This is a genomic window from Rhizobiaceae bacterium (genome assembly GCA_023953835.1).
Classification (GTDB): Bacteria; Pseudomonadota; Alphaproteobacteria; order Rhizobiales; family Rhizobiaceae; genus Mesorhizobium_G.
This window is the reverse complement of record JAMLJB010000001.1, coordinates 691361-806703: the sequence shown is the minus strand read 5'-3', so window position 1 is coordinate 806703 and position 115343 is coordinate 691361. Positions and strand designations below refer to the sequence as shown.

102 protein-coding genes, 1 tRNA gene and 1 riboswitch (2 of these 104 running past the window's edge) are annotated in these 115343 nt (G+C 60.1%); of the genes, 59 read left to right on the top strand and 44 right to left on the bottom strand.

The window, feature by feature from the left end; genetic code table 11:
- The 3 genes from M9924_03785 to M9924_03775 all read left to right on the top strand — a co-directional run.
- Window positions 1-264: the end of an alpha/beta hydrolase gene (locus M9924_03785; GenBank protein ID MCO5063518.1), read on the top strand. Its footprint begins 456 nt before the window's first position; 264 of the gene's 720 nt are visible here — the last part of the coding sequence; the start codon falls outside the window, past its left edge; its stop codon occupies window positions 262-264.
- Between the two features lie 149 nt (window positions 265-413).
- A complete protein-coding gene (locus tag M9924_03780; GenBank protein ID MCO5063517.1) occupies window positions 414-1013 on the top strand; it encodes a HupE/UreJ family protein in 600 nt (199 codons plus the stop codon).
- Window positions 1014-1087: 74 nt separating this feature from the next.
- Window positions 1088-2041: a hypothetical protein gene (locus M9924_03775; protein ID MCO5063516.1), complete on the top strand. Its 954-nt coding sequence runs from the start codon at window positions 1088-1090 to the stop codon at window positions 2039-2041.
- A 129-nt stretch (window positions 2042-2170) separates the two neighbouring features.
- Here M9924_03775 and M9924_03770 read toward each other — a convergent pair whose 3' ends face one another.
- Complete coding sequence (locus M9924_03770; protein MCO5063515.1) at window positions 2171-2932, bottom strand: helix-turn-helix domain-containing protein; 762 nt, start codon at window positions 2930-2932, stop codon at window positions 2171-2173.
- 128 nt (window positions 2933-3060) lie between these two features.
- Here M9924_03770 and M9924_03765 point away from each other — a divergent pair, with 128 nt between their 5' ends.
- From M9924_03765 to pcaF, 3 genes are read left to right on the top strand one after another with little or no spacing between them, the layout of a single operon-like run.
- A complete protein-coding gene (locus tag M9924_03765) occupies window positions 3061-3792 on the top strand; it encodes a 3-oxoacid CoA-transferase subunit A (GenBank protein MCO5063514.1) in 732 nt (243 codons plus the stop codon).
- Window positions 3793-3794: 2 nt separating this feature from the next.
- Window positions 3795-4472: a 3-oxoacid CoA-transferase subunit B gene (locus M9924_03760; protein MCO5063513.1), complete on the top strand. Its 678-nt coding sequence runs from the start codon at window positions 3795-3797 to the stop codon at window positions 4470-4472.
- Entirely contained in the window at window positions 4469-5671 is a 1203-nt protein-coding gene (gene pcaF, locus M9924_03755) for a 3-oxoadipyl-CoA thiolase (protein MCO5063512.1), read from the top strand. The genes M9924_03760 and pcaF overlap by 4 nt, the downstream gene beginning before the upstream one ends.
- Before the next feature lie 9 nt (window positions 5672-5680).
- On the opposite strand, the gene M9924_03750 is transcribed toward pcaF, so the two are convergent.
- Window positions 5681-6595, bottom strand: coding sequence for a LysR substrate-binding domain-containing protein (locus M9924_03750; protein MCO5063511.1), 915 nt, complete (start codon window positions 6593-6595; stop codon window positions 5681-5683).
- An 87-nt stretch (window positions 6596-6682) separates the two neighbouring features.
- On the opposite strand from M9924_03750, the gene pcaD reads away from it, so the two are divergent.
- From pcaD to M9924_03725, 5 genes are read left to right on the top strand one after another with little or no spacing between them, the layout of a single operon-like run.
- Entirely contained in the window at window positions 6683-7465 is a 783-nt protein-coding gene (pcaD, locus tag M9924_03745; protein ID MCO5063510.1) for a 3-oxoadipate enol-lactonase, read from the top strand.
- Window positions 7465-7851: a 4-carboxymuconolactone decarboxylase gene (gene pcaC, locus M9924_03740; GenBank protein ID MCO5063509.1), complete on the top strand. Its 387-nt coding sequence runs from the start codon at window positions 7465-7467 to the stop codon at window positions 7849-7851. The genes pcaD and pcaC overlap by 1 nt, the downstream gene beginning before the upstream one ends.
- On the top strand, window positions 7848-8576 hold the full coding sequence (pcaH, locus tag M9924_03735) for a protocatechuate 3,4-dioxygenase subunit beta (protein MCO5063508.1): 729 nt from the start codon (window positions 7848-7850) through the stop codon (window positions 8574-8576). Before pcaC ends, pcaH begins: the two co-directional genes overlap by 4 nt.
- A gap of 1 nt (window position 8577) precedes the next feature.
- Complete coding sequence (gene pcaG / locus M9924_03730; GenBank protein MCO5063507.1) at window positions 8578-9177, top strand: protocatechuate 3,4-dioxygenase subunit alpha; 600 nt, start codon at window positions 8578-8580, stop codon at window positions 9175-9177.
- Between the two features lie 20 nt (window positions 9178-9197).
- Window positions 9198-10256: a 3-carboxy-cis,cis-muconate cycloisomerase gene (locus M9924_03725; GenBank protein MCO5063506.1), complete on the top strand. Its 1059-nt coding sequence runs from the start codon at window positions 9198-9200 to the stop codon at window positions 10254-10256.
- A gap of 67 nt (window positions 10257-10323) precedes the next feature.
- Here the strand turns inward: M9924_03725 and M9924_03720 are convergent, their stop codons facing one another.
- Window positions 10324-11664, bottom strand: coding sequence for an FAD-dependent oxidoreductase (locus M9924_03720; GenBank protein ID MCO5063505.1), 1341 nt, complete (start codon window positions 11662-11664; stop codon window positions 10324-10326).
- A gap of 204 nt (window positions 11665-11868) precedes the next feature.
- On the opposite strand from M9924_03720, the gene M9924_03715 reads away from it, so the two are divergent.
- From M9924_03715 to M9924_03705, 3 genes are read left to right on the top strand one after another with little or no spacing between them, the layout of a single operon-like run.
- Window positions 11869-12441 (top strand): sigma-70 family RNA polymerase sigma factor, encoded by a 573-nt coding sequence (locus M9924_03715; GenBank protein MCO5063504.1) that lies wholly within the window; start codon window positions 11869-11871, stop codon window positions 12439-12441.
- On the top strand, window positions 12438-13091 hold the full coding sequence (locus M9924_03710; protein ID MCO5063503.1) for a ChrR family anti-sigma-E factor: 654 nt from the start codon (window positions 12438-12440) through the stop codon (window positions 13089-13091). Before M9924_03715 ends, M9924_03710 begins: the two co-directional genes overlap by 4 nt.
- Before the next feature lies 1 nt (window position 13092).
- Complete coding sequence (locus M9924_03705) at window positions 13093-13926, top strand: DUF1295 domain-containing protein (GenBank protein MCO5063502.1); 834 nt, start codon at window positions 13093-13095, stop codon at window positions 13924-13926.
- 3 nt (window positions 13927-13929) lie between these two features.
- On the opposite strand, the gene M9924_03700 is transcribed toward M9924_03705, so the two are convergent.
- On the bottom strand, window positions 13930-14331 hold the full coding sequence (locus tag M9924_03700; protein MCO5063501.1) for a DUF2177 family protein: 402 nt from the start codon (window positions 14329-14331) through the stop codon (window positions 13930-13932).
- A gap of 194 nt (window positions 14332-14525) precedes the next feature.
- Here M9924_03700 and M9924_03695 point away from each other — a divergent pair, with 194 nt between their 5' ends.
- The 8 genes from M9924_03695 to M9924_03660 all read left to right on the top strand — a co-directional run bounded on the left by M9924_03695 (window position 14526) and on the right by M9924_03660 (window position 26749).
- Entirely contained in the window at window positions 14526-15959 is a 1434-nt protein-coding gene (locus M9924_03695) for a DNA photolyase family protein (protein ID MCO5063500.1), read from the top strand.
- The gene (locus M9924_03690; GenBank protein MCO5063499.1) at window positions 15956-16768 is read left to right on the top strand and encodes a DUF1365 domain-containing protein; all 813 of its coding nucleotides are present in this window, start codon (window positions 15956-15958) and stop codon (window positions 16766-16768) included. Before M9924_03695 ends, M9924_03690 begins: the two co-directional genes overlap by 4 nt.
- Window positions 16769-16977: 209 nt before the next feature.
- Window positions 16978-17910, top strand: coding sequence for a cellulose biosynthesis protein BcsN (bcsN, locus tag M9924_03685; GenBank protein MCO5063498.1), 933 nt, complete (start codon window positions 16978-16980; stop codon window positions 17908-17910).
- A gap of 121 nt (window positions 17911-18031) precedes the next feature.
- Window positions 18032-20239 carry a UDP-forming cellulose synthase catalytic subunit gene (bcsA, locus tag M9924_03680; protein MCO5063497.1) on the top strand — a complete coding sequence of 736 codons (2208 nt, stop codon included), beginning with the start codon at window positions 18032-18034 and terminating at the stop codon, window positions 20237-20239.
- Entirely contained in the window at window positions 20236-22557 is a 2322-nt protein-coding gene (locus M9924_03675; protein MCO5063496.1) for a cellulose biosynthesis cyclic di-GMP-binding regulatory protein BcsB, read from the top strand. Before bcsA ends, M9924_03675 begins: the two co-directional genes overlap by 4 nt.
- Before the next feature lie 77 nt (window positions 22558-22634).
- Window positions 22635-23591: a glycosyl hydrolase family 8 gene (locus M9924_03670; GenBank protein MCO5063495.1), complete on the top strand. Its 957-nt coding sequence runs from the start codon at window positions 22635-22637 to the stop codon at window positions 23589-23591.
- Window positions 23588-25720, top strand: a complete 2133-nt coding sequence (locus M9924_03665) for a cellulose synthase (GenBank protein MCO5063494.1) — start codon at window positions 23588-23590, stop codon at window positions 25718-25720. Before M9924_03670 ends, M9924_03665 begins: the two co-directional genes overlap by 4 nt.
- 21 nt (window positions 25721-25741) lie before the next feature.
- A complete protein-coding gene (locus M9924_03660) occupies window positions 25742-26749 on the top strand; it encodes a DUF4105 domain-containing protein (protein MCO5063493.1) in 1008 nt (335 codons plus the stop codon).
- A 6-nt stretch (window positions 26750-26755) separates the two neighbouring features.
- Here M9924_03660 and M9924_03655 read toward each other — a convergent pair whose 3' ends face one another.
- Together M9924_03655 and M9924_03650 are read right to left on the bottom strand one after the other, a co-directional pair.
- The gene (locus M9924_03655) at window positions 26756-28849 is read right to left on the bottom strand and encodes an ATP-dependent helicase (GenBank protein MCO5063492.1); all 2094 of its coding nucleotides are present in this window, start codon (window positions 28847-28849) and stop codon (window positions 26756-26758) included.
- 83 nt (window positions 28850-28932) lie between these two features.
- Window positions 28933-29565 (bottom strand): GntR family transcriptional regulator, encoded by a 633-nt coding sequence (locus M9924_03650; GenBank protein MCO5063491.1) that lies wholly within the window; start codon window positions 29563-29565, stop codon window positions 28933-28935.
- A gap of 421 nt (window positions 29566-29986) precedes the next feature.
- Here M9924_03650 and M9924_03645 point away from each other — a divergent pair, with 421 nt between their 5' ends.
- Together M9924_03645 and trxB are read left to right on the top strand one after the other, a co-directional pair.
- Entirely contained in the window at window positions 29987-30784 is a 798-nt protein-coding gene (locus M9924_03645; protein MCO5063490.1) for a hypothetical protein, read from the top strand.
- A gap of 69 nt (window positions 30785-30853) precedes the next feature.
- On the top strand, window positions 30854-31822 hold the full coding sequence (gene trxB / locus M9924_03640) for a thioredoxin-disulfide reductase (GenBank protein MCO5063489.1): 969 nt from the start codon (window positions 30854-30856) through the stop codon (window positions 31820-31822).
- Window positions 31823-31836: 14 nt separating this feature from the next.
- Here trxB and M9924_03635 read toward each other — a convergent pair whose 3' ends face one another.
- Window positions 31837-32835 (bottom strand): ABC transporter substrate-binding protein, encoded by a 999-nt coding sequence (locus M9924_03635; GenBank protein MCO5063488.1) that lies wholly within the window; start codon window positions 32833-32835, stop codon window positions 31837-31839.
- Between the two features lie 277 nt (window positions 32836-33112).
- Here M9924_03635 and M9924_03630 point away from each other — a divergent pair, with 277 nt between their 5' ends.
- The 7 genes from M9924_03630 (at window position 33113) to M9924_03600 (ending at window position 40499) form a co-directional block, all read left to right on the top strand.
- Window positions 33113-34369, top strand: a complete 1257-nt coding sequence (locus tag M9924_03630) for an Hsp70 family protein (protein ID MCO5063487.1) — start codon at window positions 33113-33115, stop codon at window positions 34367-34369.
- 302 nt (window positions 34370-34671) lie between these two features.
- On the top strand, window positions 34672-35748 hold the full coding sequence (locus tag M9924_03625) for an extracellular solute-binding protein (protein MCO5063486.1): 1077 nt from the start codon (window positions 34672-34674) through the stop codon (window positions 35746-35748).
- A gap of 4 nt (window positions 35749-35752) precedes the next feature.
- The gene (locus M9924_03620) at window positions 35753-36856 is read left to right on the top strand and encodes an ABC transporter ATP-binding protein (GenBank protein MCO5063485.1); all 1104 of its coding nucleotides are present in this window, start codon (window positions 35753-35755) and stop codon (window positions 36854-36856) included.
- Window positions 36853-38604: an iron ABC transporter permease gene (locus M9924_03615; protein MCO5063484.1), complete on the top strand. Its 1752-nt coding sequence runs from the start codon at window positions 36853-36855 to the stop codon at window positions 38602-38604. The genes M9924_03620 and M9924_03615 overlap by 4 nt, the downstream gene beginning before the upstream one ends.
- A gap of 151 nt (window positions 38605-38755) precedes the next feature.
- Window positions 38756-39385, top strand: coding sequence for a YjbE family putative metal transport protein (locus M9924_03610; protein ID MCO5063483.1), 630 nt, complete (start codon window positions 38756-38758; stop codon window positions 39383-39385).
- An 87-nt stretch (window positions 39386-39472) separates the two neighbouring features.
- Window positions 39473-39967: a chromate transporter gene (locus M9924_03605; protein MCO5063482.1), complete on the top strand. Its 495-nt coding sequence runs from the start codon at window positions 39473-39475 to the stop codon at window positions 39965-39967.
- Complete coding sequence (locus M9924_03600) at window positions 39957-40499, top strand: chromate transporter (GenBank protein ID MCO5063481.1); 543 nt, start codon at window positions 39957-39959, stop codon at window positions 40497-40499. Before M9924_03605 ends, M9924_03600 begins: the two co-directional genes overlap by 11 nt.
- 15 nt (window positions 40500-40514) lie before the next feature.
- Here M9924_03600 and M9924_03595 read toward each other — a convergent pair whose 3' ends face one another.
- Window positions 40515-41285 carry a hypothetical protein gene (locus tag M9924_03595; protein ID MCO5063480.1) on the bottom strand — a complete coding sequence of 257 codons (771 nt, stop codon included), beginning with the start codon at window positions 41283-41285 and terminating at the stop codon, window positions 40515-40517.
- 14 nt (window positions 41286-41299) lie between these two features.
- Window positions 41300-43243 carry an adenylate/guanylate cyclase domain-containing protein gene (locus M9924_03590; GenBank protein ID MCO5063479.1) on the bottom strand — a complete coding sequence of 648 codons (1944 nt, stop codon included), beginning with the start codon at window positions 43241-43243 and terminating at the stop codon, window positions 41300-41302.
- Between the two features lie 256 nt (window positions 43244-43499).
- Between M9924_03590 and M9924_03585 the strand changes: the two genes are divergently transcribed.
- The 3 genes from M9924_03585 to M9924_03575 all read left to right on the top strand — a co-directional run bounded on the left by M9924_03585 (window position 43500) and on the right by M9924_03575 (window position 47275).
- Entirely contained in the window at window positions 43500-44894 is a 1395-nt protein-coding gene (locus M9924_03585) for a caspase family protein (GenBank protein ID MCO5063478.1), read from the top strand.
- Window positions 44895-45349: 455 nt separating this feature from the next.
- Entirely contained in the window at window positions 45350-45862 is a 513-nt protein-coding gene (locus M9924_03580; GenBank protein ID MCO5063477.1) for a hypothetical protein, read from the top strand.
- A gap of 78 nt (window positions 45863-45940) precedes the next feature.
- Complete coding sequence (locus M9924_03575) at window positions 45941-47275, top strand: MFS transporter (protein ID MCO5063476.1); 1335 nt, start codon at window positions 45941-45943, stop codon at window positions 47273-47275.
- Between the two features lie 30 nt (window positions 47276-47305).
- On the opposite strand, the gene M9924_03570 is transcribed toward M9924_03575, so the two are convergent.
- Window positions 47306-47983 (bottom strand): Crp/Fnr family transcriptional regulator, encoded by a 678-nt coding sequence (locus M9924_03570; GenBank protein ID MCO5063475.1) that lies wholly within the window; start codon window positions 47981-47983, stop codon window positions 47306-47308.
- 172 nt (window positions 47984-48155) lie between these two features.
- Between M9924_03570 and M9924_03565 the strand changes: the two genes are divergently transcribed.
- On the top strand, window positions 48156-50135 hold the full coding sequence (locus tag M9924_03565) for an MBL fold metallo-hydrolase (GenBank protein MCO5063474.1): 1980 nt from the start codon (window positions 48156-48158) through the stop codon (window positions 50133-50135).
- Window positions 50136-50165: 30 nt separating this feature from the next.
- Here the strand turns inward: M9924_03565 and M9924_03560 are convergent, their stop codons facing one another.
- The 16 genes from M9924_03560 to M9924_03485 all read right to left on the bottom strand — a co-directional run bounded on the left by M9924_03560 (window position 50166) and on the right by M9924_03485 (window position 68252).
- Window positions 50166-51845, bottom strand: coding sequence for an iron ABC transporter permease (locus M9924_03560; GenBank protein MCO5063473.1), 1680 nt, complete (start codon window positions 51843-51845; stop codon window positions 50166-50168).
- 10 nt (window positions 51846-51855) lie between these two features.
- Window positions 51856-52803, bottom strand: a complete 948-nt coding sequence (locus M9924_03555) for an ABC transporter substrate-binding protein (GenBank protein ID MCO5063472.1) — start codon at window positions 52801-52803, stop codon at window positions 51856-51858.
- Window positions 52800-53915 (bottom strand): ABC transporter ATP-binding protein, encoded by a 1116-nt coding sequence (locus M9924_03550; protein MCO5063471.1) that lies wholly within the window; start codon window positions 53913-53915, stop codon window positions 52800-52802. The genes M9924_03555 and M9924_03550 overlap by 4 nt, the downstream gene beginning before the upstream one ends.
- 171 nt (window positions 53916-54086) lie before the next feature.
- Complete coding sequence (locus M9924_03545; GenBank protein MCO5063470.1) at window positions 54087-56150, bottom strand: mechanosensitive ion channel family protein; 2064 nt, start codon at window positions 56148-56150, stop codon at window positions 54087-54089.
- A 70-nt stretch (window positions 56151-56220) separates the two neighbouring features.
- Entirely contained in the window at window positions 56221-56550 is a 330-nt protein-coding gene (locus tag M9924_03540) for a hypothetical protein (protein MCO5063469.1), read from the bottom strand.
- Window positions 56551-56579: 29 nt separating this feature from the next.
- Window positions 56580-57248 (bottom strand): L,D-transpeptidase, encoded by a 669-nt coding sequence (locus M9924_03535; GenBank protein ID MCO5063468.1) that lies wholly within the window; start codon window positions 57246-57248, stop codon window positions 56580-56582.
- Window positions 57249-57256: 8 nt separating this feature from the next.
- Window positions 57257-58126, bottom strand: coding sequence for an amino acid-binding protein (locus M9924_03530; protein MCO5063467.1), 870 nt, complete (start codon window positions 58124-58126; stop codon window positions 57257-57259).
- Window positions 58127-58250: 124 nt separating this feature from the next.
- Window positions 58251-59198, bottom strand: coding sequence for a DUF2950 domain-containing protein (locus M9924_03525; protein ID MCO5063466.1), 948 nt, complete (start codon window positions 59196-59198; stop codon window positions 58251-58253).
- 15 nt (window positions 59199-59213) lie between these two features.
- Window positions 59214-60617 (bottom strand): DUF3300 domain-containing protein, encoded by a 1404-nt coding sequence (locus M9924_03520; GenBank protein ID MCO5063465.1) that lies wholly within the window; start codon window positions 60615-60617, stop codon window positions 59214-59216.
- Window positions 60614-62092, bottom strand: a complete 1479-nt coding sequence (locus tag M9924_03515) for a lytic transglycosylase F (protein ID MCO5063464.1) — start codon at window positions 62090-62092, stop codon at window positions 60614-60616. Before M9924_03515 ends, M9924_03520 begins: the two co-directional genes overlap by 4 nt.
- Window positions 62093-62110: 18 nt before the next feature.
- The gene (locus M9924_03510; protein ID MCO5063463.1) at window positions 62111-62914 is read right to left on the bottom strand and encodes a hypothetical protein; all 804 of its coding nucleotides are present in this window, start codon (window positions 62912-62914) and stop codon (window positions 62111-62113) included.
- Window positions 62915-63091: 177 nt separating this feature from the next.
- Window positions 63092-63493, bottom strand: coding sequence for a DUF1622 domain-containing protein (locus M9924_03505; protein ID MCO5063462.1), 402 nt, complete (start codon window positions 63491-63493; stop codon window positions 63092-63094).
- Window positions 63494-64465 (bottom strand): formylglycine-generating enzyme family protein, encoded by a 972-nt coding sequence (locus tag M9924_03500; protein MCO5063461.1) that lies wholly within the window; start codon window positions 64463-64465, stop codon window positions 63494-63496. It lies immediately after the preceding gene.
- The gene (locus tag M9924_03495; protein MCO5063460.1) at window positions 64462-65385 is read right to left on the bottom strand and encodes a Na+-dependent transporter; all 924 of its coding nucleotides are present in this window, start codon (window positions 65383-65385) and stop codon (window positions 64462-64464) included. Before M9924_03495 ends, M9924_03500 begins: the two co-directional genes overlap by 4 nt.
- 15 nt (window positions 65386-65400) lie before the next feature.
- Window positions 65401-67734, bottom strand: a complete 2334-nt coding sequence (locus M9924_03490) for an arylsulfatase (protein ID MCO5063459.1) — start codon at window positions 67732-67734, stop codon at window positions 65401-65403.
- 71 nt (window positions 67735-67805) lie between these two features.
- A complete protein-coding gene (locus M9924_03485) occupies window positions 67806-68252 on the bottom strand; it encodes a DUF202 domain-containing protein (GenBank protein MCO5063458.1) in 447 nt (148 codons plus the stop codon).
- Window positions 68253-68533: 281 nt separating this feature from the next.
- On the opposite strand from M9924_03485, the gene M9924_03480 reads away from it, so the two are divergent.
- Window positions 68534-69439, top strand: coding sequence for an AraC family transcriptional regulator (locus M9924_03480; protein MCO5063457.1), 906 nt, complete (start codon window positions 68534-68536; stop codon window positions 69437-69439).
- 7 nt (window positions 69440-69446) lie between these two features.
- Here the strand turns inward: M9924_03480 and M9924_03475 are convergent, their stop codons facing one another.
- Together M9924_03475 and M9924_03470 are read right to left on the bottom strand one after the other, a co-directional pair.
- Complete coding sequence (locus M9924_03475; GenBank protein ID MCO5063456.1) at window positions 69447-70478, bottom strand: AbrB family transcriptional regulator; 1032 nt, start codon at window positions 70476-70478, stop codon at window positions 69447-69449.
- A gap of 183 nt (window positions 70479-70661) precedes the next feature.
- Window positions 70662-71828, bottom strand: coding sequence for an acetyl-CoA C-acyltransferase (locus M9924_03470; protein ID MCO5063455.1), 1167 nt, complete (start codon window positions 71826-71828; stop codon window positions 70662-70664).
- 81 nt (window positions 71829-71909) lie between these two features.
- On the opposite strand from M9924_03470, the gene M9924_03465 reads away from it, so the two are divergent.
- Window positions 71910-74483 carry a ligase-associated DNA damage response DEXH box helicase gene (locus tag M9924_03465; protein MCO5063454.1) on the top strand — a complete coding sequence of 858 codons (2574 nt, stop codon included), beginning with the start codon at window positions 71910-71912 and terminating at the stop codon, window positions 74481-74483.
- 38 nt (window positions 74484-74521) lie between these two features.
- Window positions 74522-75190, top strand: a complete 669-nt coding sequence (gene pdeM / locus M9924_03460) for a ligase-associated DNA damage response endonuclease PdeM (GenBank protein MCO5063453.1) — start codon at window positions 74522-74524, stop codon at window positions 75188-75190.
- On the opposite strand, the gene M9924_03455 is transcribed toward pdeM, so the two are convergent.
- From M9924_03455 to M9924_03445, 3 genes are all read right to left on the bottom strand, one after another.
- Complete coding sequence (locus M9924_03455) at window positions 75191-75970, bottom strand: TIGR02186 family protein (GenBank protein MCO5063452.1); 780 nt, start codon at window positions 75968-75970, stop codon at window positions 75191-75193.
- The gene (locus M9924_03450; GenBank protein ID MCO5063451.1) at window positions 75967-76899 is read right to left on the bottom strand and encodes a sulfite exporter TauE/SafE family protein; all 933 of its coding nucleotides are present in this window, start codon (window positions 76897-76899) and stop codon (window positions 75967-75969) included. Before M9924_03450 ends, M9924_03455 begins: the two co-directional genes overlap by 4 nt.
- Window positions 76900-77073: 174 nt before the next feature.
- A complete protein-coding gene (locus tag M9924_03445; GenBank protein ID MCO5063450.1) occupies window positions 77074-80439 on the bottom strand; it encodes a peptidoglycan-binding protein in 3366 nt (1121 codons plus the stop codon).
- 437 nt (window positions 80440-80876) lie between these two features.
- Between M9924_03445 and M9924_03440 the strand changes: the two genes are divergently transcribed.
- The 8 genes from M9924_03440 to M9924_03405 all read left to right on the top strand — a co-directional run bounded on the left by M9924_03440 (window position 80877) and on the right by M9924_03405 (window position 90134).
- Complete coding sequence (locus M9924_03440) at window positions 80877-81332, top strand: MerR family DNA-binding transcriptional regulator (GenBank protein ID MCO5063449.1); 456 nt, start codon at window positions 80877-80879, stop codon at window positions 81330-81332.
- A 156-nt stretch (window positions 81333-81488) separates the two neighbouring features.
- The gene (locus M9924_03435; protein MCO5063448.1) at window positions 81489-83285 is read left to right on the top strand and encodes an acyl-CoA dehydrogenase C-terminal domain-containing protein; all 1797 of its coding nucleotides are present in this window, start codon (window positions 81489-81491) and stop codon (window positions 83283-83285) included.
- Between the two features lie 25 nt (window positions 83286-83310).
- A complete protein-coding gene (locus M9924_03430; protein ID MCO5063447.1) occupies window positions 83311-84480 on the top strand; it encodes an acyl-CoA dehydrogenase family protein in 1170 nt (389 codons plus the stop codon).
- Between the two features lie 27 nt (window positions 84481-84507).
- Window positions 84508-85716, top strand: coding sequence for an acetyl-CoA C-acetyltransferase (locus M9924_03425; protein MCO5063446.1), 1209 nt, complete (start codon window positions 84508-84510; stop codon window positions 85714-85716).
- 15 nt (window positions 85717-85731) lie between these two features.
- Window positions 85732-87948 carry a 3-hydroxyacyl-CoA dehydrogenase NAD-binding domain-containing protein gene (locus tag M9924_03420; protein ID MCO5063445.1) on the top strand — a complete coding sequence of 739 codons (2217 nt, stop codon included), beginning with the start codon at window positions 85732-85734 and terminating at the stop codon, window positions 87946-87948.
- Between the two features lie 6 nt (window positions 87949-87954).
- On the top strand, window positions 87955-88533 hold the full coding sequence (locus tag M9924_03415) for a thioesterase family protein (GenBank protein MCO5063444.1): 579 nt from the start codon (window positions 87955-87957) through the stop codon (window positions 88531-88533).
- A 38-nt stretch (window positions 88534-88571) separates the two neighbouring features.
- Entirely contained in the window at window positions 88572-89207 is a 636-nt protein-coding gene (locus M9924_03410; protein MCO5063443.1) for a helix-turn-helix transcriptional regulator, read from the top strand.
- Between the two features lie 3 nt (window positions 89208-89210).
- Entirely contained in the window at window positions 89211-90134 is a 924-nt protein-coding gene (locus tag M9924_03405) for a thermonuclease family protein (protein MCO5063442.1), read from the top strand.
- Window positions 90135-90138: 4 nt separating this feature from the next.
- Here M9924_03405 and M9924_03400 read toward each other — a convergent pair whose 3' ends face one another.
- Window positions 90139-91791 (bottom strand): lysine--tRNA ligase, encoded by a 1653-nt coding sequence (locus M9924_03400; protein ID MCO5063441.1) that lies wholly within the window; start codon window positions 91789-91791, stop codon window positions 90139-90141.
- A gap of 135 nt (window positions 91792-91926) precedes the next feature.
- Between M9924_03400 and M9924_03395 the strand changes: the two genes are divergently transcribed.
- Window positions 91927-92340, top strand: a complete 414-nt coding sequence (locus M9924_03395; protein MCO5063440.1) for a tellurite resistance TerB family protein — start codon at window positions 91927-91929, stop codon at window positions 92338-92340.
- A gap of 4 nt (window positions 92341-92344) precedes the next feature.
- On the opposite strand, the gene M9924_03390 is transcribed toward M9924_03395, so the two are convergent.
- The gene (locus tag M9924_03390; protein MCO5063439.1) at window positions 92345-93178 is read right to left on the bottom strand and encodes a transporter substrate-binding domain-containing protein; all 834 of its coding nucleotides are present in this window, start codon (window positions 93176-93178) and stop codon (window positions 92345-92347) included.
- 125 nt (window positions 93179-93303) lie between these two features.
- On the opposite strand from M9924_03390, the gene M9924_03385 reads away from it, so the two are divergent.
- Window positions 93304-95139 carry a glycosyltransferase gene (locus tag M9924_03385; protein ID MCO5063438.1) on the top strand — a complete coding sequence of 612 codons (1836 nt, stop codon included), beginning with the start codon at window positions 93304-93306 and terminating at the stop codon, window positions 95137-95139.
- Between the two features lie 12 nt (window positions 95140-95151).
- On the opposite strand, the gene ppk2 is transcribed toward M9924_03385, so the two are convergent.
- Window positions 95152-96069 (bottom strand): polyphosphate kinase 2, encoded by a 918-nt coding sequence (ppk2, locus tag M9924_03380; protein MCO5063437.1) that lies wholly within the window; start codon window positions 96067-96069, stop codon window positions 95152-95154.
- 103 nt (window positions 96070-96172) lie between these two features.
- Between ppk2 and M9924_03375 the strand changes: the two genes are divergently transcribed.
- Together M9924_03375 and phoU are read left to right on the top strand one after the other, a co-directional pair.
- Complete coding sequence (locus M9924_03375; protein MCO5063436.1) at window positions 96173-97303, top strand: ATP-binding protein; 1131 nt, start codon at window positions 96173-96175, stop codon at window positions 97301-97303.
- A 94-nt stretch (window positions 97304-97397) separates the two neighbouring features.
- Window positions 97398-98117: a phosphate signaling complex protein PhoU gene (phoU, locus tag M9924_03370; protein MCO5063435.1), complete on the top strand. Its 720-nt coding sequence runs from the start codon at window positions 97398-97400 to the stop codon at window positions 98115-98117.
- Window positions 98118-98120: 3 nt separating this feature from the next.
- Here the strand turns inward: phoU and M9924_03365 are convergent, their stop codons facing one another.
- Entirely contained in the window at window positions 98121-98630 is a 510-nt protein-coding gene (locus M9924_03365) for a GcrA family cell cycle regulator (GenBank protein ID MCO5063434.1), read from the bottom strand.
- A 330-nt stretch (window positions 98631-98960) separates the two neighbouring features.
- Between M9924_03365 and M9924_03360 the strand changes: the two genes are divergently transcribed.
- From M9924_03360 to M9924_03350, 3 genes are all read left to right on the top strand, one after another.
- Entirely contained in the window at window positions 98961-100145 is a 1185-nt protein-coding gene (locus tag M9924_03360; protein MCO5063433.1) for an aspartate aminotransferase family protein, read from the top strand.
- A gap of 5 nt (window positions 100146-100150) precedes the next feature.
- Window positions 100151-101065 carry an ornithine carbamoyltransferase gene (gene argF, locus M9924_03355; GenBank protein MCO5063432.1) on the top strand — a complete coding sequence of 305 codons (915 nt, stop codon included), beginning with the start codon at window positions 100151-100153 and terminating at the stop codon, window positions 101063-101065.
- Between the two features lie 116 nt (window positions 101066-101181).
- Window positions 101182-102180, top strand: coding sequence for an Hsp33 family molecular chaperone (locus M9924_03350; GenBank protein ID MCO5063431.1), 999 nt, complete (start codon window positions 101182-101184; stop codon window positions 102178-102180).
- 32 nt (window positions 102181-102212) lie between these two features.
- On the opposite strand, the gene apaG is transcribed toward M9924_03350, so the two are convergent.
- Together apaG and M9924_03340 are read right to left on the bottom strand one after the other, a co-directional pair.
- A complete protein-coding gene (apaG, locus tag M9924_03345) occupies window positions 102213-102605 on the bottom strand; it encodes a Co2+/Mg2+ efflux protein ApaG (protein ID MCO5063430.1) in 393 nt (130 codons plus the stop codon).
- 53 nt (window positions 102606-102658) lie between these two features.
- Window positions 102659-103843 (bottom strand): O-succinylhomoserine sulfhydrylase, encoded by a 1185-nt coding sequence (locus tag M9924_03340; GenBank protein MCO5063429.1) that lies wholly within the window; start codon window positions 103841-103843, stop codon window positions 102659-102661.
- 47 nt (window positions 103844-103890) lie between these two features.
- A riboswitch (SAM riboswitch) is annotated at window positions 103891-103968 on the bottom strand.
- Window positions 103969-104047: 79 nt separating this feature from the next.
- Between M9924_03340 and M9924_03335 the strand changes: the two genes are divergently transcribed.
- Both M9924_03335 and M9924_03330 read left to right on the top strand, forming a co-directional pair.
- Window positions 104048-105139 carry a 2'-deoxycytidine 5'-triphosphate deaminase gene (locus M9924_03335; GenBank protein ID MCO5063428.1) on the top strand — a complete coding sequence of 364 codons (1092 nt, stop codon included), beginning with the start codon at window positions 104048-104050 and terminating at the stop codon, window positions 105137-105139.
- 76 nt (window positions 105140-105215) lie between these two features.
- Window positions 105216-106397 (top strand): aspartate/tyrosine/aromatic aminotransferase, encoded by a 1182-nt coding sequence (locus M9924_03330; protein MCO5063427.1) that lies wholly within the window; start codon window positions 105216-105218, stop codon window positions 106395-106397.
- A 3-nt stretch (window positions 106398-106400) separates the two neighbouring features.
- On the opposite strand, the gene M9924_03325 is transcribed toward M9924_03330, so the two are convergent.
- The 3 genes from M9924_03325 to M9924_03315 form a co-directional block, all read right to left on the bottom strand.
- The gene (locus M9924_03325) at window positions 106401-106595 is read right to left on the bottom strand and encodes a hypothetical protein (protein ID MCO5063426.1); all 195 of its coding nucleotides are present in this window, start codon (window positions 106593-106595) and stop codon (window positions 106401-106403) included.
- A gap of 108 nt (window positions 106596-106703) precedes the next feature.
- Complete coding sequence (locus tag M9924_03320; protein ID MCO5063425.1) at window positions 106704-108182, bottom strand: glycosyltransferase family 4 protein; 1479 nt, start codon at window positions 108180-108182, stop codon at window positions 106704-106706.
- 190 nt (window positions 108183-108372) lie between these two features.
- A tRNA-Gly gene (locus tag M9924_03315) sits at window positions 108373-108446 on the bottom strand.
- 131 nt (window positions 108447-108577) lie between these two features.
- Between M9924_03315 and M9924_03310 the strand changes: the two genes are divergently transcribed.
- Complete coding sequence (locus M9924_03310; protein ID MCO5063424.1) at window positions 108578-108835, top strand: DUF6460 domain-containing protein; 258 nt, start codon at window positions 108578-108580, stop codon at window positions 108833-108835.
- Here M9924_03310 and M9924_03305 read toward each other — a convergent pair.
- Complete coding sequence (locus M9924_03305) at window positions 108807-109733, bottom strand: histone deacetylase (GenBank protein MCO5063423.1); 927 nt, start codon at window positions 109731-109733, stop codon at window positions 108807-108809. The two genes, M9924_03310 and M9924_03305, sit on opposite strands and share 29 nt — an antisense overlap.
- A 149-nt stretch (window positions 109734-109882) precedes the next feature.
- Between M9924_03305 and M9924_03300 the strand changes: the two genes are divergently transcribed.
- Window positions 109883-111151, top strand: coding sequence for an MATE family efflux transporter (locus M9924_03300; GenBank protein MCO5063422.1), 1269 nt, complete (start codon window positions 109883-109885; stop codon window positions 111149-111151).
- Here the strand turns inward: M9924_03300 and M9924_03295 are convergent.
- A complete protein-coding gene (locus tag M9924_03295) occupies window positions 111136-112218 on the bottom strand; it encodes a quinone-dependent dihydroorotate dehydrogenase (protein MCO5063421.1) in 1083 nt (360 codons plus the stop codon). The genes M9924_03300 and M9924_03295 overlap by 16 nt on opposite strands.
- 2 nt (window positions 112219-112220) lie before the next feature.
- Window positions 112221-112568, bottom strand: a complete 348-nt coding sequence (locus tag M9924_03290) for a DUF952 domain-containing protein (GenBank protein ID MCO5063420.1) — start codon at window positions 112566-112568, stop codon at window positions 112221-112223.
- Window positions 112569-112667: 99 nt separating this feature from the next.
- Between M9924_03290 and M9924_03285 the strand changes: the two genes are divergently transcribed.
- Both M9924_03285 and M9924_03280 read left to right on the top strand, forming a co-directional pair.
- Window positions 112668-113093, top strand: coding sequence for a hypothetical protein (locus tag M9924_03285; protein ID MCO5063419.1), 426 nt, complete (start codon window positions 112668-112670; stop codon window positions 113091-113093).
- 97 nt (window positions 113094-113190) lie between these two features.
- Complete coding sequence (locus M9924_03280) at window positions 113191-113844, top strand: response regulator transcription factor (protein ID MCO5063418.1); 654 nt, start codon at window positions 113191-113193, stop codon at window positions 113842-113844.
- A 13-nt stretch (window positions 113845-113857) separates the two neighbouring features.
- On the opposite strand, the gene M9924_03275 is transcribed toward M9924_03280, so the two are convergent.
- Window positions 113858-115343: the 3' portion of a hybrid sensor histidine kinase/response regulator gene (locus M9924_03275; GenBank protein MCO5063417.1), read on the bottom strand. The gene runs 1994 nt beyond the window's last position; only the last 1486 of its 3480 coding nucleotides appear in the window; its start codon lies beyond the right edge, outside the window; the stop codon is at window positions 113858-113860.

Below are 115343 nucleotides of genomic sequence, written 5' to 3'. Positions count from 1 at the left end.
GCCCGATACCAAGTCATTGTCGCGGGGTCGGCACGCATGTTTGACCGCGACACGGCACCTGGGCCCGACGCTGAAGAACTGCTCAATATCGACGTGCCCGCGCTCATTGTTCCCGGAGCGGACAATTCGCATTCAGCGGCTGCGGCGCGCTATCTTTCGGAGTGCCTTTCCGGCGCGGAATATTGGGACGTGCCGGTTTCCCAGCAGCGCTCCGTGGACACCGCACTACATGTGAGCAGGCACCTTCAGACGATGAAAAGATGAAGCGCGCTGGCAAGTCTGCCGAGCGCCACGAGAAACGGCATTTTTCCAAATGGGTCGATACACAGAATTGCCGCTCGGATCATACTGCAAGCAATCTTGAATCGATGCGCGCGGGAAACTGCGTTTCAGATGCGAAGTGGAGCATGGGCATGAAGCAGACAACCAAAGCAATTCTGATTGGCCTTGGAGCGGCTGGCATCCCAGCAAAAGCTTTTGCCCATGTTGGGGTCGGCGACGTGCACGGATTTGTCCATGGATTTTGGCACCCGCTTTCGGGCGCGGACCATCTGCTTGCGATGATCGCCGTAGGAATGTTTGCCGCTTCCCTGGGAGGTCGTGCGCTATGGTTGGTTCCTGCTGCCTTTGTCGCGATGATGGCGATAGGCGGGATGGTCGGCATCGCCGGAATTCCGCTGCCTTTCGTTGAGATCGGTATTGGAGCTTCGGTGGTTGTCCTTGGTCTTGCTGTTGCACTGAACTGGTCGCTATCAATACTCGCTGCGATGACCTTGGTCGGCTTCTTCGCCGTTTTCCATGGTCATGCCCATGGTACGGAAATGCCAGTCGCCGCATCGGGACTTACTTATGGCCTTGGTTTCATTCTGGCGACCGCAACCTTACACGCGCTCGGCATTGCTATTGGACTTGGAATTGGAAGCGTCGGAGCCCGCTTGTCCCGTTTCAACTCGCAAGCGGGTGGTGGGGCGATGGCGCTAGCCGGTTTGGGCATGCTTGCAGGCTTTTTCTAAGGTCCGGCTGTCCGATACGCGATCACCTAAACTATCCAGGCCTAAAAAGGTGCGACCAAATTCAAAGGATTCCGATGAAGATACTTAAATTTGGCAAGGGTATCGATCCGACAAACGCTGTTGCTCGAATACTTGGCTCAGGCTTCGAAATTGTAGAGTTTGATTCCAAGGTACCGCCGATCGAGCAGGTCCGCGAGGCTGAGGTGCTGCTGCTGCGGGATACACCTGTTCCGGCTGATATTATCGATGCTGCACCTCGGCTGAAACTGCTTCATCGCTTTGGCTCGCAACTTATGGGCGTCGATATCGGACATGCGACCGGAAAGGGTATTTTCGTTGCCCGTATTCCCACCTCGCAGACCGGTTCGTCAGAGATGGTGGCTGAGCATGCGCTTTTCCTGATGATGGCGCTGGCGAAGCAATACAAGAAGTCTTTGGCAAGTATTGCGAACCGTCGCACCGGCGTTCCGAAGACCAATTCGATGGGTGGCAAGACGCTTGGCATCATTGGTGTCGGCAAGTCGGGAGAAGCGCTGGTCCCGATGGCGCGTGGTCTGGGAATGCGGGTTATTGGCACGACCTTAGAGCCCGACGCGGCACGGCAAGAGCGGCTTGGCATGTCGTTCCTCGGAGATGCATCCTCGACAAATAAGGTCCTCGCCGAATCGGACTTCGTTACGGTTCACCTGTCTTCTGACGCATCCACGAACGGGTTCTTTGACGCCGACCGCTTTGCGGCGATGAAAAAGGGCAGTTACCTTATCAACATTGCACGCGGCGCCATCGTAGAAAGGGAAGCTTTGGTGGAGTCGCTGAAAAGCGGCCATCTGGCCGGCTTTGCCTCCGATGTGCTCTGGGACGAGCCCGTCGATCCGGACGACCCACTGCTGGCAATGGACAACGTTATCGCAACGCCGCATATCGCCGCTGCAACCCACGAGGCCCAGGACCGGCTCGCAGCGCTGGTTGCTGAGAACATTCGGCTGGTTGCTGACGGGCAAACACCAAAGTACGCGGTTACGGGCTAGGTTGAGAATTTGTTGAAGCCCGAATAGTGGCGCAAAAAGAGGCTGCCGAAATCTGCTAGCGGCAGCCGCCTGTGACGTGCCACTGAACCTTCATCCAGCGGTGATTAGAGCCTCGCGGGTAGGCCGGGCCTATCGGAGGAACATCCTCACGTCCCTTGCAACCCTGGTGAGCGCCGGCAAGGTCCGCTCAACAAGATCGTCCATGTCATTGGCCGTTGCAGCAACACCGACATTGAGAGCTGCGATGGTGTGGCCATGTATATTGTGCAGCGGTACCGCAACTGAGCGGAGTCCAATCTGGACCTCCTGGTCAATCTTCGCGTAGCCTTGCGCGCGGACGCGCTCCAACTCGATCATGATTGTGTCCGGATCAGTCAAAGTCGCCGGAGTGCGCGCTGGCAGTGGAGAGGCGCCCAGCCGGGCGCGGGCCTCGCCATCAGGCAGCGCGGCCAGCATCACCCGTCCCATAGATGTGCAATAAGCCGGCAGGCGTGAACCGGGCATCAGTCCGATCGACATCACCTTTCTCTGCGCAGCGCGCGCAACATAGACGATTTCCGCGCCATCAAGGATCGAGACCGAGGTGCTTTCGTTGATCTGTTCCGAGAGGCTGTCGAGCAGGGGCTGAATCAGACGCGGCAGCGGCATCGCCGCCAGGCAGCCGATACCAAGACGCAGCACGCGGGGCGTCAACGTGAAATACTTCCCGTCATAGTCGGAATAGCCTTCATGCGCGAGCGTCAAAAGGCAGCGTCGGGTCGTCGCCCGGTCCAGCCCGCAGGCTGCGGCTGCTTCCGAGATGGACTGACGCGGACGCTCTGCAGTGAATGTTTCGATCACCGCCAGCCCCTTGACCAAACCGCTCATGATGTCGCGTTCCGCAATGGTCATCGGTTTGGCTGGCTCCATATCTGTGCGGTATGTAAACAAATATCGTTTATCGCGCAAACTGGGTAGACGATTTTTACGTCATCTCATAGTTCATTCCCCATCGACCCCGAGTGACGGGAAGGCTCATGGTGGACAAGACAATTCCGGACCTTGCGACTGCTGTTGCCGATATCAGGGATGGCATGGTCGTCATGATCGGCGGCTTTGGCGGGTCGGGCGCGCCGATCGAACTGATACACGCGCTGATCGACCTGCACCTCAAGACCGGCCAGCCGAGGAACCTCACGGTCATCAACAACAATGCCGGAAACGGCCATGTCGGCCTCGCCGCCCTGATCGAGCAGGGCATGGTCGCCAAACTGGTTTGCTCGTTCCCGCGATCCGCCGATCCGAAGGTGTTCACCGACCTCTATCTTGCGGGCGGGATCGAGCTGGAGCTTGTGCCGCAAGGCACGCTGGCCGAGCGCATCCGCGCCGGGGGCGCGGGCATTCCGGCCTTCTATACGCCGACCTCCTTCGGCACGGATCTCGCGAAGGGCAAGCCGGTCGAAGTTTTCGAGGGCCGGTCGTACCTGCGCGAACGCTGGCTAAAGGCCGACGTGGCCCTCATCAAGGCGAATGTCGGCGATACGCTGGGCAACCTGACTTACAGGATGGCTGCGCGCAACTTCAATCCGCTGATGGCAATGGCGGCCGCGCGCACGATCGTGCAGGTCAGCCGCATCGTGCCGCCGGGTGGCATCGATCCTGAGAGCGTGGTCACACCCGGCATATTCGTGCAGGGGATTGTGGAGGTCGCCAATCCGGCCCAGGAAGAAGAACTGAACCGCGCTGACGCGCGCTATCCGGAAGCGGTGTAGTCATGTCCGGGAAGCTCACTTCGACACAGATCGCATGGCGCGCCGCGCAGGACATTACCGACGGCGCTTACGTCAATCTTGGCATCGGATTTCCGGAACTGGTCGCGAAATTCCAGCCGCCGGGGTGGCAGGCGATCTTCCATACAGAAAATGGCATTCTGGGCTTCGGCGAGGCTCCGCCGCCCGGCGAGGAAGATTGGGATCTGATCAACGCCGGCAAGAAAGCGGTGACGCTGAAGCCCGGCACCGCCTTCTTTCACCACGCCGACAGTTTCGCAATGGTACGCGGAGGCCATCTCGACGTGGCAATCCTCGGCGCCTTTGAAGTCGCGGAGAACGGTGACCTTGCCAACTGGTCGACCGGCCCGAAGGGTGTTCCCGCCGTCGGTGGCGCGATGGACCTCGTGAACGGTGCTAAGCGCGTTGCGGTCATCACTGACCATGTGACGAAGGACGGAAAGCCGAAGCTCGTCAAACGCTGCTCGCTGCCGCTGACCGGCGTCGGCTGCGTCACGCGGGTCTATACTTCGCATGCTGTCGTCGACATCGAAAACGGCCGGTTCGTGCTGCGTGAGAAATTGCCCGCAATGAGCATTGACGAGTTGCAGTCGCTGACAGGCGCTGAGCTTGTCGTTCCCGCTGATGTCGGCGATCTCGTCGTCCCCGAGTTGAACAAATGACTGACGCCTTCATCTGCGACTACATCCGTACGCCCATTGGCCGCTTCGGCGGCGCGTTGTCCTCCGCGCGCGCCGACGACCTTGGGGCCATCCCGCTCAAGGCACTGATGGCGCGCAATGCCAAGGTGGATTGGGAAGCGGTCGATGACGTGGTCATGGGCTGCGCCAACCAGGCAGGCGAGGACAATCGCAACGTCGCGCGCATGTCGAGCCTGCTGGCAGGGCTGCCGGTGGGCGTTTCGGGGACCACCATCAACCGGCTGTGCGGTTCCGGCATGGACGCTGTTCTCTACGCCGCGCGCGCCGTCAGGGCGGGCGAGGCGCAATTGATGATCGCGGGCGGGGTCGAGAGCATGTCACGTGCGCCCTTCGTCCTGCCCAAGGCGGACACGGCCTTTTCGCGCAATGCGGAAATCCACGACACAACCATCGGCTGGCGGTTCGTCAATCCGCTCATGAAGGCGCAGTACGGCGTGGATTCGATGCCGGAAACCGCCGAGAACGTCGCACAGGACTTCAACGTCAGCCGTGAAGCGCAGGACCGTTTTGCGGTACGCTCGCAAGCCAAGGCCGCCGCCGCGCAAAAGAACGGGCGACTGGCGAAAGAAATCACGCCGGTGATCATCCCGCAGCGCAAGGGCGATCCGGTCGTGGTCGAGCGTGACGAGCATCCACGCGAAACGACGCTGGAGATTTTGGCCAAGTTGCCCACCCCTTTTCGAAAAGGTGGCAGCGTGACTGCGGGCAACGCCAGTGGTGTGAACGATGGAGCGGCGGGGCTGATCATAGCCACGGAGGCTGCGGCGAAAAGCTTCGGACTGACGCCGATTGCGCGTGTCCTCGGCGGGGCCGCAGCCGGCGTCGAGCCGCGCGTCATGGGCATCGGACCCGTGCCGGCCTCGCGCAGGCTGATGCAGCGTCTCAGTCTCAAGCAAAGCGATTTCGACGTTATCGAGCTTAACGAAGCCTTTGCCTCCCAAGGCGTGGCCGTGCTCCGCGAACTCGGCATTGCCGAGGACGCGGAGCAGGTGAACCGCAATGGCGGGGCCATCGCGCTCGGTCATCCGCTGGGCATGTCGGGTGCGCGCATCGCCGGCACGGCGGCGCTGGAACTGTCGTTGAGCGGCGGCAGGCTCGCGCTCGCCACAATGTGCATCGGCGTCGGACAGGGCATCGCGATCGCTCTGGAGCGCGTTTAGGGGCTGCTTTCAGAGACCGATAGCGAGGGCTGCCTGTTCCAGATCCGCGATCAAAGCGGCAGTCTCGGATGATGGTTCGTCATTTTCCCGTAAGGTTACGCCGACGGGCCCACCAAGTAATTCGTTTCGGATCGGGAGTATGGCGAGAATGCCGCTTTCGATCTCGGGCCGGACAACGCCTTCCGAAATGAACCACACCGTGTCGGAATTCAGCACAACCTCCCGTCCGAAGGCGAGTGATACGTTTTCATAGGCGTGCGGCGGGTCCACGATGCCGACGGAATGAAGCCAGGCTCGCACCGAGGTCGATATGAGGGCGCCTCGCGGCGGCAGCATCAGCGGATACAGCGTCAGGTCAGTATAGTTCCATTCCCGTTGCAGCAGTTCGTGCCCGGCCCGAACGACCGGCACGATGCGCTCCCAATAAAGCGATCGGAAACTGAACCCCTCGCTGTTGCCCACAGGCGGTCGTCGCCCAACAACGAGATCAAGCTGACTCTCGCGCAGAAGCGAGAGCAGGAGCCAGTTGGGGCCAGTCATCACATCCAGCACCGTTTGAGAGTGCGTCTCGCGGTAGGCAAGTGCTGCGCGCGGCAGCAACCCTGTCGCTGCTGTCGGGAGCACTCCGATACGGACCTTGGATCGCTGCAGCAGCGGATGGAGCGCGAGCTGCTGGGCTCGGTCGAGATCGGCAAGCGCTGCTCCGGCCCGACCCTGATAGGCTTTTCCTGCAGCCGTCAGTTTCAACCGGCGACCGCTGCGATCGAAGAGTTGCACGCCGAGAATGGTTTCGAGTTCCTGTATTGTCTTGGAGACGGCAGGCTGACTGACATGCAGCGCCTCGGACGCGGCCGTGAGGCTGCCAAGGCGGGCTGTTTCGAGGAAGCAGCGCAGGTGCCGGAACCGGAGAAGCGGACTGAGCAAAACATAACCTCCGAGTTATGTAATTTTTTGGAGATTATAATTTTCCCGGAAGATCTGTCATGCCATAAAATTCATCGGAGGATGGAAATGCAAACACTCAAATCGGGCGACATAACCCTTCACATTCGTGACGAAGGACCGCGTGACGCAAGGGTGGTCCTCTTTGCCAACTCGCTGGGAACGGATCTGCGCGTGTGGGAATCGTTGCTGCCGCTTTTGCCCAGCGGACTTCGCATGGTGCGCTATGACAAGCGCGGCCACGGGCTGAGCGATGCGACGGCAGCACCTTATGACATGTCCACGCTCGTTTCGGATGCGGAGGCAATATGCACCGGCCTCGGATTGAGGGAGGTGACCTTTGTCGGCGTATCAATCGGCGGAATGATCGGGCAGGGCCTGGCGGCCAAGCAGCCCGACCTTGTGAAGGCGCTTGTGCTGATGGACACCGCAGCGAAGATCGGCACGCCCGAAATGTGGGGGCTGCGCATCGAGGCTATCCACGATCGCGGTATCTCTGCGATTGCCGACGCTATTCTCGAGCGTTGGTTCACCCCTCGCTTTCGGGAGTCGAACCTGGAACTGGACCTTTGGCGCAACATGCTTACGCGAACGACGGTCGATGGCTATGCGGGCTGCTGCGCAGCCATTGCAGGTGCGGATTTGACGGAGGGAACGAGAAGCCTGCGCATGCCTCTGATGGCAATGGCAGGCGACCAGGACGGTTCTACCCCGCCGGACCTTGTGCGCGCCACCGCCGAATTGTGTGGCGCCGCATTCCACGTGGTCACGGATGCAGGGCATCTTCCGTGCGTTGAGCAGCCCGGGTCCACGGCGCAACTCATTGCCGATTTCCTGGAAAGGACTGCCTGATGACGGATGATCTCTACAAGAGAGGCATGGAGACGCGGCGCGCTGTCCTGGGCGACACGCATGTGGATCGTGCGGAAGCGGCAAAGACCGATTTTGACAGGCCCTTCCAGGACCTCATTGTCAGGTCGGCATGGGGTACGGTCTGGGCAGATGACTCGATCACGAGGCGCGAGCGCTCCATGCTCACTCTGGCGCTGCTCGCCGCGACCGGAAATTTCGAGGAAATCCCGATGCATGTGCGCGCGACCGTTCGCACCGGCGCGAGCAAGCGCGACGTCATGGAGGCGTTCCGGCACGTCGCAGTCTATGCCGGCGTGGCCGCTGCAAATCATGCCATCAAGCTAGCCAAGCAGACATATGCCGAATTGGAGGCGGCACAGAAATGATTGACCTGGGCCCGCTCATACCTCGCAATCGCGAGATACATCCGCCAGCCTGCTACCCTGACTACAAGACCAGCGTCCCCCGTTCGCCGAACCTGCCGCTGTTATCGCTGGAATCCGGTCCATCGGAGGAGACCGGGCCGGTCTTCGGTCATCACAAGATCGGCGCGCTCGACAACAATCTCATATTGAACTGGACCAAAGGTGACGCCCCGGCGATTGGTGAGCGCATCCTGATGCACGGTCGGGTTCTGGATGAAAACAATCGTGCCGTGCCGAACACGCTGATCGAGATCTGGCAGGCAAACGCGGGTGGCCGCTATCGCCACAAGAAGGATACTTACCTCGCCCCGCTTGATCCGAATTTCGGTGGCTGCGGTCGAACTCTGACGGACGAAAACGGCTACTATCAGTTCCTGACGATCCGTCCGGGTGCGTATCCCTGGCCCAATCGCGGCAATGACTGGAGGCCAATGCATATCCATGTCTCGATCTACGGCCACAGCTTCGGTCAACGGCTCATCACGCAGATGTATTTCGAGGGCGATCCGCTCATCGCGCGATGCCCGATCGCCGCTTCGATCCGCGACCGCTCGCAACTCGACCGGCTGGTTGCGCCGCTCGACATCGGGGCTTCGAGGCCGCTCGATTTCCTTGCCTACAAATTTGACATCGTGCTGCGCGGTCGCCGCCAGACCATGTTCGAGAACAGACTGGAGGGAATGTGAGATGGTTCAGCCTCTGGAGCATCTGGACGAAACCCCGTCGCAGACCGCGGGCCCATACGTGCATATCGGCCTGATGCCGACATATGCGGGCAACGCGAACTACTATCAGGAGGAGATCGGCGTCAGTCCGATTTCCGGCGGAGTGCAAGGCGAGGTCATCGAGATCGTCGGTTCGGTGTTCGACGGCACGGGCTGGGCACTTCGCGACGCAATGATCGAAAGCTGGCAATGCGACGCATCGGGCAGGTTTCCCGGACAGAGCGGCGCCGATCCCGCTATGTCCGGTCTCTGCCGCTTCGCTGCCGACGCGGTGACGGGAGAATTCACGCTTCGCACCGTCAAGCCGGGCCGCGTCAGGGCGCGGAACGGGACACTGCAGGCGCCGCACATATCGCTCTGGATCGTGGCGCGAGGCATCAATATCGGGCTCCAGACGCGGATCTATTTCGATGACGAGGACAATGCCGGAGACGTGGTGCTTTCCCGCATCGAACAGCAGCAGCGGGTTGATACGCTCATTGCAAAGAAGATCGCCGAAGGTAAGTATCGCTTCGACATCCACCTCCAGGGGCAGGGGGAAACGGTGTTCCTCGACATCTGACCGGGGCTGGAAAAGATGAAATGACCGACGTCTTCGACCATGTCTGGCTGGGCGGCCTGTTCGGCGATGCCGAAATGGCAGCGCTTTGGTCGCCCGAAGCTCAGCTTGCCTCCATGCGTGCGTTCGAGGTTGCATGGAGCAACGCGCTCGGACGTTTCGGCCTCGTCGATCCCGCCGTGGCAAGGTCGGCATCGCAAGCGATTGCCGCCATGAAATTCGATCTCGACGACATGCGTTCTGGCACAGCAAGCGATGGCGTGGTAGTGCCGCAATTCGTCGCCCAGATGCAATCGGCGGCAGGTGCGGCAAAGGCCGGCGTGCATTCCGGCGCGACGTCGCAGGATGTGATCGACACGGCGTCGGCCATCGCCATGCGTAACAGTCTTGATCTCATCGACGGCAGGCTTGCGGCGCTGGCCGAAGCGCTCGGCGCGCTCGACGCCCGGTTTGGGGCTGAACCTCTGATGGGCAGGACGCGGATGCAGGCTGCGACGCAGATCACCGTTCATGACCGAATTGAGCCGTGGCTGCTTCCCCTCGCAGATCATCGCGTGCGACTGGCGCAGTTGAGGCCCCGGGTGGCCCGCGTCCAGGTGGGCGGCGCGTCGGGTGATCGGCGTGCGCTGGGCGACAAGGCCGAGCCGTTCGTCGCCGACGTGGCGCAGGCGCTCGCACTCGGCAATCCGTCGCGTGCTTGGCACAGTATGCGCGACGGCGTGGCGGAATTTGCCTCGTTCCTGTCGCTGGTGACGGGAACGCTCGGCAAGATGGGGCAGGATATCGCACTCATGGCGCAGCAGGGGATTTCCGAGATCGCCCTTTCGGGCGGCGGCGGCTCTTCTGCGATGCCCCACAAGCAAAATCCTGTGCTGGCAGAGCTTCTGGTGACGCTCGCGAGATACAATGCCGTACAGGTTTCAGCGCTGCATCATGCAATGATACATGAACAGGAACGCTCCGGCGCAGCGTGGACCCTGGAGTGGATGGTTCTGCCGCAGATGGCGCAGGCGACAGGCAGGGCGTTGAATGTAGGACAGGCAGTAGCAGGCCTGATCACCCGCATGGGCAGTCTCGCGTGAGTTGAAGCATGTCCTCACCATATGAGCTACTCTTTGCTGGCCGTTCGCTCCCTCATGGGTCCATGACCTAGAACGGAGTGGGCATCGCGCCATTCACATGGATGCGGTTTGATTGCCCCTCGATTGTCCATGGCCTGTTTACGCCCCCGGCCGCCTCCGCTGCGGCAAGGCCGGCTTGTATGGCATCCTCATGGAATCCCGAGCCGAAATACGATCCGCAAAACCATGTGTTCCTGGCACCTTGCAGCGACCAAAGGCGCTTCTGCGCAAGCAGCGTCCCCGTATCGAACAAGGGGTGTGCATAGATGCCGCGCCATAGCACGCTTTCGGGACGCGGCCCGCTGATTGGGCTGAGCGTAACAAATGTCGGGCGGTCGGTTCGCAGATCCTGCAAGCGGTTCATCCAGTATGTCACGCAGGGCTTTCGAAGCGTGGCATTATTCGCAGGGGACTGGGCGATGTAGTTCCAACTCGACCACACGCGTCGCCGGTTAGGCATGAGCGCTGTGTCGGTGTGCAGGACTGTTTCATTCAACCCATATTTGAACGCTCCCAGCAATTCGGCCTCGTCATCAGACGGGTCCGCCAGCATCTCCAGCGCCTGGTTTGCATGCGTGCCGATGACGACCTCATCGAACCACTCCGGGCCGTGGCCGTGCACTGAAACTTCGACGGCGCCGTTGATTCTTCTGATCCGGGTTACGGCGGCATTCGTGCGAATGCGATGCCTGAAGCCAGCCACCAACCTCTCAACATACGTGCTGCTGCCGCCTTCGACGGTGCGCCAGACAGGCCGCCTGAATATTTTTAGCAGGCCGTGGTTTTCGCAAAAGCGGATGAACGAAACAGCCGGATAATTGCCAATCTCGAAGGCCGGAGTCGACCATATCGCAGCCGCCATCGGGTAAAGATGATCTTCGCGAAACGCAGCGCCGAAACCTGCTGCGGTGAGATATTCGTCGAGGCTCGCGGCAGGGTCGATATCGGCCACTTTCAGGGGCGCTTCCCGATAGAACCGAACCACGTCCCTCAGCATAGACCAGAAGCGCGGGCTGGCGATATTCCTTCCCTGGGCAAAAATGCCGGCAAGGTTCGTCCCGGAATATTCGAGCGCTCCGTCGTTCATCGAAACGGCGAAGGACATGTTGGACGGCTTCGTCTTCACCTCCAGATGCGCGAACAGGGCGGAGAGATTGGGATAGGTCCTGTCATTATAGACGATGAAGCCCGTATCCACCTGCGCCTCGCCGACATCGATCGTGTGGCAATGCCCGCCGATGCGGGAATCCGCTTCAAATACAGTGACTTCATGACGCTGCGACAGCAGCCAGGCCGCCGAAAGACCGGCAATTCCGGTTCCAACTACGGCAATTTTCAAGGGTCGTTCGGTGGGAGAAAAGTGTCGCATCGCTATGCCGTGTTTGCAGTCCGACAGAATTTGGCTGGCTTTTGGTGGTCTATAGTTCGTTCTACGCACCAGTTGCGCAGACGGATCACCGACGCGGATGTGATCCGGCTTCAAGCGCGTGGCGTAAAATAGTGTATGTATGAGGTTCCGAAACAGGTTGCTGTACGATCTTCATGGCCCATCCCAATCGGCACGCAGTTGGTCGTGACTAATACCGAAGGCGACGCATCGTTCCCTCCAACGATGGAGACGCATGAAAAGCTGCTGCTGGCAGTTGCCTCGCGTCAGGATCGGGATGCGTTTGCTGCGCTCTTTGGTCATTTCGGCCCTCGCCTGAAGACCTATTTCACGCAGGGCGGCACGAGCCTCGAAATGGCTGAAGAACTTGTGCAGGAAACGATGCTGCGCGTATGGCGCAAGGCCGGCTACTACGATCCACGCCGGGCCGCAGTATCGACATGGGTGTTCACAATCGCGCGCAACCTGCGCATCGACTTCAAGCGCCGCCAGCGCGATCCCGCTCTTCTGCCACCCGAACCGGACAATCTGCCGCCGTCGATCGAAGATGAACTGTTGGCTTCGGAGCGCGACGAAAACGTGCGCCGCGCGCTGGCGAAACTTTCGCCCGAGCAGCAGCAGATCATCCGTCTGTCGTATTACATCGACAAATCCCAGACGGAGATTGCCAATGAACTCGGCATACCCCTTGGAACCGTGAAATCGAGGATCCGGCTGGCGATGAACCGTCTCCGCGCAGTGCTGGGTGAAAACAGATGAGCATCGCGCATCACCCAACCGATGAGACGCTGATGCGCTATAGCGCGGGCACGCTGGGCACGGGTCCCGCAATCGTGGTGGGCGCTCATGTGCTCGCCTGTCCGCGCTGCCGAAGCCGCGTCGGAATATTCGAAGCGATTGGTGGAGCGGTGTTGAACGAAACCGAGCCGAGCGTTCTCGCCCCGGATTCCCTTGCCAGAACACTCGCGCGGATCGAAGCGAAGGACGAAAGCGGGACAGAAGCCGATCGTTCAACCCGTCCAATCACAATAGACGGCGTGCGCCTTCCCGACACATTGAGGGGGTGTGAGATAAGGCGCTGGCGGTGGATCGGTCCCGGCATTCGCATGAGCCGTGTCGGCGTGCCGCACGATCCCGACGCCAATATGATCCTTCTCAAGGTCGCGCCGGGTCGGGCGTTGCCCGATCACGGTCACGCAGGCACGGAGTTCACTTATATTGTGTCTGGTTCCTACAGCGATGCTTTGGGGCAATTCGCAGCGGGTGATATTGCCGAAATGGACGAGGACATCGAGCACCAGCCCATTGTCGACACCGGAAGCGACTGCATTTGTCTGGCAGCCCTTGAAGGCAAGATGAGGTTCAACAGCCTGCTCGGCCGCCTGCTGCAGCCGATATTCGGCATATGACATGAGTGCGGTAGCTCTGTTTGCCGCACTCGCGGTCGCGATGTTCCTCGCAATGAGTGGTATCTGGCTGGCGGTCGCGCGCGGCGCGAAATTCGGTTGGATCGATGTGGTCTGGTCTTTCCTCGTGGGATTGGCAGGGTTAGCCGCCTCTCTTGTCCCTACAGCAGGATGGGAGGCGAATCCGTGGCGGCAGGCATTCGTCGCGATGGTCGCATTGACGTGGTCTCTCCGGCTTGGATCGCACATCGCCGTGCGCACTCTGCATGGAAAGGACGATCCTCGCTACCTTGCCCTGAAAGCACAGTGGGGTGCGGACTGGCGCTGGCGTATTTTCCTTTTCCTGCAAATTCAGGCGGTCGTCGCGCTGCTTCTCTCAATCACGATATTCCTGGCCGCCAGAAATCCCGCTCATGGTGCACAATGGAGCGACTTCGTCGGACTTGGCCTGCTCTTCATTGGTGGGACAGGCGAGGGGATCGCCGACGCGCAACTTGCACGGTTTGCGAGGCGCGCAAGCGCCCCGGATACAGTTTGTGACGTCGGGCTTTGGAGCCTGTCGCGCCACCCAAACTACTTTTTCCAGTGGCTGGGCTGGCTCGGCTACGCGATCGTCGCGATTGGTCCGTCCGGCACATGGCCGTGGGGATGGTGCGCGCTCGCAGGACCGTTGATGATGTATTGGCTGCTGACGCGGGTCTCCGGGATACCTCCTCTGGAAGAGCATATGATGCAGACGCGGGGAGCCGCTTATTCGGAATATCGCCGCCGCGTGAACGCGTTCTGGCCCGGCCCGCAAGGGAATGTCTTGAACCGTGAAGTTTCCGGCGACGCCTGAAAATTAGCCGAAACGGCTGGCCGCGAGAAATCCCGCTGAAGCGCCGACGGCAGTGACGAACGTTCCCCATGTAATATCTGCAAGCGTGACTGCGAGCGGCCAGTCGCGCAGCGTGGCCTGGTTGGTCAAGTCATACGTGGCGTAGGCGACAAATCCAAGAACGATACCGTTCAGCGCCGCTCTGCCAAGTCCTCCATCTTGCAGCGCGGGCAGAATGGCGAAATAGACGATTCCTGCGATATAGATGAGATAGAAGGCGGCAGCCGGAGCCAATGCAAACCCCTCGGCAAGCTTGTTTCCCAGGAGCGGTCGATAGAGGCTGTCGGCCATGATGGTGAGCCAAATGGCGTCCAGAATCAGAAACGCCACACCTGCGGCAAAATAGGCAATCACTATCGTTTTCATGTTTTGCCCCCGTGATAACGCATTTTCTACGCGATCCCGGGCAATTCGGATCACCATCAGGTGAACCGAAAGGCGGTCGGCTGCGTAATAAGCGAAACAAGGAGAAAAACGCCGATGAAAACCTCGTTGTATGGCTCGACGGCTGAGCTTTGCAGGAAAGCTGGCTGGCAGGCAACGAACTGACCCGCGCTTCGATGGCAGAAAAGCCGATCATCGTTCTTTTTCGTCACGACCTGCGTGTACGTGACAATGGCGCACTTTCGGACGCGGCTTCCTCGGGCAGGCCCGTCATTCCTCTTTTCGTTCTCAGTGATGGGGAGGATGACGCGCGGCCGCCGGGAGCGGCATCGCGCTGGTGGCTGCATCACTCTTTGAAGGCTCTGGTGAAGTCGCTCGACGGGCTTGGCGGTCGCCTTGTTATGCGACGCGGCGCTTCGCTGGCTGTTGTTCCTGCGATCGCCGCCGAAGTCGGTGCTGAGGCCGTATTGTGGAACCGCAGATATGATCCGCATGCTATGAATGCTGATCGCAGACTGAACGAGGCGCTACGCACGCAAGGCTTGCGTACGAAAAGCTTTGACGGACATCTGTTGCACGAACCGTCCCGACTAATCACGCAATCAGGATCGTTCTACAAGGTATTCAAGCCGTTCTGGAATGCGTTGTCGGCATCTCCGGAGCCGAGAGATCCCATCGATCCGCCACGCAGCTTGTACGCATATGCCGGCAAGCTCTCTTCCGAGCAGCTCGAAGACATCGTGCCCCTGCCGACGCCGGATTGGGCGGGCGGATTGAGAGAGTCATGGACGCCAGGCGAACAAGGCGCGATAGCCGCGCTCGGGACGTTTGTTAGGGAAAATCTGGATGGATATGCGACGGGAAGGGATTTTCCCGCACATCTGACTTCGCGCCTGTCGCCACATCTCGCCCATGGCGAAATTACGCCTTTCACCATTCTTGCGGCGATTGCAAAGAAGAGCAAAACAGCCGGATCGGATGCGGTAAAATTCAAGCAGGAGGTTGGCTGGCGGGAGTTCTGCTACCATTTGCGGTTCCACCGCCCTGATCTCGGACGGAGGAATTTCCAACCCGCTTTTGACAATTTCCCGTGGCGCAAAGACAAACCTCGTTTGCGAGCATGGCAGCGCGGACTCACCGGCTATCCGATTGTCGATGCCGGCATGCGCGAGCTGTGGCAGACAGGAACCATGCACAACCGCGTGCGAATGATTACCGCCTCGTTTCTGACCAAGCACCTGCTCATCGATTGGAGGGAGGGTGAGTGCTGGTTCTGGGACACGCTCGTGGATGCCGACCCAGCAAGCAATCCAGCAAACTGGCAATGGGTTGCCGGATCGGGTGCGGATGCGGCGCCCTATTTCCGGATATTCAATCCCGTTTTGCAGGGCGAGAAATTCGACCCGAAAGGCGAATACGTTCGGACATATGTGCCCGAATTGTCAGAATTGCCGGACCACCTCGTTCATCAGCCATGGGAAGCGCCTGCGGCGTTGCTCGAAAAAGCGGGAATCGTTCTCGGCAAAAATTACCCCGCCCCGATCGTAGATCATGCTGCCGCGCGTGCCCAAGCGCTCGCCGCATACCAGCACGTCAAAAACGTCCCATGAGGCGGGAGCGCATCACGACCATTGCAGAAAACGGTCCGGCGCCGAGTGAGGCCGGAACGCTCTACCTCGGCAATGTCATGCACCAAAGGCTGAAGCCGTTTGGCCACCGCTTCAATTATTCTGTGTTTTCACTGCTGGTCGATCTCGACCGTTTGCCGGAGCTTGGCAAACTCTCCCCGCTTCTATCGGTGAATCGGCCGGGCGTGGTCGCATTCAATGAGCGCGATCATGTCGAGCGCAAAGGTGAGACACTTCGGCAGTATGCGGATCGGTTGCTTGCTCAGGCTGGAGTTCAAATGCCGGCGCACCGGATTTTCTTGCTCTCATATCCTCGTATTCTTGGATACGCCTTCAATCCCATCTCGGTTTACTTCGCCTATGACGGAAGCGATGAACTGATCGCGATGATCTATGCCGTTCGAAATACGTTCGGAGATCGTCACAGCTATGTCGCACCTGTTCGGGAAGGCGAGTATGCCTCGGCGGGGGTTCGGCAGTCCCGCGCAAAGCTGCTTCACGTTTCGCCATTCATGGATATGAGCGCGCGCTACAATTTTCGGATCATGCCGCCGGGAAAGGTCGTTCGGCTCCGCATTCATGAAGAGGCGGGCGGCGAACCGGTGCTCGCCGCTGCGTTCAACGGCAAGGCCCGGACTCTGAACACTGTGGCACTCGCGGCCTGCCTGGGCAGCTATCCCCTTATGACGCTTAAGGTCATATTCGGAATTCACTGGCAGGCGATGCGACTTTGGCTCAAGGGCGCGACCTTTCACAAGAGCCCACCTCCGCCACCGCTGGCGTCATTCTGAGCCAGGGTGGGTCAGGCTCCGCCGGAAAAACACCAGCGCCTAAAGCTCCACTCCTCAAGCAAGGAACGAGAGCAAAAATTGTGGAGACCGGCCAAAAGCTTAACTGCGAGTTTCATTAACATCATAACTCAGGGTAAACACGAGCTGCTTTGTGCAGCGACTTTGATTCGCTTTTGAAATTTCGTGCGGTCGAACGCAAATCGGTTGGAATGAACTTTTGCGGAACTCAGGACCGGCGGCGCGGCGACCGGCTTCCCACAAGGGCTTCTCGGACAGGCATCAGTTGGCTTGTCGGGCTTGTGGCGTTGTCACAACTTGGTGGCTGCGCGAGTACTGACAGCATAGGGCGCTCCCAAGTCCGCAACGCGGCGCCAGCCGAGCAGGCGTTCGTATTTCCGCCGATCGGCGGTCCTGCAATCGTGGGAGTGATCGAAGGAAAGCGCGGCGGGCGAACGTATCAGGAAATACTGCTCAACACGAATTCCTCAGTTCCGGGCCAAAATCGCTTTGAGGTCAGCATTGCCAGAAATGCAGCGCCGGTCGTCGATCCATATCCGCGAATCTTTGCGGAAGCACGATCTGCTTTGCCGGGCGTGAGAATGTCACGCTCTCCCTACTATGTGCAGAATCGTTATGGCCCATTCGGCTATTCAATCGGTCGCGGCACCTCGAAGGATCTGTGTCTGTTCGGGTGGCAGACAATCCGGACCAAGGCATCTCCGATGACCAAGCAGGGCGCAATCGATATCCGGCTGCGGTTGTGCGAAACCGGGGCCACGGAGCGGAAGCTGCTGTCCGTGATGTATGGATACACCGTCAATGCGTTCTTGAATTCGCAGCAGTGGAACCCGTATGGCGATCCGCTTCCGCCGGACCCTGAACTTGGCAGGCGAGGAAGAGACATCTATCCCTTCGCCGACCAGGCTCCAACGGAAACGCTCCCGGCGGCACCACGCGCACAAGCGCAACGGCAGCCCGGAACCGCCGTCATCGTGCCGGAGAAGCCGGTCCAGACGACGCCTGTTGCGGGACCGAGCCCGAGCGGACCCCAGGTTCCCCTTCCGCCGGGAAGTGTGGAGCAGGGGAGTTCCGAAGCTGCTCCGACCGCCCCGCTCGTCCCACCGCCTCCATCGGAGGAATGACTGTGGCCGAGACAGCACGCTCAGATTGCAAGAGGAACAATGAGAATAACTTCGGGTTGAGTATATTATCTTATTCGCTAGGCTCGATTCGCGGTCAATTTCGACGGAGCGGAGGTCTCGAATGCACAAGCTCCGCCTTGTAGCCCTTTGGTTATTCATGTCGGTGGTCGTGCTCACATTGATCACGATGCCCATAAGCCTTCAGACCCAGCTCGTTGCGAGCATCGTGGTCCTCACTGCGATGATGGTGCTCAAACTCGTGGGAGCTGGAGGGATCTGGCGTTTGATCGCGCTGTCGTTCGGTACCGCGGTGGTCATGCGCTATGTGTATTGGCGCACGACCAGCACCTTGCCGCCTATCAACCAGCCCGAAGACTTCATTCCAGGCTTCCTGCTCTACAGCGCTGAAATGTACAGTGTCATGATGCTGGCGCTCAGCCTGTTTGTGGTGTCCATGCCGCTGCCCCCGCGACCGTCGCGTGCGGCAAGGGACGAGGCTGAAGGAAACTGGCCATCGGTCGATGTGTTCATACCGACCTACAATGAAGATACGGAACTGCTTGCCAATACGATCGCTGCCGCGAAGTCTATCGACTATCCAGCCGACAAGCTGAAGATCTGGTTGCTGGACGACGGCGGCACGGTACAGAAGCGCAATGCCGTTAAGGTCGATCAGGCCCGCGCTGCCGAAACGCGCCATGCGACGCTGAAGAAGCTTTGCGACGACCTTGGCGCGATCTATCTGACGCGAGAGAAGAACGAGCACGCCAAGGCCGGTAATCTCAACAACGGCCTCGCGCACTCAACGGGTGATCTCGTGGCGGTATTCGACGCCGACCACGCCCCGGCACGGGACTTTCTCAAGGAGACGGTCGGATATTTCGCGGACGACCCTAGATTGTTTCTGGTGCAGACGCCGCATTTCTTTCTCAATCCGGACCCGCTCGAGCGCAATCTCAGGACTTTTGAGAAAATGCCGTCCGAGAACGAAATGTTCTACGGCATCATCCAGCGCGGGCTGGACAAATGGAACGCAGCCTTTTTCTGCGGTTCCGCAGCGGTCTTGCGCCGGCAGGCTCTACAGGAAGCGAACGGTTTCAGCGGCGTGAGCATTACAGAGGATTGCGAAACCGCCGTTGCGCTCCACGCGAAGGGCTGGAACAGCGTCTATGTGGACAAGCCTCTGATTGCTGGATTGCAGCCTGCCACCTTTGCCAGCTTCATCGGTCAAAGAAGTCGTTGGGCGCAGGGCATGATGCAGATTCTGCGGTACAAGTTCCCCCTGCTCAATCGTGGCCTGAGTGTGCCCCAGCGGCTCTGCTACATGTCATCGACCCTGTTCTGGCTGTTTCCTTTTCCTCGCGCCATCTTCCTGCTCGCGCCGCTGTGCTATCTGTTCTTCGATCTGGAAATATTCACTGCATCCGGGGGCGAATTTCTCGCCTACACGCTCAGCTACATGATCGTGAACCTGATGATGCAGAACTATCTCTACGGCGCATTTCGTTGGCCGTGGATTTCTGAGCTTTACGAGTATGCGCAGACCATTCACCTGTTGCCCGCCGTCGTCTCGGTAATACTTCACCCAAGCCGACCATCGTTCAAGGTGACGGCGAAGGACGAGTCGGTGGCCCTGAGCCGCCTTTCGGAAATCGCGCTGCCTTTCTTCGTGATCTTTGCAGTATTGGTCGGCGCGTTGGCCATGACCGTCTACAAGGTCTACGCGGAGCCCTTCAAGACCGATGTGACGCTGGTTGTTGGTGGCTGGAACCTGATCAACCTTATCTTCGCAGGATGTGCGTTGGGGGTGGTTTCCGAACGCGGCCAGCGCGCTGCGACGCGTCGCGTCAAGGTGAGCCGGCGTTGCGAGATCGGGATCGGCAAGGATTGGGTCGAGGCCACGATCGAGGACGTCTCGGTCAATGGCATGAGGGTACAACTGGTTGCCGACAAGGACACCTCGATGAAGGTCGGCGACGATCTTCATTTGCGCTTCAAGACTCATTTCGACGGCAAGACGCATGCCCTTCCATTCAGTATACGCAACCTGTCAACGAGTGACGGATGCCTTGAGATCGGTGCGCGCTACACCCCCGACAAGCCGTTTCACCACAGGCTTGTCGCGGATTTGATCTTTGCCAATTCCGATCAGTGGACCGAATTCCAGCTTTCGCGCCGGGGCAATCCGGGACTTGTTCGCGGCAGTGTGTGGTTTCTCAATCTGGCTCTTTACCAGACGTTTCGCGGGCTCGTTTATTTCGGGCGGCGGCTGGCGTCGCGCGAGCCGGCCATGCTTGCAAAGCAAGCTCCGGCTAAGGAGGTTGCGTGAAGCGCTTCCTCGTCGCATTTGCCCTTCTTCTTGCTCCGCAACATCTGTTTGCCCAGACGCAGCCTTTCGACATGACGCCCGAGCGCGGTTTGGTCGATCCTGCCACGCCCGCACCCGTGCTCCAGCCCGAACCGGGAACGACCCTTCCCGCAGCAACCGCGCCCTCGATCGGGACCATCAGGCGCAATCTTATTCCGTCCTCGCAGCTTGTGCTGTCGGGAGAAACCGACAGTCGCGCCTGGTCGATCTGGCTCACAGGAGAGCAGGCGCTTGCACCGGCCACGCTCCACCTCGCCTACCAGAACGCGATCTTCGTCGCGCCCGAGGCCTCGACACTTCAGCTTCGCATAAATGACTCCCAGGTGCTGAGCGTGCCCGTACGTTCGCCTGATAATGTGAGCGAGCTGGAAGTCGAGGTTCCGGCTGGCGTACTCAAGCAGGGCGACAATACAGTCCAGATTTCGGCCTCCCAGCGCCATCGGACAGACTGCACGATCGAAGCGACATATGATCTCTGGACGGAGATAATCCCTTCCGGCACCTATCTCAGTCTGCAGGCTCCTGCCGCAAGGCTGAACAGGCTGGACGACATTGCGGCGATCGGCGTCGATGAGCACGGCAGTACCCAATTCAATCTTGTTGTCCCTGCGCTCGACCAGGCGGCCTTGCCGACTTCGATCGTGCGGCTTGCTCAAACGATCGCACTGGCGGCAAACATGCCGAACCAGTCCTTCGAGATTTCGCGAGAGCCTCTATCTCAGCCTGGGCCGGGCAACATGAGCGTGAGAATTGGAACTGCCTCGGAGCTTTCGGGATCTGTGCCGAATTTGCCGGTGGCCGCCGCAAGTTCACCTTTCGCCGGATTTCTTGAGAACCCCGATGGCGCGGAATCGATGCTTGTCGTGAGCGGTCCGAACTGGCAGGCCATCGATACGGCTATTTCAGGTCTGGCGGCCCCTCTGGATCGCCCTCTCACTGTGTTGCGGACGGCAATTTCCACGAGCAGGTGGCGATCGCCGGACGCACCGATGTTTCGCGAAAAGGGAGCAAGGACCTTCGCAGATCTGGGCGTGGCCACACAGGAATTTTCAGGCCGACGGTTTCGCACCGATTTTGCCTTCGGCATTCCTGCCGACTTTTTTGCGAACAACTATGGAGAGGCGACGGTGCTTCTGGACGCGGCATATGCGCCCGAGGTGCTGCCCGGCAGCCATATCGACATCTATGTGAACTCGAACATTGCAGCTACCGTCCCTATCACGCAGGCCGGTGGCGCAATATTGCGTCACTTTCCCGTTGACGTCACCATGCGCCATTTCAGGCCGGGCCCGAACATAATCGCCGTAGAAGCGGTGCTGATGACCGAAGCTGACCGCGTCTGCGCACCGGGCGCAACTGCAAACGACACTCGCCGCTTCGTACTTTTCGATACGTCCGAGCTTCGCCTTCCGAATTTCGCGCGCATTGCGCGCAGGCCTGACCTTGCCGGCCTGTCGGGAACAGGATTTCCGTATGGTCGCGCCGAGCGACCCGTCTCGCTGCTGGTCGCAGATCGTCAGCCGGAAACGCTTTCGGCAGCCTCGACATTGCTCGCGCGGATTGCGGTTGCAGCCGGGAGGCAGATCCCCATCGCGAGCCCTTCGATTGCTGCGACCGCCGCCGAGGACACCATATTCGTGGGACCTGCATCGGCGATCGATGTCCAGGCGTTGCAACAGACCGGCATTTCCGACCAGATCGCGACGTTCTGGGCCACTGACCGAAGCCGCGGTGGCAACGCTGACAATCAGACCAATACTGAGGAAACCTTCGCGCGCTGGCGCAATGTGCTTTCCGGGCGCGGCTGGCGGGGCAGCGTAAGCGCGTTCCAGGACTGGCTCACACGCACATTCGACTTCACCGTTGGTTCGTTGAAACTCTTTCCAACCGCCGCCGAACCTTATCTGCCGGGTCGCGATGTCCGACTGGTGGCGGCGCAGCAGCAAAGTCCGGCGGGTGAGAAGACATGGGCCGTGTTCACCGCGGCAACGCCTGCCCTGTTGCGCGACTCAACTCAAAGGCTGACCATGCAGCAGACGTGGAGCACGCTTTCGGGACAAATGGCCGTATTGAACACAGCCAACCAATTGCGGGTTGTCCGCAGCGGCACTCCAAAATTCGTGCCGACGCAGGAGTTCTCCATTGCGAATTATCGGCTCATCGCTGCCAATTGGTTCTCGGGAAATCCGTTGATCTATGCGTGCGGCCTCTTCGCGGCCTGTGTCTTGCTGGGATTGGCGACTTCGGGCTTCCTGTCTGGACTGGGCCGTCGCAAATGAGGATCGTCCTTGCCCTTTTCGCTTGCCTGTCCGTCCTCCTCCCGTGGCCTGTTCTTGCACAGCAGGAGGACGCGCCATTGATCTCAAGCGCCGACTGGAGTTCCTACAAGCAGAAATTCCTCGATGCGAGCGGTCGCATCGTCGATGACGCCAACGGCAACATCTCCCACTCGGAGGGCCAGGGATACGGCCTTTTGCTCGCATATCTTGCTGAAAATCGAGCCGATTTCGATCTCATCTGGTCTTTTACCCGCACCGAATTGCTGCTGCGGGACGATCGGCTGTCAGCCTGGCGCTGGGATCCCGCCGCAATTCCGCATGTGACCGACATCAACAACGCGACCGACGGCGACATCCTGATCGCCTACGCATTGGCGCGCGCGGGACGTGACTGGAATATCCCGGAATTGAGCGCGTTCGCCACGCTGATGATCAAGGCAATAGCTGCGCAAACGCTAAGGCAAGTGGGCGAGCGGACGGTGATCATGCCGGGGGCGACCGGATTTGGGCGATCGGATCGCGACGATGGCCCTGTGGTCAATCCGTCCTACTGGGTATTCGAGGCCTTCCCGCTTTTTGCAGAACTCGATCCTGAAACAGATTGGGCAAGTGTCGAAAAGGATGGGCTGGACATCATCGGCGGTTCGATGATTGGTCCGGAGCGGCTGCCGCCCAACTGGCTGTCATTGCGCACGAGTCCCAAACCCGCTGAAGGTTTCAGCCCGGATTTCGGATATGACGCATTGCGCGTTCCGCTCTATCTGGTGAGGGCCGGCTTCACGGAGCCTGACTTGCTTGAACCATTCGCCGCCATGGAGAATGGAGTGCCGGTTACCGATCTGTCCTCCGGGGCGGTTCGCGAAACACTGACTGATAAAGGCTATCTGCTCATTCCGGCACTTGCGCGATGCGTCTTGCGCAAGACGGCGGTGCCGGATGAACTGAAGAAATTCGAACCTTCGCTCTACTTCCCGTCGACGCTTCAGCTCCTGGGTCTCTCCTGGCTTGCCGAACATAAGGAGGCATGCGGGTGAGGCGGCGCAACATATCATTCGTCGCAATTCTCGTATGCAGCGTTGCAGCGGCGTGGCTCCTTGCAGGAAAAAGCGGCGGGTACGGCTGGGACTACCTTGCCCAGACAGGCGCGACGAGCGTTCTGGCACAGGAAACAACGCCATCGGACAACCCTCCATCTCCGGCTCCCACAACGGCCCCTTCTGCGGCTCCGACGCCTGCGGCGCCCTCCCAACCGACCCAGTCTCAGGTCGATGAAACCGCACTAAGGTATTTCGCCCGGCAGGGCGACACCAAGCGCCTGCAAACCGAGATTGCCCGGTTGCGTGCGCTCTATCCGAACTGGACGCCGCCCGCCGACCCTGCCGCCGCTCCGGTTCAGGTCGACGGCGAACTGGACCGCTTATGGCAGCTCTATTCAGGTGGCAAATATGCCGAGGTCAGGCAGGGCATCGCGGACCGCCAACGCCGCGAACCGCAATGGCAGCCGCCCAAAGACCTGCTGGATCGACTATCTGTGGCCGAAGCGCGGGAACGGCTCATCAATGCGTCGGACCTAAAGCAGTATGAGACGGTGATCAGGATCGCCGCTGCCACCCAGAGCCTTCTCACCTGTGGCGATCTCGATGTGTTGTGGCGCGTGGCGGAGGCTTTTGCGAGCCGAAACGAAGTTGGTCGCGCGCGGGACGCCTACCAATATGTCCTGCGTAACTGCACCAATCCAGCGGAACGGCTCGCGACCATGCAGAAGGCCGTGCCGTTGCTTCCCCGCCAGATGATTGACGAACTTCTCACCTTGGAAAAGATCGGCGAGGATGGACAGGGCGAGTTTGCGTCGATCCGGGCGGACATCGTGCGAGCCAGCGTTTCGGCGGGTATCGCCGATCCGCCACAACCTGTGCCCGAAGCTGATGTCGCCGCTCTCGAAACGCTCGCCCGTTCCAACAAGAATGCGGACGATGCCCGCCTGTTGGGGTGGTACTACCTGCGCAAGGACGAGCCGTCAGCCGCGGAGCAATGGTTCACCAGTGCGCGGGCCATCAAGGACGATGTCGAAACCTCTCAAGGGCTCGGCCTCGCTCTGATTGCGCTTGAGCGCCCGGGCGAAGCAGAGGAGGTCTTGTACGAATGGCGCGACGCCTCTGACGAATTGCGCAAGGACTATCTGGCAGCGGCAGCCAATCTCATCGCCGCCGAACCAAGAAAGCCGATCGACGAGCCGATCCTGCGCAGGATTGTCCCCGTTGTGGCGGCCGCGAAGGATGCGGACACAGCGCAGCAGCTTGGCTGGTATGCTCACGCATTTGGTCAGGAGCAAACCGCGGCGCAATGGTTCAGCACATCACTCCTATGGAAGCCCGACGAGGAAGCGACAGCCTATGGGCTGGCGGTGGTGCGCATGGCGCTGGGCGACATGAAGGGCGTGGCCGAGGTACAAAGGAATTGGGCGGACCGCTCCGAACGCATCGCCTCCGTGACGGAGCCTTCGATACAGACCGCTGCCGTCGACGAGATTCGTCGCGCTGCTGCAAAGGGTACCGGCGCGGCGGAAGCGCAGAAGGGCGAGCGCAGCGGCAATCCGGCGAACACAGCCGCGGTCAGGCAGGGTGGTGGCAACACGCCAAGAAGAGGGTGCTCCAGCACGGACCAGTTCTCGTCTGCGACAGGAGCCGCAGCGCTCACGCGCGGCTGGTGCCTCATGGAACTCAATCGCCCGATGGAAGCTGTCGAGGCGTTCGAAGCGGCAATCAAGAGCGGCAACCAGTCCGTGCGGAGCGAAGCAGCCTGGGGTCAAAGTCTTGCCAATCTGCGGCTCGGCTTGCCGGACAGGGCGGCTGTTTCGGCGGCCAAGGCGCCGCAGAACCACCAACGCGCAAGGCAGCTTGAGGAATCGATCCTGAGCATGCGGGCAACGGGCTTCTTCGACCAGAAGCGCTATGCGGAGACTTTGCTGGCGCTCGACCAGCGCGCACGCATTGCGCCCGAACGGAGGGACCTCATGGTGTTGAGAGGCTATGCATATCTTGGCCTCCGGAAGATTGCCGAAGCGCGACAGGTGTTTGAGGCAATCGCCGCATCCGGTGATCCTGAAGGGCCACGCGGGCTGGCCGCCGTTCGCGCCACGATCACGCCTGCCAACAACGAATAGTGGTGCACTGCGGAGGTGGCCATGCGAGGGTTCTGGCGATACGTGGCAATCGCGATTGCAGCGATCGTTGTCCTATTGCTCACAGCGTGGGGCTGTCTGGCATTCTGGTATCGGCTGCCTTTGCCGCTTGCTGGAAAGCTGGCGGCGATACTTTTCCTAGCGCTGTTGGGTGCGGCGGCGCTGCTCGGGCTGTTCACGAAGTGGCGCTGGCGCGCATCCGGCCTGTTCGCTGCGGCTATGGCGGGCATCCTGGTATGGTGGGGCACAATTCAGCCACAGGCAGAAGGCGATTGGGCAACGGACGTTTCACGTCAGGTGACGGGCGAGGTCGAAGGAAACATCCTGACACTGACCAATGTGCGAAATTTCAATTGGCGAACCCGCACTGACTTCGATGAGCGGTGGGAGGTCAGGCGTTTCGACCTGAACGAACTGAGCAGCCTCGATATGTTTCTTTCGTACTGGGCTGGGCCGGAAATGGCGCACCTGCTGATGAGCTTCGGCTTTAAGGATGGAACGTATCTGGCGTGGTCAGCCGAGGTTAAGCGCAGCAAGGGCGGGGCGTTTTCGCCGGTTGCCGATTTCTTCAAGAGCAGTCCTCTGGTCATCATCGCGGCAGACGAACGCGACATCGTGCGGCTGCGCACCAATGTCAGAGGTGAGGATGTCAGGCTTTACCGGCTCAACACCAGCCCTGAGAACGCACGCAAGCTTCTTCTGGAATATGTTGCTGACGCAAATGCGCTTGCACAGTCTCCCCAGTTCTACAATTCGATCACCACCAATTGCACGACGGTCATTGTAAAGATGATGCGCGCGGCAGGCGGCAGCATTCCTTTCGACTGGCGCCTGATCGCGAACGGCTACCTTCCCGGCTATGCCTATGACATGGGCGCACTGGATAACCGCATATCACTCGAAGAAGTGAAATCGCGCGCAAGCATCGATGAGATGGCGCAAGCCGCGGACACGTCTCCCGAGTTCTCGGACCTCATCCGCAAGGGCGTGCCTTCGATGCATGACAAATGAGCAGCGTCACCCCGCCCACATGTTGCGCATCTTGACCTTCAGATCCACCCTCGGTGACCCGTCGCCGCTTTGCCCTGCGATCTCCGGCGAAACCTCGGGCCACGCGATCAAGGCGAACCTGTCGAGTATGTGATCGGGGAGGAATCTGCTTCGCGACGCGTAGACGTGCCGGTCGCCGCGCGCTGCCTGCCCGTGCGTGAAGAAGCGTTGAGGCGTGATGATATGCAGGTCGTCCTTGGCCCTCGTCATAGCGACATAAAGCAATCGCCGCTCCTCCTCGATTTCTTCGCGCTCGCCGACGCCGAGGTCGGAGGGGATACAGCCGTCTATGCCGTTCAGCACAAACACCTTCGACCATTCCTGCCCCTTTGCCGAATGGATCGTAGACAGTATCAGGTAGTCCTCGTCCCGAAGTGGCGCCCCCGCGTCGTCGCTGGTTGCATCCGGCGGATCGAGCGTAAGATCGGTCAGGAAGCGCTGTCGCGAAGCATAGCCTGCCGCGATCTGTTCCAGTTGAAGCAGGTCCGCACGGCGCGCCATCGCATCCTCATGCAGCCGTTTCAGATGGGGTTCGTACCAAAGCCGAACACGTTCGAGGTCGGCCGGCCAGAGGCCGCGAGACTTGAGCGCCGAGAACAGTTCGACAAAGGCAGGCCAATCCGACTCAGCGCGCACCGGCGCCTTGAAGAGCTGGAGGCCGAGCGTCTGGTCGAGCGCGCGCTCCATCGCTTCCATTGCGTTGGAGGCGGCGGAAGGCCCGATGCCCGGCACGAGTTGCATTACCCTGAAGGCAGCGACGCGGTCCCTCGGGTTTTCGGCGAAGCGCAACACCGCGAGCACATCTTTCACATGCGCCGAATCCAGGAACTTCAATCCCCCGAATTTCACGAAAGGAATGTTACGGCGCGTCAGTTCAACTTCCAGCGGGCCGGAATGGTGCGAAGCCCGAAAAAGAACCGCCTGCTTCTTGAGCGCTGTCCCGGCCTCGCGCTCCTCCATGACCTTCTCGCATACGAAATTCGCCTGCTCGGCCTCGTCGCGCACGGTGACGATCGACGGCTTCTGCGGTGAATGACGGTCGGTCCACAAATTCTTGGTGAACCGTTCGGCTGCTTCGCCGATCACGGCATTGGCCGCGTCCAGAATGGCATCCGTGGAGCGGTAGTTTCGATCGAGGGTGACAATCCGCGCGGGCCTGGGAAAATGCGTCGGAAAATCCAGGATATTGCGAACCTCAGCGGCCCTGAACGAATAAATGGACTGCGCATCGTCACCAACCACGGTCAGTCCGTGGCCATCGGGCTTGAGCGCAAGCAGGATCGAGGCCTGAAGGCGGTTGGTGTCCTGATATTCATCGACGAGTATGTGGTCGAAGCGCGACGCCAACCCGTTTGCGATTGAAGGCTCGGAACACATCTGCGCCCACCACAGCAGCAGGTCGTCATAGTCGAGCACGTTCTGGGACTGCTTCGCCTCTACATAGGCAGCGAACAGCCGCCTCAGGTCATCGACCCATCCGATGCACCACGGGAAGCTCTTTCTCAAGATATCCTGCAGATCACTCTGAGCGTTGACGGCGCGCGAGTAGATGGCGAGGCAGGTTCCCTTTGTCGGAAACCGGTTCTCGGTCTTTGACAGCCCGAGTTCATGGCGCACGAGATTCATTAGGTCCGCCGAATCCTCCCGGTCATGTATGGTGAACGCGGGGTCCAGACCGATCTCGGGAGCATAGTCTCGCAGCAGCCTTGCCCCGATGGCATGGAACGTTCCCGCCCAGGACAGCCCTTCGGTCAGCGTCGCCGCCTTGTCTCCGAGCACGCGAACGGCAATGCGTTCGATGCGACGCGTCATCTCCGAAGCTGCGCGCCGCGAAAAAGTCATCAGCAGAATGCGTCGCGGATCGGCCCCGTTGACGATGAGATGCGCGATGCGATGTGCGAGCGTGTTCGTCTTTCCAGAGCCCGCGCCTGCAATAACCAAAAGCGGTTCGGCGACCTTACCCTCGCCGTGTTCCACAGCAAAACGCTGGCCCTGATTCAGCCCGGAGAGATAATCTTCGAGGGGAGCTATCGACCTCGAATCAGGAATAACGGCGCTCATTCGGGGAATGAAGCCTGTTTCCTTTTTGTTCGCAACAGTCAATAACGCCGTGAATTCGTCGCCGCGCAACGATACCGGTGCGATCAGATGCCGGTTGTGTCCTTGCTCTTCGCGATGATGACCTCGCGAAGCCGCTTGATATGGTTTCGCATGAGCAATTCAGCGGCGGTACCGTCGCGAGTGGCAATTGCCTCTGCGATCCATTGGTGATCGCGCCGGCTCAGCGCATCGCTGTGACGAAGCCAGGGAAAGTGCATCCGCCATAGCCTCATCAACTGGAAGAAGCCTTCGTCAAGTATCTTCGCGATGGTGTTGTTACGGCTGCCCCTGATCAATTGCAGGTGAAAGCCCACGCGCCCCGCATCCTCGGGGCGGTTGGTGCCGTCATAGGGGGAGTGCTGCTCCGCCGCCTGTTTCAGGTCGGCGATCTCGCCATCGGTCATGCGCTCGGCGCACAGGCGCGCCGCCACACTTTCGAGCGCCTCGCGCATTTCGTAGATATCAATGATGTCCTTGGGGCTGTGGACCACAATGCGCGCACCGAGATTCGGTGAATACAGCACAAGATTCCGCCCCTGCAGCCGCCGGATCGCTTCCCGCAGTGGTCCGCGCTTGATGCCCAGCCGGCGCGACAGTTCCGGTTCCTTCAGCTTGGAGCCCGGGGAAAGAGCACCCGATAGAATCTCGTTCAGCACCAGATCGAAGGCGCGATCCACTTCCCGGCCGTCGCGCAATATGGCGTTGGAACTGTTGTCAGTAATCGAATTCAGTTGTGAATCCTCCGATTCAAGCCAAGACGAACGCATAAACCGGGCCGAACGCCGATCCAGTTCCGACACTCGCACGCGGAAAGTCCACTATCGTGGGGAGCTAGATACCAAGGATGCCAAAACTGTCAACACTTCCAGCGGATGCAGGCGGGCAGCTCCATACGTGCAACCGCAAGGAGTGGATAAAATTGGCGACATTTTTCTCTCATGTAGCCAAAAAATGCCGCCAGAACTGACATAATGTCGCCAAGTGAATAAGAAATGTTGACAAAATATGGGTCTTTGATTATCTCCACATCAAGCGGACAGCTCGGCGCCGATGGCGGGACGACTGGCCGCGCCAAATCAATTCGCAAAGGAGTGCATGATGCTTGCCACTGCTTCGGCCACCGAGCCAATCGCGGGAGCCACGGCTCGTCCCGAAATTTCTGTTTATTGGAGGCCTGGCTGCTCGAGCTGCCTCAAGGTCAAGGAATTTGTCGAGGAGACCGGGCTTCCGTTCGAATCCGTCAATGTCGTGTCGACCGCAGGCGCGATGGAGGAGATCACAGCCGGCGGCCTGCGCAGCATTCCGGCGGTGAGGAAGGGAAACCGCTTCGTCTACGCGCAGTCGCTCGAGGACGTCGCCGCCCTGCTGGGCGTGACCCGCAATCACACCCGTCTTTCCAATGAGGCGCTGTTCGATCGCTGGCAGCCCATGCTGGAAAAGGCCCGCAAGATCGTCGAGAAGTTCTCCGAAGAAAATCTCGATGAGCGCGCGATCCCGATCCGCGAGCGAACGCTCAAGCAGCTTGCCGTCCACATCTTCCAGATCACGCACGCATTCATGCTGCACATGGATGAAGGCGTGCTCGACATCAAGCCGATCCACGCTTACGTCGATCCTGCCATCGTCACCAAGGCGGACCTGCTCAAGTTCATCGATATGCGCATGGCGAACCTGCGCGCCTGGTACGAGAATGGCGGCCCGTCGCGCATTCCCGCCCGCGTGCCAACCTATTATGGCGAGCAGGACAGCGGACAGGTGATCGAGCGCGCGGTCTGGCACTGCACGCAGCATGCGCGGCAGCTCGACATTGTCGCCGCCGGTCGCATCGGCGCGGAACTCGAAATCCCACCGGACTACTACAACGGCCTGCCGATCCCGAAGCGGTTGTGGGTGTAATCGGTTCCACGGCTTCGCCGGTTCCTCGGGTCGATTGAGCGAGGGACCGGCTTTTGCAACTCCAACCGGATGCTCGACATGTCACACGCCAATCTCATCATCATCGGCTCCGGTCCCGCCGGTTATACCGCCGCGATATATGCCGCGCGCGCTTTGCTCAAACCCGTGCTGATTTCCGGCATCGATGTCGGTGGACAACTGACGACCACCGCGGATGTCGAAAACTATCCCGGCTTTGCGGACGTGATACAGGGGCCGTGGCTGATGGATCAGATGCGGGCGCAGGCCGCGCATGTCGGAACGCAGTTTGTTTCCGACACGGTCGTCGAGCTTGACCTGAGCACCAGGCCGTTTCGCCTCAAACTGGCCAAGGGCGGCACGTTGACATGCGATACGGTCATTCTGGCGACCGGCGCGCAGGCGCGCTGGCTCGGCCTTGCCTCAGAGGAGCGCTTCAAGGGTTCGGGCGTTTCGGCATGTGCTACATGCGACGGCTTCTTCTTCAAGGACAGGGAAGTGATCGTTGTCGGCGGCGGCAACACCGCTGTCGAGGATGCCCACAGCCTTTCGCACATTGCATCCAAGGTGACGGTCGTGCATCGGCGGTCGGAATTTCGCGCCGAGCGGATTTTGCAGGAGCGGCTCTTGGCGCAGCCCAATGTCGAGGTGCTCTGGAACCACGTCGTCGAGGACATGTTCGGCGAGGACGGCGATATGCCTATGCTGGCCGGCGCGGTGCTGAAGGACCTCAAGACCGGCGCAACGACGCGACGCAAGGCGGATGGGCTTTTCGTCGCTATCGGCCACGACCCATCCGTTTCGCTGGTCAAGAACCAGCTTGAGCTGACTTCCTCCGGCTATGTCGCGACGGTTCCGGGCTCGACCGTGACCAGCATCCCCGGTGTATTCGCCGCTGGCGATGTCACCGACGAAATATATCGGCAGGCGGTGACGGCGGCCGGAATGGGCTGCATGGCGGCGCTGGAGGCGGAGAAGTTCCTGCGCTTGCAGACCACCCACCGCATCGCGGCGGAGTAAGCGCCTTCACATTTTCAGTTCGGGTCATCGATAAGATCAAGCGTGTTTGGATGAAAGAGGAGTCGCGGGTCCAGTTCTTCACGAACAAGCCCGTCCCGGACGGCATAGCGGACCATCGTCGAAAGCTCGGCGCGGTTGGCCTCAAACCCATAACGCCAGAAATTGGTGCCAAGCAGCCTCTGCGTCTCGCGGAGATGATCCGCGACCCAGGGCAAAGTCGCGCGCGGCACGTTCGTCATCGCGAGATCCTTCATGGCCATCTCTTTGGCAAGGCAGAACGCTGCGAAAAGCTGCTGGGGCAGGTCGGGATGTTCGGCTGCGACGTCCTTGCGAACGGCGAGACAATGCATGATGGGAAAAAGGCCCGTGGCCCGGTGATAGGCGATTTCAGCCGACCGGTAATCGGGAAACAGCCGGTCGACGGGCGCCGTGCCCGCAACGAAGCAGCTAGGCGGTCGAGGGGTGATAATCGCGTCAATCTCGCCATTGGCCAGCATCGCATTCAGCGTCTGGTCCTGCGCTATGCGCTCCAGCCTTATGCGGGGCGGCAGGTCGAGGGCGATGCGCTCCGTGCCGCTGGGCTGCTCCTGGCTTCCGACGACCCAGACCACCCGGTCAGGGTCCACGCCGTGCTGCTCGGTCAGGATGCCGCGCACCCAAAGCGCCGCGGTTTGCTGGTACTCCGGAATACCGATCCGCTTGCCGAAAAGGTCCTCCGCGCGGGATATTCCCTTGTCCGTGCGGATGAAGATGCTCGAATGCCGAAACGCGCGAGACAGAAATACCGGCACGCCGACATAGGCGCTGTCGCCACGTGCCGTTGTCACGATATGGCTGCTCATCGACATTTCGGTGATTGCAAAAGCCTTTTCGCGCAGCGCGCGACGGAAAATCTCCTCCGGCTCTTCGAGAATGCAACTGAGGCGACCGGACGCCACAGTTATGCGGCCGTCTACGATGGGTCGCGAACGGTCGGTTGCAACGCAGGCGAGCGTGAAAGAATTTTCTTGCATAAAGAATTCCATATAAGTCGTATTCAAAATATTACCTTCAATAGTAAAATATAAATGTCAATAGAAATATGCTTAGTAAAGTAAAAAAGAATATATATGTAATATGAATGGGCAAAGAAGGTGGGAAATAACGATTGTCGTTTCAACGAGTCCTATTGTCGTGGTTTGATTTGTTTGCCATGTGGCGGGAGCTGGCATCGGACGAATCTACGTGCCCGATGCAGAGAGATACATTTGGCAGGCCCGCTCTGCAGGCCGCGCATCGCAGGGACGATCCATGACAACCACATTTGCCGGAATCGATTTTGGGACATCGAATTCGACCGTCGCCGTGATGAAGGGCGGAAAGCCGCGCCTCGTACAACTGGAGGGCGGGAATGCGACGATGCCGAGCGCCGTTTTCTTCGGCTTCGAGCATGGCGAGGTCTCATACGGACGCGCGGCCATTGAACGCTATGTGGAGGGGGTCGAGGGCCGGCTGATGCGGGCGCTCAAGAGCGTGCTCGGCAGCAACCTGATCTTCGAGAAAACCCGGATCAAGGCGCGATCCATCGCCTTTGCCGAGATCATCGGTCTTTTCATAGCCCAGCTGAAAAAGAAGCTTGATGAGGACGCGCAGCACCAAACCAAAAGCGTGGTGTTGGGGCGACCAGTTCATTTTGTCGACAATGACGAGATCGCAGACGCCCGCGCGCAAGATGAGCTTGAGAAGGCGGCTCGTGCGCAAGGGTTCGAGAATGTCGCATTTCAGTTCGAGCCGATCGCGGCCGCGCTCGACTATGAAAATACCATCTCCAGCGAGCAATTGGCATTGGTTGTCGACATGGGGGGCGGCACGTCGGATTTTTCCATCGTCCGCGTTTCGCCTGAGCGCGCCAAGGCCGCGGACCGCAAGACGGACGTGCTGGCCAGTACGGGTATTCATATAGGCGGCACCGACTTCGACCGCCTCTTGAGTATAGCCCATGTGATGCCGCATCTCGGCTATCTTACTCCGACCCGCGACGGAAAACGGAACCTGCCCGCGTCTTACTTCGTCGACCTGGCGACGTGGCAGCGCATCAATTTCCTCTATACGTCGCAGGCGATGCGCCACTTGCGCCAGATCCGCTACGAGGCGCGGCACCCCGAGCTTGTCGATCGCTTCATCGCAATCGTCGAACATCGATACGGGCACGCGCTGGCAGGCTCCGTTGAAGCTGCCAAGATCGAACTGACCGATGCACTGGCCGCACAGGTGAAGGTCGACCTGCCGGACGTGCGCTTTGTCGCCGAGATGACGCGGGAAGGACTGGAAAAGACTCTGGGCGGCGATGTCGACCGGGTTGTTGCAACGGTCCGGGAAACAATCGTTCAGGCCGGGATCAAGCCTGCACAGATCACAAGCGTGTTCCTGACGGGCGGATCGACCGCGCTGCCCATTGCGAGGCAGCGGATACTCGCGCTTTTCCCCGATGCCAATGTCGTGCAGGGCGACATGTTCGGCAGCGTCGGGCTTGGATTGGCGCTCGACGCGCAACGCAAGTTCGCGTGAATTGCAGGCATTTGCGGCGCGGACCATCCTGACCGACAGCCGTGACGGCCCTTATCGCCGCTGACCAAGCGGTCGCTTTCCGACGTGGGCGCAGGCAGCGTTCTGCCGCTGTTCCGTTTTGGAGCAGACACAACCCGTTTTCGCGACTTCGACCGATCAGATTTTCCAAAGATGTTGACAAAAACGGAAATTGGAAGCGGGCGAGTTCATTTTTTTGCTGTATTTGGCGTCATTTTTGCAAAATGTGTTGACACTCTGTCGCGCAGGCCCTCTTATGGTTACAGTTTTGGGAGGAACTTGTGATGCCAACATTTGGAATCTTGAACCGCCTTGTCCTGACTGCTGCCGTGGCGGTGATGGCCGTGTCTTCGGCCAGGTCGGAACCCGTCAAACTCGACGACCCGGAGATGATCAAGCTCTACGACGCTGCGGTGGCCGCGGGCGAAACCGAGCTTGTCTACTATACGGCCTCACGCAACGAGGAAGCGAAAGCGCTCGGCGAACTGTGGAGTGCGAACTTTCCGAAAATCGCGCTGACGCTTGTCGGCAAACAGGCGCCTGAGGTGATCACACAGGTGGAGGCGGAGAAGGCGGCGGGGCAACTTCGCGCCGACGTCGTCACGATGACCCAGCCCTATGTCGCGCAGATCTGGAAGCAGAAGGGATATTACGAACCCTATAAGGTCAGTTCGTTCGACAAGATCGCCAAGGGATATGCCGATCCCGATGGTACATATTACTCGTCAGGCGTCTATCTGCTCACGATCGCCTACAACACCACGGCATATACCGACAAGTCGCAGCTTCCGCACACTTTCAACGACTTCCTTGACCCGAAGTTCAAGGGCAAGATTATCATCGCCCACCCGTCGACTTCGGGCAACAGCCTGACCTACTTCATGAATCTGATCGAGTCCGGCAAAGTCGACTGGGCCTACCTCGAAAAACTCGCCAAGCAGGACGTCATGTTCGTGCGCGGCGCATCCGAGGCCGCCCGTTCGGTTGCCTCGGGCGAACGTCCGATTTCTCCGATCATCTCGTCCTTCAACATTCTGATTGCGAAGCAGGCGGGCCAGAAGATCGATCTCGCAGGGCTGGATGACGGAACCCAGGTTGCCGAGCAGCCGAGCGGAATCATGGCCGGCGCTGCCCATCCCAATGCCGCGAAGCTGATGCTCGAACTGCTGACCAGCGCCAAGGGCCAGGAAGTGCTCACGGGCGCCGGCAAATACTGGCCGACAAATGTCGATGCGAAAATGGTCGAGGGTATGCCGGCCCTCGAATCGCTCAATCCGGTCAGCCTTTCATTCGCCACGCCGCAGGACCAGGCTGTTCAGGACTTCTTGAAGCGGTTCGACACCGCCTTCGGCAGGGAGTGATCCGGTGGCGCTTAGTCTGGAAAAGCAGAGCACGTCCGCCGATGCACGGCTGGAACTGAAGGCCCTTCACAAGCGTCTCGGCGGCATCACGATCGTCGATGCCGTCAACCTGACCATCAGCCCCGGTGAATGCGTGGTGCTGCTTGGGCCAAGCGGTTGCGGCAAGACCACCACGCTCAGAATGGTGGCGGGCTTTACGGAGCCCGACAGCGGCCAGATTCACCTTGACGGAATGATCGCCTCGGGACACGGCGCCTTCGTGCCCACCGAGCGCCGCCAGCTCGGCATGGTGTTCCAGACCTATGCGATCTGGCCGCACAAGACTGTTCACGACAATGTTGCGTTCGGTCTTGTGTGCGCCGGAAACGACCGGGCGACCACGCGTCGAAAAGTCGAGACCATTCTCGAAATCGTCAAGCTCGGCGGACACGGCAGGCGATACCCCGGCGACCTCAGCGGCGGCCAGCAGCAGCGCGTGGCTCTTGCCCGCGCCATCGTCGGTGAGCCAAGCCTACTCCTGCTCGATGAGCCGCTGTCCAACCTGGATGCGGGTTTGCGCGAGGAGATGCGTTTCGAGTTGAAGCGCCTGCATCGCGACCGCGGCATGACGATGCTCTATGTCACGCACGATCAGGAGGAAGCGCTGGTGCTTGCCGATCGCATCGCGGTGATGAACGGGGGGCGCATCGAACAATGTGATGCGCCGGACGCGATTTATCGGCGGCCCATCTCCCGTTTCGTGGCCTCCTTCGTCGGCACGAACAACATCATCGAAGGACGCCTGGTCGCGAAGGACGGTGCGAGACTGCAGGTAAAGACCGAACTCGGCATGCCCGTCTGGGGAACGGCGACTGACGATTTCGCCGCCGAAGCTGAAATTGGGTCGCAGGTCGCGATAGCGGTAAGGCCGGAAGACATTTCCTTGTCGACTGACAAAGGACATTTCAGCGGTCACATCATCGACGCATCGTTCCTGGGCAACAGGTATGAGCTTCTTGTCGATGTGGCTGGACGCACGCTGAGAGTGCAGACCCGCAGGATGCCTGCTTCTTCGGAAGACCAGATCAATCTCAGTTTCGACTCCGAAGCGGCGAGGGTGGTTCCATGACATTGACAGTCGGTGTCGCGGTTCCGGCAGGGTCCCGCGAATTGCCCCAGAACACCTGGACCTGGCTCTACGGACGTGTGAAAGTTCTGCTTTCCGAGCCAGGAAAGCTGATCGTCTTGACGATCGCGCTGCTGATACTCGTCGGGCTCATCATCTATCCCATGGCGCTGCTGGCAAGGTTCGGACTTGCCGACAAGAACGGACTGCCGACCTGGGCGCCCGTGGTCGAGGCATTTTCCGATCCCGGCATTATCAAGGCGTTGTGGAACACGCTGCAATTGGGCGTTCTGGTAACGCTGGGCACATTGGTCGTCGGCCTGCCGCTGGCATGGCTGGTCACGCGCACCGACATTCCGTTCAAGAACCTGATCCGCGTCGGGGCGGCGATCTCCTTCGTCGTGCCCTCCTTCATAACGGTCATTGCGTGGATTTTCCTCGCCGCACCAAATACCGGTTATCTCAACATCGCGCTCGGCTCCGTGCTCGGCCTCGATGCCCCGGTCTTCAACATCATGAGCTTCAGCGGCCTCGTCTTTGTCGAGATCGCGCATCTCTATCCGCTCGTGTTTTTCGCGGTCGCATCGGCGCTGGCCAATGTCGATCCAAGCTATGAACACGCCGCATGCGTGCTTGGCGCGAGCAAGTGGCGCACAGTCGCGACCGTGACAATCCCGCTTGTGAGGCCGGCCATCGTTTCCGGCTGCATCCTTGTGATACTCGATGCGGTGTCGTCGTTCGGTGCTCCCGCCGCAATCGGCATGATGGCTAATTTCTCCGTCTTGACGACGAAGATCTACACCTTGCTGTCATTCCCACCGCATCTGGAGCTGTCGGCGGCAATATCGCTCCCGGTCGTCATCTTCACGCTGCTCTGCCTTCTCGTCCAGCGCTCGATCGTCAAGGGCAATCGCTACAGGACGATCTCGGGAAAGTCTCGCTCCGCAGAGCCGGTAAGGCTGGGCAAAGCAAAATATCCCGCCTTGATCTTCTGCATGACCGTCTTTTTTGTAACCTCGGTTCTGCCGCTCTTTGCGTTGCTCGTCCTTTCGATGCTCAACGCCTTCGGTTCGGACGTCACGTTGGAGAACATGACGCTTGAGCATTTCCGCAGCATCATCGACCCATCCTTCGGAGTGCTCGATGCGGTGTATCACAGCCTGCTGCTGTCGGCCGGAACCGCCTTCGCCTGCATCCTGCTCGGTGTGCTTTTCGCCTGGTTCGTGGAGCGCACCCAGATCGTCGGCAGGGGCATCGTCACCGCCACCATCCTGACCGCCTACGGCTTTCCGGCCATCGCGCTGGCGGTCGGCATCATGCTCGGCTATCTCAACTGGCTCTACGGAACTTTCTCGATCCTGCTGATTGCGTATGTCTCGAAGAACCTGCCGATCTCCTTCGTGCTTTTCCGCACGGCCCTCAAACAGATAACGCCCGACCTCGAAGAGGCAGCGCGGGTGTGCGGGGCAGGGTGGCTGCGCACGCTGGGTCATGTCACCTTGCCGCTGCTGAAAGTGAGCGGTTTGGCGGCCGGGCTGCTTGTGTTTGCCCTGAGCCTTCGCGAATTGTCCATGTCGGCAATCCTGACACAGCCTGCCACCGAGGTCATGTCGACCAAGGTCCTCGAATATCTGGAGCAGGGCACGGTGGAGCTTGCGGCGGCGATGGCCCTCCTGATCGTGGTTCTCAGTCTGGCGGCGATGATCCTTTCGAGGCTCGTCGCGGGCAAGAGCGCTCTCGAAGTCAAGTGACGAAACCTGCAATGGAAAATGGACGGCCAGCCTTGTTGGCCGTCCATATCCTTTGTAGGGATACGCCGCCCGGCGACGACTCACATAATGGAATCTGCCCAAGGCAAGTTCGGCGACGGTTGCTCATGGCGAAGCTGATGTTGCCGGGGGAATGGAGCTGACATTGGATTCGCTACTGGGCCTTGCCGAGGTTATCGCCATCAATGTTGCGCTTTCGGGCGACAACGCGCTTGTCATAGGCCTTGCGGCAGCCGGATTGCCGGTTGATCTGCGTGGGAGGGCAATCCTGTTCGGGATTCTCGCCGCCACGGTACTGCGCGTCCTTTTTGCGGTCCTGGCGGGACAACTCATGCATGTTTTCGGGGTGCTGCTGGCAGGGGGCCTTCTCCTGCTCTGGGTCACCTGGAAAATGTGGTCGGAATTGCGGTCGGCGGACGCGCCTTCTGGCAACCACACGCAGGGGGACGGCCATGCGAACGGCAAGACGATGCTGCAAGCTGTCACGCAGATCGTCGTCGCAGATATTTCGATGTCACTTGACAATGTTTTGGCTGTGGTTGGAGCGGCTGGCGAAAACATGACGGTTCTTGTCGCGGGGCTTGTCATCTCCATCGTGCTGATGGGCGTTGCAGCCTCTTTCATCGCAGGCCTCCTCAACCGGTGGAGCTGGATCGCCTATGCGGGGCTGGCCATCATTTTCTATGTAGCTGTTTCCATGACGGTGCGTGGCGCTGATGAGGTCTGGCCAGCCTTGGCTTCCATGGTCAATAGTCTGGCTTGAGCGCACAGGAGGGCGGTCCGGCGAATGGACACAGAAGCAAGACCTCCTTCTCTGGCCGGCATATTCTGGGCCTGCGCAAAGATCAGCATGTCCAGCTTCGGTGGCGGCGTCAGCGCTCTCATGATGCGGGAATTCGTGACCACGCGGCGCTGGATCAGCGAAGCCGATTTCATCGACGGACTCGCCATCTCGCAGGCCCTTCCGGGCGTCAATGTCGTCAATATATCGATCTGGATGGGGTATAAGCTGCGCTACGGGATCGGAGCTGCAGTCGCTTGCCTGGGCGTAATCCTCCCCGGCGCCATCATAATTGTTCTCGCCAGCGAGGTCCTGCACAGTGCCACGGAATGGCCGCTTGTCGGATTGGCGCTTTCAGGACTGAGCGCGGCGGCGCTGGGCGTATCCTTCAATCTGAGCTTTCGAACCATTCGCCGCGCGGTGTCGAAATCGCTTCTGCCTTTGACCGTCTTTGTCGCCACCTTGGCCGCAGCCTACCTGAACGTGCCGACCATCGTGACCGTGGCCGTCCTCGCCCCGATAAGCATCGCGCTCTGCTACTGGAGTGCCAGTCGTGGACAATGACAACATTCTCCTGCGTCTGCTGCTCGCCTTCGCACCAATGTCGCTCATGACCATCGGCGGCGGCATCAGCATCATCGGCGACATCCAGAGCGTGGTCGTTCAGAACGGCTGGTTCACGCCGGACGGCTTTATCAACATTTTCGGTATTTCCCGCGCGTCTCCCGGCCCCGGAACCCTGATCGTCACGCTGATAGGCTGGCATGTCGCCGGTTTCGCCGGTGCAGTGGTGGCATCGATCGCGATCTTCCTGCCGTCCTCTCTGTTGATCCTCGTCCTTGCGCGTCTGTGGCACTCCCGCCCGCCGGCGGTCTGGCAGCAGGCCGTTGCGCTTGGCCTTGCCCCGATTGCGGCTGGATTGGTGATGTCGAGTTCCGCAATCCTGCTGCAAGCTTCCCCCGACCGGCTTGCATCGTGGCTGGTCGCTTTGATGATCTTCCTGCTGTCGATGAAGACCCGGCTCGGAACCCTGACATTGCTTGCCATCGGCGCCTTGTATTTTATTTTGCTGGAACCTCTCGTTCCGCAAATCTGAAAGCTGGTTCTGGCTCTAGCGCCCGGCGAGTTGGCGTATGAATGCGAATGCCTGTTCGTTGCAGCCCGACCTGGCCATCCACGATGCAACGTCCAGAGGGCCTTCTTCAGCACCAGCGGGCAATTGGGTCAGCGAGATGGTCCTCAGCGTATCATGGTCGAGTTCAATCCTGACGGAATCCACATTGTCAGGGACATATCCCGAAGCGTCGAACGTTTCGTGATTTTCATCCCAGACCAGTTTGTCATGAAGTTCGTCTCCGAAACGAACAGCAAGGCTCAATGACTCTTTTGCGTCACGACGCCAAAGCACGATTCTCCCATCGCGAACGCATCCATGGTCTGTAGTCTCAATTGGAATGACCCACGGGTCGGGGTTGTATGAAGGTCCGGGACTTTGATTTCCGCTTCTTGTTCCGCCCACGCTCTCGATCCTTCGACCTTCACCGGACAGGAAGTCCCCGATCGCGGCGAGCTTGCTCTGGTATTCCGCACGCGAGGCGCCTGATTGACCTGACGGAAGCTCTTCCTTGGTAATGATGTATGCCGAAGGTCCAACAAGCCGCTCAATGCTTCCATCCTCACCGAGCAGAGTCACCGTCACGTTTGCAGGAACGACGATCCTGTCATTCGCAATAAAACGCGTTCCTAGCGAAAGCTCTTCTGAGTTGCGGCTGATGGCAATGACGACATAGTTTTCGGCGGCAATGGCTGTAGTGTTGGACGACGCAGCGGCTGAGGCTGCGAGAAGATATGTCGAGCAATGGATCACTGATATTGATCGCATGTCACCTGATCCGCTTAACGACCGAGGTAAATGTCTGTGCTCATGTTTCCATCTTGAAGTCGAGATTTGTAAAATGCAATGAGCCCATCCAGAGGGTATTTCTCAGAAATCGTTGCGAAAGCATTTTGTGCATCTGGGGCGTTAGAAATTAGCAAATTAAAAGCTGACTCATACTCAGCGAACATGTTTTGATGAAACTCATCTCTACCTGCCACTTCAAATGCGTCAATGGGCCTTCGTTTTCCGCGCAATTGAATATGACCGATGGGGCGAAATAGAAAGCCGGTAGTGTTTTCCATGACTGCACGGCTGACACAGTTTGTGGTCTGGAAATACTTGTTCGCTGATTCAAGGCGTGACGCAATATTTACGGTATCTCCTATTGCGGAGTAGTTGAAAAAACGGCTCCCGCCAAAGTTACCTACAATCGCCGGTCCGCTATGGACACCGATGCGGGTTCTGCCGAAAGACCAACCACCCTCGGCTTTGGCTCTTGATATGCGTGCGCTCAGTCTACAAATGGCGAGAGTGAGGTGCAGCGCACGTTCTGCCTGGTCATTTTGCTCGGCGGGCGCTCCAAAGAATCCTATCACTGCATCGCCGACCACTTTGTCTATAGTCGCGCCGTGAACGACGAACAGTTCGCAAACTTGTTCGAGATATTCATTTAACATTGCTGCGAGATTTTCTGGCGAAGTCGATTCGCTTGAGGACGTGAACCCTTCAACGTCGGTAAATATGGAAGTGATATGTCGTCGTTCGCCGCCGAGTTTTAGCTTTGTCGGGTTTTTGACGATCTCCGAGACGATGGCCGGACTGACATATCTCGAAAAGGCTTCATGTACGAATTCGCGATCTCGACTATCTCTTCGCCAGGCAAAGATCGAAACGAGTGACGAAAGAACGACAATAGTCAGAATTGGCGAAACAACCGGGAGCAATACTCCAAACTGCGAAAAAGCGATTGCTGCGATGACAAAGATCATGGCGACGGCAGCGGCAACACACGCGGGCTTCAGCAATACGGGAAGAGGTGCCCAGGAGATCCAGAGGCATAGCAGGGTCAGCACGACATAGGGTACAGTTCGAACAGGCCAGGCGGGCGTGACAACGGCGTCATGGGCGAGAATGCTGGCGAGCGAGTGGGCATGGATTGCGACGCCCGGCAATGCGCCTTCACCAGCATCTCCAAAGTTCGCGAAGGGTGTCGGGTGGAGATCTTCGTGCGGCAGTATCGCGCCGATCAAAACATATTTGTCGTTGAACCATTCATCCGGGACCATCGGAATTGTTTCTGCCGGATAGACAGGGAACTGGTAAAGCGTCGCCTGACCGTTCCTGTAGTAGACTTGCTCTGTTCCGATAGGCAGAACTTCGGTCTCGTCTTTGAGCGCAATTGCTGCGGCGAAGCTTGGCATCCAGCCATTTGCGTCTGCGCGTCCCAGGAAAGTTCGTCGAACAACTCCATCGATCCTGTCATGGGATAGCACTGCAAGCCCGCGTATCGCTTGGGGTGCGAACTCGTTGAGATATGCAACTTGCCGTTCTGTGAGACCCTCCATTTGTGAAGCAGTGGCAAGGACGATTGGATTGCGCGCTGCTTCGATAGCTACTTCCAGTCCAAGGTCCTTTTCAGGTTCGGTTGGCTGGTCAAACAACAGATCTAAGCCGATAGCTCTGGGGGATGCGTTGTCGATCTTCTTGATGATCTCGGCCAGAAAGGCTCGGTCAATTGGCGATCGATAGGGAAACCTCGAGAGAGTATTCTCTGAGATCGACACGATCACAATATTCTGAGGCGGATTCGAAAAGGGCGATATGGACACCATCATCGCGTCGCGAACAATATTGTCCAAAGGCGTGGCAACAGGTCCGGAAACTGCAAATACAAGCAAGCCGCCAAACAAGACGGCAAGCTCTCGCAGTCCGGGATATGGTAGCCTTTCTAATACCCGCACCGAAAATCATCCCCTCGTCGGGCGACGAAAATGCCTCAAGGGCAACAAGCCGCAGTGAATATTGATGGATCGCGGCCGTAAACCGAAAATGCGGCTGAACAGGTGAAGAGCGCAAGGTCAGGCAGGCACTCATCGTGCATCCTCGAAGTCCTTCTGTTCCCCGTAACGATCAAATAGAGGTTACGGTGGTTTCCTCTTCAGAGGCAAACCTCGACACCCCTTCCAAAACGCGTAATATTGTCAAGGGGAGGCGGCCATGTGGAGACCAGAGGCAATCTCTACCGCACTATTGATGGCGGCCATTTTTCTGGGACTGCTGACCCTCGAATCTTTTTCGGGTGAGCGCGTCGCTTTGGTAATCGGAAATTCCGAATACGGAAGCTTGCAGACACTACCGAACCCAAGGAATGACGCCGGTGATATTCGCAATTCACTGGAACGCATTGGCTTCAAAGTGACATTGAAGGAGAATTTGAACTACGAAGACTTTAGAAGGACTCTCCAGGAATTTGGAAGGGAAGCCGGGGGCGCAGAAATAGGCCTTTTTTTCTTTGCGGGGCATGGGGTGGAGGTGAACAATGAGAATTTCTTGATCCCTTCCGATGCTCGGCTGGCTGCGGATTCCGATGTGGAGTTTGAAGCGATCCCCGTAAGCCTGATAATGAACGCGTTGTCGGGCGTTTCGGGCGTTCGTATTGTGCTTCTGGATGCATGTCGGGACAATCCTTTCCTGGTAAGCATGAAGCGCACGAGTGCGACCCGCTCCGTGGGCAGAGGGTTGGCCAAGATCGAGCCGATAACGGGTACTTTGGTCGGCTATGCAGCAAAAGAGGGGACGGTTGCCTATGACGGGGCGGGTCGAAACAGTCCCTATACGGCGGGACTTCTTGAACATCTGGAGGAACGCAATCTGGACATTCAGTTTGTTTTCCGCAAGGTCCGGGACAGCGTGATGGTTGCGACTGGAGGGAAGCAGGAGCCCTTCACATATGGTTCGTTGCCAGGCAAGGAAATCTATCTGGCTCCGAGCCGGTCAGACGGCCAACCCGATCCTCAGGCCACCGAAATTGAATACTGGAGTTCTGTGAAGGACACTCGGGATCGAAAGGCGCTGGAAAGCTATATCGCAACATATCCTGACGGGGCGTTTGTAAGAATAGCGCGGCTGAAAATTGAGCAGTTGGATAGCAACGAAAGTCCGCAGGGCGACGCAAGCGCTGTCGCCTCTCTTGCGAGGCAAATCCAACTGGAACTTGCACGAGTTGGCTGCGAAGTAGGTCAGGCTGACGGGATCTGGGGAAACCGGAGCCAACGAGCACTAGGCCTGTTTTCCGAGCAAGTCGGACTGAATTTGCCAACCGACACGCCGACCACCTTTGCGCTCAGGGAACTCGGTCGGCATGAGGAGCGTGTCTGCCCAAGGGAGACGACGCAGCCGAGCAAGAGAACACCGCAAGTGGCGAGTGAAAAAACCACCTCGAAGCCGACCGTGCGATCAAGCGTGACCACTCGTTCCAGCAGTGTCGAGGCCAGTGCCGGCGACCGCATATGTAGAACCGAGACCATTGATGAATGCAGGAAACGTGCGCGGGCCGCTGGCGCACGAAAGGGAAGCGGCTTTTGTCGTGATCTTCGAACGGTTTGTAATTGAGCCGCATAAGCCTCGCACGATACGTGCAGTTGATACGCCCGCTTGCTCCACCGGGGAAGACGCGTGATTTGCTTGGCCCCGATTGAATGCCTTTTCCTTGCGCCGCCGCATGCTGTACCGTCTGATCGCATTTCACCGCGCGCGGGCATCTCGCCCGGGTGCCAGAACTTCCTCTTTCCAGGGAATACGAACATGTCAAAGGCTGTCCTTGCGCCATTGGCAATGCTTTCTGCTCTGTCCTGCTCCTTGCCTGCTTCCGCCCATAGCTGGAACTCGGGCGACACTGCTGCTTTGATCGGTGGCGCACTGCTTGGAGGGGCCGCCGCGGCCGCCATCTCCAACCAGCATCGATACGAGTATCAGTATGCTCCTCCTCCACCGCCTCCCCCACCCGCCTATCGCGCGCCGAGAGCGCCTTTCAGTCCCGCCACAGGGGTGGTGTGCTATCCCGCTCAATGGGCATGCTACAACAACAATGGCCATTTCAACCCGGTTTGGACAAACCGTATATTTTAAGCGCGCGCGGGGAGACGACAATGATTAGAAATCTAGTTTGGCTGGCGTTGGCTTCCGCATTGTCCACGGGCGCATCTGTGGCTGCCGAGGCATCACCGAAAACCAGTTTCGTCAGAGAACATGCTATTGCCTTGTTGGAAGGTGCGCTCACACCCCAACAGACAACGAAGCTGCAACTGATTGCCTATCAATCGGCAATTGCGGATGTGTGCGAGGGCTTCACAATTGACGAGGCCAAGTTCAGCAAAGCCTTCGAAGCTTTGGCGCCGGTCGAAGCGGCAAATATGGACGATAACCAGAAGGCCTATCACGACAAGCATATTCTCGTGATCTTCGGCGTCTTGGTCGGCGGGGAATTGAACGCCATGTCGGACGATCCCGCCGGGGCGTGCGAGCAGGCATCGAAGTACAAGGTCGATCCGGATATTGTATCGGAGCTTGTCTGGCAATGATGCGATCGGCAGTCGTGCTCCTTCGAGTGCGGCTGCCCGAAATATCGACAACCGCGCTGAACCGTATATGGTAATCGCATGGGGGACCGCGTTGTGTCGAACGCCTGGAGAGTGCTTGCCATCCTGTTTCTGGCAAACCTGCTTAATTTTTTCGACCGGGCCATTCCCGCGATCATTATGGAGCCGATCCGGCTGGAATGGTCGTTGAGCGACCTGCAACTTGGGTTCGTGGCGTCCACCTTCACGTTGGCATTCGCGGTTTTCTGCATTCCGCTTGGTCGCCTAGCGGATACCCGGACACGAAAGTCAATCGTCGGATTCGGGCTCATCGCCTGGAGTGCTTTCACCGGCCTTTCGGCGACCGCCTGGAGTTTCTGGTCTTTCCTCACCACGAGAATCGGCGTCGGCATTGGCGAAGCGAGCTACCTTCCGGCTGCGACTTCTCTGATCGGTGATCTGTTTCCCGCAAACAGAAGGTCGCGCGCGATGGGCATCTTCATGCTCGGGTTGCCATGCGGCCTCCTTCTGGCATTCTTTTCCGTTGGCGCGATTGTGTCTGCTTTCGGATCGTGGCGCGCACCCTTCCTTGTTGCCATAGTGCCGGGGTTGCTCCTTGCCTCATTTGCATTTGCTATCCGCGAGCCCGTGCGAGGTGCTTCGGAGATCGTAAAGCCGCGCCCGGAACCCGTAATCCGACCGATTCGGTCCGTGCTCATGATCCGATCCATGCGCTGGATCCTGCTTGCGGGCATTGCCAGCAATTTCGCCAGTTATGCGGCCAACAGTTTCCTGGTGCCGTTGATGCAGCGATTCTTCGGACTGACGCTGGAACTGGCAGCGGTTTCCACCGGCGCCATCGTCGGTCTCACCGGGTTGATTGGCCTCACACTTGGGGGATGGGTCGCCGATTATGTGCATGAACGCTCGCAAACCGGACGGCTGACCATGGGCGGCATATGCCTTGTCGTGGCGGCAGGCGCGACCTGGTCCGCATTCGGGATCGGTCCTGAAAGGCCGGCTTTGTTCGTGGCGGTCTTCGGCTTTGGCTGGTTGATGCAATATGCGTTCTACGTCTGCGTCTATCCGGCGATGCACGATGTTGTGGAGCCGAAGCTGCGCGGTACGGCTATGGCGATATTCGCCGCTGCGATAAATCTGGTCGGGGGAGCCTTCGGTCCATTGTTCGTCGGATTGCTTTCCGATCACTATGCAACTCAGGCGATGATGGGCGCCGGCGGAATGCAAATGCTCGATGAGTTCAGAGCTATCGGGCTTCATCAGGCGATGGCGATTGTTCCGATTGCGTTGCTCTTGACGGCTTTCGGCTGTCTTCTGGCGATACGGACATTTCCGACGGACGCAAGGTCCATGATTGCGCATCTGGAGGGCAATGGGAGCGCCCTGGCAAAATAGAGTTGGTACCGCACCAATCTGGCGGAAAGGTCAATCATCTCCCACGGCAAACTGGCGAACGGCTTCGACGTCGAGAATTGTGATCGACCTGTAGTCGGTCTTGACCCACCCTATGCGTGCGAACCTGGACAGTGTCGCGTTGACCTGTTTGCGGGACGCATTTGCCATGAGCCCGATTTCACTTTGCGTCAGGCGGATTGGCCTTTGGCCGATCCAGGCCGCGCGGTTCAAAACCGATGCGATACGCCTTGCCGCGTCGGGAATCTGGAGATCGTGGACAATCCTGATGAGGACTTCGACGCTTGCCATCAATATATGGCTGAAATTGCGCACCACGGAGGGATCGGCGGCTGCCATCTGGTCCATCTGGTCGAGCGGCACATGCATCATCCAGGTTTCCACCAGTGCACGAAGTTCCAGACGTCGTGGCTGTCGCGTCAGGAAGCAGCCTTCGCCTGTCCATGCTCCGGGCGCGCCGACATGGATCAATTGCGGCGTGTGATCCGGGGGAGCGGTGTTGACCGTCAGAACGCCGTCGACGAGACCAAATATGCCTCCGAGATCATCGCCGAAGCGATAGATCACTTCGCCCGCGGGAAAATGCAGCAGGATCGAACGGCGCAGGACTTCGTCCTGAAAGGCAGGGGGCTGTTGTGAGAGCCATCCGCTTTCCCGCAGGATGCTCTCCGCTTTGGCTCGTTTGACCAAGGTCTGCTCCATCAAGACCTTCTAGCACCACTTTTTTCGACGGTTTATCCCGATTGGAACAATCCCTCCCTTCTAACTGCGTATCGTGCCGCGGCAAGCTCAGCGCGACAGGAGAGGACTTCGCATGCCTTTGGAAGACAACATCGCCAGCCTATCGAATTCGGCACGGGACTTGGCGAAAACTCGTAAGAATTCAACATACTCGCTGAAGATTGGTCTGCTTGCTCTCAGCTTCAGCATCATTGGCGGCGCGTCATTTGCGGAACCCGCGACGGATACGACCAGGGCCGCCAACAAGGCTGTGCTTGAAGCGCTTCCATTCAATGACCGGCAGGATTTCGAGGACGCCCAACGCGGGCTTTTGAGAAAGCCGGACACCCTGATCATCAGGAAGGAAAATGGCGATGTTGTCTGGGACCTCGAAAGCTACAGGTCCTTCATCTCGATCGAGAATCCGGCACCGGATACGGTCAATCCCAGTCTCTGGCGCAACGCCCAGCTCAACGTCCAGTACGGCCTCTATGAAGTCACCGAAGGAATCTACCAGGTCCGTGGCTATGACCTGTCCAATATTACCTTCATAAGAGGCGACACGGGTTGGATCGTCTTCGATGTGGGCAGTTCCATTGAGACCGCGAAGGCGGCGTATGATCTGGTCAGTGAACAGTTTGGCAAGCTTCCGGTGATCGGGATCATCTACAGCCACTCGCATGTCGACCACTATAGCGGTGTTAAGGGCGTCGTCAGCGAAGACGATGTCAAAGCGGGCAAGGTACGCATCATTGCGCCTGAGGGCTTCATGGAGCATGCGGTCAGCGAAGGGGTCATCGCCGGCAACGCCATGAGCCGCCGCGCCACCTTCATGTATGGCGCGTTTCTGCCGCGCAACGCCGAAGGCAGTGTCGGGGCTGGCCTCGGCCTCACCAATCCGCTTGGCACCATCACGCTGATTGAGCCAACCGATTCGATCAGCAAGACCGGCGAGGTCCTCACGATCGATGGCGTGGAAATGGTGTTCCAGATGACGCCCGGCACCGAGGCACCTGCGGAAATGAACATCTACCTGCCAAAATTCAAGGCGATGTGGATGGCCGAAAACACCACAAACACGATGCACAATATTCTGACGCTTCGCGGCGCGCAGGTGCGCGATGCGCTGAGCTGGGCGAAGTACATCAATGAAACCATCGAACTGTACGGCGACAAGATCGAGGTAAAATTCCAGAGCCACCACGCGCCGAAGTGGGGTAATGACAACATCGACGACTATCTGAAGAAACAGCGCGACCTGTACAAGTTCATCCACGACCGCTCCGTCAATCTCCTGAACAAGGGATATAATGGCGAGGAGATCGCGGAGATGATCAAGCTGCCGCAAAGCCTTGAGAATCAGTGGACCGGCCGCGGCTACTACGGGTCGCTGCGCCACAATGCACGAGCCGTTTATCAGCGCTACATGGGCTGGTATGACGCCAATCCCTCGGACCTCGACATCCTGCCTCCGGTCGACGCGGCAAAGAAGTATGTGGCTTACATGGGTGGCGAAGAAGCAATCCTGAAAAATGCGCAGGCCGATTTCGACAAGGGTGAATATCGCTGGGTAGCCACCGCTCTCAAGCATGTGGTCTTTGCAAATCCGGATAGCGTCGCGGGCAAAGACCTGCTTGCGAGAACCTATGAGCAATTGGGGTACCAGGCCGAATCCGGTCCCTGGCGCTCGATTTACCTTCAAGGCGCCTACGAGCTGCGAAACGGGGTCCCGAAGATTGCTGCGCCAAGCAGCGCCAGCGCGGACACAATCCGGGCGATGTCACCCGAAATGCTGTTCGACTACCTGGGTGTTCGACTGAACGCCGAGAAGGCCGAAGGAAAGAAGCTCACGCTCAACATCAATTTCACCGACATCGGCAAGAACTATACGGTGTCGGTCGAGAACTCGGTCTTGAACTACACCGAAAAGCAGGTGAGCGATCCCGACGCCACGGCGACGCTGACGAAGGCTGCGCTTGACGACGTTCAGCTTGGCGCGGCGACCATAGAACAGAAGGTTCAGTCGGGAGAAATCAAGGTGGATGGCAGCAGCGATGCCTTCCCACAGTTTCTCGGGCTGTTCGACAGTTTTGAATACTGGTTCAACATCGTAACGCCATAAGCCCTCGCGGGCAGAACCGTCGATGCCGTTTCAGTGGTGTATCGGCCCTTCGCGCCGCATCCAGCCCAGAGCCAGGAGCGGCAGCAGGGTGGTTATCAGAATGGCGATGAAAGCCATTGCCATTCCGAGACTGATCGAGCCCTGCTCGAATTGGCGCCAGATGAAGGTGGCCACGGTCTGGACCCCGATTGGGGCCACGAGGATCGACGCAACCAGCTCGCGCGAGGCGACCGCGAAAACCAGCAGCATAGCCGAGATCAGGCTGGGCATGATGAGGGGTAGGACGATGCGCTGCAAGGTCTTCAAGCTCGACGCGCCGGAAACGCGCGCGGCTGCTTCCAGATTGTCGCCGATCTGCAGAAGGGCGGCCTGCGTGTAGCGCACCGGATGCGGCAACAATATGCAGCAATAGGCGAGCAGCAGGATCAGCGACGTATTGTAGGGCGAGACAGGCAGGATCGGCTGGTTCCATGCAAGGATCAATCCGACCGCGACGACGATGCCGGGCAATGCGTTGGGCAAGACGGTCAATGCGTCGACCACTTGTCGACCGGGAGTCCGTGTCTTGACCACCACATAGGCGGATAGACCGCCGATTGCGCCCGCGACAAGCGCAGTGGCCACGCCCAGCGAAAGGCTGAGACCGAGCGCGCGCAATCCGTCGGCGGCGTTGGAAAACAGGATGGCGGAGAAATTCTGCAATCCCAGATTGGATAGCACGAGGCCGCCGGAAATGGTTTTCAACGATGCGGTGGTCAGCACGGCCAGAAGCGGCACGCCGGTCGCCAGAAAAGCCACGACAGAAAAGAGTGCCATCACGGGAATGGTGAGTGCCCCGAGCGCTTTCTTATCCCTGTTCTGGGGCTTGCCGCCGGTCGTTTCAAAAGAACGATCCGCAAGCACCCTTCGTTGCAGCATGAAGGCCAGGAACGAGAGAAAGACGAGCACGAGGGAAATGGTGGCCGCTCCCGGCAGGTCGATTGGCCAGTCGGACACGCGCAGGTCGATGCCGCTGACCAGAACCTCAAATCCGGCGCGCCGGCCAAGCGCGGCGGGTGTTCCGTATTCTTCGATCGCCATGGCAAAGACCAGCAGCAGGCTGGCGGCAAGTCCCGGCATCGCCAGCGGCAAGGTTATGCGCCAGAACGCACGCAGCGGCGACGCGCCGAAAACACGGCCCACGTCGGAATAGCGGGTGCCGATGGCCTCGACCGTGCGGGACACGGCAAAATACACGACCGGAAAGGTGGCGAGCGCCATGATGAATGTCATGCCGCCAACGGAGAACAGGAACGGTGCAAGATTGAAACCGGTCAATTGTTCGAGATAGCCGCGCGGCTGCAGCGTCATGATCCATCCGAGCGTTGCGATATAGGGTGGTATCATGAAAGGCACGAGCATCAGCGCGTCCCAAAGGGGCGCAAGTGGTACGCGGAACAGAGCTCGAAATATCCCGAGCGGCACGGCAAGCAGGGAGGCGACCACGACGACCGAAACGCCGAGGAAGACCGTGTTGAACGTCATTCGGATGAGCGCGGGATTGCTCAGCACATCGATGAAATGTGCAAACGGCGCTTCGAAAGACCCGGCTCCGAGCGATGGAAAGACCGCCTGGAGAACAATGAAAGCAAAGGGCACGGCGACGATCAGCAGCAATCCCGGTAGCGCGATGCCGACTGCCAGCGAGGTGCCGCCGAAAACCTTCACCATTGCGCCGACCTTACTTGAAGATGTCGGCTGCCTCCGTCAGCGTTTCCTTACGCTTACCGTAGATGTCCTTTGAATCGTATTGCAGCAGTTTGAGATCGCCAATGAGCGGACGATTCGCCGGAATATCCGTGCGCGCAGGCATCAACATCTGGTCTGCGACAGCCTTCTGGCCTTTCTCCGAGAGCATGTAGTCCACGAACTTCTTTGCATCGTCCTGGTTCTTCGACCATTGCATGATCATGATCGGGCGCGGAGCGACAACGGTTCCCGAGGTTGGGAAAATCACGTCAATGTTTTCGCCCTTTTCCTTAGCCGAGAGGGCAATGTAGTCGACGGCGCCAAACACTGCTGCCTTGGCTCCTTGCAGGACCGGATTGAGTGCGTCGGCATTGGCTCCGGCGATGATCGCTCCATTGGCCTTCAACGCCTTGAACAGCTTCCAGTCGTCCTCACCGGCAAGGGCGGCGGTCAGTTCGAAGGAAGAACCCGATTGAGCGGGATCCGGAATGTTGACAAGATCCTTGTAGGCAGGCGCAGCGAGATCGGCCCAGTCGGTCGGCTTCGGCGTTCCGCTCTTGGTGTTCCAGACGATGCCAAGGCCGGAAACGGCCTGTGCCACAGCCGTATCCGACTTGAGAAAGTCCGGAACTTTCTCGGCGTTCGGGCTGGTGTAGGCAACAAGCCAGCCGCGCTCGGCGAAATCGTTCGCCGTGTCCCAGGAAGCCGAGATCACCACGTCGACCACCGGGTTCGATGCCTCTGCCTCGATGCGGGCCATGACTTTTCCGGTCGTCGCCTGAAAGACATTGACCGCGATCCCGGTTTCCTCGGTAAACCCTTTCGAAAGGTCATCGATCAGGCTCTTGGGGCCAGCCGTGTAGACAGTAACGTCGGCAAAAGCTGCCGTGGCAAGAAAAGTGCCGGCGGATAGCGCCGCTGCTGCAAGTGTCATTTTCAACATGGTTGGTATCCTTGTTGTGGGAATTGCTCCGCTGCAAACCAGCGAAGATTGCGGGATTCGATGGCGATCCCGATCCTGTCGCCCGGACGGCTGCGCCTGTCGCTCGTCACCGGCAAGGTCAGCGTCCCGCCTGTGTCCAGACTGACCTGAAGCGCATAGCCGTCGCCGCGAAAGCGCGACTCGATGACCGTCCCGTCCACCGTACCCGTGCCGGGCTCCGTCGCTTGCAGCGCGTTGCGCCCGAACAGCACCTTTGCCTTGCCGGCCGGCGTCGAACCGGCAGGGTCGGGGAGAACCACCTCCGTGCCCGCAAGCCGCCACCGCCCATCCTGCTTGATGGCCGACGCGGTTGTTCCGAGCTTGAGAAATTCGGCTACGGCAAGGGAGGCGGGATGCTCGACCAGCGTCTCGGGCGCCGCAAGCTGGACGATTTCGCCGCCCTGCATGATGGCCACTTCATCCGCGAGCGTGAAGGCCTCGCTATGGTCGTGGGTCACATATACCGCGGTGAGGCCAAGGCTGGAGACAAGCCGTGCAATCTCGCCTACCAGCGATTCGCGCAGCTCCCGGTCCAGGTTGGAGAGCGGTTCGTCGAACAGCACGATGCGAGGCTCCGCCACGATTGCGCGCGCAATCGCCACCCTTTGCTGCTGCCCGCCGGAAAGGTCGCCGGGGCGTCGCGCTCCAAAGCCCGCGAGGCTAACTCGTGCAAGAGCAGCCTCGACGCGACGTTGACGATCCGCCCGGGACACGGCGCGCATCTCCAGCGGAAAGCCGACGTTCTCCGCGACGCTCATATGCGGCCACAGCGCGTAATCCTGGAAAACCATGCCCAGCCCACGCCGCTCCGGGGCGACGAATGTGCCGTTCGAGGCATCCGCCATGACCTTATTGTCGATCGAAACGATGCCGCGACTGGGTGTCAGAAGTCCTGCGATCAACCGCAGCAGCGTGGTCTTGCCGCATCCCGACGGCCCGAGCAGCGCGAGCGTCCTGCCTCGCTGAAGCCGCAGGTCGATGCCGCGCAATATCTGCGTTTCACCGTAGAACTGATCCAGTTCCTGCACTGAAATGGCGCAAGTCTGGATTGGCTGAACAGGTGAGGGCATATCGGGCATTTCGACAGGGGGGCCAACCGGCCCGGGGGCGAAGCGGGCGCAGGGAACCGCACGCTCCCGACCACAATTATGACCCTGTAAGACCGCTGCATGACAGGAATATTACGGCTGGAATCCGCCGCGACCCGCAGTGCGGTAACCGGAATGTGCGTGCGCCCGATCCTACGCTTTCGCCTGTTCGGCAGCCTTTTGTATCGCAATGACGGCGCTCGCGGCACCTGCGGCGGCGGGACTGTCCTCGCTCCCGACATGGACGCTCGGCCGCGCGAATTCGATGCCGTTTGCGCCGAACAAGTCGGTCATCATGCTGTAGGCTCTGCGCCGCACGCTCGTCTGGTATCCGGGCTTGGTCATGAACGCGAAGCTGATGTCGATGCCATAATCGCCGATCTGTTCCACACCCTTCATTTTCACGGTCTGAAGGATGATCGGAGCCAATTCGGGATCTGCCTCCAGTTCCGCGCCGATGTTTTTGGTGAGCTTCTTGACCAGTTTTATGTTTGTGTCGAACGGGAACCTGACGATGAACTTGTCGATCACCCAGTCACGGCTCATGTTCTGCACCGCACCAAGCGTTCCGAAGGGAACCGTGAAAACCGGCCCACGATGGTGGCGTAAGCGTACCGAACGCAGGCTGAACCCCTCGACGGTGCCCTTGTAACTTCCGCTCTGGATATACTCGCCCACGCGGAACGCATCGTCCATCAGGTAGAAGACGCCGCTGACGATGTCTTTCACGAGTGTCTGCGACCCGAAGCCGATCGCCACGCCGAATATGCCGGCGCCGGCGATCAGCGGTCCGATCTGCACGCCGAATTCCGAAAGTATCATCAGGCAGGCAATGGTGATGACCAGCACTCCCAGCGCATTCCGGAAAATCGGAAGCAATGTTCGCAGCCGACTTGCGGACGGCGCGCCCGCAACTGTCGAGTCAGTAGAAATGCGAGCATCGATATATGCCTTCATGATCTGCCAGATCAGGTCCGCGGCGACCAGGATAAGCACGCCTCGCAGCAAGCTGCGTGTGATGCTGCTCACCACGTCGTTGGATGTCGCAAGGGTGCCGGGGTTCATACGCAATATGAATGCAACCCATGCGACTGCGAGCAGAATGACCAGGGCCCTGGCTCCGCGACCGATCAATGCGTCGCGTATCGGAGTCGGTTTTCCCTCTCCTGACTGCTCCTTGACGAATGACCGCGATGCGGTCCCCACAACTGAAAGCAGCCTCGGCAGTATTATGATGTAGAGACCAATCCAGAACGCGACATTCGCGCCCGCCGCCCAAACGCACCAGAGCAGCACGAGATAGATTGTGAGCAGCCATTTGGCCGAATAGGAACTGAAGCGCTCAGTCGCCGCGCGGGGCATGCGCCAGATGCACTCGATGGCGAGGGCCATCAATCCGATGCCCGCGATATAACTCAACAATTGCTGTGCGTCTTCGGAAAAGCCGATCGCCGGCAGCAACTCGAGTGTGGCGGTCGCGGCAAAGAAATAACCGACCACTATGGCCAATCGGCGCGTCCAGAATGAAAGCACCCGATCCGGCGCGGGGGTAGCTTCGTCTGGCGTCCCATCGGCGCGCGGCGCCTCGGCATGGGTCGCCCGTTCAAGCAGAGCCATTGAGACTGCATAGACAAATCTGCCGACGATCAAAGCAGCGATGTACACGCCAACGATCTTACGCGCCAAGGGAGATGACCCTGCGGCCAGGAACATGATGAAAGCCGCAACGGCGAACGCCAGAAGGGGCGCGAGCTTGGACCACAGTTGATGCACGAAATCGTCTGTTGCGAGGGCTGCATCCATTGTGCCCCTGGTACGTGTGGCGATCCTGCGACGAACGAGCCATTCGGCGGCGATGGCTGGTAACAGAACCGCAAGCAGCAGCAATACCGGTTTCGCATCTCCGGCCGCCGATCCGTTCACGAGTACCTGCAAAGCGGCTCCCATGGCCGCCGGCAAGCTCTTCAGGGCGGCGTACATAGCGGCGAGATGGTTGCGCAAGGCCTCATCCAGACCGAGGATTCCTCCCGCTACACTGGCTCGCGGCTCCGCCGGCTTCGCGCTGCGAGCAGCGTCAAGAGAGCTTCTGACTTCAGGGTCGTCGAGCAGCTTGAGGAGTTGATCAATCTTGGCATTGGATGATGTGCCGGCTGGGGCCGTGTTCTGGGCGAACGTAGCACCGACCGGATTCGCGAGGAACGCAACTGCCAGTAACATGAAGGTTGCCGCGATACGGCCGACGCCTATGCGCATTCTTGCTAGTCCCCTGTAGACCTGCCTTGAGAGATCAGGCTGGTGTGACGGATACGTTTGTTCCGGTTGCGTCGACGGTGCAGCTCATTGGCTTTCCGTTGGCGTTGAGGTCGACGATGAAGTTGTTGGCGTCGATCTTGCGCGAGGAGACCGGCAGCACCTTCGAGCTTTCCGTCCCGGACTGCGCGGCTGCCGCATTGGCGCACATCAGTTGCAGGTCGGCTGGCGCCGTCTCCAGCGTGGTGCGCGACATCTGGTCCTGGGTCGGCGACGTCGACTGGCAGGCGCTGAGCGTCAACGCCACAAGGCCGGTAAAAGCCGCCTTGCCCGTCCGGTTGCCTGGCTGCTTGCTTCTCTCATGCATGGCTGTGTTCCCTCTCCGAGCCTTGCCCATCACACGCCCTTGTAAAGGGCCGCCCCCTGCATCAGCACGATCACCTTGGCCCCCACCTGGATGCGGCTGTGCAGATCGATAATGTCGTCATTGACCATGCGGATGCAGCCCGACGACACGTTGAGCCCCATCGTCCATGGCTCCGGCGTGCCATGGATGCGGTAGATCGTGTCCTGGTCGCCCTCGTAGAGATAGAGCGCCCGCGCGCCGAGCGGGTTGTCGGGGCCGCCGGGCTGTCCGTTCGCCCATTTCGCGGCTTTCGGATCGCGCGCCACCATCTCGGCGGGCGGCGTCCATGTCGGCCATTCCGCGACGCGCCCGACCCGCACGATGCCCGCCCAGCCGAAGCCGTCGCGCCCGACACCGATCCCGTAGCGGATCGCCGTCTGGTCGGGCTGCACCAGATAGAGAAAATGCTGGTTGCCGTCGATGATGATGGTGCCGGGCTTCTCGGCGGTGCGGAAGCGAACCACCTGCCGCTGGAAGGCCGGCGGCACCTGCTTGTTCTTGCGCCAGTATTTGTAGGCTTCGGTCTTGTTGTAGTCGGTCCATTTGCGCGTCTTGGGGTCATAGACCTGCGTCTCGGCCGCCAGCACGGGAAGCACCGCGCAAAGCGATGCGCCAAGAAGCAATGCGCCCGCTGTCAGCAGCTTGCGGCGGTCCGTCATGGTCGCACTCATTGCTTTGCCCACCCCTTCACACGTTCGCCATGTTCCTTCACCCATTGCTGCGCATAGTCGAGCGGCGCCCGTCGCTCCACCTGCAGCGCATAGCTCATGTCGATCGCTTCATCGGGCGTGAAATCGACATGCTCCAGAAAGCGCACAACGTCGGGATGCCGCTCCTTGAGCGAGCTTGCATAGGCAATGCGGTAGCTGGCCGCGTCCCAGCCGACCGGCGCGTTCGACTTCGAAAGCCAGGCCGGGTCCTCCGAAGGCAGCACGATCTTCCATTTCGACGCATCATAGGCCGGTTCGGTGAGCCGCACGATGTCATGCAGCTTGAACACCGCATTGGGCGCATAGCAGGCAAACACGATCGGGCGATCCACCGCCTCCGCCGCATCGACCGCCGCCATGCCCACATCTTCGGGCATCTCCAGAAGGTCGAGCGTCTTGGCATAGCCGTAGCTGTTGGCGCGCACCCGCTCGATGGCCGTCGACGACCAGGTCTCAGCCCCGATCCACAACTCGCCCTTGCCGTCGCCATTGGTGTCGAGCGCTGCCGTCTTCTTTACGTCCGACAGGTCGGAAATGTCCTTGATGCCGACCTTGTCGGACGCTGCGCGATTGGCGCAGATGCCCTGCCAGGCCGGCACCGAAACCGGGCTCAGCGCAACCGTGTGCGCCTCTTTCACATACCGCTCCACGAGATTGTCGAGGTTCGGCAGCCAGACTTCCGGATGAACGTCCACGCTTCCCGAATCCAGCCCCGCAAAGGCAATCAGCGTGCCCATCTCAACGACATCGGCATCAAGGCCAAGCTCCTGCTTGATGCCAACCTTCAATATATTCGCGCTCGCCTGGCCAGACGCCCAGTTCGGCATCGCTATCGTCAGATCCGCCGCGGAAGCCAAACCGGCCGTGCACGGAAGCGCGAGGCAAAGCGCGAGAAAGGTGACTTGTGCGCGAGCAGCTGTTCCGGCGCAAGTATTGAACGATCGCTTGCCCTTAGTCATTGACGACCTGCCAGCTTTCGTCGGGATCGAAGCGGTCGATATATTTCACGATCTTGTCCGTCGCCGGCCCCAGATCGATTTCATAGACCGTGCCGTGCTGATTCACTGCGAAGACATTGATGCCGGTCTCGCCATACCGCACAGGCCATGCAAGCAAGGCAAAGCCTGCAATCATGTTTCCATTGATGACATAGTCGTATCGGCCGCCGGCAATATTGTCGCCCTGCGCCAGGAGCGGCTTGAAGCGATATCCGAAATAGCCTTCGCCCTTTTTCGCATCATCGAGCTCGTCAGCGCTTATGCCCGCACCGGCAGGACTCTCGCCATCGCCCTGATCGGAAGGCCAGTACAGCCCGTCGGTCATGCCCTCACTGCTGATGAGCTTTTGCGCAAACTCGAGCACACCATCGCCGTCATGGTCGTCTTCCGCGTATTTTTCCTGTGCGTCGACATAGGCGCGCATGGTCGCAATTGCCTGCAGTTCGTTCTCGCCGATCCGCCGGTCGATGACCTCCTGAAGACCGGCGAAAGTATCGTAGCTCCACTTTCCGTCACTGCCCTTCACGAGAGGGAAGGGAAGGGGCCAAAGCTTGTTGCCGATTTCAAGCACTTTGCGATCGGCGGCTTCGTCCACGACCTGAACGCGCTTGGCCGCGCCTTCACGGATTTGCTCGAATGTGAGTTTCACGTCTTCATTCGATTTCAGCTTTGCGCCGTCGAGCCCAAGCAGGTTCGAAACGCTTTCGAGATCGTTTGCTGCCAATGCAGCCTTCAACGCATCGACGGCTGCTTCGGCCGTGTCGAATGCAGGCGCATCCTTGTCGGATGCATAGGCGGAAATCTCCGACGTTTCGCTCGCCTGTTGGGCGGTCGCCGCGCCTGGCAAGGCAATCGTAGCCGCCAAAAGACTTCCAATGGTGAAATGAATCAGCTTTTTCATCGTTCAGCCCTCAAACTAGCGCCGACGTCCGGCAGGACGTTTCACTGCAGGTCTTCCTCCACCACCACCGCGAGAAATGGATTTTTTCCCTCGATTGGATTGGACCTTTGCCACCTTGCCACGATCCATGTTTCCGAGCGCCGTCGGCTTTGCAGGACGCGAATCCAGCTTGGCGGCAGGCCTTGGTTTACCGACCGGACGATCGATCTTTGGCGGGTTCTTGATATTTGGCCTCGCCTGACCAGTCGCTGGGCGGGATGCAAGCTTTCCACCGGCCTGCTTTCCGAGATCGGGCCTTGCGGCAAGCTTGTCACCCGAAGGTCTTTTGAGATCGGGTCTCCGGTCCGGAAGCTGCAACGACTGGTTCGGTCCCTTGCCCTTCAGACCATCAAGCGTGCTCTTGCGAATATCCTGCGATATCGCCGGCCGGTCCCGACCCGGCGCGCCGTTGCCGATCTTGCCCTTTATGTCAGTTGCGCGGTTCTTGACTGAATTGCCCCTGTTCGACTTGATTTCGCCCTTGATCTTCGACCTGTCGATATTGGCAAACTGGTTCCGATCGATATTCAGCTTGCTGCGGTCAACGTTCTTCCAGTCGACATCGCGGAAGTTCACCTTGCCGTTGATATTGTTCAGGCAATGGTTGCAGTCGAAATCGACGTCGACGTCGCCCCGCCACGGACCGCCCCAGACACCCCAATCGTCCCAGTCCACCGCGCCTGCCCATAGTGCTCCCGTAACCGTCGCGGCGAAGAAGGTCGCACCGGGTAGCCAGTAGTTCGGATAGGGGTCGGGATAATAGGCGATCGGTGCCGGCGCATAATCGGGGACATAGAGCATCTCCGGTTCATAGCGCGGCACATATACTGTGTCGGGATTGGAAGACTGAATAACGATGTTGTCGTTCGAAACCTCGACCTTCACCTTGTCGTCGGTCTTGATGATCCCCTTAGCAACTGCTTCCTCGCGCAACTGCTGTATCGCCATCAGCACGTCCTTTTGCTGATAGGCGAGTGCCTCGGCAAGCTGCTGCGTCCAAGTGAGATCCTCGCTCATCATGCCGACGATCTCAGGATAGTTGAGGAGTGAGATGACGCTTCCATCCCAGCTATCCTTCGGCTTCAGGCTGGAGTCCTTTGCATAGGCGTCGAGATAGCGGTCTGCCTCGACAATCTGCAGGGGATAGAGAGATGCAGCCGAGATGACAGCCACAAGCTCGTCGGGATAAAGCGCAATGCGTGCAACCAGGACCTCCATCTCGTCGGCGTCGAGCGGCTGCGGAGTGCTATCGCTGTCCGCAACCTGTTGGGCGGGCTGGTCCTGCGCGAATGCATCTGGCGGACAAAGAAATGTTCCTGCAAGGCAGACGGAAAACGTTGCGGCCAACAGGCGACCGCTTCTGACAATTTGAAATCTCACGGCTTTGCCTCCTGCTTGTTCGCGGCGCCTTGCGCTTCTTCTTTTGCCGCGTCGTGTTTTTTCTGTCGCTCTGCGTACATCGAGTAGGCGATGTAGTATTTGTAGATATTGCCGACGTATTGAACCGTTTCGCGTCCGACGATGCGTGCTGCTCCGTTTTCGACGTTGCCGAACCAGACATTGGGATTGAGGCCCATATCCTCCGCCGCCTTGCGAAACTTCTTCAGGTTGCCAGGTCCGGCATTGTAAGCCGCCAGGGTGAGCAGCATCCGGTTGAGCGGGTCGAGGCCTTCCGAACCGACATAAACGTCAGTCAGGTGGTGCAGATATTTTGCGCCGGCTTCGATATTGCGTTCCGCGCTCTTGTCGATGCCTTTCACTCCGACGGCCTTGTCGGCCGCAGTGGAAGGGAGCAGTTGCATGATGCCGACTGCGCCGCGCGGGCTACGCTGCTTCTGGTCCAGCTTCGATTCCTGATAGCCTTGGGCAGCCAGCAGCAGCGGCTCGAAATTGTACTCGTCGCCATAGGTCTCGAAGATGAGGCGCAGCGCCTGAAAGCGCGCCAGATCTGAACCGTCATAGGCGCGCCTTACCATCTTGTCGCTCTGGTAATAGCGCTTCTTGAGGATGTTTCCGAAGGTTGTCCCGATCTTGTGCTGCTTGACGAAACCGGCGAGCATTTCTTTCAGTTCCGGGCTGCCCTTCCTGATGCCGAAGGCGATGTCTCCGCCGGTCGAGATCGCTATGTCATCATGGACAACGATGTCCTCAAGCACATCCTGCCAGATAAGCGCATCGAACCGGTCGACGACTGCCCATGGAAGGAGCCCCGCATTGACCATTTCGAGAATGTCTTCGTCTTCGAGATTCTCATCAATTTCGCTGACGATGATCTCGGGCTTTCCTGCGCTTTTGCGTTCGGAGTTGAGCGCCGTCAGATGCTCGAAATAGCTGCTGGTTCTGCGGACAAAAACCTCCTTGCCCGCCAGATCGTCGATGGACGCTACGGACGGTGACGCCGGTCCTGTAATCAGCACTTCCTTCACCCCGCTCGCCAGCGGGTCGCTAAAATCGATCTGCTCGAGGCGGGAAGGCGTTACGGTCAGATCGGCTGCGACTACGTCGCCCCTTCCTTCGAGAAGTGCCGGAATCAATTCGTTTCTGCCAACCGGCACATAGGCGATGTGGACGCGTTCAATTTCCTTCTTGCGGCCCTTGTTGATCCATTCGCCAAGGGCAGTACCCAGCTCTACCGCCGTGCCAAGCTGTTGGCCTCCGTCTATGAAGTAGATCGTCTTTGAGTAGGGGACCAGGACGCGAACGACCCTGCGGTCGACCATCGCTTTGTAATCGCCGGTCCAATCGCGCAGTTCGGCCTTCGGCGCATCGTCCTGCGCGTGCGCCACCACGGCCCAGTACAGCAAGGCAAGCCCGACCGCCAGCACATTGAGGCTCGCCCGCATTGTTCCAAGCATTCGCTCCCCCCGAGACATCTAGAAGCGAATGACAAGGCCCAGGATTGGCCCCTGCTGCACAGTGTCGAAGAGGAAGTCATCCTCCTCATAGTTGACCCCGAGAGCACGGTATCCGGCGATTGCTGATATTGAATCGTTGAAGTTGTAGCCGAGACCTGCAGCTACATCCCAGTCGATGTCGGCTTGGCCCGCACCGACCAGGCCCCAACCCATGAGGTAAAACTTGTCCGTCAGCGCGTAACGCCCGCGGATGCCGGCCAGTCCGTCGATCCAGGTGGCGCTATCGTCCACATCAACCCCGTTGAGGATTCCGCCGCTGAAGGAAATCTCCGTGCTGACGTGCCAGACGCGTGCGGCAGCCACGATATCGAGATAGCCGCGGTCGTCGGAAAACACCGAATAGCCCGCTCCGAACAGGCCGGCAAAAGTTTCCGACGTTACATCGACAGTGTTTGCAACGATGCCTCTTGGGGTGGCGGTGCCTGAAGACAGTTTCGTGTACATCACGTCGCCGAAGAATGAATAGGTGCCGTTGCGGGCTTCTCCCACGGCCATCGCAGCGAAATCGAGATTGCTCAAAATGTCGCCGAAATCAGAGTTCACATGGACGGTGGGAAGTCCGAACTGCGAAATGTCGCCGGAAAGCCCCGCTGCCCAGAAATACGGGCTGAACGCAAACGTCCAGCCGGAGCTGTCAGCTTCAATCGGGACAGGCGCTGACTGGGGAGCATCAGCTGCATACGCGCTGCCATGGCAGGCAGCCAGGATGGCCAAGCTGGCCAACGCGGATTTAAGCGATTTCCTATTCATGACCACCCTCACCAAGAAAATGCCGAACCAAACCCGGATCAGCCTCTGTCAAACAGAACGATTGCCTTCCAAACTTCAATACTATCAAATTTAACCGTAGTTGATTGTACCCATACGGACAATTTGCGAAATCGATCGATCGCAGCCGCATTTTCGCCGAGCAAATTGTCGCGGACGCTCGAACGGATGTTATTCGGCATTGCGCGGCACCTTCCGTTTGAGAGTTGCTTCAATGGATGAGTGTTCTTTCCGGCGCTCGCGTAATTCTTGCTGATCGCGCTCAAGAAAGTAGTTCAGGAAGGTTCTTATGACCGCCACAGCCGCCAACCTTCCGATATCGTTCCAATCCGGCGCGGCGGAAGTCTCGATAATGTCGGCTGCAAGCTGAAAGGTGAGTCCCGCGACCAGCCAGCGAGAATAGGACAGCCATATCGACTGCGCGGCGTGTTCGTCTCTCTCGCCAAACATGATCCGACAGGCTCGCCAGAACGCGATTGCGGTGCCGACGGCGATGAAGAGCAGCGCGATCAGGTCGATGACGGGTACGAATATATCCGTCAGCGCAGCCAGAAGTTCAGCCGGAGCGAACATTCAACTCTCCCCTGACTGTCTTATGACACACCTGAAACCCAGATGCGATGTCGAGGTGTCGATCGGCTGCGACATCCGCGCCGCTGGGCGGTAGCGACGGCAATAATTGGGTGCGCACAGATGTGATCCGCCTTTGGTGACCTTTCGGGGCACGCCGCTTGGATCGCGCGGATCGACGCTGGCTTCTCGCGAGCCACCGCGTGGATTGGTTGCCGAGCAGCAGGGGCTTACGGCTCTTGCGCGCTCTTCATACCAATCGCTTGTCCACTGCCAGACATTCCCCGCCATGTCGTAGAGACCATATCCGTTGGCAGGGAAGGCACCGACCGGCGACGTGAACTCGTACCCGTCGTCAACAGTATTGCGATAGGGAAATTCGCCCTGCCAGGTGTTGGCCATATGCTTGCCGTCGGGCGTCAGTTCGTCACCCCAGACATAGTCGCTGCCTTCAAGGCCGCCGCGCGCGGCAAATTCCCACTCCGCTTCTGTCGGGAGAGACTTACCCACCCACTGGGCATAGGCCTCAGCGTCTTCCCAGGCGACATGAACCACGGGATGGTCGGGTATTCTGCGTATGGAACTGCCAGGGCCTTGCGGATGCCGCCAGTTCGCCCCTTTCACGTAGTCCCACCAGCTATAGGGATTGCCCATGTCGACGGGTGCTGCCGGCTTGCGAAACAAGGTGGAAGCGGGCGCCAGCATTTCAGGCAGGAAACCGGGATAATCAGCCGGATTGGCGGGGCGTTCCGCCAGGGTGACGTAGCCCGTTTCCTTCACAAATTGCTCGAACTCACGGTTCGTCACCGTGCAGGCATCCATGAGAAACCCCGCCACGCCAACCTTCCGAACGGGCGCCTCCTCCGGATAGTATTTGTCGGACCCCATGAGAAATGTGCCACCGGGAATAGAGACCATACCCGCGCGCCGCGCGGCCGCTTGGTGGTGAGGATCACGCAATTTTCCGGTGCTCATTGTGAAGGCTCCTCGGATGAGCCGGTCCAAAGCCTCATATACGGCAATGCCACGATGGCTCCGACGACGAGATGGAACAGGATCACGGAAAGCAGGGCCTTCTCGCCGGGAGCGTTGGCGCCGGCGATTGCCATTGCCACGCCCGGATGGCGCGTGCTGGTGGCAAGAGCGAGCACCGTCCGGTTGCCGGTTTCGGGTCCGCCGAGCATATGGCCGACCACGAGTCCGATCAGCGAAAAGCCAATCAGCACGGCAAGCACCCCATTGCCGACAAACTCCCAGATAGTGGCCGTCGCGGTTACGAGAACCGGAAGGACCGCGAGGATGAGCAGGACCGTTCCCGCGCGCGAAAGTACGGGAGCAATGCGGGCTGCGACAGCAGGCATGTAAATGCGCAGGGCGATGCCGAGAAAAAGCGGGAGAAGTATGGAGACAATGATGATCGAGGAGAGGCGTCCTATCCCCGCTACCGTCTGACGGCCAAAAAGAAACCCGACAGAGGAGACGGCAAGAGGAGCGATCACGATGGATGCAACGGAAGCCGCAACCAGCAGGCTGATCGCATAGGAAGCTGTACCGCCGGCCTTGATCTGCTTTCCGGGCAGGACTGGCGGAACGGGAGAGATCGCAATCGCGATCAGGGCGACCTCGATCGCCTCCGCGAGATCGAATGCTGCTGCGATCAAGGCCGCGACCAGCACCATCACCACGTTCATCGAAAGGATCGACCGGATGAGCAATCCCTTGTGGTCGAAAATATAGACGGCATCGCCGCGCTCGGTCTTTGCGCCAAGGGCAAAGACCATTGTGAAGATGCTGGCATTGATCGCAATTGGAATAAGCTGGCTGAGCGCGGTCATGGTCTGAAACTTGTTGCCCGGGTAGTGAAAGGCGACGGGCGCGAGCGCCCGCCGCCGCACGCTTCCTGCTGCGCGTCAGTCGACAGCAAATGCCGCCGCAGCCAGCTTTTCGAGATCGAGATATTGACCCTTTTCGACGGTTACACCAACGAAGAATATCGTTCCGCCGGTGAAGGTGCCCGGCGATTTGTATTCGGCGCTGACGGCGTCGCCGCTGTCCCTGCCGATGCACAGCCCGTCACCTGAGAGCGTGAACTTGCCCGCCTGGGTCTTCATGTTGCCCTGTGCAACGATATTCTCGTTGACATAGAGCGTGGTCTTTCCGATCGATTCTCCATGTTCACCGCTCTTTTCGCGGATGAATTCCATGCCGACGGAATATTTCCCAGGCTTCAACTCAATATCGGAGACGAATTGCTGCTCCGGCTTGATGCCAAGGAAATTGTAGACGTAGTAAAGCTTCTTGTTCTTGATGAAGAGGCTGTGTCCGCCGAAGCGCGACCCATGCGCAAAGATCACCCCTGAGCATTTCGGGTCGGTTATTTCGATATCGGCAAGGATTTTGTACGAGCGACCACGAACGTTCACAGCGACGCCTTCGGGCACCGGCGACGTGCCGGGATAGTAGATATAACGCTCGCGCGGAGCTTCCTCGCTCGGCCGATCTACTGTCAAAAGCTCCGTCGCGCTGCGGTCGTCGAGCGGCAGGACGTTGTTTTTGTCGGCCTCGTCAAACCAGATCTTGATCAGTTCCTGGAGCTTGTCCGGGTGCTTCTTCGCAAGGTTGGTGGATTCCGAACGATCCGCGTCGACGTGGTAGAGTTCCCATTCGTCCTTGTCGAAATGACCCTTGCTGGTCAACGGAGCGTGAATGGCCGACGCCTTCCATCCATTGTCCCAGATGCCGCGCGTGCCGAGCATCGAATAGTATTGACGCTTCTTCTTTGTTGGCGCGTCGGGCTTTGCGTCAAACGAATAGGCCATCGAAACCCCCGACAATGGGTACTGTTCGACACCGCGATAGGTCTTCGGCATCTCCAGTTTGCAGGCCTCCAGAATCGTTGGCACGATGTCCGTGGAATGGTGGTACTGGTTGCGAACCTCTCCCTTTGCCTTGATGCCTTTCGGCCAGGAAACCACCATCGGACAACAGGTGCCGCCGGAATATTCCGAGTAGCGCTTGAACATCTGGAACGGCGTTGAAAAAGCGACGGCCCACCCAGTGGGGAAATGGCCGTATGTGTCGACGCTGCCCAGCACATCGATATATTTGAGGTTCTCGCTAAGTTCGTCCGGATACCCGTTGAAGAATTTGTTCTCGTTGACCGAACCGCTTGGGCTGCCCTCGCCGGAAGCTCCATTGTCGGCGCAGTAGAACACCAGGGTGTTTTCAAGCTGACCGCTCTTTTCCAGATAGTCGATCAGGCGGCCGACCTGCACGTCGGTATATTCCGACAATGCGGCATAGACTTCGGCCATTTTCGAGAACAGGTGCTTTTCGTCAGCATTCAGCGAGTCCCACGGACGCACGGCGTCGCCGGGGTTCGCGATCTCGTCCGGAAGCGGATTGATCGGTGTAAGCTTGGTGTCCTTCGGCAGCACACCCCTCTCGATCATCCGCGGCAGGACCCATGCGCGATACGCTTCGTACCCATCGTCGAACTTGCCTTTGTATTTGTCTATGAACTCCTGCGGCGCATGATGCGGGGCATGATTGGCGCCGGGGCAAAGCCACATGAACCATGGCTTTGAAGGATTGCTTGCCTTCTGGTCGCGGATCATCTGCAACGCCTGGTCAACGAGATCCTTCGAGAGGTGATAGCCTTCCTCCGGCTCATAAGGCTGCTCGATGAACTTGTTGTCCTCGACCAGATCGGGATACCATTGGTTGGTTTCGCCGCCCAGGAAGCCGTAGTAGCGGTCGAAGCCCTTCTGCAGCGGCCATTCCGACCGGCTCGCGCCCGACGAGATGTCCTGTTCCGGCACATTGTGGTTTTTGCCCAGCCAGTACGTGCTCCATCCGTTGTCCTGAAGAACCTGCCCGATGGTCGCGCACTCGGCCGGGAGTCGCCCGCTCCAGCCCGGAAACCCCTGTGCACCCTCTGTGATACAGGAACATGCGTTGAGATGATGGTTTCGACCGGTGAGGAATGTCGAGCGAGTGGGCGAGCAAAGGGCGGTCGTGTGCCACTGCGAATACATCAGTCCATTGTCCGCCAATCTTTGAAGGGTTGGCATTTCGATGCGTCCGCCATATGGCTGCCAAGCTGCCATGCCCGTGTCGTCATAGAGGACAATCAGGATATTGGGCGATCCCTCGGGAGCCTTCGCAAGCGTGAAGGGTTCCCAATCGGGCTTGGAGTCCCGGACATCCAGCTTGATGACGCCTTTGAATTTTTTCCTGGACATTTTTTTCTCCTCTCAGTTGATCGGAATTCGGGCTGCAGAATCTGAGCCCGGTATTGGGGGTGGAGCATTCCTCAGGAATTGAAGGGCCCCACATTGAAGATCATGCTGGAAATGGCGGCCATGCCGATAATCAGGAGAAGCACCGCCGTAATCAGGGTCAGCGAGGGGGGAAAGACGCTTTCGCCATGAATCAGCCCCGCCTCGCGCATTGAGTTGCGCTCCTTCCGCAGGCCCAGCATGAATTGAACATGGAAAGCGATGCCGATGAGGAGCATCGCTATCCCGAGCCCGACAAGCGTTGTGCCGAAATTGCGTCCGGATGCAGCTCCGACCAGCAGGTTCTGGTCCCGGAGCTTCTCAAAAAGCTGATAGATGGTGAAGCCAAACGAGATCAGCGACAGCGATGTGCGCATGACCGACATCAATGTGCGGTCGGCGCTCATGCGTGTACGTTGAAACGACATGCCGGTGCGGCGGGCTGACAGCTCGGTCGACATGTCCTCCGACACAAACTTCACTTCGGTTCTCCACCCTGAGCTTCACCACTTAGTTCCCGTCAAAGTTGTGCTGTCCCTTGACGTTGGAGGCACGCAATGTATCCATTTGGTTCGATGGTGCTGCTCAGATGCAGGAAGTCTTTAGCCTGATCCTGCACAAATCGAGGCGTGATCCAGCGGTCGCTTACACGCCGGGTTAGCAGAACTGCCTTCGAGGAACCGCCAGGATGGCTCAGAAGCGGAGTTTGTTGAGCGCGCATCCGGGACTTCGCACGCGCGACCCCGATGAGCTTCGCAATTGGTTGGCCCCCGTCTTTTCCGTCAGGTCAGTCGATATGCCCGGGGGCAGTGGTAGGTTTGAGACCATATTCAACCATTGCCAATTAAACAGCGTTGCCCTGACATACGCCCGCTATGGTTCACCGGTTCAATTGCGCCTGTCCCAGAATGACTTTTTCGTGCAGGGCTTTCCGCTCGCGGGGGCTGGAGAAGTGCAGTGGAACCGGCACAGTACTCTGGTCCAGAGCGTTGCGGGCGGCATCGCAGGCGGGCCGGGAGCGGATGCTGTTCTGACCTATGGAGCAGGCTTCGAGCATGTCATTTTCAAGACAACGCCCAAATCCATAAGCCAGAAGCTCAGCGCCCTTATTGGCGTGCCTGTGGATCCTCCGTTGCGGCTGGCTGAACGGATAACTGGACGTTCGCCGCACACAGCGACACTCTATCGCTTGATTTCCTTCCTGATCGACGAACTGGATCTTGGCGATGGCGATATTGCGCCGATCGTCGTCGCCGAGCTGGAGCAGGCGATATTGGTGAATTACCTGCTCGCAAACGAAAACAACTACAGCCATCTGCTGCACGGAACACCACGCGCAGCAGCGCCCTGGCAGGTTCGTAGGGCCGTCGACTACATTGAAGCTCACTGGGACATGCCGATTACAATAGAGACGTTGTCCGAAGTGTCCCACGCAACAGCGCGAAGCCTGTTCTATCTCTTTCGCCGAACTTATGGCATTTCGCCGATGATCTACGCCAACAGGGTCCGCATGCGCCATGCGAAGCACATGCTCAGCAACCCGACCCCCGAGACCAATGTGACGTCTGTCGGGTTTATGTGTGGCTTTTCAAATCTCGGACATTTTTCAAAGAAGTATCACGACGCGTTCGGCGAAAAGCCATCGGACACGCTTCGCACCTATCGCTAGCGGCGCCTTATTCTTTCACTTGTCGCACAATGAGTTTTGCCAGCGGTGGTCCAAGGATCAGGACAGCCAGAAGGCGCGCAGTTTGCAAGGCGAGGATAAACGACAAATCGACCCGGTCAGAGGCGAGCGCGATGATTGCGACGGAATCCAACCCGCCAGGGCTTGTCGCGAGATATGCGGTCAGCAGATCGACACCAAGGTTGCGGCTCACAAACCATGCCATGCCACCGCAAAAGAGCATAAGCGCAAGAATGGATGCGATGATCTGCGGCATGGCGTGGAGTGCCTGACGCAAAGCCGCGCGGGTGAAACTCAACCCGATTTTCCATCCGATGACGACATATGCGGCAGACCTCAACCAAAGCGGAATCTGTAAATCGACGCCTGCGCCGAGATGCAGGCAAAGGCCGAGGATAATCGACCCCAGGAAAAACGGGGAGGGCAGCCGAAGGACAAAGCCTGTGATGCCGCCCAGAGCTACGGCAGCGATCATCAAGCCGAAGCTTGGCCAGATGATCGGCGGAAACCACGTCTCCGCAGCGCTGGCGGAGCTTTCGGTGCCGATCACCAGACCGGAAATAACGACTGCGGCCGCCGTTACGAATATCACCCGCAGATATTGCATGAAGGCGACGAGGCGGGCGTCGGCTCCGAAGGCCGAGGCCATCACGACCATTGCGGTCGCACCTCCGGGCGCTGAACCCCACACTGCGGTCGAACCCGGCAGCACCTTGAGATAGCTGATGAACCAGCCAAGAAAGCTCGATGCGGCAAGCGTGGCCAGCACAGCGACCGCGATGGTCGGCCAGTCAGCCAGAATAACCTTGTAGATCGCAGGCGAAATAGACTGCGCAACGAGACAGCCGATGATCCCTTGCGCCCCGGCAAACGGAATTCTCGCAACGCGAATGCTGGCGTGGTTCAGTCCCGCGACAATTGCGACCAGCATGGGGCCGAACAGAAGAGCCGCAGGTAAATGCAATATATAGAAGATAGCCGTAATCGGCGCAGAGACGAGAGCGAGCAACAGCCATTGCACCAAAACGCCCGGTTGACCCCTATGTTCATTCGGTGGCGTTTCGGTCCCACTCCATCCGGTCAAACAGGAATCTCCTTTCAGCGCTTTCTCCTGATAAGGAAAGAGCACGGGCAATGCCAGTCCTTATTGGCCGTCCGGTCCGCCGGTCAATGGCGCCTGCGCAAGCGCCTCCTTGACCCGATCCTACCGCATGATTTCGACGGCAAGCGCCGTCGCCTCACCTCCGCCGATGCAGAGCGAGGCGATGCCGCGCGTCTCACCGCGCGCCTTGAGCGCGGAAAGGAGCGTCACGAGGATTCGCGCACCGGAGCAGCCGATCGGATGGCCGAGCGCGCACGCGCCGCCATTCACATTCACCTTGTCGTGCGGCAAATCCAGTTCACGCATTGCGGCCATCGCAACCACCGCAAAGGCCTCATTGATTTCGTAGAGATCGACATCCGACGACTTCCAGCCCAGCCGTTCCAGAAGCTTGCGCATGGCGAATACCGGCGCGGTGGTGAACCAGGCGGGCGCCTGCGCATGGCCGGCATGGCCGAGGATTTTCGCGAGCGGCGTCATGCCCTTCTTTTCCGCCGTCGACAGCCGGGTGACAATCAGCGCGGCGCCGCCATCAGAGATCGATGACGAGTTCGCCGCCGTAACCGTGCCGCCGTCACGGAAGGCGGGTTTCAGCAACGGTATTTTCTCGGGCTTGGCCTTGGACGGCTGCTCGTCATCCGACACGCCCGCAACCGGAACGATTTCGTCGCGGAACGCGCCATCGACGATCGCCTTGAGCGAGCGTTGCAGCGAGGTGAGGGCATATTCGTCCTGCGCCTCCCGCGTGAACTGATAATGCTGCGCCGTGTCCTCGGCGAAGGTGCCCATCGCACGGCCCTTGTCATAGGCATCCTCAAGCCCGTCGAGGAACATATGGTCGTACAGCTTGCCGTGACCAATTCGATAGCCGCCGCGCGCCTTGTCGAGCAGGTAGGGCGCGTTGGTCATGGATTCCATTCCGCCCGCCAGCACGATATCGGCGCTGCCCGCAGCCACGAGATCATGCGCGAGCATCGTCGCCTTCATGCCGGAGCCGCAGACCTTGTTGAGCGTAGCGCAAGGCACGCTTTGCGGCAAGCCGCCGCCAAGCGCGGCCTGGCGCGCTGGTGCCTGTCCGAGACCGGCCGGTAGCACGCAGCCCATGATGACCTCATCGACCTGGTCCGGTGCGATACCTGCCCGCGTCACCGCCTCGCCTATCGCGGCAGCGCCCAGCTCCGTGGCCGCGACGCCCTTGAGCGCGCCCTGAAACCCTCCCATGGGCGTGCGGGCAGCGCCCGCGATGACGATCGGATCGTGGCTGGACATGTGGCTCTCCCTGAAAATCATCGTTTGATGTGGAGCATGGTTCCGCGGAATGCAATGCCTGTCGGTTGACCCACGAATTGCATGATCACTTTTTGTTCTTTTTTCTTTTCCTTTGCGGCGGCGCGCGTTACCTGTGCGCTGGTGACCCGGCAGAACCCGTCAATAGACGATACCGTCGCCGCCAAGCTGCCTGCGCCCTTCGTGAGATGGTTCGCGGAGCGGGGCTGGTCACCGCGTGCCCACCAACTCGAACTCGTCGCCCGGACACAATCTGGAAAGTCGGTGCTGTTGATCGCGCCAACGGGAGCGGGCAAGACGCTTGCGGGGTTTCTTCCCGCGCTGACCGATCTCGCGGAACGCCCGAAGCGCAAGCCGGGAGAAGCGCATCGCGGCATACATACACTTTATATATCCCCGCTGAAGGCGCTAGCGGTTGATATCGAGCGCAATCTCGCAAGGCCGGTCGCAGAAATGAACCTGCCGATCAGCATCGAGACCCGCACAGGGGACACGCCGCAGCACAAGCGCCAGCGCCAGAAGCTCGCTCCGCCCGACATATTGCTGACCACGCCGGAACAGTTGGCGCTGCTCATTGCCGCCGGCGATGCGCGGCGCTTCTTCAAGGATCTGCGCTACGTGATCTTCGACGAGCTTCATTCACTCGTCACTTCGAAGCGCGGGCACCTGCTTGCGCTGGGGCTCGCGCGGCTGCGCAGGTTCCGGCCCGGCCTGCAAACCATCGGCCTTTCCGCTACGGTTGCCGAACCGGAGCAGTTGCAGAAATGGCTTGTGCCTCAGAATCGGGAGGTGAATCGCGCCGATCTGATCACCGTCGAGGGTGGGGCAAAACCGCACATCACCATTCTCGATTCCGAACAGCGCGTGCCATGGGCGGGGCATTCCGCCCGTTATGCGGTCGAGGACATCTATCGCGCCATCAAGGACCACCGCACGACCTTGCTCTTCGTCAACACGCGCAGCCAGGCCGAGCTTCTGTTTCAGGAACTGTGGAAGGCGAATGAGGAATCGCTGCCCATCGCCCTGCATCACGGGTCGCTCGATGTCGGGCAGCGGCGGCGGGTCGAAAAGGCGATGGCGGACAATGCGCTGCGCGCCATCGTCGCCACGTCCACCCTCGATCTCGGCATCGACTGGGGTGACGTCGATCTCGTCATTCATGTCGGCGCGCCGAAGGGGGCAAGCCGGCTGGCGCAACGCATCGGGCGTTCGAACCATCGAATGGACGAGCCGAGCCGTGCGATTCTCGTGCCCGCCAACCGTTTCGAGGTGCTGGAATGCCGCGCGGCGCTCGAAGCCAATGCCGTCGGGGCGCAGGACACGCCTGCGCTGGCGACGGGCGCGCTGGATGTGCTCGCGCAGCATGTGCTTGGCTGCGCGTGCGGCGAACCGTTCGATGCCGACAGCCTGTATGAGGAAGTGCGCAGCGCCGAGCCATATTCCATGATCGACCGCGCCACGCTCGAACGGGTGATCGAATTTGTGGCGACGGGCGGATACGCGCTCAAGACCTATGAGCGCTACGCGCGCATCCGCAGAAACAAGGACGGATTCTGGCGTGTCTCGAATCCGCATGTCGCGCAGCAATATCGCCTCAATGTCGGCACGATCGTCGAGATGCCGGAACTGAACGTGCGCTATGTGCGGCAGGGCAGGGGCGGCGTCTCGCGCGGCGGCGCGGTGCTGGGCAAGGTCGAGGAATATTTCGCGGAGTCGCTCAGGCATGGCGACAATTTCCTTTTCGCGGGCAAGATCCTGCGCTTCGAAGGCATCCGCGAAAACGAATGCTACGTCTCGACCGGATCGGCTGCGCAGGTCATCGTGCCATCCTATGCGGGCGGCAAGTTTCCGCTGTCGACCTATCTGGCGGACGGCGTGCGCGCGATCCTTTCCGATTCCGCCCGCTGGAAAATGCTGCCGGATCAGGTCGCAGACTGGCTTCGCGTCCAGCAGGAGAAGTCCGTCCTGCCGGGCCGGGGCGATCTTCTTGTCGAGACGTTTCCGCGCGCCGGGCGCTACTACATGGTCTGCTACCCGTTCGAGGGCAGGCTCGCCCACCAGACGCTCGGCATGCTGCTGACGCGACGGCTTGAGCGCGCGGGCGCTCGACCTCTCGGCTTCGTGGCGACCGACTATTCGCTCGGCGTTTGGGCGCTGGACGACCTCGGCGCGCGCTTTCGCGCGGGCCGCCCCTCGCTTGCGGACTTGTTCGACGAGGACATGCTTGGCGACGATCTCGATGCCTGGCTCAACGAAAGCTGGATGCTCAAGCGCATGTTTCGCAACTGCGCGGTGATTGCGGGGCTGATCGAGAAGAAATTTCCGGGGCAGGAGAAGAACGGTCGCCAGGTCACCATAGCCGCCGACCTCATCTACGATGTGCTGCGTGCCCATGAACCGGACCATATTCTTCTTCAGGCGACGCGCGCCGATGCGGCGGCGGGCCTGCTCGATGTCAGGAGACTTGGCGACATGCTCTCGCGCATTCGCGGGCGAATCGTGCATAAGGCGCTTGAGCATATTTCACCGCTCGCCGTCCCTGTCATGCTGGAAATCGGCAAGGAGAGCGTCAAGGGTGAAGCCAATGAGACGCTGCTTGCGGAGGCGGCCACCTTGATCGAAGAGGCGATGGCTTGAACGTTCACCCACGGCACCGAAGGGTTTTCTCAGGCGATATCGAGATCGCGGGGAACGGCGCATTCTGCGACGCCAGCGGTGCGCTCTATCTGCCGGACCTGGGTTTGCTCGTCGTATCCGACCTGCATCTGGAGAAAGGCTCCGCCTTCGCGCGGCGCGGCCAACTGGTTCCGCCCTACGACACCGCTGCCACGCTATTGCGGTTGCAAGCAGTCGTCGCAGCCTATGCGCCCCGCATCGTTGTGAGCCTCGGCGACAGCTTCCACGACGGCGAAGGCGCCGCGCGCCTGCCGGATACGTTCAGGGCGCATCTCGAAGCCCTGATGTCGGGGCGGGACTGGGTCTGGGTCGCGGGCAATCACGACCCGGATATGCCGGTCGGCCTGCCCGGTGAATGCGTGGAAGAGCTTGCCGTCTCCGGGCTGGTGTTTCGGCATGAGCCCACCTTGGCCGCGCCCGAGGGAGAGATTGCGGGTCACCTGCATCCTTGCGCCCGTATCGTCCAGCGCGGACGTTCGGTGCGCCGCCGCTGTTTCGCCTCTGATGGCGCGCGGCTTGTCATGCCTGCGTTCGGCGCCTTCACGGGTTCGCTCAATGTGATGGACCGGGCCTATCGCGGCCTGTTCGCATGGGAGCGCTTCATGGCCTATATGCTCGGCGATGCGCAGGTCTATCCGATAGCCGCCTCGCTGCTGAGGCCCGGCTGACTATTCCTTCCGGAACACAAGCCGCCCGAGCCAGCCTGTGAGCATGGCAAGACCCACCGCAAACAGTCCATACATGAAACTGTCCTGATGGGCGTAGTCGAAGATCGATTGCTCGAAACCCGATTTGCGGATTTCAAGCTGGGCGGAGGATTCGCTGACGAAGGTTCCGTTCTTGAACAGGAAGGCGCGGGCGCGATGGGTACCGACCGGCACGTTCGGCGCAAGGCGCAGTGTCGCGCGGAACAGGCTCTGCGAAAGGAACTGAACGCCTCCATAGTTCGTGCTGTAGAGGTTCGTGGCCTTTTTCCTGTCCCGGAGCGCGTCGGTAAATTCCTGGATCGTCACAGGGCCGACATGCTTGTCCATGGGTTGCAGGTAGATGCTGTCCGCGCCAAGCGACAGCCGCTTGTAGTTCTGCGGATCGGTGATGTCCTGCGGCTGGCGCGTGGTGGCCAGCGAATAGGAGATCGGCACGTTGAGGAAGGTTTCGGAGCGTGTGTTGATCCACATGCCAAGCACGCGCTTCTTGCGGCGCACCACTACAGCGTCGGACGGTCCCTCCAGAACCACCACCACGTCATAGCCGCCCCGGCGGGTGATCTGCGGATCGGAATTTTCGACCGATCCGAATATTGTGAGGTCCGCTCCCGAAAAGCCAGCCGTCAGCGCCACATGGTCGGTGGACAGGCCAATCTGGATGGTTTCATCGTTGGTGATCTGGGCCCGTGCGAATGAAGCCGTCAGCAGCAGCGAAACAAGGGTTGCGACGGCCCATTTCATTGGCCGAACCCCTCGAGCGTGCTCAGGGAGTAGAGACTGTTCGGGGGAACGAAGAGGTCGACCCCGAGCCGCAACGCGACCGCGAGCACCAGCAGCGCCAGCAGGGCGCGCAATTGCTCGCCGCGCAGCTTCTGCCCCGCCTTCGTTCCATATTGCGCACCAATCACGCCACCCAGCATCAGCAGCAGCGCCAGTACGATGTCCACCGTCTGGTTCGTGGTGGCGTGCACGATGGTGGTGAATGCGGCGGTAAATGTGATGTGGAACAGGGAGGTGCCGACGACGACATTGGTCGGCACTTTGAGCAGGTAGATCAGCGCCGGCACCATGATGAAGCCGCCGCCCACACCCATGATGGACGCAAGAAAGCCGATGACGGCGCCGATGCCGAGCACGGGAATGACGCTCACGAAGAGCTTCGATGCGCGGAAGCGCATCTTGAGCGGCAGCCGGTGAATCCAGTTGTGGTGGCCGGGCTTCTTGAGCGATGGGGCTGCCGCCCCGCCGCGTGTCGCACGCATGGCGTTGACGCTTTCGACCAGCATCAGGCCGCCCACCGTGCCCAGCAGCGCGACGTAGAGCAGCGAGATAAACAGGTCCAACTGGCCCACGCTGCGCAGGAGCGCGAACACATAGACGCCGAGCGTGGACCCGACGATGCCTCCCGCGAGCAGCATGAAGCCGAGCTTGAAGTCCAGCGTCCCGCGCTTGACGTGCGCGAGCGACCCCGAAAACGACGATGCAATGACCTGGTTCGCGCCGGTGGCGACCGCAATTGCGGGCGGAATGTTGTAGAAGATCAGGAGCGGGGTAATCAGGAATCCGCCGCCCACGCCGAAAAGACCGGACAGGAATCCGACAGCAGCGCCCATCGCCAGCAGCACGACGGCGTTGACCGACATTTCAGCAATCGGGAGATAAACACCCACCGGCAGACTCAATTATTTCATTGACGGTGAGGAGAATGATACCCCTGCGCCGCCCCGCAATGCTCTGGAACCTAGGGTTCAGTTGTGCCGACATTGCGGCGGAATGAAAAGCCGAAAGCCGCCCTGAAGGCGGCTCCCGGTATCTATTTGGCCTGACTAAGTAGCGAAAAAGCCTCAGTTCTTCGCCAGCAGCGCCCGCACCATGCTTTCATCGATTCGTCCGGTCGGTTGCAGGCCGTGGTCCTCCTGGAAGGCCGCGATCGCCTGCCGCGTCTTGTCGCCGATCAATCCGTCCGCCATGCCGACATCGTAGCCTGCCTTGTTGAGCAACGCCTGGACGTTGCGGATGGCCTTGCCCATGTCGACTTTTGCAGTGGTTGTCGTAGCCGCTTCCTGCCATTCGCCGGGGATCGAGACATCGTTCACCGCCGCTTCCGGGGTCTCCGCACGCCATGTCGCGATGGCGGACTGTGCGCCGGCGATTTGGGCGGGCGTCATGGCCTTGGCGATTTCGTCGCGCTTGTCGGCTGCATCGCGATCGCCCGTGTTCGCCACAAGCCCGAACCATTTGTAGGCCTGCTCCATGTCCTGCGTCATTCCTGCGCCCTTGGCTGCGAGAATGCCCAGATTGTACTGGCTGTCCTTCACGCCGAGCATCGCCGCTTTCGTGAACCAGCGCACGGCTGCTTCATTGTCGGGGGAGATGTCGCCGCCCGTCGCGTAGAGCACCGCCAGATTGTGCATGGCGTTGGCATTGCCCTGGTTCGCCGCGAGCCGGTACCAGTACCGTGCCTTCTCGATGTCGCGGTCGACACCAATTCCCTTTTCGTAGAGATTGCCGATCCTGTACTGGGCCGGCGCAAGGCCGAGTTCCGCCGATTTCTCAAACCATTTTGCCGCCTCCTGCATGTTGCTGGAGAGGCCGGCTCCTTCCGCAAGCCGCGAGCCCACAACGTAAACTGCCGTCGGATCGTCGCTCATAGCGGCTTCGCGCAAGGCATCCGGGCCGATCTGCGCGGGAACATCGAGGGCTGGCGACGCCGTCGTTGTGATCGCGGCAGGCTCGGCGCTCGCCGAAGCCCCGCGCTCATCCGGAGGCATGGCCTGCGCGCCAGGCTTCACAGCCGGTGTCTCGGGCTTTGCGGCAGGCTTGGCTGGCTGCTCGATTGCCGGTTCCGGCGCCGTCACCTTTGCCTTGCCTATCGAGCCCGTCTCGGTCTGGTCCAGCAATTTCGCCGCCTCGGGTGCTGCCGGCTTTGCGCCGGACTGCGAGATCTCGACCGGGTCCTTCACGAACGCTTTGCCGAGTTGCAATCCCGCCAGCGCCGCCATGACGGCTGCCGCAGCGAGCAGCATGGTCCTGTTGCGACCCCTGAGTATGCTGGCCAGCAGTGATTTGCGCGCCGGCTTTTCACCGCTTGTGCTGCGCTTCATGAGATCGGCTTCAGCCGCTGCCGCATGGGCGGCGCGCCGCGCCGCCGCGATGAAATCGGAACGCGCAGCGTCGCCTTCGGACTCAAGTTCGGGGTCGCTGCGGTCGTCCTGCACGCGCCGCATGAGTGCATTCAGGTCAGGAACCTTGCCGGGTTCAAGCGGCGTATTTTCGCCGCTGTCGTCATCTGCATCGGAAAGTTCGAAGCGTCCGGACGGCGCATCCTCGTCATCGTCGTCAAGTGCGCCGGTTTCTGTCTCCTTCTTTGCGGTGACGTCGTCCTTGCGCCCAAAAATGCGCTTCCACTTGCTCACGCCGGAAGAAGGTTGCTCCTCGTCGACCAGCGTTTCCACATCCTCCTCCTCCGGTGCAGCGGCCTTGCCTTTCGTGTTCTCCGAAACAGCCTGTGCCGGGGTCGGCAAAGGTTCGAAATTGAACTCGAAACTGGTCGACTCCTCGTCGATGGGCGGTACGTCGTCCATGTCGATGGAAGGAGCCTGCCCGACATCAACTTTCGGCATCTCGATCTCCTCTTCCTGCTCCGCAAGGGCAAGAGGTGCGTCTTCCCGGTAGATGTGCTGTTCGCTGAGGTCCAATTGGCCGATGCGGTCGATGATCTTGATGAGCGTCTCGTGAATCGCATCGAAGGTGCGGGTGTTGCGGTCATCTGCGTCGCGCGTCAGCGACTCCAGCGCCTTGAGGTCGTCGGTCAGCCCGGCGATCGCGGCTTCCTCGACGGGCGACCCGGCGAAGTTGCGGAGTACCTCTTCCGCTGCGAGACGCGCCGTCTCGACCAGTTCATCGCGGCTTCCCGAAACCGCAGCCTCGATGCGCTCCAGTCTTGGCGCAAGCTCGGCGAGTCCCGCGACAGCAGGGTTCGGCTTTTCGAGATGGTCGGACAGTGCAGCAAGCTGTGCTTCCAATGCGCGGATCAGCGCGGGGTCCAGCACTTCGCTCTGGTTGACGTCCATCTTGTCGTTGAGCGCATCCAGTCGCTGCTGCAACCCAAGGATGGCCTCGTCGCCCGCGGCCTGCGCCTCGATACGGTCGGCAATATCGATGATCCGCTTTTCGAGTTGAACCAGGCTCTTCTCGAAATCCGCGGGCGTCGCCGCCGCCGACAGCTTCTTGTTCAGTTTGCCGAGTTCGCGTGAAACCTCCTCTGTTGCCGAAGGAGCGGTTTCGGCCAGCGCTTCGATCTTGTTCGCCATGACATCGAGCCGTTCGAGAATGGCGGCGTCGCTTTCGCTGGACGCGTCCTCGATCTGGCGGGCAAGCGCCAGTATGCGTGTGTCGAGCCGGTCGATCATCGCGGGGTCGAAGGCGTTTTTCTGGTCGGCGAGCGAAATGGCCACGATCGAGCGCGATATTTCCTCAAGGCGGCCTTCGATCGCGGCAATCGCCTCCGGATGGTCGCGGTCGGTCTCCCGCTGCACGAAGTGCTCGATGAGTTGCGCAAGGTTGCGCAGCCTGTCCTCCACCCGGTCGATGGAAAGCTGTTCGGGCAGGGTCCCGACGGCCGCGCTGATCTGGTCGAGCCTCGCACTCAGGGCGTCTATGGCCTGATCGAAATTCGGCTGCACCATCCTGCGTTCGAATTCGTCCCAGCGTTCGCCGATGGCGCGGACGGAATCCTCACGCGCGAGATTGGCGACTGATGTCTTGATCTGCTCGATTTCCAGCCGCAGCAGGTTGACGCCCTTGTCGTCCGACCTTTCCCTGGATTGCAGGATCGCCTTGCCGAGACGCTTGATCTCCGAATCCAGCTGGGCGCTCGTCCGCTCATTTGCGGTCGAATAGGTGCGTTCGAGTTCTCCGCGCAGGACCTCGAACTCGCGGCGCAGGTCGCTGCCGACCTGCTCGCGGATGTGATCCTGACGGGCAAGGTTCGAATTGAGCATCTCGGCTTTCAATGCCTGAAACTCGCGCGTGAACCGTTCGACGCTGGCGGTAGGGTCGTTCTTGCCCCAGAACGTGTCACGGTGCTCGGGAAAGCGCGGGGCCAGATTGTCGTCGCCATAGCCTGCGCTTGCCTGCGCGCGCACAACCTCCTGCGCGCGCTGGCGCAAGGAAAGCTGCTGTTCGAGCTGCTCCAGCGATCTGCTCAAATGTTCCAGGCTTGCTGATGGTTTTCGTTGTCTGCCTTCATTTAAGGTATCTAAGTAGGAGCGCCTGCTTTCCATTGGGACCGTCCTGAATGGCTGCTTTGTGCAGCCGGGTTCACCGCCATAACTTTTTGGCCGGCATCTGGCGCGAACGGACTCCGGAAAAAGACCGGCGAGTTCCGCCGCGAAGAACCGTGAAAAATGTCGCTACAGAATAGTCACGGAAAACCGGCATGCGCAGCTTTCGCCCAACGTGGTAAATAGACCGTTAACCTCGCGAACTCTTGCCCGGGCGCGGGCTTGAATCGTTTAAGACCTCACGCTATATCGCGCTTACGTAAACGTAAGATGGGTGCCTGAATATATGAGCGCCCCATTCTTCTGCTAAAAAGGGAAGGCAAGACGCTGCGAAGGCGATTGCCTGTGCTGGGATCATGAACATGAACACAAGCTCCAATTCGGCCGGGCCGGATGTTGAAGCTCACGGTGTCGAGACAAGCGGCTACGAACGCATCGGCGAACTCGCGAAGCAATTTGGAATTACTCTGCGCACGTTGCGTTTCTACGAGGATAAGGGCCTTATCAGCCCGAAGCGGGACGGTGCGATGCGTCTTTACACGCGTCGCGACAAGGCGCGCTTGAAACTCATCCTCCTCGGACGCAAGGTCGGCTTCTCGCTCAGGGAGGTGAAGCAGATGCTGGACCTCTACGAGCCGAGCGGCTCGAACACGCGCCAGTTGAAGGTCACGCTTGAAAAATCCGAAAAGCAGCTCGTGCGACTGGAAAAGCAGCGGTCGCTGATCGACGATGCCATCCGGGAACTGACGGGCGCGATGGAAATCGTTCGCTCCGACCTCGCCCGGCGAACGAGCGACAGCCTGCGTCAAAGCCACTGACCCCCAGCCGCCCGAAATCGCCGACAAGATCGGCGAAGAACAAAATTGACGTTTACGCAAACGTCAATTATTGAACATGGGAATGGAACATTGCTTCTTTGTTTCTGATCCTGAAGCTTGTGCGTCGGGGTCGCTGGTCTGTTTGTGGAGGAACGCATGCCGATCTATCAAGCGCCGGTAAGAGACACGCTCTTCGTGCTCAACGAAGTGCTCGGATTTGAGCGCTACAGCAATCTTCCCGGCTTTGCCGACGCGAGCGGCGACATGCTCGACGCCATATTGGGCGAGGCGGCGAAGCTGGCGGAGAATGTCATTCAGCCCACCAATCGCGACGGTGACCTCGAAGGCTGTACCCGCACCGCCGACGGCGACGTGACCACGCCGAAGAGCTTCAAGGCCGCTTATGACGCCTATCGCGACGGCGGCTGGATGGCGCTTGCAATTCCGGCGGAGTTCGGCGGGCAGGGGTTGCCATATTCGGTCAACCAGGCGGTCAGCGAATATTTCATCTCCGCGAACATGGCGCTGATGATGTATCCGGGCCTGACCCATGGCGCGATTGCCGCCATTCTGACTCATGGGAGCGATGAACAGAAATCCACCTGGCTACCGAAGATGGTCGAAGGCGTTTGGACGGGGACGATGAACCTGACGGAGCCACATTGCGGCACCGATCTCGGGCTCCTCCGCACGAAGGCCGTTCCCGATGGCAAGGGTGCTTACAGGATTTCCGGCCAGAAGATCTTTATTTCTGCCGGTGAGCACGACATGGCGGAAAACATCGTGCATCTGGTGCTTGCGCGCGCCGAGGGATCGCCCGACGGTATCAAGGGCATCTCGCTGTTCATCGTGCCGAAATTCATACTCGATTCCGATGGCAATCCCGGCAAGCGCAACGGCGTTTCGTGCGGTTCCATCGAGGAAAAGATGGGCATCCACGGCAATGCCACCTGCGTCATGAACTATGACGAGGCCGAAGGCTATCTGATCGGCGAGATCAATGGCGGCATGAAAGCGATGTTCACGATGATGAACGAGGCACGTCTGGGTGTCGCCGCGCAGGGGCTGGCGGTGTCGGAGGCGGCATACCAGAATGCAGTGAGCTATGCGAAGGAACGCCTGCAAGGCCGCTCGCTGAGCGGCCCGAAAGCGCCGGACAAGAAGGCCGATCCGATCATTGTCCATCCCGACATCCGCCGCAACCTGATGACCATGAAGGCATTCAACGAGGCAGGGCGCGCATTGATGCTCTGGACGGCGCTCAAGTCGGACATTGCCCACCGTTCGGGCGACGAGGGCGACCGTCAACTTGCGGAGGATCATCTGGCGCTCATGACCCCGGTCGCCAAGGGAGTTCTCACGGACAAGGGATTCGAGCACGCCGTCATGGCCCAGCAGGTGTTTGGCGGGCACGGCTATATCGAGGAACATGGCATGAGCCAGTTCGTGCGGGACGCACGCATCGCCATGATCTACGAAGGCGCGAACGGTATTCAGGCGCTCGATCTGGTCGGTCGCAAGCTCGGTCAGAACGGCGGCCGCGCCGTGCAGCACTTCTTCAAGGAAGTCGGCGAATTCTGCGAGGAAAACCGCGCCGATGAGAAGATGGCGCCCTTCACCAAGGCGCTGAAAAAGGGTCTGAACGATCTTCAGGCCGCAACGCTGTGGTTGATGCAGAACGGAATGAAGAATCCGGAAGACGCCGGTGCTGCTTCCACCGATTACATGCACCTCTTCGGCCTTGTGTCGTTGGGCTATATGTGGGGTAAGATGGCCAGGATCGCTCAGGCGCGGCTGGTGGAGGGCGCGAACGGGTCGCAGGAATTCTATGAGAACAAGCTGGTGACCGCCCGCTATTTCATGGAGCGCATCATGCCCGAGACGGCGGCTCATCTCGCGCGCATATCAAGCGGCTCGGGCTCCATGATGGCGCTGCCTGCGGAAGCATTCTGACCATACCATTTCGCCGGGAGGACATATGGCGAGCGCATCTGAAATACTGGGCCTGCCAAAGCCGGCATGGGCAAGCGACGACGTGTCCATGCTCTACGACATGTCGGTACGGTTTCTGGAGAACGAAATCGCACCGAAATATGACGAGTATGAAAAGAACGAGATCGTCGAGCGCGCCGCGTGGGAAAAGGCCGGGCAGAACGGCCTGCTTTGCGCCTCCATGCCGGAAGAATATGGCGGCGCGGGCGGTACGTTCGCCCATGAAAGCGCAATCGCGGAAGCGCTCGGCCATGTCGGCACGGACGGTTTCGGGATCGCGCTCCACAATGCAATCGTCGCGCCCTACATCCTCCACTACGGCAGCGAGGAGCAGAAGCGCCGCTGGCTGCCGCGCATGGCGACGGGCGAGTTGATCGGGGCCATTGCCATGACCGAGCCGGGGGCCGGTTCCGATCTGCAGGGCATCCGGACGCGGGCGGAGAAGTCCGGCAACCAATATCGGATCAACGGCTCGAAAACCTTCATCACCAATGGCCAGAACGCCAACCTCATTGTCGTCGTCACCAAGACGGACCCGAGCCTCGGAGCCAAGGGTACCTCGCTTCTTGTGGTCGAGACGGATGAAGTGGAGGGGTTCGAGCGGGGCCGCAACCTCGACAAGATCGGGCTAAAGGCGAACGACACCTCCGAACTCTTCTTCAACGATGTGCGCGTGCCGACCGCCAATCTGCTCGGGCCGGAAGAGGGGCAGGGCTTCGTCCAGCTTATGCAGCAACTGCCGCAGGAGCGGTTGCTGGTGGGAACGCAGGCAATCGCGATGGCCGAGCGGGCGCTGGCCGTGACAGTAGACTACGTGAAGGAGCGCAAGGCGTTCGGCAAGCCGATCCTCGATTTCCAGAACACCCAGTTCAAGCTGGCCGAACTCAAGACCGAGATCACCATTGGTCGCGTGTTCTACAATGATTGCGTCAGCCGCCACATAGGCGGCGGGCTGGACCCCGTCACCGCCTCGATGGCGAAGTACTGGCTCACCGATTTGCAGGGCAAAGTCGTGGACGAATGCCTCCAGCTTTTCGGCGGCTATGGCTATATGAACGAATACCCGATTGCCCGCATGTTCAGGGATGCGCGCGTGCAGCGCATCTATGGCGGCACAAATGAGATCATGAAGGTTCTGATCGCTCGCTCGCTGTGAGCGGTATCGGATACAAGGAGAAAAACCATGGCAGACGTGTTTGTCTATGATGCGGTGAGGACGCCGCGCGGGCGCGGCAAGAAGGACGGTTCGCTGCATGAAGTGCCGACGCCTCGTCTCGCAGCGACGACGCTCGCCGCGTTGCGTGATCGCAACGGCCTCGATACGTCGACGGTAGACGACATCATTTTCGGATGCGTCGATCCGGTAGGCGAGGCCGGCGCGGTCATTCCCCGTTCGGCAGCCTTCGAGGCGGGTTATGACATCAAGGCTCCCGGCATTCAGGTCTCGCGCTTCTGCGCTTCCGGCCTCGACGCCATCAATCTGGGTGCTGCCAAGATCGCGCAGGGCGCGGACGAGATCGTGATCGCGGGCGGCGTCGAATCCATGTCGCGTGTCGGCATGGGCATGTCGGGCGGCTCCTGGTACATGGACCCCTCCGTGGGGTTCCCGGGCTGGTTCGTGCCGCAGGGTATTTCCGCCGACCTGATCGCCACCAAATACGGTTTCTCGCGTGACGATGTCGACGCCTATGCAGTCGAGAGCCAGAAGCGCGCGGCCCATGCCTGGGAGAAGGGCTATTTCAAGAAGTCGGTCGTGCCGGTCAAGGACGTCAACGGGCTGACCATTCTCGACCATGACGAGCATATGCGTCCCGGCACCGACATGCAGGCGCTTGCTTCCCTCAATCCGTCCTTCGTCATTCCGGGCGAGATGGGTGGCTTCGATGCTGTCGCGGTACAGCGCTACCCGGAACTGGAAGAAATCATCCACGTCCACCATGCCGGCAATTCCTCCGGCATCGTGGATGGCGCAGCCGCAGTGCTGATCGGCTCGAAGAAGGCGGGCAAATCGATGGGGCTGAAACCACGCGCGCGCATCAAGGCGTTCGCCAATATCGGCTCGGAGCCGGCCATCATGCTGACCGGGCCCGTCGATGTGACGGAAAAGTTGCTCAAGCGCGCGAAGATGAAGTTGAAGGATATCGACCTGTTCGAACTGAACGAGGCGTTCGCGTCCGTTGTGCTGCGCTACATGCAGGCCTTCGACATTCCGCACAACCGCATAAATGTGAACGGCGGCGCGATCGCCATGGGTCACCCCCTTGGCGCGACGGGCGCGATTGTGTTCGGCACAGTGCTCGACGAGCTTGAACGGCGCGATCTCAAAACGGCGCTGGTCACGCTCTGCATCGGCGCGGGCATGGGCACCGCAACGATTATCGAACGCGTCTGATCGGGAGATATTTTGATGAGCTACACGAACTTCACCATCGAAACCGACGCGGACGGCATTGCGCTTGTGACGTGGGACATGCCCGGCAAATCCATGAACGTCATCGACGAAAGCGTCATCCGGGAACTGGACCAAATTGTCGATCAGGTCGCGGGCGATGCGGCGATCAAGGGCGCCGTCATCACTTCCGGAAAGGACAGTTTTTCCGGCGGCGCCGATCTGAAGATGCTGCAAGGCCAGGTCGCGGCCTTCGCGCGCGACAGCAGGAAGAATCTGGAAAAGGCGACCCAGGCCCTGTTCGACAGCACGGGCTACCTGACCGGCTTGTACCGCAAGCTGGAAACCAGCGGCAAGCCATGGGTCGCCGCGATCAACGGTACGTGCATGGGTGGCGCATTCGAGCTTGCGCTGTCCTGTCATGCGCGCGTGGCGGCCAATTCCGACAAGGTGAAGATCGCGTTGCCCGAGGTGAAGGTGGGCATTTTCCCCGGAGCGGGTGGTACACAGCGCGTGCCACGCCTTGCCGATCCGCAGGCGGCGCTCCAGTTTCTCACCTCCGGCCAGACGCTGACCCCGCAAAAGGCAAAGGCCATGAACCTCGTGCAAGAGGTCGCGGAACCGGGCGAACTGGTGGCCGCCGCGAAAACACTGATCCGGAACGGATTGAAGGCCACGCAGCCCTGGGACGAGAAGGGCTTCAAATTGCCCGGCGGCCCGGTCTACTCGGCGGCGGGAGCGAACCTCTGGCCACCGGCCATCGCCATCCTGCGCCGCGAGACCTACGGCAATTATCCGGCGGCGCTGGCCATCCTGAAATGCGTATATGAAGGGCTTCTCGTTCCTTTCGACACTGCATTGAAAATCGAGCGGCGCTACTTCACCGAGATCATGCAGTCGAAGGAAGCGGCAGCGATGATCCGCTCGCTGTTCGTATCCTTGCAGGAACTGAACAAAGGCGCGCGCCGCCCGTCGGGCGTGCCGGAGACGAAGTTCAGAAAGATCGGCGTGCTCGGCGCGGGCTTCATGGGAGCCGGGATCGCCTATGTCACGGCCAAAGCAGGCATTCCGGTCGTCCTGCTCGACCGCGAGGTCGCGCTTGCCGAAAAGGGCAAGGCGCATTCGGACAATCTGATTTCCGATGCAATCAAGAAGGGTCGCGCCAAGCCGGAAGAAAAGGACAAGCTTCTTTCGCTAATCACCCCGACCGCCGACTATGCCGACCTGCAGGGCTGCGATCTGGTTGTGGAAGCCGTTTTCGAGGATTCGGCCGTGAAGAAGGCCACGACCGAGCAGGCCGAGGCCGTTCTGAAATCGTCGGCGGTCTTTGCGTCCAACACCTCCACCATCCCGATTTCATCTCTGGCGAAAAACTCGGTGCGTCCGAAGAATTTCATCGGTATCCATTTCTTCTCGCCCGTCGACAGGATGATGCTTGTCGAGATCATTCTCGGCAAGAAAACCGGCGACAAGGCGCTGGCCGTGGCCATCGACTATGTGCGCGCCATCAAAAAAACGCCCATCGTGGTCAACGACACGCGCGGCTTCTATGTGAATCGCTGCGTGCTGCGCTATATGTCGGAAGCCTACAAGATGCTGATCGAGGGTGTTCCAGCCCCGATGATCGAGAACGCTGCCAAGGCAGTCGGCATGCCGGTAGGCCCGCTGGCATTGACTGACGAAACAGCCGTCGATCTGGCGCAGAAGATCATGCACCAGACCGTCCGCGATCTTGGCGAAAACGCCATCGATCCCGAACAGATGAAGCTCATCGACACGATGGTCGACAAGCACGGCCGGTTCGGGCGCAAGAACGGCAAAGGCTTTTATGACTATCCGCCGAAGCCTGCGAAGAAGAAGCTTTGGCCGGGTCTGGGCGATCTCTATCCGCAGCTCAGGCCGGAGCAGGTGGACTTCGAGGAACTGAAGAAGCGCCTGCTGACGACCATTGCGCTGGAGGCCGCGCGCGTGATGGCCGAAGGGATCGTCACCGACCCGCGCGAGGCGGATGTCGGCTCGATCCTTGCCTTCGGCTTCGCGCCCTACACGGGCGGCGCATTGTCCTATATCGACTTCATGGGAACCGAGGCCTTCGTAAAGCAGGCCAAGGCGCTCCAGAAGAAATACGGCGCCGATTTCAAGGCCCCGAAGCTTCTCGTGGAAATGGCGGAGAAGGGCGACACCTTCTACAGGCACTTCGACCCCTACAAGGGCGAAACGGAGAAGGCGGCGTGACCGCGCATGTATGTCTGGGCGCGCATGGCCATCATGGCCGCGACTGTAAAAAGCCGTGGCCCTTTTCGGGTGGGCGACATGTCGCGCCTGTCATTTCGCTGTCTGCCGAGTGACATCGACAGCAACCTGCATATGAACAATGCCCGCTATCCAATGCTGGCGGATGTCGGTCGCTACGACATCTTCATGCGCAGCGGGCTGGTGAGACTCGGCCGCGAAAAAGGCTGGGTCCCGATGATGGGCGGCATCGAATGCGTGTTCCTGCGCGAAATCAGGTTGTGGCGGCGCTTCGACATCCTGTCCTCGCTGGAACTGTGGCAGGGCCTGCAGGTGTTGGGGAAGCACAGGTTCGTTCTGGAGAACGGCGAAACCGCCTGCGAAATCCTCACGACGGCTGGCATTTATGATGTGCCGAACCGCCGTTTCGTTCCGATGGAAGAGGTGGTCGAATTGCTCGGCGTCCACGCCATATCGCGTGAGCCGGATGAAGCAGAAAGCCGATTTCTGACCGCACATCAGGCCATGCGAAGCCAGGCCAAGCGGAAGATCGACCAACGGCTGGACAATCCTGCGCCCGCCGATTAGAAGGGAAAGGCATATTTTCCTTTTTGGGAGGTGCGTGCATGCTCTCGCATGAACGCGTATGGGCAGCGATAGACGCGCTGGCCGCCCGCTATTCCCTGTCCGCCTCAGGCCTCGCCAAGCGCGCGGGGCTGGATGCGACGGCTTTCAACAAATCAAAGCGATGTTCGCCCGATGGAAGGCTGCGCTGGCCTTCAACCGAGTCGCTGGCAAAGATCATCGAGGCCACCAACTCTTCGGTCGAAGAGTTCATGATGCTGGTCAACGACACGGACGCGCCCGCCCGGCCACGCGCGACAGTTCCGCTGCTTGGCTTTGCCCAGGCGGGGGAGGGTGGCTTCTTCGATGATGGCGGCTTTCCCTCAGGGCAGGGGTTCGACACGATCGACTTGCCTGCGGGACCGGAAGACGGTTCCTATGCGCTGAAAGTACAGGGAGATTCGATGCTGCCGCTCTATCGCAACAACGATGTCCTGATCGTGCGACCGGACGCCAGCCTGCGCAAGGGCGACCGGGTCGTGGTCAAGACGCGCTCGGGCGAGGTCATGGCCAAGATTCTGGCGCGGCGCACCGGATCGGAAATGGAATTGCATTCGCTCAACCCGGAGCATGCGTCACGGCGCTTGCGCGCGGACGAAATCGAATGGGTCGCGCGAATTACCTGGGCGAGCCAATAAGAGATGCGTTTCAGGCACGCAGCGCTTGCCGCCTCCGGGCTGATGCTGGCCGCAATCGGCATTGTGTGGACCGGCTCGATAATCGCTCTGCCGGAGCCTGCCTTTCAAGCCGACCCTGCCGACCTGAACGATGCGGAACTCGCCGCCGTCGCGGAAGGCATTCCCGAGGACGAGCCGCAACCGGCGGACGAACAGGCAGATGCGGGCCCGCCAACGGAAGACACCGTGCAACAGGATGTCCCGCCTGCCGACGAAGCTCAGCCCGAACCGGACATCGCAGCCGTCGTCGCGCCGGAGCAGGGCCCCGCACCGGAGCCGGTTGAACTTGAGCGGCTGCCGCCGCGCCCGCCATTGAGCGGGCAAGCGGCGCAGCCCGAGCCGCCGAAAAATTCCGGCGAATGGAAAAGCACGCGCCTGTTCAAGCCCGTCGCCTCCTCGGCCGGGATGCTTGAGGCGCAGGGCTACCGCATCGCGCTTGCGGGGATCGAGCCTTTGGCTCCTGAAGAAAAATGCACTTTCGAGGGGGAAGAGTGGCCATGCGGCCAACTGGCGCGAACGGCGTTCCGCTCATGGCTGCGAGGCAGGGCGATTGCATGCGTCGTGCCGCCTGAACCCGGCGAGCAGACCGTTGTGGCGGAGTGCCATGTCGGCAAGACCGATGTCGCGGAGTGGCTTGTCTCGAACGGCTGGGCGCGGCCCGCTTCCTCCGGCCCCTACGCGGATGCAGGACAGAAGACCAGCGCTGCCGGAAAGGGCATCTACGGACGCCCGCCCGCGCAAGGCGGCCTCAATCTTCCTCGCGTAGCGGACCCTGCGCCGATGGAGATTCCCGAGACGGGGCCTGCGACCGATGAACCGTTGGCTCCGCCCCCGGACCAGCCGCCGCTGAGCGGGCCGTTTCCGCCGGCCCCGCAATTGTCGCAGTAGCGCGTCAGGCAGCCAGTTTTCCGGCGATCGCCCTTTCGATCAGCGCGCGTGTTTCGCCGATGCCGTACAAGGCCGCGAAGGAGCCGAAGCGCGGTCCGCGCTCCTGGCCGATCAGCACCTGATAGATCATCTGGAAAAAGGCAACCGACACGCCCGGCCCGCCTTCCGGGCTTTGCTTGGCATGATCCTGATAGCGCTCGATCTTGCGCGCAACATTGAGGGAAGCATTCTGGATCGCCTCACTGTCCGCGCCTTCGGGAAGCTTGGCCAAAGCATCGGAAAGCTTGGCAAGCGCATCGCGCTCGACCTCGTCCGGCACGCGGTATTGCTTCGCGGGCTTCACGAAATCGTCGAAGTACCGGATGGCATAGCCGACCAGACGGTCCAGCTCGGGATGGCTTTCAGGCGTCACGTCCTGCGCATAGCGCGAGATGAACCCCCAAAGAACGCTTTTGTTCTGGGCGTTCGAGGCGCTGACCAGATTGAGCAGCAGCGCGAAGGGTACCGGCAGGTCGATGGCGGGCGGGTTGCCGTCATGCATGTGCCAGACCGGGTTGCCGAGGCGCTCCTTCCAATCCTGCCGGTTATATGCCGACAGAAATGTGTAATATTCGTCCACGGCTTTCGGGATCACGTCGAAATACAGTTTCTTGGCCTGCTTCGGGCGCTGGAACATATAGAGGCCGAGGCTCTCCGTCGGAGCGTAGGTCAGCCATTCATCGATGGTGATGCCATTGCCCTTGGACTTGGAAATCTTCTCGCCCTTTTCGTCCAGAAACAGCTCGTAGTTGAAGCCTTCGGGCGGAACGCCACCCAGAATGCGGCAAATCTTGCCCGAGGTCTTCACATTGTCGATGTGATCCTTGCCGGACATCTCGTAGTCGACGCCGAGCACGGCCCAGCGCAGCGCCCAATCCGGCTTCCATTGCGCCTTGCAGCCGCCCTTCTTCACCGAAGTCTCCCAGCGCTTGCCGGTGTCGGGATCGGTCCACACGACTGTCGCGCGGCCGGGATGCACTTCATCGATGGGAACCTGCATGACCACCCCGGTCTCGGGATGAATGGGCAGGATCGGCGCATAGGTCTTGCGACGTTCCTCGCGCAGCGTCGGCAGCATGACCGCCATCACCTTGTCATACTGCTCCAGCATCCGCACCAGACCGTCGTCGAAGCGGCCCGACGTGTAGTAGTCGAGCGCGGAGGCGAACTCGTAGTCGAAACCGAACGTGTCGAGGAAGCGACGCAGCATCGCATTGTTGTGGTGCCCGAAGCTCTCGTATTTTCCGAAGGGGTCGGGCACGCGGGTCAGCGGCTTGCCCATATGCTGCGCCATCATCTCCCGGTTGGGCACATTGTCCGGGACCTTACGCATGCCATCCACGTCGTCCGAGAAGCACAGCAGCTTCGTCTGGACCCTGTCCTCGGTCAGCACGCGGAATGCATGGCGGACCATCGAGGTGCGCGCCACTTCGCCGAACGTGCCGATATGCGGCAGGCCCGAGGGTCCGTAGCCGGTCTCGAACAACACCGTTTCAGGATAGTTCCTGCCCTTGTAGCGTTCGATGATCTTGCGCGCCTCTTCGAACGGCCAAGCTTTGCTTTCCGCCGCTGCGGCCAGAATTTCAGGGCTGAGATCGATCTTGTTCGAGCGGGTCATGGTTGTTTCCTTCGCCTTTCCGGGCGGAAGCGAAGGCTTTAAGCGCGACAAACGCATGCGTCAACGATCGACGCCTTTTTCCTTGCCCAGCGGCATCGCACTCCCTACGTTCGCGCCGTTGCACGGGAGATTTTCATGGCGTTGCCGAGTGTCCACGAAGCCTTGATCTATTTGATGATCGTCACGTCAGCGGCGGACAGGGACATGGCTCATATCGAACTCGGAAGCATCGGCGAGGTGGTGCGCACATGGCCGGTTTTCGAGGATTTCGACAAATCGAAAGTGCTGGATGTCGCGCAGGACTGCCAGATTCTGCTGAGCGCCGACAACGGTCTGGAGCAGGTTCTGGAAATTGCGCACACCGTCATTCCTTCGCGGCTGCGCGACACCGCCTATGCAGCCGTGTTCGAGGTGGCCGCGGCAGATCTTGAGATGCGGCTGGAAGAAGCGCGCATCCTTCAACGCATCCGCGAGCATCTGGACATCGACGCGCTCAGCGTCGCGGCGATCGAAATGGCGACCAAGGCGAGAGTCCGCACCCTGACGTAGGGCTCTAGAAAAAGCCGACCGGGAAATAACGCAAGTAGAACTCGGTCATCTTCCCCTTGGCCGAAAGCGCTTGCAGGGCATAGTCGAGGGCGTCGATCAGCACGCGGTTTTCCGGGCTGGTCGCGATGGACAGGCCCTGTCCCAGAAATTCCGGCGCGATGTAGGGTCCGCCGACGAACCGGCAGCAATCCTGTTCTTCCGGGCTGCCCAGCCAGAAGCTGAGCTGCATTCCGTCGCCGAAAGCAGCATCGATCTTGCTATCCCGCAAGTCCCCATACATCCATTCCGCCTTGTCGTAGGTGATGACTTTCACGTTGCGGAAATAGGCGCGAAGCATGCGCTCGTGCGTGGACCCTGCGAGCACGCCGATACGCTGGCCGGCGAGGCGTTCGGCAAGCGGTTCGTCAAGCGGCGAATTGCGGCGCGTCACGAAACGGGCGGGAAAAATCATATAGGGCCGCGAAAATGCGTAGCTTGTCCTGTTTTGCGCGGTGACCGAAATTCCGGCCAGTATTGCTTCGCCTTCGCCGCTTTCAAGCGCGTCCTGCAATTCATCCCATGGCAGGGCCTGGATCTGGCAGCGATCGGAGATACCTAGTTCCGCGCAGATCGCGCGGGCAAAATCGACGTGAAAGCCGCTCAGGCGCCCTCCGGGATCGAGAAAATTGAACGGAGGGAAGTTCGTCGTGGTGAGGAAGCGCAGGCGCTGCATCTGCGATAGATCCGGCTTCGGCAGCCGCTCCTTGGCATCCCAGAATGCAGGCAATTGAGGTTCGGCCGCCAGTCCTGCCTGTACGGTGAGCAACACTCCAAGAACGCATGACAAGAGACGCTTCAAGGCTTTCCTGCTACCCCGATTCGAACATCAGACCCAACTCAATGGCATGCGCGCCAAGCGTTAAATTTAGATTGAGTTAGATTTTGCTCATGTAACCCGCTAGATGCTGGCGTGGTGTCGTGGCGATGGTGATTCCATTCCCGGCAACCAACGCCATTTCGCTCCGTTCGCCGCAGCTTGTCCAGAAAAGTCCTCCCGTGTCAGGTATCGCGCAGTATCCGTCGGTCTCCTCCGAACCTCACACTCCTGCTTCGGGCGGTGACGCCTATCCTGCCATCAATCCCGAAGAGGCAAGCGCCATCGAACTGGCCGCAAGGCTCGACGTGCCCTATCTCGGCGCGCTGGATGCCCGGCAACTCATCATCCGGGAAGAGGAATGCCTGCAAATGCTGGCGCGGCGCGACCCGCAGGTCTGGGCCACGCTGGACGGCCCGGTCAGCCCTCCTCATGCCGTGGTGGTTCCCAATTCCAGCGCGGCGAGCGCGCTCGATGCCGTCAACATACGCGGTCACGAGCTCAAGTCGCGCGTTCGCGTCGCCAGCACCCGGACGGTCCGCCAGGCCCTGCACGACCGCTGCACTACGGCGCTGGAGCGCTTCGCCACCAAGGGTCTGTTCGATTTCGCGCCGGAATTCTCGGCGTCGATCCGCATGAATGCGGCCCAGGGCATTGGCCTGGGTGCGATTGCCGTGATCTTCGTTCAGATGCTGTTTCTTCAGTTCGGCGCGACCGTGTTCGCAATCCATGTCGCGGCGACGGTCTTTTTCATCGGATGCACTACGTTGAGGGTGGCGGCGTCGTTTCAGCGCCCGCCGACCAGAAGCCTTCTCGGCGACGCAAGGCGCGCGGAGCCTGTCTATTCGGTTCTCGTCGCACTGTGGCGGGAAGCCCATATGGTGCCGCAATTGATGGGGGCGCTCAGCCAACTCGCCTGGCCCGTCGACCGCCTCGAAATCAAGTTGATCTGCGAGGCCGACGACCCCGATACGATTGCCGCGATCAGGGCGCATCCCTTGAGCCTGATGGTGGAAGTGATTGCCGTGCCGCCGTCGCTGCCTCGCACGAAGCCGAAGGCACTGCGCTATGCCCTGCCGATGTGCCGCGGAGAATTCGTGGTGCTGTACGATGCGGAGGACATTCCGCACCCCCACCAGTTGCAGGAAGCGTGGAGGGTGTTCGACAACGCGCCCGCAGAGCTTGCCTGCCTCCAGGCCCCGCTTGAAATCGTGAACGGAGAGGCAAGCTGGATCGCGCGCTGCTTTGCGTTTGAGTACGCGGCGCTCTTCCGGGGACTGGTGCCGTGGCTCGCCTCGCTGAAAATTGCATTTCCGCTGGGCGGTACATCAAACCATTTTCGCCGCGCGGCGCTCGATGCCGTGGGGGCGTGGGACCCGCACAATGTGACCGAGGATGCCGATCTTGGCATCCGGCTCGCGCGGCACGGCTATTCGGCGGGCGTGCTCACCCGACCGACTTTCGAGGCCGCGCCGGACGCGCTGGCCGATTGGAGGCCGCAGCGCGCGCGCTGGAACAAGGGTTGGCTCCAGACCTGGCTGGTGCATATGCGCTCACCGGTTCGGCTGCTCCGGGAACTCGGGTTTGGGTCCTTCATCGTCACCCAGCTTGTGCTCTTCGGGATGGTGTTTTCCGCGCTCGTCCATCCGGCAATGATCGTCGCGTTGCTCTACCTTGCTTTCGCAATCGTCGCCGGAGTGTCCTTCGGGCGATTCGACCTCGCGCTTGTCGCGATGGATATTGCGAGTATCTTCGGAGGCTATGCCGGGTTTCTTGTGCTGGGCTGGACGCGCCTCCGCCCGAAAGAGCGCATGAGCTTCTGGAAGGTTGTCGCCGCGACACCTGCGTATTGGATGCTTATTTCGGTATCCGCATGGAAAGCCGTGAAGGACCTCGTGCTCAATCCCTTTTATTGGGACAAGACCAACCATCGCCCTTTCAACTGAGCGATCGGGATCTTAGCTCCCCAGCATCGGCTTGCCCCGCCCGATGATCTTGTGGTCGGGGTCGCCGATGCGTTTTTCGTCACGCCCCTCATAGTCCAGACGCTGGAGAATATGCCGGATCACCTCCAGCCGCGCGCGGCGCTTGTCATTGGAGTGCACGACGATCCAGGGCGCGTGGTCGCTGTCTGTCGTGTCCAACATCAGGTGAAGCGCGTCGGTATAGGCGTCCCATTTCGTCATGCCGGCGACGTCCATGGGCGAAAACTTCCAGACCGTCAGCGGGCTGTGGCGGCGGTCGTGAAAGCGCTTGAGCTGCATTTCCTGTCCGAGGTTTAGCCAGAACTTGAAGAGATGCGTCCCTTCCTTGACGATCATGCGTTCAAAATTCGGCGTCTCCGCGAGAAATTTCTCATGCTGTTCTTCCGTGCAGAAGCCCATCACGGGCTCCACCCCCGCGCGATTGTACCATGACCGATCGAAGGTCACGAATTCGCCCGCCGTTGGAAATTGCGCGACATAGCGCTGGTAGTACCATTGCCCGCGCTCCGTCTCCGTTGGCTTCGGCAGCGCGACGTCTCGCGCCTGGCGCGGGTTCATATATTGGCGCACCACCTCAATGGTGCCCCCCTTGCCCGCCGCGTCGCGCCCTTCGAAAACGACGAGAACACGTTCTCCGACCTTCTGGAGCCAGGTCTGCATCTTGACGAGTTCCATCTGAAGCAGTTCGAGCGATTTCTCGTAAAGGTCCTTGTCCAGCTTGTCCGGGTAGGGATAGCTGCCGGAGGCCAGCGCCTCCTTCTTGATCCAGTCGGGCAGTTGGGGATTGTTGATGTCAAAAGTGCGCATCTCGCCGCGAACCTTGATGCGAACCGGATCGGCCTCCACCGTCTGCGTGCTTGCCGGGGCGTCCGCTTTCTTCTCTTTTTTCATGACATCATCCTGTTGTGGTTCGATTGGCATGGTATTGAGTGCGCGCGTACAGGTGCATGTCTAAGACCTGTATCGTGCCGGATGCAACATATGCGAGTAAGCGGTGAGCAACAGCAGGGCGGCGAGTTCCATATCGGCAATGCTTGGCAGACTGGGATTCAAGACCCGGGGAAACGCCGAGACATTCGCGGCTGATGCGGAGCCGCATGGCACCGGCGCTTTTTCTGCAGTCGATCTTGCCTCAGCGCTGGATGATCCGGTGCTTCTGGTGGATTCGCTTGCCAATGTCGTTTTCGCCAATGAAAGCGCTGTCGCGGCATTCGGCGCCTTCACGCCGGGGCGGTCGCTGTTCCTGCGGTTTCGCGCGCCGGAGATACGCGAGCTGATCGAAGGCGTGCTTGCTTCGGCCCATGCCGCAAGCGGCGAATATTTCGAACGTCTTCCGATCGAGCGCGCCTACAGGGTGTTTGCCTCACCGCTGGCGAAGCAGGCGTCGCTCTTCGTTGTGGTGTTCAAGGACCAGAGTGAGATACGGCGGATCGATCGCATGCGCGCCGATTTCATAGCCAATGCGAGCCACGAATTGCGCACGCCGCTCGCTTCCATCGCGGGCTTCATCGAAACCCTGAGAGGCCCCGCGCGCAATGATCCGAAGGCGCAGGAGCAATTCCTCGGCATCATGCAGGCCCAGACCGCGCGCATGGCGCGGCTGATCGACGACCTTCTGTCGCTTTCGCGGCTGGAAATGAAATCCCGCATCGACGCCAGCAGGAGTGTCGACCTCACTATGCTGCTCGAACGGGTGATCGCGGCAACCGCGCCGCGCGCGGAAGAGCTATCGGTCCATATCGAGAAGCAGTTCGCGGCGGAACCGACAATCGTGGCGGGAGATGCTGACGAGCTTACGCAGGTGTTCGAGAATCTGATCGAAAACGCGTGCAAATACGGACAGTCCGGCGGCAGGGTCGTTGTCGAGACCCAGCGTTCCGGGGACGATATGCTCGTTTCGGTGATCGATTTCGGCCCCGGCATTCCCGATGAGCACATTCCCCGCATCACGGAGCGCTTCTACCGCGTGGAATCCGACGGCGCGCCGGTCCAGAAGGGCACTGGGCTCGGGCTGGCCATCGTCAAGCACATCCTGACGCGCCACGGCGGCAGGCTTACAATCCGCTCGAAACGCGGCGAGGGGTCGATTTTTACCGTGCATCTGCCCGCCTTCGTCGCGCATTGATTTTCGGCGAATTAGCGGCATTCTTTTTTCTGTCATGCATCCCGGCTAAATTACGCTCAGACGGAAAGCACATAGTTCCGTATCAGGGTGGAAAATGAACTCGATCCATATCGTCACCTCCTTCGATGGCGACCTGCACTATCTGGCGAACAAACTCGCCTCGATGGGCGGCGTGGCGGAGCGCATGGTGGAACAATCCGTAGCGGCCTTGATCGCGAACGACGCGGTGCTCGCGCGCAAGGTGACAGAGGACGACCGGATACTCGACGAAGCACAGAGAGACCTCGACGAGAAAGCCATCGTCATCATCGGCAAGCGCCAGCCCATGGCGTCGGACCTGCGCGAAATCATCGGTGCGATCCGCATTGCCGCCGATCTGGAGCGTGTGGGCGACCTCGGGAAGAATGTGGCGAAGCGCGTACTGGCCATTGGTGGCGCCGCGCAGCCAGTGCGGTTGTCGCGTGGCATTCTGGCGCTTTCAGAACTGGCGCTGGTGCAGTTGAAGGAAGTGCTGGACGCCTATGCGTCACGCTCAGTGGAGCGGCTGGGTGCAACGCGCGACCGTGACGACCAGATCGACGCGATCTACACGTCGCTGTTCCGCGAACTGCTGACCTATATGATGGAAGATCCGCGTAACATCGCGCCGTGTACGCACCTGCTGTTCTGCGCGAAGAACATCGAGCGCATCGGCGACCACGCCACGAATATAGCGGAGACGCTCTACTACATTGTCACCGGCCAGCAGATGCCGGTCGAGCGCCCCAAGGACGACAGGAGCCATACGCTGTCGTCCGAAAGCCTGACGAACTGAACGTCAGCGCAGCCGACGCCGTTCCGACGCGGGTTGGAACGCTACCCTTGAGTGATAAGTGCAATAGGGGCCGCTCTCGCCGGCTTCATTTCCGCAGAAGCTGAAATCCTCGGACAAGGGATCGCCGTTCGGCCATTTGCAGGTTCGCTCGCTGAGCTCAACCAGCGACAGCCGACGGGAGATCGGCACGACGACATTCTCGACCGGGCGCAGATGCTGGCGGGCAACCGGCTCGGCATCGAATTGCGCCTGCAGGGCGGTTGCCCCGATAGAGGCTGTCACATGACGCGTGGTCGCCTGCGCCTTCGCAACGACCTTGGTGACCGTAGCCGTCTTCTTCTGGCGCGTGGTCGTGGTTGTCGCGCGCCCGCGGCTCGACAGTTTCAGCCGATGCACCTTGCCGATCACCGCATTGCGGCTCACGCCGCCCAATTGCGCGGCGATCCGGCTCGCACTCAGTCCTTCCGACCAATATTTGCGCAGCAATTCAACGCGCTCGTCAGTCCATTCCATTTTTGCGCTCCCGCAGAGTCCCGGAATCGATTCACGCCCGACCGGAGCCGAGTTGGCCACCACATCTATGCCGTGAATAGATCCGCCGTACGAAATCTGGTTCTCTTGTGTCCAATTACCCCATCGCCTGACTCCGTGACAAGAGTCCGGGAGCCGATGCGAATCGGTTTTTGCGGTTTTCCCCAACTTGGGGCTTCTTTGCCGTCGCGCGGTGTTGAAACGCGATTTGAGCTTTTCGTTGACTTGGCCGACAAAAAAACCAATATCGGGGCCTTGGCCGCCGTTTGGGCGGCCTTTTTGGTTCCGGCAACACCATCCGGCAGTTAGATAATGACGATGAACGCGCTTTACGAGACCTTTGCACGTGCCCCCCTGGCTTTCGACCGGGGAGAAGGATGCTGGCTGATTGCCGGCGACGGAGAGCGATATCTCGATCTCGCCGGCGGCATCGCGGTCAATTCACTGGGACACAGCCATCCGCATCTGGTGGCAGCCCTCACCGAGCAGGCAGGCAAGCTCTGGCATGTGTCGAACCTCTATCATATCCCCGGCCAGGAGAGACTGGCCGAGCGGTTGGCCGAAGCCAGCTTCGCGGACAAGGTGTTCTTCACCAATTCCGGCGCGGAGGCGCTGGAATGCGCGATCAAGACGGCGCGCCGCTACCAGTATGTGAAAGGTCATCCGGAGCGCTTTCGCATCATCACCTTCGAAGGCGCGTTTCACGGGCGGACGCTCGCGACCATCGCGGCGGGCGGTCAGGCCAAATATCTGGAGGGGTTCGGCCCCAAGGTGGAAGGGTTCGACCAGGTTGCGTTCGACGATCTCGACGCGGCCGAAAAGCTGATCGGGCCTGAAACCGCCGCGATCCTGCTCGAACCGATCCAAGGCGAAGGGGGCGTGAGGTCCTTCCCCGCAAGCTCGCTCAAACGTCTTCGCGCGCTCTGCGACAAGCACGGGCTGCTGTTGATCTTCGACGAAGTGCAATGCGGCGTCGGGCGCACCGGCAAGCTGTTCGCCTATGAATGGTCGGGCGTCACGCCGGACCTGATGGCGATTGCCAAGGGCATCGGCGGAGGTTTTCCTGTTGGCGCGTGCCTGGCGACCGAGGAGGCTGCATCGGGCATGAGCGCTGGCGTGCACGGTACGACCTTCGGCGGCAACCCGCTGGCGATGGCGGTGGGCAATGCCGTGCTCGACGTTGTTCTGGCGGACGGCTTCCTGGACGATGTCGCGCGCAAGGCATTGCTGCTCAAGCAAGGGCTGGCTGCCGTCGCCGACGAGTTCCCGGACGTGATTGAGGATATTCGCGGGTCTGGACTGTTGCTCGGCATCAAATGCAGGGTTCCGAATACCGAAATGGTTCAGGCGCTGCGCGCGACCAAAACGCTGAGCGTCGGCGCCGGCGACAATGTGGTAAGGTTGCTGCCGCCGCTGACTATCTCGGACGAGGAAATACGCGAAGCTGTGGAACGTGTTCGCAGCGCCGCTGGAAGCCTTTCGAAAAAGGCAGGTTGATGAGAATGGCGAAATTGAAGCATTTTACGGACTTGTCGACGGTATCGTCGGACACGCTGCGTGGAATTCTCGACGACGCTGCCGCGCGCAAGGCCGAGTTGAAGGCGGGCCATCGCAGCCGCCCGCTCGACGGGCGTGTGCTGGCGATGATCTTCGAGAAGCCTTCGACCCGCACCCGCGTTTCGTTCGATGTGGGCATGCGCCAGCTTGGCGGCGAGACGATCATGCTGACGAGTTCGGAAATGCAACTGGGCAAGAGCGAGACAATCGCCGACACTGCGCGCGTTCTGTCACGCTATGTCGACGCGATCATGATCCGCACCACCCAGCATCAGCGCCTGCTGGAGCTTACCGAGGCAGCGACCGTGCCGGTCATCAACGGCCTGACGGATGACACCCACCCCTGCCAGATCATGGCCGACCTGATGACGTTCGAGGAACATCGCGGGCCGGTCCGGGGCAAGACCTTCGCCTGGAGCGGCGACGGCAACAATATCCTGCATTCGATGCTGGAGGCGTCCGCGCGTTTCGACTTCAATCTCAAGATCGCGACGCCGGAAGGCAGCGAGCCGGAAGGCAGATTCGTCGATTGGTCTAAGGCGCATGGCGGCAGCGTGACATTTGCGAAAACCGCGGAAGAAGCGGTCGAAAACGCCGATTGCGTGGTGACCGACTGCTGGGTGTCTATGGGCCAGGAGCACCGCGCGCGAGGCCACAATGTATTCCTGCCCTATCAGGTGAACGCGGCGCTGATGGCGCATGCCAGGCCTGACGCGCTGTTCATGCACTGCCTGCCAGCCCATCGCGGCGAGGAAGTGACGGACGAGGTCATCGACGGTCCGCAGTCGGTGGTTTTCGACGAGGCCGAGAACCGGCTGCACGCCCAGAAGGCGGTGCTTGCCTGGTGCCTTGGCGCTTGAAACGCACGCGTCCGCTGCCTATCTGCTGCGCATCAACTTGACAGTTTGCGCTGCGGTGCCGGCTTCCCCGAGCATTGACGGGAAGGCCGGCACTGCTATGCGTGAAAGGATGTGCCATGCTTGGAACAGCTCACGTGACTGACACGAAACCAAAACTCGGCGATTTCGGATTTGCCGGAGACGATCATGTCGTGCCTTTTGAAGTGGGGCCGCTGGATATACGCGGGCGCGCCGTGCAACTGGGTCCTTTGCTAGACGATCTGTTGGGCCGCCACGACTATCCCGACCCGGTCGCCCGGCTTCTGGCGCAAGCCTGCGTCGTTACCGTGCTGCTCGGCTCCTCGCTGAAGTTCAACGGCAAGTTCATTCTCCAGACCCGCACGGACGGGCCGGTGGATATGCTGGTGGCCGACTTCACGACGCCGGGGTCGTTGCGGGCCTATGCGCGCTTCGATGCGGAGCGTCTCGGCGCGGCGATCGACAGTGGAGAGACCGCACCGGAGCAATTGCTCGGCAATGGCGTTCTGGCGCTGACCATCGATCAGGGCCAGTACACCCAGCGCTATCAGGGCATCGTTCCGCTGGATGGCGTGACGCTTGAGGAAGCCGCGAAGGTCTACTTCCGGCAGTCGGAGCAGATCCCGACCGATCTCAAGCTCTCCGTTGCGAAGCAGATGCGGCGCGGCGAAGGCGGCGGCGAGCATTGGCGCGCCGGCGGCGTGCTCACGCAGTTCCTGCCGGAAGCGCCGGAGCGCTTGCGCGTGTCCGATATTCCCGGCGGTGACGGCGATCCGCGCACGGAAGTCGATGAGCCTCACGATGATGCATGGCAGGAAGCGCTGATGCTTCTTGAAACCATCGAGGCGGTCGAACTTGTCGATCCGACGGTCGGAACGGAACGGCTGCTCTACAGGCTTTTCCACGAGCATGGCGTTCGCGTGTTCGAGGGCATAGGTGTGGTCGACGAATGCAGTTGCTCGCGCGAAAAGATCGAAGGCGTTCTGCGCGGGTTCACTGCCGAGGAGATCGCGCACTCGACCGAGGACGGCGCCATCAAGGTCGATTGCGAGTTCTGCTCAAAGAGCTACGTGTTCGATCCGGCTGACTTTGCCTGAATAGTGCAGGGGCGCGCCTTCCCTGGCGCGCCTCAGTTCACCGTGCGCATGGTGCCCGGCAGGTCGAGCGAAAATGCGGGAATCGCAACGTCGAACAACTCTCCGCCCCGACTGCGCATCGTATAGGTTCCGACCATGATTCCCGAAGGCGTCGGCAGCGGGCAGCCTGATGTGTACTGATAGCTGTCGCCCGGGCTCAGACTTGGTTGCTCTCCCATGACACCCGGCCCATGCACCTCCTCCACGCGACCGAGCGCATCGGTGATGTGCCAGTGCCGCGTGAGCAGTTGCACGAGATCGTCGGACTGATTGTCGATGGTTACCCGGTAGCCCCACACATAGCGGTTCTCCGCGGGATCGGAGCGATCCTCCAGATAGAAGGGTTCCACCTCGACTTCGATATTTCGTGTGACAGCCTTGTACATGGCCGTGCGATCTTAGCCGATGATGGATTTCAATCAAATCAACAGGTTCTGACTCAGGCTTTGGCCAGCGCGCCCTCGATGTCTTCAAGCAGGTCGTCCGTATCCTCAAGACCGACCGACAGCCGCAATGTTCCTGCCCCGATGCCCAGTTCGTCGCGCGCCTCGTCGGTCAGGTTCTTGTGCGTCGTCGTGGCCGGATGGGTGATGAGGCTCTTGGAGTCGCCGAGATTGTTCGAGATGCGGATGATGTCGAGCCCGTTCTCCATCGCGTAGGCAGCGCCTTTCCCGTCTTTCAGGTCAAAGCAGATCAGTGTGGATCCGCCGCTCATCTGCCGTTTGATGATGTCGGCCTGCGGATGATCCGCGCGCCCGGGATAAATTACGCGCGCAACCTTGGGATGGTTCGCCAGAAAATCGGCGATGCGGCCCGCCGAATCCGTCGCCTGCTTCACGCGCAGCGGCAGCGTCTCCAATCCCTTGAGCAGCGTCCACGCATTGAACGGCGAAAGCGATGGGCCGGTGTGGCGGAAATAGTCGTGAAGCTCTTCATCGATCCATTTCCTGTCGGAAAGAACTACGCCGCCGAGACATCTCCCCTGGCCGTCAATATGCTTGGTCGCGGAATAGACGACCACATGCGCGCCGAGTTCAAGCGGCTTCTGTTGAAGCGGCGTGGCGAACACATTGTCCACCACCAGCCGCGCGCCGACGGAATTGGCGATATCGGCCACGGCGCGGATGTCGACCACTTCCAGCGTCGGATTGGTCGGGCTTTCGAGGAAGAGCAGCTTCGTGTTGGGGCGCACGGCGGCCTGCCAGTTTTCTATTTTCGAGCCGTCCACCAGCGTCGACTCGATGCCGTAGCGCGGCATCAACGTCTCGATGACATAGCGGCAGGAGCCGAACAGGGCCTTGGCCGCGAGCACATGATCGCCTGCCTTCACGCTGCACAGGAGCGCCGCCGACACGGCGGCCATGCCGGACGACATGGCGCGCGCTTCCTCCGCACCCTCCAGCGCGCACATGCGTCGTTCGAACATGTCCACCGTCGGGTTGGCATATCGCGAATAGATGAACCCCGGCTCCTCGCCCTTGAAGCGCGCCTCCGCGCTTTCGGCCGTGTCGTAGACGAAACCTTGCGTCAGATAGATCGCTTCGGACGTCTCGCCGAAGCCGGAGCGCAGTGTGCCGCCGTGAACCAGTTGGGTGGCGGGTCTCAATTTGCGCTTGTTCGACATGTTCCTGCTTCCAGACATAAAAAAACCGGCTCGCGAAAGTCGCAAAGCCGGGCCAAACCGCGGTCCTTTAGCGACTTGTTTAACGTGGCTGCAAGCCGACCGGCCAAATCACCACGGGATAAAGCCCCTTTAAACCCCGACCCGGCTTGCGTCAATCGGAGACGAAGCTAAACGTCGAGCCAGCATAAACACGGTTATTGGTCCTTGCGACAGACAGGCATCCTTCCTGACCGCGATATAGCGGAGCTTTTCGCGACCGGTGCGCTCCATGCGTCGCGCCCGCTCGATGCGGACCAGATCCAGCCAGCAAGCCTCGACCTGCGCCTCGGAGAGAAGGCGTACCGCGTGCGGGCCAGCTTCCTGCCGGGGCCGGACAGCACGGTCGCGACCAAGCTCGAACGCCTCAAGCTCCACGAGATCGACCTGACAAAGGGCGCGGTTCTGGAAACCGGTTGCGTCTATATCGTGCCGCTGCTCGAAAAGCTGAAGTTGCCCGCAGGCATTTCGGCTTCGGCCAATCCCAAGAGCTCCACGGGAAGGCTCGACATCTTCACGCGCGTCATGACCGATCGCGGGCAGGAGTTCGACAAGATCGCAGCAGCGTATGACGGTCCGCTCTACATGGAGGTCAGCCCGCGCACCTTTCCGATCATCGCGCGCACTGGCTCGCGGCTCGCGCAGGTTCGTTTCCGCACGGGCAACGCCGTGTTGAGCGAAGCGGAACTGCACGGCCTGCACAAGGCGGAAACGCTTGTAGCCGCCGAGGCCCCGAGCATTTCTGGCGGAGGCATCGCACTCTCCATCGACCTTGAGGGCGATGCGAACGGCCTGATCGGCTATCGAGGCAAGCACCATACCGGCCTTGTGGACGTCGATCTGCGCGCCGCGCAATCCGTGCTCGATTTCTGGGAGCCGATCCATCGTCATGGCGGTCCGGGCGAACTGATCCTCGACCCCGACGAGTTCTACATTCTGGTCTCGCGCGAGGCCGTGCATGTCCCGCCGCTCTACGCCGCCGAAATGACGCCGTTCGACCCGCTGGTAGGCGAATTTCGCGTCCACTATGCCGGCTTCTTCGATCCGGGCTTCGGCCATTCGCAGGCGGGCGGCAAGGGCAGCCGCGCCGTGCTGGAAGTGCGTAGCCATGAGGTCCCATTCATTCTGGAGCACGGCCAGATCGTCGGTCGACTGGTCTACGAGCACATGCTGTCGCGTCCGAAGGCGCTCTACGGCACTGACCTAGGCTCCAACTATCAGGCGCAGGGCTTGAAGCTGTCGAAACATTTCAGGGCATAGCGTCTACGCGCCTGTGGCCCTGTCAATTTCCCCGCGCCTCGTCTATGACGCGCCAGTTCGATCCGCGAGTGAAACCATGTTTGAAACCCTGAAGCCTGCCGCGCCCGACAAGATCATCGCTCTGATCGGCATGTATCGCGACGATCCGCGACAGGACAAGCTCGACCTCGGCGTTGGCGTCTACAAGGACAAGCAAGGCCGCACGACGATCATGCGCGCCATCCGCGAAGCGGAAAAGCGGCTCTACAGCGAACAGACGACGAAGACCTATCTCGGAATGGCGGGCGATCTCGCCTTCAACGCGGCGATGATCCAGCTTGTGTTCGGGCCGTCCGCCGATACGTCACGCATCCGCGCCGCACAGGCGCCGGGCGGCTCCGGTTCGCTGCGCATCATCGCCGAATTGCTTCACCGCGCACGTCCGGGCGCGCAGGTCTGGCTGTCGGACCCCACGTGGCCCAATCATGTTCCGTTGATCGAGGCGTCGGGTCTCAAGACGCGGAGCTATCCCTATTTCGATGCGGCAACCGGCACTGTGCGTTTTAACGACATGATGGCAGCGCTTGGACAGGCGGAGGCGGGCGATATCGTCGTTCTCCACGGCTGCTGCCACAATCCAACGGGCGCGAACCTCAGCTCGGAACAATGGACGCAACTGGCCCAGTTGCTGCTTGAGAAGCAATTGTTTCCCTTTGTCGACCTTGCCTATCAGGGCTTTGGCGACGGGTTGGATGCGGACGCGCAAGGCGTGCGCATCCTCGCCGGCATCGTGCCGGAAATGGCCGTTGCGGCGAGCTGTTCAAAGAATTTCTCTGTCTATCGCGATCGTGTCGGCGCCGCGATCCTCATGGGCCGCAGCGAGGCCGAGGCCGACGCGGCCAACAGCCAGCTTTTGTCCGTCGCGCGCGGCATGTATTCGATGCCGCCGGACCATGGCGCGGCAGCGGTCCGGATCATCCTGACCGACGCCGATTTGCGCGCGGACTGGCAGGCGGAACTCGAGGAAATCCGTATGCGCATGATTGCGCTCAGGCAAGGTCTCGCCGATGCGCTGCGCAAGCAGTCCAATTCCGATCGCTTCGATTTCATCGCAAACCATCGCGGCATGTTCTCGCGCCTCGGCCTGACCGTGGAGCAGGTTCATCGCCTTCGTGCCGAGCACGGAATCTACATGGTCGATGATAGCCGCATTAACATCGCCGGCTTACCCGATGACCGGCTGGATCAACTGGCGAAGTCCATCGTTTCGGTTCTTTAACCTCTAGCCGCCACCCGTCGCGGTCGCCGCCGCAGGTTTGGTAGCGGGCTTGCGCGCGCGCTTCGCAGCCGGTCTGGCCGCCGCTTTCGGTCTTGCCGGTCGTTGCCGGACTGTTTCCAGGGGAGCGGAATCCGTGATCTCACGCGCAATCCTGTAGGCGACATAGCCAAGCAATGCGGTGACGGCGAGACGGAACATCTGGACCTCCTTGCGCGGGTTGACGGCGAGAAGGCTGCAACCTGTGACGGAGCGATTGGTTCCCTGCCAGACGCGCTATTCGAAAGGCCCGGGCTATTCGTTCGAAGTTCAGGCGCGAAAGATTGCCACCAGCCTGCGCTTTACACCTACCGCCACCACCTTGAACGCTTCGCCCACGCCTTGTTCGCTCGTAACCCTTTTCAGGCGGTGGACACGCTTTGCCGTCCAGCTTCGCTGCGGTTGGGCGGCGATGCCTCTGTTCAAGGCGAGTGCCTGTATCTGGCTCGACAAATCGGGAGTGATCTGCGCGACGCGACCACTCACCCGATCCAGCAAAGATCGAGCATAGAGTGCCTCGAAAAGCACGCTGGCCGCGCTCAGCCTCGCGGTTGCTTCCGCGCGGGCCGCCGGGCTCAGCTTCACCTTGGCCCTTCCGATGTTCGCCCGATAGATGTCCACAAGCTTCTTCGCCTGCGCCTCCCAAGAATATCTCTGGCGAAGCGATTTGGTGATCTTGCGGCGCAATTTGTCACGATTTGCAAGTCCGTCGCTGATGGCCGCGGCGCAACTGTCTACATCGCTCGCCAGGAAGATCGCGCCGACGCCGTTCGCATCAACGAAGGCTTTCATCGCGGCCACGTCGCTCACCACGACGGGCAGCATTGCGTGCAGATATTCGAACAGCTTGTTCGGCAGTGCGACTTCGGCATTCGGATAGTGAATCAGGCCGTGAATCCCGAGATCGGCGGTCCGTATGAATGTGCTGACCTCATTGCTCGCGACATAGGGCAGAAGGTGGAAACGTTCGGACAGTCCGATGCTGTGGGCAAGGTTTCGCATCTGCTCGGCATAGTCGCCACGGCTTACGAAGGCGAGATGCACGTTGGGCAGTTTCGCAACGGCATGGATGATGGTGTCGCAGCCGCGCAGCGCACTCGCGCCGCCGACGAACACCACCAGCGGCGTTTCGGGAGCAAGTCCGATCGACGACCGGATGTCCGGCCCGACGGCGCGAAATTCGCCATAGTTCGGCACGTTGTAGGTGACGGTCGGCAGCTTTTCGAGGGAGTATCGGGACCGTACGGTCTCGGACAGCGTGTCGCTCACAGTGATGAGATGATCGGCTGCCGGAAGAAGGTCTCTCTCCCAGGCCAGACAGTGCGGCATATATTGCTCTGCCGTATGTCCCCGCAGCCCGGCGACATATTCATGGATATCGTGGATCCAGACCGCATCGCGGCCCATGGCAATCATGGAATCGCGCAGGCTCGCGCCGACGCTGATGCAGTGCATGTCATGTGAATGCACGATATCGGGCAGGAAATGCGCGGCCTCGGCCTGCACGGCGTTGCTGAAAAGACCGATCAGCAGCCGAACGTCCTTCTCGGCCTCCCAGAGCCCTTGCGTTTTCAGGCGCCATGCGGGGTTGGGCAAGCGGATGACAGGGACGCCTTCGACCTCTGTTACTTCCCTGATGCCTGTGTTCGAAACACCGACAATAACGCAGTCGAATCCTGCATCGAGCGCCGCCTGGGCTGTCTTTATGACGCGGCTATCCCCATGAATGTGATTGAATACGACATACATTATTCTCTGCTGCACGGACATGTCGTGTGATTTTCCTCCTCCGCATTTGAGGACCCTCCTAGTTGGAATGGGCCGAAAAGTGAATACCGATGTCTCCGCCCGAGCGGGAAAACAATCTCCGCGCAGCATATAACGACCGATACCGTCACTGGATGATGACGGGGAGGTTCAGAAAAACGGCTTCCGGTGCTGGAGCGGGTGAAGGGAATCGAACCCTCGTATTCAGCTTGGGAAGCTGCTGCTCTGCCATTGAGCTACACCCGCATACGATTTCGTTATCATGCGCGCCCGTTGCGCTTCAATAGAAATTCCTCGTCCTTGAAGCGTTGACGGCGGAAACGTATTTGACAAAGGTCTGGACGCCGATTCCGGCCATGGGATGAAGGAGTAAGCCTTTGCTGGCCCGTATTCTTGGTGATAGCCCGCTGCGCGTTCTGGTGAAGCTGCTTGCAGTTTCACTTGTCGTCGGCATGGTCATGCACGCCTTCGGCTGGTCGCCGCTGGATGTTTTCTACAGCATCGAGAACTTCTTCATCAATCTCTGGAACATGGGTTTCCGGGCCTTCGACAGGCTGTTCACCTATCTGCTGCTCGGTGCGGCGGTCGTCATCCCGGCATTCATCGTCATCCGACTGCTGAACTATCGACGCTAGCGAATCCCGCAGCCACCTCGAACAGGATGGCGTGGCGTTCTGCAAGCTCCGTGACGTCGTGCGAATATCCACCGCCGAGCACGCCGCATAGCGGGACGCCGCGTTCGCGGAAATATCGGACCACCATCTCGTCGCGCCGCCGCAGGCCGTCGGTCGAAAGCGCGAGGCGTCCGAGCCTGTCGTCGACATGCGGATCGACCCCGGCATTGTAGAAAACGAGGTCCCATGCGCGCAGTTCTCCCAGGTCCCGGAGCGCGTCGGAAAGGCGGGCAAGATAGACATCGTCACCCGTACCGTCGGGAAGCGGCTCATCCCGGTTGGAATTCGCCTTGCGAACGGGATAGTTTCGCGCGGCATGCATTGAATAGGTGAAGGCGCGCGGTTCAGACGCCAGGATTTCCGCCGTTCCATCGCCTTGATGCACGTCGAGGTCGACGATCAGGATGTCGTTGACCGTGCCTTCGTCCAGCAGCACCCGGCAAGCTACCGCGACATCGTTGAAGGTGCAGAACCCCGCACCCTGAGCGCGGCGGGCATGATGGCTGCCGCCAGCGGTGTTGCATGCGATTCCCTGCTCAAGCGCCAGCCGTGCGGCGAGGATGGTTCCGCCGCTGGCCAGCAGCGCGCGCCGCGCGGTGCGCTCGACGATGGGAAAGCCGATCTCGCGCTCGATCCGCTTTGGAACGTCGCAGGCGATCACCTGATCGACATAAGCTCTGTCATGGGCGAGGGAAAGCCAACTCGCAGGCGGCGGGACCGGTCGATGGACATATCCGGGTAGCAGGAAGCCGCGCGTTTCGAGACTGGTGATGAGCGCTGAATATTTGCCCATCGGAAAGCGATGCGTCGGGGCAAAGCCCGCGTCATAGTCGGGATGGGTGACGATATGCAGCGGCATTGCTGGCGAAACGATCTTGCACGAAACGGCCGGTTGGCTTCCCGGCGAAGCTGGGATATTTCCCGCATGCGATCAAGGGGTGGTCACTGAAACAGGCAGGCGGCTCATTCGAGGTGACCAACCGCACGGTGCTGGCCATTGCGGTGCCGATGACGTTTGCCTACGTCACGACGCCGCTCATTGGTCTGGCGGACACGGCGGTCGTCGGACAGCTAGGCGATGCGGCGCTCATCGGCGGACTTGCTGCCGGTGCCATCGTGTTCGATGTCGTATTCTCCACCTTCAATGGCCTGCGTTCAGGGACGACGGGTCTGGTTGCACAGGCGTTCGGGAGGAACGACGAGCGCGAACAGCGGCATGTCTTGATTCGTGCGCTTCTGCTGGCGACTGCCATTGGCCTGTCCATCGCGATATTGTCGCCGCTTATTTCTCTTGCCGGACAACGATTTATGGGCGCGGAAGCGGCGGTGAACATCGCTCTTGACCAGTATGTCCGCATACGCTGCCTCGCGGCCCCGGTTGCGCTCGCAAACTATGCGATCCTCGGCTACGTGCTGGGCAGGGGCGAAGGCACGTTGGGGCTGGCGCTCCAGATCCTGCTGAACTGCACTAACATCCTCCTGTCGGTGCTTCTGGGCCTTTATTTCGGCTGGGGCGTTTCCGGTGTGGCCTGGGGCACGGTCATCGCGGAATGCGTGGCTATGCTCGCCGGCGCGGTTCTCATCGCGCGCCGCTTCCGGCAAATGGCGGCGTTGCAATGGTCGAGTGTGCTCGACATCGGCGCGGTCAAGGCGATGCTCGCGCTCAACGGCGACATAATGATCCGCTCCTTCTGCCTGCTTGCTGCTTTTGCGCTCTTCGCCAAACACGGCGCGTCGCTCGGCACGGTCACGCTTGCAGCAAATGCGGTGCTGTTGCACCTGTTCATGATCGCCAGCTTCTTTCTCGACGGCTTTGCCACGGCAGCCGAGCAACTGGCGGGCAGGGCGCTTGGCGCGGGCGCGCGGCTGCCCTTCGTTCGTGCTGTGAAGCTCACCGCGCTTTGGGGTTTTGGATTTGCCCTGGGGGCGGTTCTCGTGTTTCTCCTGTTCGGTTCGTCACTGCTGTCGGCAATGACGACCGCCGATGACGTTCGGCGCGAGGCGGCCCGCTATCTGCCATGGGCTGCGTTCACCGGCCTGAGCGGCGTGCTCGCATTCCAGATGGACGGCGTGTTTATCGGCGCGACATGGTCGCGCGACATGCGCAACATGATGCTCGTATCTCTTGGCGCGTTTCTGGTTGCGCTGGCTCTGCTTGAGCCAAGGTTCGGAAATGCGGGGCTATGGGCAGCGCTCCACATTTTCCTGCTGTTCCGTGGCCTGACTCTGCTCGCGATGCTGCGATTGCGACTTTCCGGCATTCATTCCAGCGGCTGAGCAAGCCAATGGGACAGCCGCGTGTCACGCAGTTCGCGGATCGAAGTCGCGCCGCTCGCTTTGACCGCCTTGACCATGCCTTCGACGATGCGGTTGGGGAGGCTCGGCCCGCCATAGATCATCCCAGTGTACAATTGCACGAGATCTGCCCCGGCGCGTATCTTTTCCAGCGCGGTTTCCGCCGAATCGACACCGCCCACCCCGATGATCGGATAGTCCGCGCCGAGCCGCTTGCGCATGCAGGCCAGCGCCGCGGTCGAGCGCGCGAACAGCGGTCTGCCCGAAAGGCCTCCGGTCTCGGCGGCGGAAGGGCCCGCATGCAATCCCGTCCGCGCAATCGTGGTGTTGGAAACGATCAGCCCGTCCGTCCGGCTGGCGATCAGCTCCGCCGCGATGTCGTCCAGTTCGGCCTCGGAAAGGTCGGGCGCGATCTTGAGGAACACCGGGACCGCTCTCCCCGCCTGCGCGAAGCGGTCGCGTGCGGTCATCACGCGCGCAAGAAGCTCCGAAAGATGCTCGCGCGACTGCATGGTGCGCAGGCCGGGCGTGTTGGGGGACGAGATATTGACCGTCAGATAGCTCGCAAGCGCCGCGAAGCGCTCGATACCTAGCTCATAGTCGGCCATGCGGTCCGCGCTGTCCTTGTTCGCGCCGATGTTGACGCCAACAATGCCTTTGCGCGTGCGCGCCGTCAGTCGCGCTGCCGCCGCATCATGTCCTTCATTGTTGAAGCCAAGCCGGTTGATGACCGCGCGATCCTGTTCCAGTCGAAAGATACGCGGCTTCGGATTGCCCGGCTGAGGCAGGGGCGTGACCGTTCCGACTTCGGCAAAGCCGAATCCGAGGCGCAGCAGCGCGTCCGGCACTTCCGCGTTCTTGTCATATCCCGCCGCCATGCCGATCGGGTTGGGAAAATCGAGCCCGGCCAGCCGCACATGAAGCCGGGCGTCCTGCGCCGGCCTTGCAATCGGCGGCAGGCCGCACTTCAACGCCCGGATGGAAAGACCGTGCGCCGTCTCGGGGTCAAATGTGAAAAGCAGTCTCCTGCCGATCCGGTCCAGAAGCATCCTTACGGCTCCAGCGACGGAAATGTGTGCCCGCCATCGGAGCGCATCGGCAACGGCTTCACCCATTGCACAGCAGTGAGTGGCAGCGATGCATAAAGATGCGGAAACAGCGCGCCGCCGCGCGAAGGTTCATGTTTGAGGGCATTTCCCAAAGCATGGGCGCTGACCGCGACCAGCAGCAATCCGTCCTGCCCTGCAAAGTGTTTGGTGGCGGTTTCCGCGACCTGCTCCGCCGTCGAAAAATGGATAAAGCCGTCCTGATGGTCCACCGGGCTTCCTGAGAACGATCCGGCCTGTTCCGCCTCTCGCCACAATTCCCGGGGAACGATTTTGTAGATGGTCTCGTTCATGAGCGCCCTATAGGCTCAAGCAGGATGGTGGACAACCATTCATCGCAATTTCAGCATAAAGTGCGGCCACACTTCACCCCAGGCATGGAGGGTTTCGAAATGCGCATCCTGTTGGCATCAGTCCTTCTTCTCGGTTCCACCGTCATGGGGCCTGCCCAGGAGCAGGACCGCTACGCTCTGGAAAAGACGGATCAGGGCTATGTTCGCCTCGACCGGCGAACCGGAGAGATGTCGACCTGTCGCGATCAATCCGGGCAGCTCGTATGCCGCATGGCTGCAGACGAGCGCGGCGCCTTCGAGGACGAGATCGACCGGCTCAGGGAGCAGGTCTCCGCGCTTGAGGGGCGCGTTTCGGCGCTGGAGCAAGGTTCTGGCGGCAAGGGGCTGCCGTCGGAAGACGAATTCGACCGCACCATGTCCTACATGCAAAGGTTCTTCCGGGGCTTCCTGGAAATCGTCAAGGAATTCGACCGGGACCTGCGCGGCAGCGGCTCGGCAGAGGAAAGTGCTCCGAACAGGACCTGAGGCAATGGCCTGCATGAGTCCTTTGTTCTTGATCGGCGGGAGCGAAGCTGATTAACGTTGCATCAGCAACGCGGCCGAAGATCAGGGGAGGAGTCGCTTGCCCTCGGGCTATAAAATCGTCATCGCAGACGATCATCCGCTGTTTCGCGGCGCGCTGAAGCAGGCTTTGGCGGGGATAGGCAATGTCATCACCGTTCTCGAGGCGGGCGATTTCGAAGAGGTCAAGCAATTGGCCATTTCGACCGACGATATCGACCTCGTCCTGCTGGACCTTTCCATGCCCGGCGCAAGCGGTCTCTCGGCCTTGATTTCCTTGCGAGGAATACACCCCGACGTGCCCATGATGGTGGTGTCGGCCCATGACGACGTCACGACGATTCGCCGAGCGCTCGAACTGGGCGCCTCCGGCTTCATCTCCAAATCGGCTGCGATGGAAGAGATCAGGGAAGCGGTGGTCACCGTCCTGAACGGCGAAGTGGCTACGCCCACCGGAGTCGATCTCGGGGTAGAGCACGACCTGGAGATTTCAAACATCATCCGAAGGCTCCAGTCTCTCACGCCGCAGCAGACCCGCGTGCTGGGAATGCTGGCGGAGGGTCTGCTCAACAAGCAGGTGGCGTATGAGTTGGGCGTTTCAGAAGCCACCATCAAGGCGCATGTTTCGGCCATTCTTCAGAAACTTGACGTCGACAGCCGCACGCAGGCGGTCATCCTCCTGTCCAAGATCGGCCACGAGCCGCAACTGCAATAGGTCCTGACAGTAATCACTCAGCGGCTTCGGCGCTCTGGCGCAGCCGCGTTATCATGGACCGAAGTGCCGCCGGCTTGACGGGCTTGTTGAGCACCGGAACGTCGATCTCCGCTGCAGCGGATCGCACCTCGCTGGAGCGATCCGCCGTCACCAGCACGGCCGGCACATAACCCCAGCGCTGGCGCAGGAGCTTGATGGCATCAAGCCCGCTTTCCCGGTCGAGGTGATAGTCCGCCAGCACGATGTGTGGCGACGGGCCGTCAGCCGCGCCCGCGCCGTCCGCAGCCGTGCGCACCACGCAGCCCCAGCCCTCGAGCAAAATTCGCATGCTGTCGAGAATGCGGCTGTCATTGTCGATACACAGCACGTGCAGTCCGGCGAGCGTGCGCCCGACGCTTTTCGGCACAGGTTGTGTCGTGACGAGCGCCGGAGCGGCCTGCATGGTCACCGGCAGCAGGATCGAGAAACAGGTGCCGCGCCCCTTCTCGGAGTGAATCCGCAACTCGACCTGCAACACGCGCGCGATGCGATCCACGATGGACAGCCCAAGGCCAAGCCCGGGCGCTTCGCGCTTGCCTTCTTCGAGACGTGTGAATTCGCTGAAAACGGAAGAAAGCTTTTCCACGTCGATCCCGATGCCGGTGTCGAAGATCTGGATTTCCGCCAGTTCCCCGCGATGCCTCACGCCGACAAGGATGCGCCCCGTGCGGGTATATTTTATAGCGTTTGACACGAGGTTCTGGATCAGTCGCCGCAGCAGGTTGCGGTCGCTGGACACACGCAGCGAGGAGGGCACAAGGGTCAGCCGGAGGTTCTTTTCCAGCGCCAGCGGCTGGAAGTCGGTTCCGATCTGCTTGAGCAATGCGCCAAGCTCGAAGACGGAGGGGGAGGGCGTCATCGCGCCGGCGTCCAGCCGGGAAATGTCGAGAACCGCCCCAAGGATTGTCTCCACGGAGTCGAGCGAGGATTCGATGTTGTTCGCGGCTTCCGAGACGGATCGGTCACGCGCCTTTTCGATGAGCGATGCGCAATAGAGGCGGGCGGCGTTCAATGGTTGCAGGATGTCGTGGCCCGCCGCTGCGAGAAAGCGCGTCTTGCCCTGGTTCGCCTCGTCGGCGAGCATCTGCGCCTGCGCCAGTTCCTCATTGACGCGCAGCAGTTCGGACGTTCGGTCGCGCACCCGCAACTCAAGCGATTCATTGGCGCTTTTCAGGGCGAGATCGGCTTCGACGCGCGCCGAGATATCGGCATAGGTTGCGACCATGCCGCCATCCGGCATCGGATTGGAGCGTATCTCGATGATGCGCCGCGAATGCTTCAGCTCCATCTGCCACGGCCCTTCGGATGCGGCTATTCGCTTCAGCGCCTCGGCGCGCATGGCCGTGGTGATCTCTCCGCGTTCCACGAGCGAACGCAAGATGAGGTCCAGCGAGACACCGACCTGCCCAAGCTCGTCTGGCAGGTTGAAGAGCGAGCGGTATTGCCGGTTCCAGCAGGTA

What these genes read in the sequence shown, in the direction of transcription:
- M9924_03780 (MCO5063517.1), top strand. Translation starts at nt 414, where the DNA reads ATGAAGCAGACAACCAAAGCAATTCTGATTGGCCTTGGAGCGGCTGGC.
- M9924_03775 (MCO5063516.1), top strand. Translation starts at nt 1,088, where the DNA reads ATGAAGATACTTAAATTTGGCAAGGGTATCGATCCGACAAACGCTGTT.
- M9924_03770 (MCO5063515.1), bottom strand. Translation starts at nt 2,932, where the DNA reads ATGACCATTGCGGAACGCGACATCATGAGCGGTTTGGTCAAGGGGCTG.
- M9924_03760 (MCO5063513.1), top strand. Translation starts at nt 3,795, where the DNA reads ATGTCCGGGAAGCTCACTTCGACACAGATCGCATGGCGCGCCGCGCAG.
- pcaF (MCO5063512.1), top strand. Translation starts at nt 4,469, where the DNA reads ATGACTGACGCCTTCATCTGCGACTACATCCGTACGCCCATTGGCCGC.
- pcaD (MCO5063510.1), top strand. Translation starts at nt 6,683, where the DNA reads ATGCAAACACTCAAATCGGGCGACATAACCCTTCACATTCGTGACGAA.
- pcaC (MCO5063509.1), top strand. Translation starts at nt 7,465, where the DNA reads ATGACGGATGATCTCTACAAGAGAGGCATGGAGACGCGGCGCGCTGTC.
- pcaH (MCO5063508.1), top strand. Translation starts at nt 7,848, where the DNA reads ATGATTGACCTGGGCCCGCTCATACCTCGCAATCGCGAGATACATCCG.
- pcaG (MCO5063507.1), top strand. Translation starts at nt 8,578, where the DNA reads ATGGTTCAGCCTCTGGAGCATCTGGACGAAACCCCGTCGCAGACCGCG.
- M9924_03725 (MCO5063506.1), top strand. Translation starts at nt 9,198, where the DNA reads ATGACCGACGTCTTCGACCATGTCTGGCTGGGCGGCCTGTTCGGCGAT.
- M9924_03720 (MCO5063505.1), bottom strand. Translation starts at nt 11,664, where the DNA reads ATGCGACACTTTTCTCCCACCGAACGACCCTTGAAAATTGCCGTAGTT.
- M9924_03710 (MCO5063503.1), top strand. Translation starts at nt 12,438, where the DNA reads ATGAGCATCGCGCATCACCCAACCGATGAGACGCTGATGCGCTATAGC.
- M9924_03705 (MCO5063502.1), top strand. Translation starts at nt 13,093, where the DNA reads ATGAGTGCGGTAGCTCTGTTTGCCGCACTCGCGGTCGCGATGTTCCTC.
- M9924_03700 (MCO5063501.1), bottom strand. Translation starts at nt 14,331, where the DNA reads ATGAAAACGATAGTGATTGCCTATTTTGCCGCAGGTGTGGCGTTTCTG.
- M9924_03695 (MCO5063500.1), top strand. Translation starts at nt 14,526, where the DNA reads ATGGCAGAAAAGCCGATCATCGTTCTTTTTCGTCACGACCTGCGTGTA.
- M9924_03690 (MCO5063499.1), top strand. Translation starts at nt 15,956, where the DNA reads ATGAGGCGGGAGCGCATCACGACCATTGCAGAAAACGGTCCGGCGCCG.
- bcsN (MCO5063498.1), top strand. Translation starts at nt 16,978, where the DNA reads ATGAACTTTTGCGGAACTCAGGACCGGCGGCGCGGCGACCGGCTTCCC.
- bcsA (MCO5063497.1), top strand. Translation starts at nt 18,032, where the DNA reads ATGCACAAGCTCCGCCTTGTAGCCCTTTGGTTATTCATGTCGGTGGTC.
- M9924_03660 (MCO5063493.1), top strand. Translation starts at nt 25,742, where the DNA reads ATGCGAGGGTTCTGGCGATACGTGGCAATCGCGATTGCAGCGATCGTT.
- M9924_03655 (MCO5063492.1), bottom strand. Translation starts at nt 28,849, where the DNA reads ATGAGCGCCGTTATTCCTGATTCGAGGTCGATAGCTCCCCTCGAAGAT.
- M9924_03645 (MCO5063490.1), top strand. Translation starts at nt 29,987, where the DNA reads ATGCTTGCCACTGCTTCGGCCACCGAGCCAATCGCGGGAGCCACGGCT.
- trxB (MCO5063489.1), top strand. Translation starts at nt 30,854, where the DNA reads ATGCTCGACATGTCACACGCCAATCTCATCATCATCGGCTCCGGTCCC.
- M9924_03635 (MCO5063488.1), bottom strand. Translation starts at nt 32,835, where the DNA reads ATGCAAGAAAATTCTTTCACGCTCGCCTGCGTTGCAACCGACCGTTCG.
- M9924_03630 (MCO5063487.1), top strand. Translation starts at nt 33,113, where the DNA reads ATGACAACCACATTTGCCGGAATCGATTTTGGGACATCGAATTCGACC.
- M9924_03625 (MCO5063486.1), top strand. Translation starts at nt 34,672, where the DNA reads ATGCCAACATTTGGAATCTTGAACCGCCTTGTCCTGACTGCTGCCGTG.
- M9924_03615 (MCO5063484.1), top strand. Translation starts at nt 36,853, where the DNA reads ATGACATTGACAGTCGGTGTCGCGGTTCCGGCAGGGTCCCGCGAATTG.
- M9924_03610 (MCO5063483.1), top strand. Translation starts at nt 38,756, where the DNA reads ATGGAGCTGACATTGGATTCGCTACTGGGCCTTGCCGAGGTTATCGCC.
- M9924_03605 (MCO5063482.1), top strand. Translation starts at nt 39,473, where the DNA reads ATGTCCAGCTTCGGTGGCGGCGTCAGCGCTCTCATGATGCGGGAATTC.
- M9924_03595 (MCO5063480.1), bottom strand. Translation starts at nt 41,285, where the DNA reads ATGCGATCAATATCAGTGATCCATTGCTCGACATATCTTCTCGCAGCC.
- M9924_03585 (MCO5063478.1), top strand. Translation starts at nt 43,500, where the DNA reads ATGTGGAGACCAGAGGCAATCTCTACCGCACTATTGATGGCGGCCATT.
- M9924_03580 (MCO5063477.1), top strand. Translation starts at nt 45,350, where the DNA reads ATGGGCATGCTACAACAACAATGGCCATTTCAACCCGGTTTGGACAAA.
- M9924_03575 (MCO5063476.1), top strand. Translation starts at nt 45,941, where the DNA reads ATGGGGGACCGCGTTGTGTCGAACGCCTGGAGAGTGCTTGCCATCCTG.
- M9924_03560 (MCO5063473.1), bottom strand. Translation starts at nt 51,845, where the DNA reads ATGGTGAAGGTTTTCGGCGGCACCTCGCTGGCAGTCGGCATCGCGCTA.
- M9924_03550 (MCO5063471.1), bottom strand. Translation starts at nt 53,915, where the DNA reads ATGCCCTCACCTGTTCAGCCAATCCAGACTTGCGCCATTTCAGTGCAG.
- M9924_03545 (MCO5063470.1), bottom strand. Translation starts at nt 56,150, where the DNA reads ATGTTACTGGCAGTTGCGTTCCTCGCGAATCCGGTCGGTGCTACGTTC.
- M9924_03540 (MCO5063469.1), bottom strand. Translation starts at nt 56,550, where the DNA reads ATGCATGAGAGAAGCAAGCAGCCAGGCAACCGGACGGGCAAGGCGGCT.
- M9924_03535 (MCO5063468.1), bottom strand. Translation starts at nt 57,248, where the DNA reads ATGACGGACCGCCGCAAGCTGCTGACAGCGGGCGCATTGCTTCTTGGC.
- M9924_03530 (MCO5063467.1), bottom strand. Translation starts at nt 58,126, where the DNA reads ATGCCGAACTGGGCGTCTGGCCAGGCGAGCGCGAATATATTGAAGGTT.
- M9924_03525 (MCO5063466.1), bottom strand. Translation starts at nt 59,198, where the DNA reads ATGAAAAAGCTGATTCATTTCACCATTGGAAGTCTTTTGGCGGCTACG.
- M9924_03515 (MCO5063464.1), bottom strand. Translation starts at nt 62,092, where the DNA reads ATGCTTGGAACAATGCGGGCGAGCCTCAATGTGCTGGCGGTCGGGCTT.
- M9924_03505 (MCO5063462.1), bottom strand. Translation starts at nt 63,493, where the DNA reads ATGTTCGCTCCGGCTGAACTTCTGGCTGCGCTGACGGATATATTCGTA.
- M9924_03500 (MCO5063461.1), bottom strand. Translation starts at nt 64,465, where the DNA reads ATGAGCACCGGAAAATTGCGTGATCCTCACCACCAAGCGGCCGCGCGG.
- M9924_03490 (MCO5063459.1), bottom strand. Translation starts at nt 67,734, where the DNA reads ATGTCCAGGAAAAAATTCAAAGGCGTCATCAAGCTGGATGTCCGGGAC.
- M9924_03470 (MCO5063455.1), bottom strand. Translation starts at nt 71,828, where the DNA reads ATGTCCAGCCACGATCCGATCGTCATCGCGGGCGCTGCCCGCACGCCC.
- M9924_03465 (MCO5063454.1), top strand. Translation starts at nt 71,910, where the DNA reads ATGATCACTTTTTGTTCTTTTTTCTTTTCCTTTGCGGCGGCGCGCGTT.
- M9924_03455 (MCO5063452.1), bottom strand. Translation starts at nt 75,970, where the DNA reads ATGAAATGGGCCGTCGCAACCCTTGTTTCGCTGCTGCTGACGGCTTCA.
- M9924_03440 (MCO5063449.1), top strand. Translation starts at nt 80,877, where the DNA reads ATGAACACAAGCTCCAATTCGGCCGGGCCGGATGTTGAAGCTCACGGT.
- M9924_03435 (MCO5063448.1), top strand. Translation starts at nt 81,489, where the DNA reads ATGCCGATCTATCAAGCGCCGGTAAGAGACACGCTCTTCGTGCTCAAC.
- M9924_03430 (MCO5063447.1), top strand. Translation starts at nt 83,311, where the DNA reads ATGGCGAGCGCATCTGAAATACTGGGCCTGCCAAAGCCGGCATGGGCA.
- M9924_03425 (MCO5063446.1), top strand. Translation starts at nt 84,508, where the DNA reads ATGGCAGACGTGTTTGTCTATGATGCGGTGAGGACGCCGCGCGGGCGC.
- M9924_03420 (MCO5063445.1), top strand. Translation starts at nt 85,732, where the DNA reads ATGAGCTACACGAACTTCACCATCGAAACCGACGCGGACGGCATTGCG.
- M9924_03415 (MCO5063444.1), top strand. Translation starts at nt 87,955, where the DNA reads ATGTATGTCTGGGCGCGCATGGCCATCATGGCCGCGACTGTAAAAAGC.
- M9924_03410 (MCO5063443.1), top strand. Translation starts at nt 88,572, where the DNA reads ATGCTCTCGCATGAACGCGTATGGGCAGCGATAGACGCGCTGGCCGCC.
- M9924_03405 (MCO5063442.1), top strand. Translation starts at nt 89,211, where the DNA reads ATGCGTTTCAGGCACGCAGCGCTTGCCGCCTCCGGGCTGATGCTGGCC.
- M9924_03400 (MCO5063441.1), bottom strand. Translation starts at nt 91,791, where the DNA reads ATGACCCGCTCGAACAAGATCGATCTCAGCCCTGAAATTCTGGCCGCA.
- M9924_03395 (MCO5063440.1), top strand. Translation starts at nt 91,927, where the DNA reads ATGGCGTTGCCGAGTGTCCACGAAGCCTTGATCTATTTGATGATCGTC.
- M9924_03385 (MCO5063438.1), top strand. Translation starts at nt 93,304, where the DNA reads ATGGTGATTCCATTCCCGGCAACCAACGCCATTTCGCTCCGTTCGCCG.
- ppk2 (MCO5063437.1), bottom strand. Translation starts at nt 96,069, where the DNA reads ATGAAAAAAGAGAAGAAAGCGGACGCCCCGGCAAGCACGCAGACGGTG.
- phoU (MCO5063435.1), top strand. Translation starts at nt 97,398, where the DNA reads ATGAACTCGATCCATATCGTCACCTCCTTCGATGGCGACCTGCACTAT.
- M9924_03365 (MCO5063434.1), bottom strand. Translation starts at nt 98,630, where the DNA reads ATGGAATGGACTGACGAGCGCGTTGAATTGCTGCGCAAATATTGGTCG.
- M9924_03360 (MCO5063433.1), top strand. Translation starts at nt 98,961, where the DNA reads ATGACGATGAACGCGCTTTACGAGACCTTTGCACGTGCCCCCCTGGCT.
- argF (MCO5063432.1), top strand. Translation starts at nt 100,151, where the DNA reads ATGGCGAAATTGAAGCATTTTACGGACTTGTCGACGGTATCGTCGGAC.
- M9924_03350 (MCO5063431.1), top strand. Translation starts at nt 101,182, where the DNA reads ATGCTTGGAACAGCTCACGTGACTGACACGAAACCAAAACTCGGCGAT.
- apaG (MCO5063430.1), bottom strand. Translation starts at nt 102,605, where the DNA reads ATGTACAAGGCTGTCACACGAAATATCGAAGTCGAGGTGGAACCCTTC.
- M9924_03340 (MCO5063429.1), bottom strand. Translation starts at nt 103,843, where the DNA reads ATGTCGAACAAGCGCAAATTGAGACCCGCCACCCAACTGGTTCACGGC.
- M9924_03330 (MCO5063427.1), top strand. Translation starts at nt 105,216, where the DNA reads ATGTTTGAAACCCTGAAGCCTGCCGCGCCCGACAAGATCATCGCTCTG.
- M9924_03325 (MCO5063426.1), bottom strand. Translation starts at nt 106,595, where the DNA reads ATGTTCCGTCTCGCCGTCACCGCATTGCTTGGCTATGTCGCCTACAGG.
- M9924_03320 (MCO5063425.1), bottom strand. Translation starts at nt 108,182, where the DNA reads ATGTATGTCGTATTCAATCACATTCATGGGGATAGCCGCGTCATAAAG.
- M9924_03305 (MCO5063423.1), bottom strand. Translation starts at nt 109,733, where the DNA reads ATGCCGCTGCATATCGTCACCCATCCCGACTATGACGCGGGCTTTGCC.
- M9924_03300 (MCO5063422.1), top strand. Translation starts at nt 109,883, where the DNA reads ATGACGTTTGCCTACGTCACGACGCCGCTCATTGGTCTGGCGGACACG.
- M9924_03295 (MCO5063421.1), bottom strand. Translation starts at nt 112,218, where the DNA reads ATGCTTCTGGACCGGATCGGCAGGAGACTGCTTTTCACATTTGACCCC.
- M9924_03290 (MCO5063420.1), bottom strand. Translation starts at nt 112,568, where the DNA reads ATGAACGAGACCATCTACAAAATCGTTCCCCGGGAATTGTGGCGAGAG.
- M9924_03285 (MCO5063419.1), top strand. Translation starts at nt 112,668, where the DNA reads ATGCGCATCCTGTTGGCATCAGTCCTTCTTCTCGGTTCCACCGTCATG.